The following is a 98,340-nucleotide window of genomic DNA, read 5'->3' as shown; positions in this document are numbered from 1 at the left end:
AGTCTGGTAATGATGGCAGAGAGGTCACACCCGTTCCCATACCGAACACGGAAGTTAAGCTCTCTAGCGCCGATGGTAGTTGGGACCTTGTCCCTGTGAGAGTAGGACGTTGCCAGGCAATTCGGAGGATTAGCTCAGCTGGGAGAGCACCTGCCTTACAAGCAGGGGGTCGGCGGTTCGATCCCGTCATCCTCCACCATTTAGCCGACTTAGCTCAATTGGTAGAGCAACTGACTTGTAATCAGTAGGTTGGGGGTTCAAGTCCTCTAGTCGGCACCAGAAAATCATGGCGGTTGTGGCGAAGTGGTTAACGCACCGGATTGTGGCTCCGGCACTCGTGGGTTCAATTCCCATCAGTCGCCCCATTTTTTCTTTTTAAATTATAACATGCGGGTGTGGCGGAATTGGCAGACGCACTAGACTTAGGATCTAGCGCCTTTGGCGTGGGGGTTCGACTCCCTTCACCCGCACTTTTAATAAAATAACTCAAACATGTCTTGCGGAAGTAGTTCAGTGGTAGAATACAACCTTGCCAAGGTTGGGGTCGCGGGTTCGAATCCCGTCTTCCGCTCCAATTTTCAGTATGACATGCCGGGGTGGCGGAACAGGCAGACGCACAGGACTTAAAATCCTGCGGTGGGTGACCACCGTGCGGGTTCGACCCCCGCCCTCGGCACCATATGCGCCCGTAGCTCAATTGGATAGAGCGTTTGACTACGGATCAAGAGGTTAGGGGTTCGACTCCTCTCGGGCGCGTTTTTTATTAACGGGAAGTGGCTCAGCTTGGTAGAGCACCTGGTTTGGGACCAGGGGGTCGCAGGTTCAAATCCTGTCTTCCCGATATTTTCAAAATATGGGGCCTTAGCTCAGCTGGGAGAGCGCCTGCCTTGCACGCAGGAGGTCAGCGGTTCGATCCCGCTAGGCTCCACTTATTTGAATATAACTTATGGCGGTGTAGCTCAGCTGGCTAGAGCGTACGGTTCATACCCGTGAGGTCGGGGGTTCGATCCCCTCCGCCGCTACCATAAAGGACCTTTAGCTCAGCTGGTTAGAGCAGACGGCTCATAACCGTCCGGTCGTAGGTTCGAGTCCTACAAGGTCCACCACTCAAAGTTCATATCTCGGAGGTATACCCAAGTTCGGCTGAAGGGATCGGTCTTGAAAACCGACAGGCGGCGAGAGTCGCGCGGGGGTTCGAATCCCTCTACCTCCTCCATTTTTTCTAAATTAAATATTATATCATCGCGGGGTGGAGCAGTACGGTAGCTCGTCGGGCTCATAACCCGAAGGTCGCAGGTTCAAATCCTGTCCCCGCAACCAAATGGTCCCGTGGTGTAGTGGTTAACATGCCTGCCTGTCACGCAGGAGATCGCCGGTTCGACCCCGGTCGGGACCGCCATTTTTTTACATAAAGGCTCGGTAGCTCAGTCGGTAGAGCAGAGGACTGAAAATCCTCGTGTCGGCGGTTCGATTCCGTCCCGAGCCACCATTTTGAAATCGCAAGCCGGCTTAGCTCAATTGGTAGAGCAACTGACTTGTAATCAGTAGGTTGGGGGTTCAAGTCCTCTAGCCGGCACCACTTTCAAAATGAGCCATTAGCTCAGTTGGTAGAGCATCTGACTTTTAATCAGAGGGTCGAAGGTTCGAATCCTTCATGGCTCACCATTTTTAATTTAATGCGGGTGTAGTTTAGTGGTAAAACAAGAGCCTTCCAAGCTCTGGTCGAGAGTTCGATTCTCTTCACCCGCTTTTTATGGGCCTATAGCTCAGCTGGTTAGAGCGCACGCCTGATAAGCGTGAGGTCGATGGTTCGAGTCCATTTAGGCCCACCATAATTATTCCGCAGTAGCTCAGTGGTAGAGCTATCGGCTGTTAACCGATCGGTCGTAGGTTCGAGTCCTACCTGCGGAGCCATATTATAGAGAAGTACCCAAGTGGCTCAAGGGGCTCCCCTGCTAAGGGAGTAGATCGCGAACGCGGTGCGAGGGTTCGAATCCCTTCTTCTCTGCCAGATTTTGGCCCGTTGGTCAAGTGGTTAAGACACCGCCCTTTCACGGCGGTAACACGGGTTCGAATCCCGTACGGGTCATACTAAAAGAGATAGCATAATCTGCTATCTCTTTTTTGTTGTATAAAAGCGGACTTTTGATAGTCTGCTTTTTTTTATAGATTTTTGTATACTTTTTTCTATTTGAAGCGTCTAACTAATAGAAAGGAGAGAGCGATGGAGTATGAAAAGGTCATTATAGAAACATCAAAAAGTATTTATAGATATTTGCTTAAAATTGGAGTAACACCAGCAGAAGCAGAGGATATCGTTCAAGATACGATACAAAAAAGTTATATTAATTTAAATAGGATTACCTCTTCTTATGTATAAGAAGAGGTAATCCTATTTTTTGAATATGTTTTAACTCTCTGCTGAATGCCCATCCGGTTTCATAACAGCATGACTATATGCGGAGTGGAGAGTTTTGTATCCTAAAAGTGCAATAATTAAGGCAAGGCCTCCTGCAATAATAGCCACACTAAATCCTGCGCGAGCTCCAAAGGTATCAATAATTAAACCAGCTACCGCTGATCCTAGAGAGACTCCAATACCAAGTCCTGTAATTGCCCAGGTCATTCCTTCGGTTATTTTTGATTCAGGTACGATTTTTTCCACCAGTCCCATAGTAATAATCATAGTAGGGGCAACAGATAAGCCTGCAAAGAAAACAATAACTACTAGCCAAGCAATAGTGTTTACGAAAACTAGTGGCAGCATTGTTACCATTGATAGTGTGACTGCTATTAAAAATTGATTATATGGTGGAGTACTGAGTTTAAGAGTGCCGAAAATAAGACCTGCCAGGCATGAACCGATTGCATAGACGGAAAGCACAAAGCTAGCAGCTACTGTGTTTCCTTGATGCTCAGCAAAAGCCACACTAACTACATCTATTGTGCCAAATATAGTACCTATAGCGATGAGTGTGAATACAAGCACTCGTAATGTACCAATTTTAAATACTGTTCCTTTGTTTGTAATGTCGTGGGGATGTACATGTGGTTCTGTGCTTTTTTGCATGGTGAATAGGCATACCCCGATTGTAAGAAAAACACATGATAAAAGTGGTCCTGCTTCTGGGAAGAACATAACACTTAAACTGACGGATAATACAGGACCAATGATGAAGCAAAGTTCATCGACGACCGATTCGAAGGAAAATGCTGTATGCAATTTATGAGATCCACGGTATAGTTTAGTCCAACGTGCACGTACCATGGCCGACATGTTTGGCATACAACCCGCACATAAGGCGGATAGAAATAGCGTCCAATAAGGAGCCTCATATTTCGTACATAGAAGTAAGAGAATCGTAAAGAAAACACTGATACCTGTAGTCGGAAGAAGTATACGAGATTGCCCTAATTGATCAGCCATACGAGAAATATGAGGAGCTAGTAAAGCTGATGATAATGTGAAGGTGGCTGCAACGGCTCCGGCAAGCCAATAGTCACCACGTAACTGAGATAACATTGTAACAATACCAATCCCCATCATTGATATGGGCATCCGAGCTATAAAGCCTGCTAATGAGAATCCTTTTGTACCAGAAGCACTGAAAATCTCACGGTAGGAATTAAACATAATAATCACCAAAGTATTTGACGTTTACATATACATTCTTCATTCTTGTAACTCCTCCTCTGTGTCGTTAATACCTTCTATAAAAAGGGACAGTGAGTCAATTTAGGGTATAAGTAAGAAGTTATATTATCTTGTAAGCTAGAAAAAATTGACATACGCACCGTATGCCAATATCATATTAACATACGGTGCGTATGTCAATTGAAATGTTTTATCTCTGGATGGAGAGCTAACGTTAAAAGGAGTTATTCTTTTATATAGAGAACGATACTATAATGGGATTCATTTTGAATAAAGGGAATGAATAGAAGTAGGAGGAAAAGATGGTTAAAAAAACAAGAGCAGAAATGATCATTGAAACACGCGCTAAATTGCTGAGTGCAGCAAGAGAGGCTTTCGGTACAGTTGGATATGTAAACACATCTATGGATGATTTTACTGCATCTGTCGGTTTAACGCGTGGTGCAATTTATCATCATTTTGGCGATAAAAAAGGATTGTTAGAAGCAGTTGTAAAAGAAATTGATATGGAAATGGATAATAAATTACGGAAAGTATCAGATGAGGCGGAAGGAAATTGGGAAGGATTTGCTGGGCGCTGTCGAGCTTATTTAACGATGGCACTTGATCCAGAAATTCAGCGAATTGTACTTCGGGATGCACCGGCAGTATTAGGAACTAGTTATTATCAATCATCACAGTCACAATGTTTAGCGACGATGGCGGAGATACTTCAGCAACTAATGAAGGATTGTATTATTGAAAAGACGGAATGTGAAGCTTTAGCAAGATTCATAAATGGCGGACTAGTGGACCTTGCTTGTTGGATCGCGAATTCTGAAGATGCCGAGGAACAGTTGTCTAAAGCTTTACATAGCCTATCACTTATATTGAATGGTTTATTATTAGAAAAGAATGCATGATTTTAACGGATATTTTTTAATTAATATGCGCTAATGTGAAAAGGAGCATATATTAATCTATTTGCTCCTTTTCACATTAGCAGGCTGTTTATTTATATGGGGAGAAAGCAGTATGTTAAAAAAGTAAGAACATCATTCATTGCAGGATATCATACCGTATTCCATTCAAAGATTGAAGAGGTGTTATAGCCACACAGTAGTTATCTTATTTTGATTAGATACAGATTGGGATTTAAATTATAGAAAGTAAGTTTAATTCAAAAGAATAATCAAATCACATTATTTGTATTCACAATCTAAAGAAAACGCCTCCATTGAGATGGATTTCACCCGCATTCTAACAACTTTACACTCTATGTGAAAAAGTTCACAAATAGGTCATAATTTGTGAATGAATTCACAATGATCCGTGCTACAATATGTATGTAAAGAAGTTAAACAACATTAAATTAGTATTTTAATTAATTACTTAAACAATAATAAAAAATAGATGTAAACAATTGAAAGGGGAAATTAACATGAAAAAAGGTATCAATCGCGTAGTATTAGTAGGAACAGGAGCTGTAGGTTGTAGTTATGCTTACTCAATGATCAACCAAGGTGTAGCTGAAGAATTCGTACTAGTAGATGTTAATGAAGCAAAAGCAGAAGGAGAAGCAATGGACTTAAGCCATGCGGTACCATTCTCTCCAGCACCAACAAAAGTTTGGAGCGGTAGCTATGCAGATTGTAAAGATGCAGATTTAGTAGTTATCACTGCTGGATTACCACAAAAGCCAGGCGAAACTCGTTTAGACTTAGTTGAGAAAAATACAAAGATCTTTAAACAAATCGTTCGTGGTATTATGGATAGCGGATTCGATGGAATCTTCTTAATCGCAACTAACCCAGTTGATATTTTAACTTACGTAACTTGGAAAGAATCTGGTTTACCGAAAGAGCGCGTAATCGGTTCTGGTACTACTTTAGACTCTGCTCGTTTCCGTTACATGCTAGGTGACTACTTAGATGTAGATCCACGTAACGTTCATGCTTACATCGTTGGTGAGCACGGTGACACTGAACTTCCAGTATGGAGCCACGCTACTGTAGGTGTACAAAAACTAGAAACAATCTTAGCGAACAACGAACAGTATAACCAAGAAGATTTAGATAAAATCTTTGAAAATGTACGCGATGCAGCTTACCACATTATTGAACGTAAAGGCGCAACTTACTACGGAATCGGTATGTCACTACTTCGTGTAACTAAAGCGATCTTAAGCAACGAGAACAGCGTATTAACTGTATCTGCATACCTTGAAGGTCAATATGGTGAGAAAGATGCTTACGTAGGCGTTCCAGCTGTTATTAACCGCGAAGGTGTACGTGAAATCGTGGAACTTGAATTAAACGAAGAAGAAAAAGTGAAGTTCGCTCATTCTGTAAAAGTATTAAAAGAAACAATGGCACCAGTACTATAATAACTGCTAATAATTCAGAGGCGGGAAACTGCTTCCTACCTCTGAGTTAATATAAATTAATATAAATTCCTTTCCGGTTTCCCTTGTATATCCCCAATATACCCCTTTTGCTGGATAAGGGTCATTTATAGAAAAAAGCACTCTATTTTCGAATAGAGTGCTTTTATGTGTTATTTTTTCGGTGTTAATCCTAATTTTTTTAAAATATCTGCGAGTGTACCGCTCTTTGATTTTTCTACAGGTGTTTGTGATTTTGCTGCATCCGGTCCTTTTTTCAAGAAGTTCTTTTCAACGAAGCGAATGTCTTTTTCGTCGACGATGCCGTCATTATTAAGGTCGCCGTCTTTCACAGATAGTCCTTTTTTACCATAGTTGCTAGCGATAATTTCAGCATCTTTAATATCAATGACTTTATCTCCATTTACATCACCTGCAAGGTTTTCATCAGGTCGTGCGTAATAATACTGGCCAAGCAGCTTACCATCTTTTTCAGTACCTAATTTCGTTGTTAGGCGGCTTGTTAAATGCCCTGGAACTTCTACGTATAAGTTATAGTCACGTTTATTAACAGGAAGTCCATTTAATTTGAAGTATCCGTATTTATCCAGTGAGCCTTCAAATTTATGACGGTAAGAATCAGTTGCATATACTTTTACGCCAAGTTTCGTATAATCAAACTTTTCATCTAAATATCCACGTTCATTTACGAATGCACCAGGTTTAATATTTCCTTCTACTAGTGAGTTTAAAGACATAACTGAGAATGTTTGATCTTGCAGTATACGCATTCTGTTTGGCTCTGATTCACCGTGTTTCCAGTAAACGAACACTGGTAAATCTAACTGAGCATTTGCTTCATAAAATTCATCATTTTCTACTTTGAAAGTTACATCAATGAATGGGAAATCACCGTCTAATCCAGCGAAGTTTTTATCATCAATAGCTCCGCCTACTGTAACAGAACCTTCTTCTAATTTCGGCTCATTTACTTTTGCAGTTACACCTTTTTCAGAAAGGAGTTTTTCAAAAGCAGGATTCAATTTCGCATTTGCAAATTTGAAGTTCTTCTCTAGGAATTTCACGTTAAATTCTCCAGCAACAAATTGTTTTACGTGCTTCGCGTTTAGTGTTACTGTGAACTCGTCATTTTTATATAATTCTTTTTTATCATAACTAGCTTTCGCATATTGAGCACCTTGCGGGATGAACCAATAGTTATTTACACCGCTTGGATAGTCGGGGCCTGCAGTTGCATAATCGAAAATATATACGCCTGTGTTCATTGGGCCTTCCGTTCTGAAGGAGTCAGGTGTAATACCAACTTTAAAGTCGCCATTTTCAGTAATCGGTAAAAACTTATGCAAGTATGGGGAATAGTCATAGTACATAACCCCGTTCGCTTCTTGCGTAATGTTTAACCCTTTTCCTTTTAAGTAGTCAACGTTGGAATCATACACATTTCCCTTAATCCATAGTGCTTTTTTACCGTCTTCTACTGTATAGTTTTCTTCATTTAATTCATAAATACCAGGCTGTAATCCAGTTAATTTCACTTCTGGCGGTGTATTATCAATTACGACATAATCACCTTTCACACGTGCCTTCCCGGCTTTATCATAGCCAACAAATTCAATTGTGTAATCTCCTTCTGGTAAGTCGATTTTCTCATCACCAATTGGTTTTGCAGGATCATTTGTAAAAGGATACACTCTGCCGTTAAAGAATGAATCTAAGTAGTAATACACATCCGTTTGTAGTCCACTCGTGTTTAATGTTCCGATGAAGCCGAGCGCTTTATTTGTTTTTGAGTCTTTCACGATAAGATCTAACGTTTCAAGTTCGCTGTTTAATTGGAACGCCCCGTGAACATATGATTCACGGTATGGATTGAATTTAGATGTATCAGTTGAGATTGTTTTTCTTGATAATAGTGCATTTTCAATACCAGGCTCTGATACACGAATAGAGAACGGAATTTGATACGTTTCTTCTTTATTTTTCGTGTTTGTAATATGAATATACCCTTCATATCGGCCTTGCTTTGCACCAGCTGGAATATTAATTTTTGCTTCAATTTCATCTGATTTACCAGCATCAATTGTTATTGTTTCAGAAGTAGAAACTTTTACACCGCTTGCGATAGCATCGTTAATAGTGGAAGAGGCTGGTGTGTAAGAAATTTCTGTTTTAAATTCTTTTTTCTCCTGTTTATTACGATTCTCAATTTTAATTTTTCGTTTTTGTTCAATTGATTCCCCATCTTTTTGATAGTACTTCCCGAATGCAATTGATCCAGTTTCTTCTGGTACTTCAATCACTTCATCATTAACTATTGTTTTTGTTGTATCTAACACTTTAAAACTCGTTTCAGTATGAACGGAGTTGTAAGCATCTACTCGTCCAGCTCCAACTTCATATACGGAATACTTCTCTTTTAAATCATCAGCAGTATTCATGAGGGAAGCTTTCACATCAAATGGAGTGTATTCTGGATGTTCTTGTAAAATAAGTGCAGCCACACCAGCGATGTGAGGAGAAGCCATTGAAGTTCCTTGCATGCGCTCATAGGAAACATCATAATTTTCCCCTTCTTGTGGATCGTTAATATATTCAGGTACTGTTGAAAGTACAGCAACACCAGGTGCTGTAATATCTGGTTTAATATCATCATTTGATATAACAGGGCCGCGTGAGCTAAAGTCTGCAAGATGATCGCCTTCTGTTTGAATGTAATTAATCTCATCGAAAGTTAAGGATGTGCTACCTTGTTCGATTTGAGCTTTTAGTTTTTCGCCGTCTTCTTTCGTTAAGCGGAATGCTGGAATGTATTTTGTGCTTTCACCAACATAGAAAGGAATTTCTCCATCCACGTTGTTATAAATAATAACGGCTTTTGCACCCGCTTGTTTTGCGTTCGCAATTTTTTCATCAAAGGAGAGTGTACCACGTGCAACGAGAGCGATTTTTCCTTTTACATCTTTTTTACTAAACTCGTCAGGCGTACCGATTCCTACAGATTCAATAGGTAAAGTTTGTCTTTTGAAATCTTCTATTTTATCAGTGAAATTTTTTCCGAATAAAATGAGATTAGAAAATTGTAACTGTCCTGCATGCCCTGATAGTTTCGGTAAGGAAATAGAGCTATCGCTTGCCCCAACTGTAATAGCAAATGGAGAAGCACCTGGTGATCCGAGTGTTGCTGGATTTGGCCCAGAGTTCCCGGCAGCAACGACTGTAACGACACCGGAAAGCATCGCGTTATTGACAGCGATAGATGTTGGATCAAGTGGATTGTTGCTATCATCACCTAACGATAAGTTAATAACGTTCATCCCGTCAGAAATAGATTTATCAATTGCAGCGATAATACCTGAACTATCCCCGCTACCGTACGGACCAAGTACACGATAGTTATAAAGTTCAATGTCAGGTGCAACACCTTTTACTGCGGAATCTGATTTATTTTTCTTTTGAGCAGAAACAATACCTGCTACGTGAGTACCGTGTGCTGTGTAGAAGGAAGAACCACGATTATCAAATTCAGGAGCGCCAGATTGTTGCCACTCTGTATAAGTTGTTTCCATCGGATCTGCATCGTTATTAATAAAGTCCCAACCTTTTACAGAGTTTGGGTCTACCTTACTAGAATCTTCACCCGGTTTTGCGCGATAGCCTTTATACACGTCTTTTAAGTCAGGGTGATTGTAATCAATACCCGTATCTAATACACCAACTTTAATGCCTTTTCCGGTAATGCCCTCGCTATGTAACTTGTCTACTCCAATTTGCGGAATGCTATCTGTTAGTTTTTGAGGTGCTTTTTGCTCCGCTTGTTTTGGTAAATTTAATTTCACTTCGTAATCTTTCCAAATACGTTTTACAACGCCAATTCGTAACAATTCTTCCACTGTATTTGCAGGTAACGTTAGCGCAACCCCATTTATGGCATGCTTATAAGAACGTTTAATTTGTACAGACTGGAAACTCCCTGATTTTACTGATGAGCTGAATTGATAAAGGCGTTTTAATCCTTTTTGGAATTCCTCATGTTCTTGATCAATACGTGCTTTTATATTTTCAGGAGCAGCTTGTAACCCTTTTTCTTTTTGTTTTAATTCATTAATCTTTACTGGAGCAGTTTGAAATTCTACAATGATATTTACTGGTTCAGAACTACTCGTATTAATATCTGGTGAAATAGTAAAACCAGGATTGGCATCTAACGTTTGTAATGCCTGGCGCTGTTCTTTAGAAAGTTTTGATAGTAAAGACTGGGCGTTTGAAGAGTCAATTTGGTTAATAGGGTTTTCAGCAAGTACATTGAACGGAAGGGCAGTTGAAAATAGAACGCCAGCCGTTACAATTCCGGTAACAAAACGATTTTTCTTTTTCATGTATAGGCCTCCGATAATTTATATTTTAAAAATTATTTCTCCACGCCTGGTGTTTGCTCTGCATGGAATGTCCAGTTTAGCTGTAAGGAATCACCCTGGAATTTATTTTGATCTTGGTCGTTGTCTTCAAAGGAGAAGAGAACGTGTAAATACTCTGTTTCACCAGACTTAATACCGTCTATTAAGTTATGACGTTCTAGAGAAGTAGCTACATCTTCAGGTTTCATAGTTTTTAATTCGGATAGTTTTGTTTCCCACAAAATTTCATGATCATCGTTTGGATTAGATGGTTTTCCATCATTCACTAAAAATTTGACGATGATGTGATCACCTAAATCTTCACCATCATTATTTTGCTTTGCATCTGTAACCTCATAGGATGTTTCAAGTGCTACTTTTGCAATATCCAATGTTCCTTTGTTTTCAAGCTTGAAATTTCTTTCAATAAAATCACCTGGTTTTAAATCTTTCACGTTAACAATTACACTTGGGTTAATAGAAAGGTCCAGTGTACCAGCTTGAAATGAGTTACTAGATGTTTCAGAATCACTGAAATAGGCGAATACACCGCCGAATGTAAGGGATAAGCCAAGTGAAGCTGTGACAACTCCCATTCCAACCTTTTGTTTTAATGACATAAGAAAGCCCCCTAATTTAATTTTTATCAAACTTTCGCCTGGAGCATCGATAGAGTAAACATAGTGTTTCAGTATGAATTATATTTGCGAAGGCTCAACGTTCTTTATTGAGAACAAGTATATGCTTATGAATTTTCCATTTCAATAAAATTGTGACAAAAAATGTTGAGAAACATTTTTTTATGACAGATTATTTTGTTACGATTTTAAGTGATAAATAGCGAGTAAAATAGGATAAATCTTATGAAATAAAGGTTGAGAAATAAATAATAGGATGAAAGACTAGTAGGAAATGAAGCGTTTGCAATGAATATTCGTCAAAATTCGATATTTTACACAGTAAATTTGAATATTTTAAGCGAAATTAAAGAAAAAAACGAATATTTTTAAAAAAATAACAAGGATATTTCAGTTTTTCGCAGAAATGATAAAGAGTAAAAAATTTCTGTCATCTTAGTGAGGTGAACATATTGGATGTAATAAATTGTGAAGAATTGAAACGAGATGAGTTTCATACAGAAAAGTACTATGACAGTTATAACATCTTTGGGGCACATATTGTGACGGAAGATGGGATGCGAGGTGTACGATTCACAGTATGGGCTCCTCATGCGAAAGCAATGAGTGTTGTTGGGGATTTTAATGAATGGGATTATGAGCAACATAAGATGCTACAAGTGACAGAAGAGGGGATTTGGTCCTTGTTTGTACCGCATATTGAAGAGAATGATATATATAAGTATGCGATTGAAACGATGGACGGTGACGTTATTTTAAAAGCGGATCCTTATGCAGTATATGCAGAAGTAAGACCAAATACGGCATCTGTAGTTTTTGATATAGAGGGATATGAATGGAATGATAAAAACTGGATTCGTAAGAGAAAGAAAAAATCGATTTATAAAGAAGCGATGACAGTTTATGAATTACATTTCGGTTCTTGGAAAAAGAAAGAGGATGGCGCTCTGTATTCTTACAGAGAAATGGCCGAGGAGCTCATTCCGTATGTGGTGGAACATCAATTTACACATATTGAAATTATGCCGCTTGTTGAGCATCCATATGATCGTTCTTGGGGATATCAGGGAACAGGATATTATGCAGCGACAAGTAGATTCGGCACGCCACATGATTTGATGTATTTTGTCGATGAATGTCATAAATATGGAATCGGTGTCATTTTAGATTGGGTACCGGGGCATTTTTGTAAAGATGCTCACGGTTTATATTTGTTTGATGGGACACCGACTTATGAATATAAAGATAGAGATGTACAAGAAAACCTTGTATGGGGAACTGTTAATTTTGATTTAGGGAAGAGAGAAGTACGTAATTTCTTAATTTCAAATGCGTTATTTTGGATGAAGTATTTCCATATTGATGGTTTCAGGGTAGATGCAGTTGCGAATATGCTGTACTGGAATAAAGAAGGAAAAGAGCAAAGCAATGAACATGCTGTTTCTTTCTTACGAGAGTTAAATGAAGCCGTGTTTGCAGAAGATGAAGAGTTTCTTATGACAGCGGAAGATTCAACAGCTTGGCCACTTGTAACAGCTCCAACATACGAGGGTGGACTTGGATTCAATTATAAATGGAATATGGGTTGGATGAATGATGTGCTGAAATATATGGAATGTGCGCCAGAGTACCGGAAATACATTCATGAGAAAATGACATTCTCTTTAATATATGCTCACTCTGAAAACTTCATATTGCCGCTTTCTCATGATGAAGTCGTTCATGGGAAAAAGTCGTTATTAAATAAAATGCCAGGAGATTACTGGGATAAGTTTGCTCAGCTTCGTTTATTATATGGATATTTCTTTACTCATCCAGGTAAGAAATTACTCTTTATGGGTGGAGAATTCGGGCAATTTGATGAGTGGAAAGACCTTGAAGATTTAGATTGGAATTTACATGATTTTGAAATGCATCGTAATATGCATGATTACTTTAAAGAGCTCATAGCATTGTATAAGCGCTCAAAACCACTTTGGCAGTTAGATCACTCGCCTGAAGGATTTCAGTGGATTGATGCTAATAATAATGAGCAAAGTATTTTCTCGTTTATCCGCCAAGGGGATAAGCAGGAAGATGCGTTAGTTGTCGTATGTAATTTTACGAAAGCTACATATGAAAACTATAAAGTAGGTGTACCAGATTTCGAGTACTATAACGAAATTTTAAACAGTGACTCGGCGCAATATGGCGGATCGGGGCAAGTTAATAAGAAACGTCTCAAGACGATTCTAGAGCCATATCATAATCAAGCGGCACATGTAGAAATTACAATTCCACCATTTGGCGTATCCATATTACGACCAGTGAAGACGAGAAAGGGGAGCAAAAAACAAGATGGCTCAAAAACAAAAGTGCGTAGCAATGTTACTAGCAGGGGGAAAAGGTAGTCGTTTAAGTGCATTAACAAAAAATTTAGCCAAGCCAGCTGTTCCATTTGGTGGTAAATATCGCATTATTGATTTTACGTTAAGTAACTGTGCAAACTCCGGTATTGAAACGGTGGGGATTTTAACACAATATCAACCGTTAGAACTTCATAATTATATTGGAATCGGAAATGCTTGGGATCTTGATCGTGTAAACGGTGGAGTCACTGTGTTACCTCCTTATGCGGAGTCTTCAGGTGTGAAGTGGTATACAGGTACGGCAAGTGCTATTTATCAAAACTTAAACTATTTAAGTCAGTATGAACCAGAATATGTCCTTATTTTATCAGGCGATCATATTTATAAAATGGATTACAGCAAAATGCTAGATTACCATATTGAGAAAGAAGCGGACGTTTCGATTTCTGTTATTGAAGTGCCGTGGGATGAAGCAAGTCGGTTTGGCATCATGAATACAAATGAAGAGATGGAAGTTGTTGAATTTGAGGAGAAACCGCAATTTCCAAGAAGTAATCTTGCATCAATGGGAATTTATATTTTTAACTGGGCTATTTTAAAAGAATATTTAGAAATGGATGCAAGAAACCCTGAATCTAGTAATGACTTCGGAAAAGATGTACTTCCGCTCCTGTTAGATGAAGGGAAGAAGTTGATGGCGTATCCATTTGAAGGATATTGGAAAGATGTTGGAACGGTGAAAAGCTTATGGGAAGCGAATATGGATTTACTTCGCGATGAAACATCGTTGAACTTGAACGATCGTAATTGGCGCATTTATTCTGTAAATCCAAACGAGCCGCCTCAATATATTGCAGAAAAGGCAAAAGTAGAAGAGTCACTTATTAATGAAGGGTGCGTCATTGAAGGGGACGTGAAGCATTCTGTTTTATTCCAAGGAGTGACGGTGGAAGAAGGTAGTATGGTAATCGATTCTGTCGTTATGCCAGGAGCAAAGATTGGTAAAAACGTTGTGATTGAAAGAGCGATTGTTGGATCGGAAATGGTTATTGAAGATGGGACAATAATTCGTCCAGAAAAAAATGTTGATGATGTAGTACTAATTGCTGAAGGAAAATAGAAAAGGGGGATGAAATGAATGGGAGAAAAAATGTTAGGAATTATTAATGCAACGGGAAGTTTTCCTTCCTTAAAGAAAGTAACAGGGCATCGTTCATTAGCGGCGTTACCGTTTGGAGGCCGTTATCGCCTCATTGATTTCATGCTTTCAAATATGGTGAATTCTAATATTCATAGCGTGGCGGTTTTTACAAGTCATAAAAATCGTTCTTTAATGGATCATGTCGGTTCAGGAAAACAGTGGGATTTAGATAGAAAGCGTGATGGACTGTTTTTATTCCCACCGAACTGCCAATGTGATCATGACGAATTTGGATCTTTTGCACATTTTAGAAGACATATTGATTATTTTCTAAGAAGCAGAGAAGAATATGTTGTTATTACGAATAGCCATCTTGTAACAGCGTTAAACTTTCAAGCGGTGTTAGAGCGACATATACATACGTCTGCAGATATTACTGAAGTTTGTCATGAAGGGGTTTCGCTTCAAACATATGTGTTAAAGAAACAATTATTGCTAGACTTATTTGAGACATATAAAGATGTGGAGCAATACAGTTTATTTGATGTAGTGAGAGAAAAGAGCGGGAAATCACTGCATATTACTACGTACGAACATACAGGATATGTAGCTATTATTGATTCTATTGAAAGTTACTATAAACATAGCCTAGAAATTTTGCAGCCTTCTATTTGGAAGCAATTATTTAAGAAAGAAGCACCAATCTTTACGAAAGTAAAAGATGAGCCACCAACTCGTTATATGAAGGGTGCAGTAGTGAAAAATACGATGATTGCAAACGGCAGTATTATTGAGGGTGAAGTAGAAAATAGTGTTGTCTCCCGTTCTGTTAAAATTGGAAAAGGTTCAATTGTTCGTAATAGTATTATTATGCAAAAGAGCCAAATTGGAGATAATTGCATAATAGACGGTGTTATTATCGATAAAGATGTGAAACTTGGCGACGGCGTAGTGTTAAAAGGAAATGCCGATGAGCCATATGTTGTAGAAAAAGGTAGTGTACAAAATAGTACAATCAACAGTTATTCGTAAATAGCAGGTGCATAATTAGTGGGGGATTTAGAAAACCCCCACTAATTAAGGTTTTACTCTATATGAAAACTTGAAGGGAGGAAGCTGTAAGAAGAGCGATTTATGATGTATACGCTTTTCGTGCAGTGGAACAACAGGTGAATATTTTATTTGCAGTATCAGAATGTGTACCGTTTATTAAATCCGGAGGTCTAGCTGATGTAGCAGGAGCGCTTCCAAAAGAATTAAAAAAATTAGGAGTGAATGTTCGCATTATACTTCCAAACTACAGTCTTATCCCGAAAGAGTTAAGAGAAGGATGTACGCTTCATAAAGTAATTAACGTTCCCCTTGGATGGAGAAATCAATATTGCGGGATTTTAAAAGGTGAGCAGGACGGGATTACGTATTACTTAATAGATAATGAATATTATTTTAAGAGAGATTCTCTATATGGCCATTATGATGATGGGGAGCGTTTTTCTTATTTTTCAAAAGCAGTTTTAGAGTGTATTCCGCATCTTGATTTCGAAGTAGATGTTCTTCATAGCCATGATTGGCATACAGCTATGGTTAATTTCTTACTTCGTGAAAAGTATCAAGATAACCCGTTATATGAGCATATTAAAACGGTATATACGATTCATAACTTGCAGTTCCAAGGTGTATTTCCTCCTGAAGTGATGTACGACTTACTGGAGCTTGGTCATGAATATTTTCATAGTGAACAGCTTGAGTTTTATGGAAACGTGAACTTTATGAAAGGCGGTATTATCGCATCTGACCAAATTACAGCGGTTAGCCCGACATATAAAGAAGAGATTCAATATGAGTTTTTCGGTGAGAAGTTAGATGGATTGCTACGAAAATATAATGATAAGCTTAGTGGCATTGTAAATGGAATTGATACGAGCGTATATAATCCAGAAACAGATCCATATATTACGGCTCAGTATAGTGCAGAATCGCTAGATGAAAAGAATGAAAATAAACGCGCATTGCAGCGTTATTTTGGCTTACCAGAAAAAGAAGATACACCAGTTATTTCGATGGTAACACGATTAACGAAACAAAAGGGGCTTGATCTAGTACGTACTGTATTTCGTGAAATAATGGAAGAAGATGTACAATGTATTATTTTAGGATCAGGCGATTCTGAATACGAGCAGTTCTTTGAATGGATGGCATACGAGTATCCAGAAAAGGTAAAAGTATATATTGGGTTTAATGAAGCGTTAGCGCACCAAGTGTACGCGGGAAGCGATTTGTTTTTAATGCCATCGCTGTTTGAACCGTGTGGACTTGGACAACTTATTGCGCTAGCATATGGCACGATTCCAATTGTAAGAGAAACAGGCGGATTAAATGATACTGTACATTCTTACGATGAGGACACTGGAATTGGGAATGGCTTTAGCTTTACGAATTTTAATGCGCATGACATGTTACATACGATTCTTCGTGCAATTGAGTTTTATCAAGATAAACCGGTATGGGATAAGCTTGTAAAGCAAGCGATGACTGAAGATTATAGCTGGGGGAAATCTGCTCTTGCATACAAGAAATTGTATAAAAGTCTCATGGAATAACATTGAGGTGGTGAAAAAATGTTTACTCATGTTGAAAGCTTCAAATCCGCTTTTCTAGAAAAATTAGAAACGATGTATGGGAAAAGTTTCAAAGATTCTACAACTCGTGATCAGTATAATACGCTCGGTCATATGGTACGTGAGTATATGAATAGTCAATGGATTGCAACGAATGAAAGTTATCGTTCTGGAGATCAAAAACAAATGTATTATTTATCCATTGAATTTTTACTTGGGCGTTTACTAGGCAGTAATATATTAAATTTAGGCATTCGAGATGTATGTGAAAAAGGACTTTTTGAACTTGGAATTTCTTTGCACGAGTTAGAAGAAATTGAAGCAGATGCTGGCCTTGGTAACGGTGGACTTGGACGTTTAGCAGCCTGTTTCCTCGATTCACTCGCTTCTTTAAACTTACCAGGACATGGCTGTGGTATTCGTTATAAGCATGGTCTGTTTGATCAAAAAATTGTTGATGGCTATCAAGTAGAATTTCCAGAACAGTGGCTTCTTCATGAAAACGTTTGGGAAGTAAGAAGGTATGACCAAGCGGTAGAAGTAAGTTATTTTGGAAACGTTGAACCACTAGAAATTGATGGACGTTTAGAGTTCAGGCATACAAATGCAGAAGTTATTATGGCAGTACCATATGACGTTCCAGTTGTAGGGTATGAAACGAGTACTGTAAATACGCTTCGGCTTTGGAATGCGGAGCCAGTTCCTTTCCCGCAAAATTGTAAAGATATTTTGAAATATAAGCGTGAAACAGAGGCCGTATCGGAGTTTTTATATCCAGATGATACGCATGATGAGGGGAAAATACTTCGTTTAAAACAACAGTATTTCCTCGTATCAGCAAGTTTGCAAAATATCGTTCGTATGCATAGGGAGAGACACGGTAGTCTTCGTCAGTTACATGAAAAAATCGCGATTCATATAAACGATACACATCCGGTTCTAGCAATTCCAGAACTTATGCGTATTTTATTAGACGAAGAAAAATTGACATGGGAAGAAGCTTGGCACATAACAACGCAGACGATTTCCTATACGAATCATACGACGTTATCAGAAGCGCTTGAGAAATGGCCAATTCGCATTTTTAAACCGTTATTACCGAGAATTTATATGATTATTGAAGAAATTAATGAACGTTTCTGTCATGAGCTTTGGGACCGTTATTCGTATGATTGGAAGCGTATTGAGGACATGGCCATTATTGCGCATGACCTTGTGAAAATGGCTCATTTAGCGATTGTTGGTAGCCATAGCGTTAACGGTGTGGCGAAAATTCATACAGAAATTTTAAAGCAGCGTGAAATGCGATTGTTCTATGAATTTTATCCAGATAAGTTTAATAATAAAACGAATGGAATTGCTCATAGGCGCTGGCTAATGAAGGCGAATCCACAGCTGACGAATCTTATTTCGGAAGCGATTGGAGAAGAATGGAAGAAAGAGCCGATTAAGCTGCAAGCACTGCAAAACTTCATACATGATACTAGTTTTCAAGAAAAGCTTGCAGGGGTAAAACAAGAGCGTAAGATTATTTTAGCGGAGAGCATTCATAATAAAATGGGGATCACTATTAATCCAAATTCTATTTTTGATGTGCAAGTGAAAAGGCTACATGCTTATAAACGACAGTTATTAAATGTTCTTCATATTTTGTACTTGTATAATCGTTTAAAAGAGGATACTAGTTTTTCATTTTACCCGCGTACTTTTATTTTTGGAGCGAAAGCATCACCTGGCTATTATTATGCGAAGAAAATTATTAAATTAATAAATGAGCTTGCAAGAAAAGTGAATACCGATCCGTACGTAAGTCAATTTATGAAAGTTATCTTTCTAGAAAACTACCGAGTTTCTTTAGCGGAAGATATATTCCCGGCGGCAGATGTAAGTGAACAAATTTCAACTGCAAGTAAAGAAGCATCGGGAACAGGTAACATGAAATTCATGATGAATGGTGCAATTACACTCGGAACGTTAGATGGAGCTAATATTGAAATAAAAGACCGGGTCGGTGATGATGCCTGCTTCATTTTCGGCTTAACAGCGGATGAGGTTCTTCATTACTACCAAAACGGTGGATATCGTGCAAGTGACTATTATCACCACAATATGCACATTAAAAAAGTAGTAGATCAGTTAACGAATGGTTTCTTTGCACAGTCGGGAGCTGAATTTGAAGCGATTTATGATTCTCTCGTTATTCAAAATGATGAATACTTCGTTCTTCGAGATTTTAGCCCATATGCTGAAAGACAAGAAGCTGTCGGAAGGGCCTACGAAAATAGGGAGAAATGGCTGGAAATGTCGATTTTGAACATTGCACAATCGGGGCATTTTGCGAGTGATCGAACAATTTTGCAGTACAGTAATGAAATTTGGGGTATTGGTAATACTGTTAAACTATTTTAGATGAAAGCCCCTGTTGAAGGGGCTTTTATTTATTTTTAAAACAGGGATACGCTTGCTTAGAAAAATAAAACGAGCTTAATGAGATTAAGCTCGTTTTACTTATGTTGCTTAAGAAAGAAATGGGATAGCGGTATATATTATAGCTGTTCCGTCATATTCCCCTGTCGCAAAGTATGAAAATGTAAAGAAACCTGTAAACGAAAAAATTATTATAAGAAAAAGTGCAAAGAAAAATTTTAGCATGTAAGGTCCCCTCATCCGAAAGTAATTTCATAGATTATTATAGTATACAAATATTTATTTTCCAATTGTTTACTGGTTAAAAATGAGAGGTCAGACATGTTTTGTATGTTGTAATGGAATGATTATTCGTAATGGATTTTGTATTTTTCGTAAATGTCATGTTGTGATGGACGTGTGCATATTCCCAGTCTTTATCATTAAAATGGACATTTCTTGGAGGGAGAAGAGGAACGACATCGAATAAATTGACAAAACGAAAGCTACTAGCTACTTGCAGTTTATAATAATTTCGAAAGGCGATATCTCCAACTTTTGGAGAGGCAAAGGTATAAAGACCGTACTGTGCGAAGGCAGTATTTATACGTGCATCTAGTATGTGTAGTGTAGCGAGTGCACCGCCTAAGCTATGGCCTGTTGCAAGAAGTTTCTTATGGGCTGGTAATGACACGAGCATATCCATAATGGAATCCCGGCAAGATTCATAAATTGAAAGAAAGCCATTATGGACATTTCCACTATTTAAAGCATATGGGTATGGCTTTTGGTTAACGAGTGAATCGATAATCCAATCTGTATCTGTTTGTGTGCCCCTAAAAGCTACAATAATCGTATCCTCAGATTCTAATATGAATCCGAACCATTCTGTCTTTTGAATGGCCTTTCCTTGAAACCCTTGTACATATTGGAACCCATCGGGTATTTCGAAAATGCCATTTTGTTTATATTGTTCATACGTTAGATCGCAGCAAGATGCTAACAATATGGCAGTATCTTTATCAAAGGATAAAGGAGTACGCATCAAGAAAGCCCTCCTTAAGAAAAGGTATAGTTCAATATATGCAGTGAGGGACTTGATTCATTCTTTTTGAAAAAAGGCTTGAACCTACAGTTACGTGAGGGAGTATGATTTTTGTAAACATATTGTTAGGAGGAGTGTAGGATGAGCAAAAAGGAAGGCTATTCAATTGGTGAGTTTTCAAAGAGAACAGGCACATCAATACGGACACTACAGTATTACGATGAACTTGGCCTGCTTAAACCTGAAAAAAGTATAAGTTCAGGACACCGTGTATATAAAGATAGAGATATATTAGCGCTCCAAAAAATAGTGAGTCTTAAAGTATTAGGATATAGTTTAGAAGAAATTCGTGTCATGCTCAATGTGAAAAGTTTGAATATAAGCTTAAAAGAAACATTACAAAATCAAAGAGTAGCCTTTGAAGAAAAGAAAAAACAACTTGAAGTTTCGATAAAGGCGATTGAACGAACAATGGTATACCTTGAGGAAGATGAAGAGGTAGATAGTAATATATTAATGAGCTTAATTAATAGTATCCAAAAAGAAAACGAACAGCGTTTATGGCTTGAAGAATATGTACCAAAAGAAGTGGCTGATGGATTATATAATAAGCCGGAAGAAGAGGACATAGCACTTGATAAAGAGTTTATGCGTTTAGCAAAAGAAGTGAAAAGGTTATTTGGAAGACAAATTGAGGATTCAGAAGTGCAAAAATTGGTTGATGAACATATGAAAGCGACTCTTAAGTATGTCGGTGAAGAGACAATGTATTCTCTAGGTAAATTAGAGAATGTAGAAGAACAATATAATAATATGATGCCATCTCCTTATACGGAAGAAGAAGAGGCGTGGCTTAATGAAGCGATGAAATACTTTATGATCCAAAATGGTTTGTATAGTCCACCTAAATAAAAAGTGCCCTATAAGGGCACTTCTTACTCTTTTCCATCTAATAAACGACCAAGTCCGCCTAAAACGCTACCTTCACCGCTGTTTTGAGCTGCTGGGCTTGTAAGACGTGCTGCTAAGCGGCTAAGTGTTAAGGACTGAATCCAAACCGTTCCAGGACCTTCTAGCGTTGCGAAGAATAAACCTTCGCCGCCAAATAGAGCTGTTTTTACTTTTCCAACGAATTGAACATCGTAGTTAACATCTTTCGTCATTGCAACGAGACAACCTGTATCAATGCGAAGTTTCTCGCCAGGTTTCAATTCACGCTTATATACAGTTCCGCCTGCATGCATGAAAGCTAGACCATCACCTTCAAGTTTCTGCATGATGAAACCTTCACCACCGAAGAAGCCAGTTCCTATTTTTTTAGTAAACTCAATTCCGATAGAAACACCTTTTGCGGCACAAAGAAATGCATCTTTTTGGCAGACTACTTTTCCTTGATATTCTGTTAAATCAACAGGAATAATTTTTCCAGGATAAGGAGCGGCGAATGATACGTGTCGTTTGCCATGACCTGTATTTGTAAATACAGTCATAAACATACTTTCACCTGTAACGAGACGTTTACCTGCGCCCATTAATTTACCGAATAGACCATTAGATGGTCCAGAACCATCACCGAAAATCGTTTCCATTTCGATATGATCTTCCATCATCATCATTGCGCCAGCCTCTGCGACAACGCTTTCTTCTGGATCCAATTCAATTTCAACAAACTGCATATCATCGCCATATAATTTATACTCGATTTCATGTGCTTGCATTTTTTCACCTCATCATATGTAGTAATTATATTGTACAAAAATTAAAGAAATTAGAATACTGTAGTTTTATTAATTTTTGAATAAAAATAGAATGAAAATTTAAGGTTATACTAGAATTATAAAAAACGATGGGACGAAAGTGTTCTCATTTGACGTTTTTGATATAGCATGATATAGTGAAAACACTATTGAGCTACATAATGTGGTACGGAAATAAAGCACGTTGTATTAAAGGCTGTAAGCTTGTTATACATTCATGTCCTTTATATCCACCTTTTCATGTGGATTCATAGTTTCATTTTTATTTAGGAGGTACATGACATGCAAACAGGTAAAGTTAAATGGTTTAACGGCGAAAAAGGTTTTGGCTTCATCGAAGTTGAAGGCGGAGAAGACGTATTCGTACATTTCTCAGCTATTCAAGGCGACGGCTTCAAAACTTTAGAAGAAGGTCAAGAAGTTTCTTTCGAAATCGTTGATGGAAACCGCGGACCACAAGCAGCTAACGTTACAAAAAACTAATTAGCTAGCGAAAAAAAGCATTCCGAATTTCGGAATGCTTTTTTTATGCTTTAGAACCAGACTCATCTGAAGATAATTCACCTTTAAAGGTGCGTTCTTCAGAGTCATCAAGCAACTGTTCATATTCTTCATGTTCTTCTGTTGCGAAAACTTGTGGGTTTTTTCCATACATATCTGTTCCAATAAAGTTTTCGAAATCCTCTACATACCCAACATTTTCTTCACTATTTACGTACATGCCATTATAGTTTTTTGAATCCTGTCTTTCTAAATCGGATGGTGTTTCTGATGTTCCGTAATTTGCGACGTCTTGCCAAGCATCTTCAGCATCGTACTCTACAGAATGATCTTCGTCGTGCTTATGAAACGAAGAATTTAGCACCTCTTCTTCAACTGGGCGCGCCTTCATATCTAATTTATTTGTAGTGTGCTGAATACACGTTGTAGCAGTTGGCATTGCTTCTAATCTTTCAAATGGAATTTCCTCACCAGACACTTCGCAAATTCCGTACGTACCAGCTTCAATTTTTTGCAGAGCATGTTTCGTATCTTCTAACTGTTTATGCCAAAATTCGATGAGTCCGAAATCTTTCTCACGTTCGTACAATTCTGTAGCCATATCACCTGGATGGTTGTCATAGCTAGACAATTCTCCTACTGAATCACGTTCAGATGCACGGTTTTCATCTTCGTGAGTTTGTATCGTTTGTTCAACTTCTTGCTGTTGTTTTTCTAGAATAGATTTAAATTGATTTATTTGTTGTGGAGTTAACATAGTCGTCCACCTTCCTACAATTCAGTTTCTTTACATAGTATGAGCGTTGAGAGTAGGAATTATGAGATGAATTTCAGCCGGGAAGTCGGTATATGAAAAAAGGAGCCGCATAAGCAGCTCCTTTTTTCATATACCGCTATTTGCTGGGCAGTAAAACTCCCACCTTAGAATTTGGCTGGAGCAAAGAAGTTAGGTGGGAGTCGGGCTACCCGTAAACGCCTGATTGGTGAGGGCTAATAATCAGTGGGTGATGAACAAAACCCCCACTGATTAAAGTTTCACTTTATAGGAAGTATCCAAGCAATAATCCGATTCCCATTAGGAGACCGAAAATTGTATTTGTTTTTGCTGTTGAAATCATCGCAGGTACCATTTCCATTGGAATGCTTTTGCCGATAAAGCCTTTCGTCGCTTTAAATGCTTTCGGTACACTTAAGAATACGATAAGCATCCATGGTGATACGATGTTAACGATGATTAAAGCGATTGTCCAAATGTAGGCAACGATAAACATAGAAGCAAGTACACCAACGGCTCTTTCGCGTCCGACGAGAATTGCTAACGTTTTACGACCATTTTCTTTATCACCATCTAAATCACGAATATTGTTAGATAGTAAAATTGCACCAATTAAAATGGAGCTTGGAATAGATAATAAAATCACTTCTGATGTTACTGCCCCTGTTTGGATAAAGAATGAAATACCAATAATAATGACACCCATAAATAATCCTGCTGTTAGCTCTCCAAATGGTGTGTACGCAATTGGAATGGGGCCACCAGTGTAAAGGTAAGCAACGGCCATACAAACAAGACCGATTGCAGCAAGCCACCAGCTAGAGTTCATACAAATATAAACACCTAATAGCGTTGCGATGCCTAAAAATCCGAATGCTAAGTTAAGCACGGTTTTTGGTTTAATGCCATCGCGGACGATAGCACCTCCGATTCCAACTGAACCTTCATGATCGAGTCCTCTTTTATAATCAAAGTATTCATTAAACATGTTCGTTGCTGCTTGAATGAGAAGGCAAGCAAGAAGCATCATAAAGAAAAGAGGAAGATGTATTTGATTTATACCTCCGACCTGCATTGCAAAAGCTGTTCCGATGAAAACAGGAACGAAAGCTGCTGTTAATGTATGGGGACGTAATAAACTCCACCAAATTCGCCAGCCTGTTTGTTTACTTGGCTTTGGCGCCGTAGGAGAGGAATTCGTTTCGACGTTCATTTCCATGTTGAATCCTCCTTGGTCACATATTGTACACAATTAAGTGTAGAAAAAGCATCATTTAGTGTCAACGTTTATTTTCTAGGAAGAGAAGGTGAATTTCTCAGAAATGCTAAACGTTGACAGGCCTTTCCTTTGAGGTGTATCTTAAAATCAAGCGTAATTATGACTATTTTTCGCCCATAGGGGGGAGACAATTGTGATTCAAACGAAACGAAAAGGCTTACAAGAAGTTCTTGTTACAGCTATTAAGCGTACGACTAATGAAAAAACATTAGTTAGTTTTGTAAAACAAATAGATTGGGTGGATCCACTTCTGTTTTATGCAGCAGGAAAAAGGATCGCATTCGAAAATAGATGTTATTTTGCAGACCCAGCTCAGCATGTAATATTTGCTGGAATTGGCTCTGTTTTCACTATAGCAAATTCTTCTCACAAACGCTTTCAAACTGCTCGTGACGAGTGGGATAAAGTAAAAGAGAAAGCATTCGTACAAAGAGAAGGATACGAATTTGGAACAGGTCCTCTTTTATTTGGTGGATTTTCATTTGACCAAGAAAAAGAAAAAACGAATCTTTGGAAAGAATTTGATGATACCACATTTTCACTACCAGCATTTTTATTAACTGTAAAAAATGAAAAGGCGTGGTTAACGATTAATCAGTTCGTTTCAGCTGAAGATTGTGCAGAAACTCTTTATAACGAAATTATTTCTGTAGAAGAGAGAATTTTACAAGAGAGTAAATGTGCACTAGTAGGATCAAAATTAACAGTTACTTCTAAAGTAGAAGTTGATCCGAGTGGCTGGATGAATGCGATTGGAAAAGTGCAGGATGAAATGAAGCAAGGGAACGTGCAGAAGGTTGTATTAGCAAGGGAGCTAAAATTAACGATGGATCAGCATATTGATTCCGTTCTTGTTTTAGAAGCGCTTCGCATTGGGCAACCGGATTGTTACGTATTTTCTTTTGATTATAAAGGAGCATGCTTCTTAGGGGCGACACCTGAGCGATTGATTCGAAAAGAAGGCGAGAAGTTCACATCGATGTGCCTTGCTGGTTCAATTGGTCATGGCAATTCTATAGAAGAAAGTAAACAAAATGGTGAGACGCTTCTTCATGATGAAAAGAATTTGGCTGAACACGGTTATGTAGTTAACATGATTCGAGGTGTGCTAAGTGAGCATTGCGAATCTGTTAATATTCCGGAGAGCCCAGGCTTATTAACGACCAAAAATTTAATCCATTTATATACGCCAGTAGAAGCAAAAGGTGATGCAAGTCTTTTAACGATGGTAGAAGAATTACATCCAACACCAGCTCTTGGTGGTACACCTCGTCATGAGGCGTTGAAATTAATTCGTGATGTAGAGCTTTTAGATAGAGGATTATATGGTGCACCAATTGGCTTTATAGATGATGAAGGAAATGGTGAATTTGCGGTTGCACTTCGCTGCGGATTATTAAATGGCGAGAAGGCATCCTTGTTTGCCGGCTGTGGTATCGTAATTGATTCAGTAGCGCAGCTTGAATATGAAGAAACAAGTTTGAAGTTTAGACCGATGCTTGGTGCTTTGGAGGAATTAATGAAATGAACAATCATATAGAAGCATTATCATATTATTTAGGCGCGTTCGTGGACGAACTGACGCGTCTAAATGTATGTGATGTTGTCATTAGTCCTGGCTCACGGTCAACGCCGATTGCCTTACTAATGGAACAACATGAAGGAATGAAAACATATTTACATGTAGACGAAAGATCAGCAGGATTTTTTGCGCTCGGTATTGCGAAAGCAAAAAAACGTCCTGTTGCGCTATTATGTACGTCAGGGACGGCAGCAGCGAACTATTATCCAGCTGTATGTGAAGCGTTTCATTCACGAGTGCCGCTTATCGTATTAACAGCGGATAGGCCGCATGAATTAAGAGATGTGGGTGCACCACAGGCGATGAATCAATTTAATTTATACGGTACTTTTGTGAAGCAATTTACAGAGATGGCACTTCCTGAAGCGAGTGAAGCAATGTATCATTACGCCCGTATGACGACGCAGCGTACGATAGCAAGCGCACTTCTAGCGCCGCAAGGACCTGTTCATCTTAATTTTCCAGTTCGCGAGCCGCTTATACCGGATTTCTCATTAGAAAATTTATGGGATAAAGGGCGTGGTGAATATACAGGAGTAGTTCAGCAAGGGAACGTGACGATGCCGAGTGAATATGTAGATTCTCTTGTAGGGCGCCTTTCACATATGGAAAAGGGGCTTATTATTTGTGGAGACGGCAGTCATCCAGAAATAACAGAAGTTGTTATGAAAGTAGCTGAGAAAACAGGGTATCCAATTTTAGCAGATCCACTTTCTAACCTTCGTAGTGGTAATCATGATAAAACGATGGTTATAGATTGTTACGATACATTTTTACGAAATGAATTGTTAAAAGAAACGTGGAAGCCGAATGTTTTAATTCGTTTCGGCGGAATGCCTGTTTCTAAAGCATTAACGCAGTTCATCAAAAAACAAACGAAAGCTGTTCATATCGTTGTCGATGAATCTGGACAATGGAGAGATCCAGCTCTAGTTGCGACAGAAGTTGTACAAGCTAGTGACAGTGAATTTTGCGGAGCATTACTAGAGAAAATGCCAGTTATGAAAAAGAATGATTGGTTCGGAATGTGGAAACATATAAACGAGAAAACGAGAGAAACACTTTGTGAGATGGAAACATATGAAACGGCATTTGAAGGAAAAGTAATTACGGATATTGTACGTGTATTACCAGAAGGGGCAACGTTATTTGCGAGTAATAGTATGCCAATTCGCGATACCGATTCATTTTTCTTCACATCGGATAAAAACATTCAAGTAATGGCGAACCGCGGTGTAAATGGTATTGATGGAATCATTTCAACAGCTTTAGGAGCGAGTATTATTTGTGATCCGCTCGTATTAGTAATCGGTGATTTATCATTTTATCACGATTTAAACGGGTTATTAGCCGCAAAGTTACATGAGTTAAATATAACGATTGTTGTTGTAAATAATGATGGTGGAGGTATTTTCTCATTCTTACCACAATACGAGAAAAAGGAACATTTCGAATCATTATTTGGAACACCAATTGGGCTTGATTATGAACATGTTGTCAAAATGTATGGTGGTTCATTTAGCCGTGTAAATGGTTGGGAAAACTTCCGAGAAGAAGTACAAACTGGAACGAAAACGAATGGATTACACGTTGTGGAAATTTGTACGAATCGCGAAGAAAACTTGAAATTACATCGTGAACTATGGGCAAAAACAATGGACGTTATTACTACATCTTTGCAAGGTGAATCAAAATGAAAGTAACATTGCAAGGTGTATCGTATGAATATGAAGTAGCCGGAAGCGGGGAACCACTTCTACTTCTTCATGGTTTTACGGGAAGCATGGAAACGTGGGGTTCCTTTATTCCTTCTTGGAGCGAGCAGTTTCAAGTCATTCTAGTAGACATTGTTGGACACGGGAAAACGGAAAGTCCTGAAGATGTGACGCATTATGATATTCAAAATGTGGCACTGCAAATGAAAGAACTACTGGATCATCTTCATATTGAAAATGCGCACATACTTGGCTATTCAATGGGTGGTAGACTTGCGATTACGATGGCATGCTTATATCCAGAATATGTGCGTTCGCTTCTTTTAGAAAACTGTACAGCTGGACTTGAGAGTGCAAAGGAGCGAAAAGAACGCAAGGAAAAAGATGAACGACTTGCCGATAAAATTGAGCAAGAAGGCATCCGAAGTTTTGTATCGATGTGGGAAAATATTCCGCTATTTGAAACGCAAAAACGTTTAGTACAAAGCGTAAAAGAAGCGGTGCGAAAAGAACGACTTGCTAACAATCCTAAAGGACTCGCAAATAGTCTTCGCGGCATGGGAACAGGGGCTCAACCTTCATGGTGGAACGAATTGCAAAACCTAAAAATGCCTGTCCTTTTACTGAATGGAGAAAGCGATGAAAAGTTCTTTCGCCTATTAAAAAACATCGAAAAATGCATCCCTCATGCGAAATTTGTCAAAATTGATGGGGCTGGCCATGCAATTCATGTGGAACAACCGGAAAAGTTTGATACAATAGTAAAGGGATTTCTAAAAACTATGCAGTGATACTTTTTTCAGCAAGAAGGAAGTTGCACTTATAGCGGAGATCAGAAATATAAAAGGAGGTAATAGTAATGACTATTGAATGGGTAAAAGAAGGCAATTACGAAGATATTATTTATTCAACATACAATGGCATCGCAAAGATTTCGATTAACCGCCCTGAAGTACATAATGCATTCCGTCCTAAAACGGTAATGGAGTTAATCAATGCTTTTGCACACGCTCGTGATGATGCAAATGTTGGCGTTATCATTTTAACAGGTGAAGGTGGACGTGCATTCTGTTCTGGCGGCGACCAAAAAGTTCGCGGTCATGGTGGCTATGTAGGTGACGACCAAATCCCACGTTTAAACGTATTAGACTTACAACGTCTAATTCGCGCAATCCCTAAACCGGTTATCGCAATGGTAGCAGGTTATGCAATCGGTGGTGGACACGTACTTCATATCGTATGTGACTTAACAATCGCTGCAGACAACGCTGTATTCGGACAAACAGGTCCTAAAGTAGGAAGCTTTGACGGTGGATACGGAGCTGGTTATTTAGCTCGTATGGTAGGCCATAAGAAAGCTCGTGAAATTTGGTACCTATGCCGTCAATATAGTGCACAAGAAGCGGTTGATATGGGCTTAGTAAACACAGTAGTACCATTAGAAGAACTTGAAGCAGAGACAGTACAATGGGCACAAGAAATTTTAGCAAACAGCCCAATGGCACTTCGTTTCCTAAAAGCTGCATTCAACGCAGACACAGACGGTTTAGCTGGTATTCAACAACTAGCTGGAGACGCAACGTTATTGTACTACACAACTGACGAAGCAAAAGAAGGCCGCGACGCGTTCAAAGAAAAACGCACTCCGGACTTCGGTCAATTCCCTCGTTTCCCGTGATCAAACCAAAAGCGGAAGCGGCTCGCACACAATGTGAGACGCTCCCAAAAGATCACACCGGAAACAAAACAACTAAGAGACTTGATGTCATATCAGGTCTCTTTCTTTCATGAAAGGAGAATGAGTGATGGAGACGATGCCGAATTGGTTAATGCAACGTGCATTTTTAACACCTGATCGCACTGCAATTGAAATTGAAGGGGAGAAGGTTACTTTCGTGCAGCTGCATGAAAAAGTAGTATCTGTTTGTGAGCACCTCACGCATGTAGGAGTGAAGCGGGCGCAAAAGGTGGCTGTTCTGATGAAAAATGGTATGGAGATGATTACAGTTATTCACGCTCTATCTTACATAGGGGCAGTAGCTGTACTTTTAAATACGCGTCTTTCAAGAGAAGAGCTACTTTGGCAAATGGGTGATGCGGAAGTTGTTTGTTTAGTGACGGATCAAGAGTTTGAGACGAAAAATGTTCCGGTATATTCATTTGCTGAAGTGATGCAAGGACCGAAGGCGGAAGCATTTATACAAGAAGAATTCTCTTTAAAAGAAGCGATGACAATTATTTATACGTCAGGGACGACAGGGAAACCGAAAGGCGTTGTTTTAACGTACGGTAACCACTGGGCAAGTGCTGTCGGTTCTTCGCTTAATTTAGGGCTTCGTGATGATGATTGTTGGTTAGCTTGTATGCCAATGTTCCACGTTGGCGGGTTATCTCTTTTAATGAAAAATATTATGTACGGTATGCGCATTTTACTCGTTCCAAAATATGATGCTAATTTTATTCATAAAGCACTTCAAACGAGAGGAGTTACGATTATTTCTGTCGTTTCTAAAATGCTAACAGATTTATTAGAACGACTTGGAGAAGAGATATATCCATCTTCTTTACGATGCATGTTACTTGGGGGAGGACCAGCACCGAAGCCATTATTAGAAACGTGTGTAGAAAAAGGAATTCCTGTGTATCAAACGTACGGTATGACAGAAACATCATCGCAAATTTGTACGTTAACAGCAGATTACATGTTAACGAAAGTAGGATCAGCCGGAAAACCACTATTTCAGTGTCAGCTTCGTATTGAAAAAGACGGCGTAGTTGTGCCGCCCCGTGCTGAAGGAGAAATTGTAGTAAAAGGACCGAACGTAACAGGTGGCTACTTTAACCGTGAAGATGCGACGCATGAGGCGATCAGAAATGGATGGCTTCATACTGGTGACCTCGGTTATTTAGATGAAGAAGGATTTTTATACGTATTAGATCGCCGCAGTGATTTAATTATTTCTGGCGGAGAAAATATATATCCAGCTCAAATTGAAGAAGTATTGCTCTCTCATCCGGCGGTAGCAGAAGCGGGTGTTGTCGGTATGGCTGACGAAAGTTGGGGACAAGTACCAGCTGCTTTTGTTGTAAAAAGTGGAGACGTAACAGAAGAAGAAATTCTTCGTTTTTGCGAAGAGAAATTAGCGAAATATAAAGTGCCGAAGAAAGCATGTTTCTTAGAGGAATTACCACGAAATGCTTCGAAGAAATTGTTAAGACGAGAGTTAAGACAATTAGTGGAGGAGATGTAGGTGGAAATAAAAAAAGCGACACTTTATATAACGGAAATGCCGCTCATTATCCCGTTTGCGGCAAGTTACGGGACTTATGAAAAGCGTGAAAGTATCGTCATTGAATTAGAAGATACAGATGGATACATTGGTTTTGGTGAAGTCGTTGCATTTTCTGAACCGTGGTATACGGAAGAAACGGTGAAGACAGCGCTGCATGTACTTCAGGATTTTTTATTACCAGATTTATTGAAAGCTGAAATCTCTCATCCGAATGAAGTACCGTCTTTGTTCCAACATATAAAGAGAAACCGAATGGCAAAGGCCGGAATTGAAGGTGCTGTTTGGGATTTATATGCGAAGCGTCAAAAGCAGTCGTTAGCGATATTGCTTGGCGGAAATAGGTCTGAAATTGAAGTCGGCGTTGTGATTGGGATCAATACGATTCCGGTTATGCTAAAACAAATCGAGAAGTACGCGGAAGAAGGATACGAGCGCTTTAAAGTGAAAATAAAGCCAGAACATGATTACGAATTACTGAAAGGAATTCGCAAAGAGTTTCCGAACATCCCGTTAATGGCTGATGCAAATTCAGCTTATACATTAGCGGATACAGAGAAGTTGAAACGACTAGATGAATTTAGGCTTATGATGATTGAACAACCGTTAGCGGATTACGATTTTCTGGATCATGCACAACTGCAAAAGAAAATTGAAACACCGATTTGTTTAGATGAAAGCATCCATAGTTTAGAAGACGCACGTGTTGCGATTACGCTTGGCAGTTGCCGCGTCGTTAATATTAAACCAGGGCGAGTGGGCGGATTAACAGAGTCCGTTCAAATCCATAATTATTGTATGGAGCATAATATCCCTGTTTGGTGCGGCGGTATGGTAGAGATGGGGATTTCACGAGCTCAAAATGTTGCACTTGCCTCTTTGCCAAACTTTACGATTCCTGGAGATATATCTGCTTCTAGTAGACATTGGGAGAAGGATATCATTTCACCAGAAGTGATGCTTGAAGGCGGAAAAGTAAGGGTACCGCAAAGTATTGAACGTGAGTATGAAGTAGATCGAGGCAGGTTGGAAGAAATAACAAAGCAGCGGATTATTTTTGAGCGATGAATGGGAGTTTTTATTAATACTGACTACCTGCAAATAGCGGGATGATTTTGTCGTTAATTGTCGGTAAGTCGATATATTTAAAAAATCGCCGATATAATTTCATTTATCAAGGTTACTCTTACGGGTAGCCTTTTCTTATTGTACAAATTGGATAGACTAGTTTACAATCGAGCGTATGAAAACAGAATAAAGTAGGGGGACTAAAATGAAGCGCATTTCAATTTTAATAGCTGATGATGAAGCGGAAATTGCTGATTTAATTGAGATACATTTAGAAAAAGAGGGTTACCACGTCGTTAAAGCAGCTGATGGAGAAGAAGCCATGCATATTATTCAAACGCAGCCAATTGACTTAGTGGTTTTAGATATTATGATGCCGAAAATGGATGGATATGAAGTGACGAGGCAGATTCGCGGCAAGCACCACATGCCAATCATTTTCTTAAGTGCGAAAACATCTGATTTTGATAAAGTGACAGGTCTTGTATTAGGCGCAGATGATTATATGACAAAGCCTTTCACACCGATTGAATTAGTTGCACGTGTAAATGCACAACTGCGTAGATTTCTTACGTTAAATCAGCCGAAAGTAGCGGAGAATAAATCTGCTTTAGAAATTGGCGGAGTTGTTATTGATCCTGAGCGCCGAACGGTAAATGTGTACGATGAGAAAATTGAATTAACCCCAAAAGAGTTTGATATTTTATATTTATTAGCGAGTCATCCGAAGAAAGTGTACAGTGTGGAAAATATTTTTCAGCAAGTATGGGCTGAAGGGTATTACGAAAGTGGAAATACAGTTATGGTACATATTCGTACACTGCGGAAAAAACTTGGGGAAGATAAAAGAAAGAATAAGTTAATAAAAACGGTATGGGGAGTAGGGTATACTTTCAATGGCTAAAAAAATGAGAAGCTTTCGCTCAAAGATGGTTATGCTATTTGCGCTAAGTATGATATTTGCTGCTGGCATAACGTATTTACTTTATGAAGGATTACGGATTTATTATAAGCTAGTAGTTCGTTATGAGGATCCTTTAGCCCAATTTCGTTCAATGGTAAGACAAATTGGGGATATTAATTTCTTTTTAATTATCTTTATCCCTCTATCCATTATGTTTTTCTTCTTCCTTACTAGACCATACTTAAAATATTTTGATGAGATTTCGAACGGGATTCATCATTTGGCGAACGGTGATTTTACAAATCAAGTTCGCGTTTCATCAAATGACGAGTTTGGATATATTGCTCGTGAAATAAATGTAGCGAGTGAGAAATTAAAAGAAGCAGTTGAACGAGGAGACTTTGCGGAAAGTAGTAAAGATCAGCTCATTGTCAACTTAGCTCATGATTTAAGAACGCCGCTAACATCTGTTTTAGGGTATTTAGATTTAATTCTTAAAGATGAGAATTTGACGAAGGAACAAATTAAACATTTTTCTACAATTGCTTTTACGAAATCCGAAAGGCTTGAAAGCTTACTTGATGAATTATTTGAAATAACGAGAATGAATTATGGCATGTTGCAAATTGAAAAAAGATCAATTGATATAAGTGAATTACTTATACAGTTAGATGAAGAATTATATCCGTTATTAGAAAAAAAAGGTTTAGAAGCGAGATTGAATATGGATTCGCATTTACCTATTAACGGTGACGGGAAATTGTTAGCTCGAGTATTTGAAAATCTTTTAACGAATGCGATTCGCTATGGATACGATGGAAAGTTTGTTGATGTGAACGGATATATTGAGAGTGAAGAGATAGTAGTACAAATTATTAATTACGGCGATAGCATTCCAGAAGAAGATTTACCATATTTATTTGATATGTTTTATACAGGTGATAAGGCGAGGTCAGAACAACAGGGCGGAACAGGCCTTGGGCTATTTATCGCAAAAAATATTATCGAACAGCATGATGGGACAATCTCTGCTGAAAGTAACGTAATTAGAACGATATTTGAAGTGAGATTACCAAAAGAAGAGAGCAAAGCAATTTAATAAAAATTTAAACTTTACCCCACTTTTTATTTTAATAGTTTTTTCTATTCTATACGTAAGTTACGTTAAGGAGGAACTAGAAATGAAAAAGTGGGTATTTATTTCTCTTTTTATAATATGTACAGCATGTGTAGGCTTTTATATATCACCATTATTTCAAAAGGAGATCGATGTTAAAATTGCAGAAAAAGATAATAAAGTAAAAGCCGCGAACACTGAAAAGATAGAGGTCACAAAGGAACAAATTTATAAAGGGGATCTACTATTAGTTAATAAAGATTACCCGGTTAAAAAAGATAGTGTTAGGTCCGATATTGTCAATGTAAATCACAATAGTGAATTAGTAAGAGGCTATGTAATATTTGATAGAAATCTTCGCTTATCAGAGGGTGTTGTAAAAAAGTTTTTGAACGTTGTCGATGCAGCTGGGAAAGATGGAGTACAGCATTTCTTAATGAGTAGCGGTTACCGAGATTTTCAAGAACAAAGTAAATTATATAAAGAAATGGGATCTGATTATGCACTTCCAGCAGGATATAGTGAACATAATTTAGGGTTATCACTCGACGTTGGGTCTACTCAAAAGAAAATGGAGAAAGCTCCTGAAGGAAAATGGATTGAAGAGAACGTATGGAAGCACGGATTTGTGTTACGCTACCCGAAAAATAAAAGTAACATTACAGGTATTCAATATGAACCGTGGCACATACGTTATGTCGGCTTACCACATAGCGCAATTATGCAAAAAAAGAAGATTACGTTAGAGGAATATTTGGACTTCTTAAAAGAGGAAAAAGAAGTTTCAACTGAGGTTGAAGGTAAGAAATATAAGGTTTCTTACTATAAAGTTTCAGATCGTATGAACGTGAATGTTCCGGTGAATAAGCAGTATGAAATTTCGGGGAACAATATGGACGGGGTTATTGTGACGGTTCAGGAATAGAGAAAAAAGCTATCTGAAGTAGATAGCTTTTTTTATGGTTGGCTCCCGTCATATGCCTATCAAGCTAGCATGGATACGAAAAATTATCGTTTCCATGCTAGCAAGTAATACAAAAGTAGGCGTACTAAAAAAAGTTTATTAAAGTGCGATTTTTTTATTAGGTACTTGTCCATGCTTTATCGTTGTTTTATACACAATATCTGCTTATAAAAAAGGGGTCATTTTCTTATATCGATGAGAGTTAAGACCATTCTTTTTAAGCAGTTGATAAAGGCGATTGCTTGAAATAGGAACGAAAAGGAATCATAAATTATATAAATGGCTCTATATTTGCACCGAGTGAATTAGTTATGAGATTTATTTTAAATGTCATTAAATAATTGTTTTATACAAATTAATAGTAACAAATATTGATGGTTATTAATAGACTAGTTTAATTTTTCTGAATGTTTTATCGTTTGAATTGCGAGATAATAAAAAATGTATTTTTATTGTTTTCTGCTGTTATATATTTAGGAGGGAGAATGGTAGATGAAAAAGAAACTTATCACGGGGATGATTTCTGCTGCATTATTGCTGAGCTTTACTTTACCATCAATTGCTGATGCAAGTATTGAAACGGAAGATGATGGTATTGTAACGGAGTATATTCCTGAAATCAATCTAGGCATTGATTTATCAAAGGTTGATACTTCTGACTTCGATTTTGAAAATTTCGAAAAAGAGTATGGTTTTTTAGTAAATGACCCCGTTTTTTTACAACTAGAGGAGGAAGTAAGTAAACTAAGGGTTGAATCTGTTGTTGAAAAAAATCCTTTTACTGGCGAATTGGTTGTTAAGCAGGAAATATTGCCTGCTATTGTTCTTGGTGCATTAAGAGTATTAGTTTCAAAAGTAGGTAGAACTGCTGCGGATAAAGCCTGGGCGGTTGCGCGTCCATATGTACAAAAGGCACTCAATTCTCCAAAGCAATATATTTTAGAAGCAGCTAAGGGTGGAATGATAATACAAGTACGTTCTAAAGCTACTGGTAAACGAGTTTTTGCCATAGATTATCATTATATTGATGGAAAAGGTCCTATCTTACATTATCATAGTCCTCCTAATGTGGATGCACATAAATATTTTAGATAATGTCTAAGGAGCTTATATCTATGAAAAAATATAACTTTGACGATTCAATTCATATGCATTTATTTCATTATAAGGATATAGAAGAGGTTTTTACATATGAGGCTATAGCTTATAAAGTATGTAATGAAAATTTATGGGTAGTGTATTTTGATATTTCTTACTATGATGATTTATCAAATCATCAATTTTCTAAGTATCCATTCTATGATAAGTATGGATATGAAATTCTCCATGTTCGTACAAAAGATCTAGATGAGTGTGAAGGAAATAAATTATTTACTGATTGGTTAATTAATAATTCAATTGTTTAGTTCTAGTCCGCTATTTGCGGGCAGTAAGATTTCCACCTCAAAACTTGGTGAAGGCTAATCCACACTGATTAAAGTTTCATTTTATAAATTTATCTATCACCAAAAAGCCTATCAATTTAAGTGCTTTTTGGTTTTTTTATTTATGGCAGAGAAATGTCTTGAAAAATCAGAGACTCAATTTACTAAAAATATCTTAACATATAAAATTTACGAAATGCTAATGGTATCCATTATCGGAATTAAACATTATAACGTTATATTTACTTCTTCCTTTTTTTGTGTTACGCTAAACGTGTGAAAGAGATATAAAATGAAATTTTAATGTAAGCGTATTCTTATGGCTTCTTATAGAAAAGGGTGGAAATACAATGACAGAACGATTCGTGCTACGTAATGTGAAACGTGTGAACGGGGAAGAGATTGACATTGTAGTTGAAAATAATAAAATCGCACAGGTGACGAAAGCTGGTTTTGGCGAGGGCGAAAAGGTTCTTGATTACGCAGGTACTTACGTATCGAGTGGCTGGATTGATTTACACGTTCATGCTTTTCCAGAGTTTGATCCGTATGGCGATGAGGTAGATGAAATTGGCGTTAAGCAAGGGGTAACGACAATTGTTGATGCGGGAAGCTGCGGAGCTGATCGTATCGCAGATTTAGTACAAAGTAGAAAGCAGGCAAAAACGAATTTATTTGCCTTTTTAAATATTTCTCGCATCGGTTTGAAACGAATTGATGAATTATCCAATATGGAATGGATAGATAAAGAGAAAGTAATAGATGCAGTAGAAAAGTATAAAGATGTAATCGTTGGATTAAAAGCGAGAATGAGTAAAAGTGTTGTTTGTGATAGCGGAATTGAACCGCTGCACGTAGCGCGTTCTTTATCTCGTGAAACATCATTACCGATTATGGTACATATCGGTTCAGCTCCTCCGCGTATTGAGGAAGTTGTACCTCTTTTAGAAAAAGATGATGTCATTACACATTACTTAAACGGGAAAGAAAATAATTTATTTGATGAAGAAGGAAAACCGATGTCAGTGTTATTAGATGCAGTGAAACGCGGTGTGCATTTAGATGTTGGTCACGGTAATGCTAGTTTTTCTTTTAAAGTAGCAGAGGCAGCGAAGCGTCACGGCATTGTCCTTAATACAATTAGTACAGATATTTACCGGAAGAATCGTATACACGGTCCAGTGTATAGTATGGCTAACGTTCTTTCGAAATTCCTTTACTTAGGGTATCCGCTAGAAGAAGTAATTGATGCGGTTACGAAAAATGCGGCAGAGTGGCTGAAAAAACCAGAGCTTGGTCGTATTCAAGTAGGAGATATTGCAAACTTAACTTTATTTACGGTGAAAGATGAACCGATTACGTTAATTGATTCAGAAGGGGATCAGCGCATTGCTGAAAGAAGAATTGATACGAAAGGGGTTGTAATCAATGGGTCATTCATTGAATGCTAAGTACGGATTAAAAAGAGTGATTAATGCGAGCGGTAGAATGAGTATTTTAGGTGTATCCGCTCCTACAGATACAGTTATGGATGCGATGAAACATGGTGGACAAAATTATGTGGAAATTGCTGATTTAGTAGATAAAGCGGGAGACCATATTGCGAGAATTCTAGATTCAGAGGCAGCAGTTGTTGTAAACTCAGCATCGAGTGGAATTGCGCTTTCTATCGCTGGTATCGTTACAGAAGGAAATCGCCGTAAAAGTGAAAGACTTCATCAAGAAGTAATCGCGAAAAACGAAGTGATTATGTTAAAAGGTCATAACGTTCAATACGGTGCTCCTGTTGAAACAATGATTTATTTAGGCGGCGGTAAGCTCGCTGAAGTCGGTTACGCAAATGAAGGGAAAGCAGAGCATATTGAAGATGCGATTGGTGAAAATACAGCAGCGATTCTGTATGTGAAATCCCATCATGCCGTGCAAAAAAATATGATTTCTGTTGAAGAAGCGTGGGAAGTAGCACAGCGAAATAATGTACCACTTATCGTTGATGCGGCAGCTGAAGAAGATATTCAAAAATACGTGAAGTATTCAGACCTAGCCATTTATAGCGGTTCAAAGGCAATTGAAGGACCTACTTCCGGTATTGTCGGCGGTAAACGGAAATATATCGAATGGTTGAAAGTGCAATTACATTGCAGCGGTAGAAGTATGAAAGTTGGGAAAGAAACAACTTTCGGTTTACTTCAAGCGCTTGATGAGTACGGAGCAAAAGAAGATAAGAGTGAGCAAGAAAAAGAGTTGTTACAAGTGCTTATGCCGCTGAAAGAGTTAAACGGTGTAAATGTAACAATCGTTCAAGATGAAGCTGGAAGAGCAATTTTTAGAGCGCGTATTCATATTAACGAGAACGAATTAAATAAAACTGCAAAAGATGTTGTGACCGCGTTACGCGAAGGGGAAATCGCCATTTACACACGTGATTACGGAGTAAGACAAGGGTTCTTTGATATTGATCCACGTCCACTTCAAGGCGATGACATACATGTGATTGAAGAAAAAATGAGAGAAATTGTAGGGGGAAACTAAGATGACAAACATTCAAAAACGTTTTTATAAAGGCCGCGTAGCATTAAATGTATTAGCGAACAATATCCGAAATGCGAAAGACATTTTTGAAGCAGCAGAAGGTTATGTAGTCGTTGGAGTGTTATCAAAAGATTATCCAACAGTAGAAGAAGCAGTAACTGCGATGAAAGCATACGGAAAAGAAATTGATGACGCTGTATCAATCGGACTTGGAGCAGGAGATAATCGCCAAGCAGCGGTTGTAGCTGAAATTGCGAAGCATTATCCTGGTAGTCATATTAACCAAGTGTTCCCTTCAGTTGGAGCGACGCGTGCAAATCTTGGCGGAAAAGATAGCTGGATTAATAGTTTAGTATCACCAACGGGAAAAGTAGGGTACGTAAATATTTCTACTGGCCCAATTAGTGCAGCTGGGGAAGAGAAAGCAATCGTTCCAATTAAAACAGCTATCGCACTTGTACGTGATATGGGCGGGAATTCATTGAAATACTTCCCAATGAAAGGTTTAGCGCATGAAGAAGAATATCGAGCTGTTGCGAAAGCATGTGCGGAAGAAGGATTTGCATTAGAGCCAACAGGCGGAATTGATAAAGAAAACTTTGAAACAATTGTACGTATTGCATTAGAAGCAAACGTAGAGCAAGTTATCCCGCACGTGTACTCTTCTATTATTGATAAAGAAACTGGTAATACGAAAACAGAAGATGTTCGTGAATTACTAGCGGTCGTGAAGAAGTTAGTTGATCAATATGTGTAAGAAAATTGCAGCATTTGGTGAAGTAATGATGCGCCTGCAAGTGCCAGGGTATGAATTGCTATCGCAAGCAAACTCATTAAATTACTCATTTTCAGGTACAGGTGTGAACGTTGCAGCAGCACTTTCTCATCTAGGGTATGAAGGGCTTCTTATTTCAACTTTACCGGAAAATTCGGTTGGAGATGCGGCGGTATCGCACATTCAAAAACTAGGGATTCAAGCACCGTTTATTTCAAGAGGCGGTAAATATGTTGGTATGTACTTTTTAGAAAATGGATTTGGCGCACGTGCAAGCCGCGTTACGTATTCTAACCGATTAGAAAGTAGTTTCAATACGGCGTCTGAAGAGATGTACCAATTTGAAGAAATCGCTAAAGAAATTGATATCGTTCATTTTTGCGGAATTACACTTGCGATGAATGATACTGTTCGTCACCATATGAAATCGTTAGCGAAAGCAGTAAAGGAAAACGGAGGCACTGTTGTCTTTGATTGTAATTATCGTCCATCGCTTTGGGGAGAAGATGGGTATGAACAGGCGAAGCCTCATTATGAAGAAATGCTAGGCCTTGCCGATATTGTAATGATGAATGAAAAAGATGCGATGTTTGTTCTCGGAATGAAAACGGAAGAGACAGAGCGAGAAGCACAACTTGTTGATCTTATTCCAAAAGTCGCAGAAATATATAATATCGCTACAATTGCTGGTACACATCGTTCTATTAATAGCGATAATACACACTCACTTCGCGGATTCATATGTAAAGATGGAACGTTCACTTTTGCCAAAACACTTACGTTTTCTGTATATGATAGAATAGGTGCTGGAGATGCTTATACGAGCGGAATTATTCATGGCGAGATAGAAGAGTTTGCACCAGAGAAAGCTGTTTCATTTGCGTCAGCAGCTGGAATGCTTGCACATACAATCGTCGGTGATACGCCAATGTCATCAGAGAAAGATATACTTCGGGCAATGACGGCATCAGTAGGTGATGTAGAAAGGTAGTGGGTGTAACGGTGAACGTAACGAGAAAAAGAGGTCCATTATATTTACAAATTAAAAATATTATTCGTGATCGAATATTACATGGTGTTTATGCCATTCATACAAATATTCCTTCTGAACCACAATTAGAAGAAGAGTTCAAAGTGAGTAAAATTACAGTACGAAATGCAATTAAAGAGCTCGTTCAAGAAGGGTATTTAGAGAAGAAAAGCGGTAAAGGAACGAAAGTCATTCGAAATACTTCTGCGACAAAGCTTTCAAAGGGAAAGAAATTTACAGAAGTGTTAGTGGAAGAAGGCTATAAAGTACAAAAGAAATTGCTAAAGGCAGAAGTGGTTCATAATGAAGAAGGAACAGTACCATTTCGTTTGTTTGGTAAAGAGAGTTTTCGTATTGAGCGTCTATATGCTTTAAATGATACTCCGTACATTCATTATACGCACTATTTCTCAGCACAAATGGCAAGTACAGACTTAGCGGACTTTGACTTACAATCGCTCTATGATCTAGTCGAGGACCGTGGTATACATTTAGAAAACTTCAGAGATGAATTCGCTGTTGGATTTGCGCCTAATTTCGTTGCAGAAGCGTTAGGAGAAAAAGAGGGAACAGCGTTATTAAAACGTATGCGCTATTCTTACGATGAAGTTGGCGAAGTAATTGAATATAGTGAAGGCTACTACAATACTGAAATGCAGCATTACGTTGTAAATTATGATGTGTAAAAAATGAAGAGGGACCAATTCCCTCTTTTTTTGTAAAAAAATTTCATATCGAAGGGGAATGGGATATGGATATATACTTATTAATCGTCACGTTAATTGCGATCGCAATTGTTATTTTAGGGGTATCGTGGTGGAAGTGGCATGCATTTATTAGTTTAACAGTTGCTAGTCTATTTTTAGCTATTATGTCTGGACTGAACTTGACCAAAATTGTTACTGCCTATGAAACTGGTGTTGGTAGTGTACTAGGGCATTTAGTTGGTATTTTGGCTCTCGGAACAATTTTAGGGAAAATGATGTCTGATTCAGGGGCTGGCATGCAAGTAGCAGATTTCTTCATTCGATTCTTCGGGGTGAAAAAATTACCTTGGGCTATGTTATTCGCCGGATTTGTTATAGGGATTCCAGTGTTTTTTGAAGTGGGAATCGTCATTTTATTACCACTTGTTATTTCAATTCGAAAAACAACGAAGCAAAATATATTGTTAATTGCGTTGCCTGTTATTGCTGGATTATCGATTGTACATGGGCTAGTACCGCCGCATCCAGGTGCGATGACAGCAATCGGGATTTATAACGCGAATTTAGGAAAGGTACTATTGTATTCATTAATTATCGCGTTACCAACAGCAATTATCGCAGGACCGGTATTTGCAAAGTGGGTACATAAGAGGGTTATACCTGAAAATGAACCGGAGCTTGTTCGAGTTACGACAGTATCTACTGATTTGCCAAGTCGTAAAGCTTCATTCTTTATTATTTTATTACCAGTAGTTTTAATGATTTTATCAGTAGTCGCACCATATATTTCATTACCGGAAAAAATAACTGAATTTTTAGTGTTTGTAGGAAGTCCGGTAATCGCTTTACTTATTTCATGTTTCGCAGCGTTTTATTTGCTTGGTATAAAACAAGGAATTAATAAAAAGATGATTAAAAAATTAACAGATGAAAGTTTACTACCTGTCGGTTCCATTATTTTAATAATTGGTGCAGGCGGTGGATTTAAACAAATATTAATTGAAAGCGGCGTTGGAACAGCCATCGCTCAAATGGCAGAACATATTTCATTATCACCAATCGTCTTAGCGTTCATGGTAGCGGGATTAATCCGAATTGCAACAGGTTCAGCTACTGTAGCATTAACGACAGCAGCTGGAATTGTTTCACCGGTTATTCAGCACATGTCTGGTGTAAATTTAGAATTACTCGTTATTGCAACCGGTGCAGGTTCATTAATGTTTTCTCACGTAAATGATGCAGGATTCTGGCTTGTAAAAGAGTATTTAGGTTTGACAGTAAAAGAAACGTTTAAAACGTGGACGGTGCTGGAGACATTGTTATCATTTATTGCATTCGGCTTTGCGCTTTTACTTAATATGTTTGTTTAGAAGAAGGGGGTGCCTATTTAAAGGTATCCTCTTTTTGTGTTGGGGCTCTTTTCATGAAACAAGCCCGTTTTTAGGAGTGCCAAGCTTCCGATTTGCCCTGAAAACATAATATAAATGGAATCCCCTCATTTAGAGCAAGACGATCTTGTTATGAATGATACTAAAGGAGGAATAGAGTAATGAGCGAAAAGTGTGAACACAGACATGATGATTGCGACCGCAGACGTGGGTGCGGAGGCGGTTTTGCGCTTCTAATCGTATTGTTTATTTTATTAATTATCATCGGTGCTAGCTGCTTCGGCGGAGGCGGCGGTTCTTGTGGTTACGGCGGTTATGGTGGCTATGGCGGCGGCTATGGTGGATATTGCTGCTAATTATTTAAAAACTATTGAAAATAGCCTTGTGCAATATGCACAAGGCTATTTTATTCATAGTTTAACATGCTGTGACAGTTTGTTAATGTAAAGAGATCGGATTAAGAGGAAGAAAATAATCTCGATAATCCCGAAGAAAGTAAGTACGATGAAGGCCTCTTTTAGTAATGAGAAAGAAAACATGCTTTGTAAAAACTTAATTGCAAATACTGTATGAATACCCGCGATGATATAAGGAACGAAAAATAAAATTCCTAATTGAATCGTTGCAGAACGAAACATTTCGGATTCCGTCAATCCAAGCTTTGTAATCGTAATATATTTTTGTTTTTCACTTGTTAAGTCATTATACATACGGAAATATAAAACGCTAGCTGCACCGATAAAGAAAATAAAGCCGAGAAATGCCCAAATAAAGAAATTCGCAATTGCATGTTCTTTACCGTGAACTAGTTCATCAGTAGCCGTATATATGTAGAAAGGAACTTGCACTTTCTCTTCTTTATGTTTTTCGTAGAACTCACGTGCATCATCACCAATAGCACGTAACATATTTTTTGTTGGAACCATTGCATTTTCCCAGTTTTCTACGAAGTAGTTATAGATTACGGTCGTTTCAATATGAGGAATCATATTGTCAAAAACATAATCTTGTACAACAATTAAATGGGGGAATGCAAAGGATGGTTCTATCCCTTTATTAATAAATCCTTTAATATGAAATTCTTTTTTATTAGATCCGAGTGCAATTATATCTTGTTTTGCAAATGGGTTTGAGACAAGATTTAAAAGCTCTGGCGAATGGCGGGAAATAATATAAACTTGTGTAGAATCAAGAGTGATTTCCGGCCGCTTCAATTGTTTAGCAATTGTATTATAATCACTCATTTTCATAAGTAAAATATCTTTTTTCGATGCTGTGTCTTTTAATACTGTAAACTTATATTTCTTGTATTCAAAATTGGCACTCGTAAGCTCAGTTTCAATTGTAGTAATATGCTTTTGTTCAAGGTAATTGTCACCTTCTGATGTATACGTAAAGGGGACAGGATATTGCGCTAGTACGGATGCTTTCGTATTGTTATTAGCAGCAAACAACCCAATAATAATTGTAAATGCAAGTGCAGATAACATGGAAACGATAAAAAGTACATTAATATTACTACGAGTACGAGCAACCAAATCTGAAATCCATAACATATTTATTTGTTTCATATAAAACTTTCTTCGTTTTTTTAAAATGAAGATGAAGAGAAGAAATGTTTGTGAAAAGAAAAAATATGTCCCGATGACTACGAGTGGCAAAATAGATAATATTATAAAGAATACAGATCCATTTTGTACATTTTTTTCCGTTACATAGCCTTGCGGATAACCAGCAATATAATAACATAGTCCTAAACAAGTTAAGGCAAACAATGAGATTATTATAGATGGTCTTTTTTCTTCCGTTTCTTTTTTAGAAACTTTAATTAGTCGAATAGTTTTACGAGTACGAATGAACATCGGTGTAAATGTAGAAACGATGAAAAATAAAATAATAAAAGTTACTGTTGTAACGATAATTGCCTTTGTGGGCCAATATAAGTAGAGGCCTTTCGCACCTGTTAGTTTAGAAGTAACTAGTAAGAAAAAGTTAGAAAACACTAGCCCGCCTTGTATACCAACAAAAATAGCTAGTATTCCAATTATCATATTTTCAGTAAATAAAAGTCGCTTTAATTGTTTTTTTGATATACCAAGAACGGTTAATACCCCGAATTGTTGCTTCCTTACATTTAAAAATGTTCCAAGTGAATAAAGCAGGAAGAAGAACGAGAACAAGACAATGACAAACTGGGCTGAACCAGCTAAGTTCATCAGGGTATCTCGTTCTTGATAGCTCTGAATATTTTGTAGGCGCGGATGATATGAATAGACAGCAAATGAAAAGAAAACCATTATAGAAAAAGCACTACTTACAAAATAAGCAAAATATGCTTTAGAATTACGTGAGACATTTTTAAATGCAAATTGCCAAAACGTCATCCACGCCGTCCTCCTAATAATGCTAAAACATCTAATATTTCTTGATAAAATTTCTCGCGATATAGTCCGCGGTGTAATTCATTGTAAAGCCCACCATCTTTAATGAAAATAACGCGGTTACAATAACTTGCTGCAAACGGATCATGCGTAACCATTAAAATTGTGGCATCCTCTTCTTTATTTAATTTCGTAAATAGCTCCATTACATCAATTGCTGCTTTAGAATCTAAGTTTCCTGTCGGTTCATCCGCAAGTAGAAGTGACGGATGATGAATAACAGCACGTGCTACTGCAGTACGCTGCGCTTGTCCTCCAGAAACTTCAAAAATACGCTTGTCCAAAATATGATCAATTCCAAGCTTTTTTGAAATGTTATCGAGTTTTTCGTCCATTTCTTTTAAAGGGACATTATCTAACGTTAAAGGCAGCACGATATTTTCACCGATTGTTAGTGTATCTAATAGGTTAAAGTTTTGGAAAACAAACCCTAACTCTTGACGACGGAAAATAGCTAGTTTCTCTCTACGGAACGTGTGCGGTTTTTTTCCATTAATCACGACATCACCAGAAGTAGGGGAGTCAATTGTAGAGATAACGTTTAAAAATGTAGATTTACCGCTACCAGATGGTCCCATGATAGCAACAAATTCTCCTTTATCTACATGTAAATTTATATTTTTTAAAGCAGTATGAGGGACTTTTCCTTCATACACTTTTGAGACGTTTTTTATGTGTAATACTTCTTCCATAATAATCACCTTTCTATTTTTAAAACTTAATATGTTGTGATAATTTTTGCATATAAAAGGAACGAATTAAAAGGAAAAAGATAATTTCAACCGTTCCAAAGATTACAAGTACAACTGTAATCTCAGCGAATAATGATAGATGTAATATCTCTTGTAACATCTTTGTCGCAAACATCGTATGGATCGATGCCATAATGTAAGGAACAAAGAAAAGAATCGCAAGTTGAATTGTAGCGGATTGTTTCATTTCGACTTCTGTTAAACCGATTTTTGTAATCGTTATATACTTTTCTTGCTCATTTGTTAAATCTGTATACATACGGAAGTAAAGAACACTGCCAGCTCCGATAAAGAAAATAACACCTAGGAAAGTACCAATTAAGAAAAACGAAGCAACATTTAATTTTGTTTTGTATAGAGAATCGCTCGCTTCACTTGCATGAAACGGTGGATGTTCTGCCTGAATAGCTGCATTGTCATTATCAATTTTTGTTATAAATGCTGAACCGATATTATGTGCCTTTTCCCAATCTGGAACTTTGAAGCTATATACACTCATCTGTTTTGAAGCGGTTGATAAGGCTTCTACATTTTCATCAGATAGTACGAGTAATTGGTATATTAAGCTGTTTGGGAAGGGGTTATAACTTTTATATTCTTTCACTTGTAGTTGTAAATTGTTTTGAGTAAGTGGAAGAGTATTTTTCTTTTCTTTAGTATGAATTGTTCCAATAACTTGATCGTCTAAGTCTTTCATAAGAATATAAGATTCATTCTTATTCACCGTGAGAGTTTCCCAGCTTAATGCTTTAGCAAGTACATTATAGTCACTTTGTCTAATGGCATAATAGAGCTGTGTGTTATCTTCAGCTGAAGATACTTCATATATGTCTGTTTTAAATTTTGTATAAGTAAAGTGCTCTTCATTAAATTTTTGCTCTAACCAGTTTAAATGCTCATCAGCTAACGTATTTTCAGTATGTGATAAATAAGTAAACGGGAAAGGGTTTTGCCTTATTTCATCAAACTTTGTGAATTTCCCAAACCCATATAAGAATGTAATCATTGTAAAAGCGAGTGTCGATAACATCGTCACGATAAAGAGCATGTTAATATTTGTCCGAATCCGAGTTGCTAAATCAGAAATCCAAAGCATATTAATACGTTTCATATAAAATTTTCTTCTCGTCTTTAATATGCGAATGAGTAAGAAGCTAATTTGTGAGAAGAAAAAATAGGTCCCGGCTGCAGCAAGTGATGGGATGACAAATATACAGGAGGCAGCGTACAAAAGCCCAGCGATATCTCCTAGTGACATAAAATATAGTGGGTTTGCTGCTAAAACATATCCAGATATTAAACATATCGCACCAAAGAGAGAGATGAGTACAGATGCTTTTCTTTCTCTTTCTTTTGTTCCTTCTTTTAAAAGACGTACAGCTTTTCTCGTACGGATTAGCATTGGTGTAAAAGATGATACGAGAATGAAGAGTCCAAGAAAGATAATTATAGTTAAAACGATAGCAGCTGTAGGCCACCAATATAAATATAAACCAGGCACATGCGTAATTTTGGCGGTAACTAATAAAAAGAACTGTGAAAAGACAAGGCCAAATTGAATGCCGAAAAATATGGATAGGCCACCAATTAGCATGTTTTCTAGAAATACGAGCCTCTTTAATTGCTTTGGAGATATGCCAAGTACTGTTAAAATCCCGAACTGTTTTTTTCGTACTTTTAAGAAAGTACCGATTGAATATAGTAAAAAGAAAAATGAAAAGAATACAATGACAACTTCTGAGATTGTCATTAATATGTTCAGAGCAGCATTCACGCCTGTCATATGCAATTTAGGATGAAATAAATAAACTGCAAACGAGAAGAAAATTGCAATGGAAAACGCACTGCTTACAAAATAGGCGAAATAAGCTCTGGCGTTCCGCGTCACGTTTTTAAATGCAAACTGCCAAAATGTCATGCGCCTAAACCTCCTAATAGAGTTAATGTGAAAGGAGTATGGGGGATTTTCCGCATACTCTTTTCATAAAGCTCACCTTTTGCTTATTTAAAACTTAATATGTTGCGATAATTTTTGCATATAAAGTGAACGAATTAATAGGAAAAAGATAATCTCAACCGTTCCAAAAATCACAAGTACAACCGTAATTTCAGCGAACAATGATAAGTTAATAATATCTTGCAACATCTTTGTCGCAAACATCGTATGAATAGAAGCCATAATGTAAGGAACGAAAAATAAGATTCCAAGTTGAATGGTCGCTGAACGCTTCATTTCTGATTCTGTTAAGCCAATCTTCGTAATCGTTACATATTTTTCTTGCTCGTTTGTTAAATCTGTATACATACGGAAGTACAGTACACTACCAGCTCCAATAAAGAAAATGATCCCAAGGAATGTACCAATGAGGAAGTAGGAAGCACTTCCGGATTTGATTCTGTATAAAGAGTTACCTGATTCAAAAATACGAACGAGAGATCCTTCGTGCTTGATACTCGCGCGGTCTTTATCTGCTCGTTTTACAAACTCATCAGCAATAGCATATGTATTCTCCCAGTTTTCTACGTTGTAATTATAGACTGTCACATGTTTAGTGTTAGTTGGTAAATTGTTAACGGCAGAATCAGATAATACTAATGTTTCATAAGCAAAAGTAGACGGGAGGGTATTATCTATTTTAATCCCTTTTATTTGTAGCTTATAATTTGTATTAGCGAGTGTAATATGTGTTCTATTGTAATTTGGATCGAATGCACTAAACAATGGGACATATGCCGCTCCAGATAATACATATGTTTCATTCTCATTTATAAATAGTTTTTGTAATTGTAATGACGTAGCGAGCTTATTATAGTCACTTTGCTTTATGGCATATGTGTCATAATAAATTTCTGTATTATTTTTCGCTTCTACAGGCGTAGCGTATAAATCTACTTTAATTTTGTCGTAAGAGAATTGCCCATCTTCTAATTGTTTTTCTAGCCAATTTAAGTGCTGGGAAGTAAATGGATTCTCATCAAATGAGAAATATGAAAATGCGAATGGTGAATTTCGTTCAACATCAAGTTTCATAAATTTCCCGAACCCATATAAAAATGTAATCATCGTAAAAGCAATTGTAGATAGCATTGCCACAACGAAAAGCATATTAATATTTGATCGAATGCGGCTAGCTAAATCAGAAATCCAGAGCATATTAATACGCTTCATATAAAAATTCCGTCTCTTTTTCAACAGGTGAATGAGCAAGAAACTAATTTGCGAAAAGAAGAAATATGTTCCGATTGAAACGAGTGCCGGAATGACGAAAATACTTGAAAGCATATAAACCATTCCTATTTGTGGGCTTATTGATACGAAATATATTGGTTTGCTCGCTAAAGCGTAGCCACCTATTAAACAGATAGCACCAAATAGAGAGATAAATATGGATGGTTTTCTTTCCTTTTGTTTCCCAGCATTAGTTTTTAAAAGGTTTACCGTCTTTTTCGTACGAATTAGCATAGGTGTAAATGAAGATACAGCGATAAAGAGACCAAGAAATACAATCGTTGTTAAAATGAAAGCATTCGTAGGGATATATAAATATATCCCTGGTAGATGTGTAATTTTCGCTGTTACTAATAAGAAAAACTGCGAAAAGACAAGTCCAAACTGCATACCGAAAAAGATAGATAACATACCAATTAACATATTTTCAGTGAAAACGAGTCGATGTAATTGCTTTTTTGATATACCTAAAATAGATAAAATACCAAATTGCTTTTTACGAACTTTTAAAAACGATCCGATTGAATAGAGTAGAAAAAAGAACGAGAACAAAACAATAACAACTTCTGAAAAAATCATTAATCCTGAAACTTCAGAGATCATATTGGAATTTTGTAATTTCGGATGAAATAAATAAACAGCAAACGAAAAGAAAACAGCAATGGAAAAGGAACTGCTTAAAAAATAGGCAAAATAAGCTCTTGAGTTGCGCGTTACATTTTTAAATGCGAATTGCCAAAATGTCATAATATGTACCTCCCGTTAGAAGGCCAATATGTAGTCTTATTGCAAAAAATGTATGAGAGTGAGATCTCATACATTTTGCTAGCATATGTTACGATCATGCTTCGGTCACCTTCTCTGTATTTTCTGCTTGATTATTTGCAGCGTTGTGGAAGATGATTTTAATCGTCGTTCCTTTACCAACTTCAGAGTCTAGTTTCACAGAGTGACCTAAATAATCACAAATTTTATTTACAATATAAAGCCCCATACCAGTAGATTCTCCGAATGCACGACCGTTTTTTCCAGTGTAAAAAGGTTCAAATACTCTTCGAATATCTTCTTGCGGAATACCAACGCCTTCGTCACGAACTTCCAAAATAATATCTTTACCATTGCGATAAGCGGATAAGAAAACTTTCTTTCCGCGCTCACCAGAGTAGCGAACTGCATTTGTCATTAACTGATAAATGATGAACTTTAGCCACTTCGCATCAGAAGCAACCTTTAAATCTGAATGAACTTCTAAAACGGGGAAGACTCCGTTTCGAATGAATAGTTCTTTTAATCCGTTAATATTTTTTGTTACAGCATCTTTTAATGAAATCGTCTCAACATGGAAATCCTCATGGAAGTTATTTAGCCTTGCCATATATAAAGCCATATCGAGTCCTTGATTTAATCGTTCTAATTCTTTTTTGAATTTCGGGATTAAATGTTCATCTTCCATTTCAAGCACCATAAGCTGCATAACAGAAACAGGCGTTTTCATTTGATGTACCCAATGATTAATAAATAACTGGTGTTCTTGCTGCTTTACTTCGAATGTTTGTAGGTCTTTTTGGAATAGACGATATTGCGTACGAACGAGCTCGTTTACACCGTGTGGCATAGGAGCAGTCGCTCTTTCAATAAACGCATCTTCCAGTTTCTCTGGTGGTTCACTTAATCTGTGATACATTCTACGGTTACGAACGTAACGATAAGCGAGGAAACAGATGAATAAGTATAAACTTAAAACGATGAAGTAAAACTTATTATTTTGAAATCCGTCTACTGCATCATAAAGAACGAAAATGATTCCGAAGTTTAATACATATAGTAGGAAAAATGCAAAATGATCACGTAAAAATAGCTTCATGCTTATTCACTCCAAGTTGCGTTAAAACGATACCCAAGTCCACGTACTGTTTCAATAGCATTTTCAATACCAAGCTCATTGAACTTTTTACGAAGACGCGTGATGTTTACGTTTAATGTATTTTCCTCAACGAAGCTTTCGTCGTCCCAAAGAGCGGCTAGTAAATCTTCACGACTCGCTGTACGCGGGAATTTAGATAATAACATTTCTGCTAAAATCGCCTCTTTCTTCGTTAAAAGAACTTGCTCAGCTCCAAAATGAATTTCTGGACGCTCAGGGAATAGTTTTAGTCCTTCAACTTCAACGATACGCTCAGAAATATTTGGTGCATAATCACCATAAATACGGCGTAATTGACCCTTGATTTTCGCCATTACAACGTCATAGTGGAAAGGTTTTGTAATATAATCGTCCGCACCGCTTTCAATCGCCATAATTTGTTCCATCTCGCCAGCACGTGCCGAAATGAAAATAATTGGACAAGTAGATTCATGACGGATTTGACGGCACCAGTAGAAACCATCGAATTTTGGTAAGTTTACATCAAGTAAAACAAGATGTGGTTTCACTGCGTTAAACGATTCCATAATATCATCGAAGTTCTCCGCAACAACAGCATCATAGCCATATTTTTGAATGTGAGATTGTAGTAATGATGAAATATTTGGATCGTCTTCAACGATTAAAATTTTATACATATGTATATTCCTCCTAAAAAAAACAATTGTAGCTATAGTGTACCATGTGTTTCAAGTCTTTTCATTATGTTGAAATATAAGCTAGTAAACAGTATAGGTTAAAAGTGGAAAAAGTAAAAAGGGCTAGGGATACAATTGACAATTAACTGAAAATATTTTAACATTTAGATAAATATCTAAATGTCTAATTATCGAAAGGAAGAAAGACATTGAATCAAGCATTCAAAGCATTAGCAGACCCAACAAGGCGAAAAATTTTAGATTTATTAAAAGAAGGCGATTTAACAGCTGGGGAAATTGCTGAACAGTTCAATATGACAAAGCCAAGTATTTCTCATCATCTAAATGCGCTTAAAAATGCTGAACTTATCCAAGATGAAAAAAGAGGACAATTCGTTATGTACTCTTTAAACACAACTGTATTTCAAGATTTATTGACTTGGGTGTTTACGTTTACGAATAAGGGGGAAGAGGGGAAATGAAGAAGCATATATTTCCGTTATTATTAATTGCTTTAACGATTATTGCATGGTGCATCGCGTGGCCTTATTTACCGGGAGAAGTTCCAAGTCATTGGAATATTAATGGTGAGGTAGATGGACATATGTCAAAAATGGGAATGCTGATTTTTGATGTAGCAATTATGGTTTTCATATATGCACTAGTTACTGTATTGCCTAAGATAGATCCGAAGTACGACAACTACAAAAGATTTCCTAAAGCACTTGGAATGATAAATGGAGCAATTTTATTTTTCTTATTTACTATTAATATGATGACACTAGCAAATGCTTTAGGGTATAACATTCCAATTGGAATCGTTGTGAACATAATGGTCGGTATCCTTTTCATCGTACTCGGCAATTATATGCAGCAATGTAAACCAAATTTCTTCATAGGTATTAAGACGCCATGGACGTTAAGTAGTGAAAATGTATGGAGAAAAACGCATAGGATAGGATCAAAGATCATGATGATTGGCGGTATTGTAATCATATTTTCCTCGTTTCTACCGGGAATGTGGAAGATGATTTGTTTGTTAAGTGTTGTTGTTGTACTGGTTGTTGGTACGATGGTGTATTCCTATGTTGCTTATAAGAAAGAGATAGGAGCTTAATAGAAATTTTATGGGGGAGAGAGGATGAAAAGACACGTATTACCATGGAGTTTAATTATTGCAATTGCAATGGGATGGTACATTGTATGGCCATATTTACCGGAACAAATTCCGCGTCATTATAATGCTGCGGGAATAGTAGATGGATATTTTTCTAAAGTAGAGGCAAGTTCATTTTCAATAGGTAGTATGGTGTTGCTGTATTTGATATGGCTAGCTATGGGGTATATTGATGTAACAAAAGATAAGTATAAACAGCATGCTAAAGTCCTTTCTGCAATTAACTATGCCATTCTTTTTATAGGATTCGGCTGTAACATATTTGCGTTATTAGCAGCGTCTAATTATATTGCTTCAGGCTCAATCGCCTTTAATTTCGGACTTGGAACGTTGTTTCTTGTACTAGGTAATCACATGCAACAAACGAAGCCAAATGGTTTAGTAGGCATTCGAATGGACTGGACATTAGAAAATCCTGTAGTTTGGAGAAAAACACACAGATTTGCTTCGAAGGTATTTGTAATAGGTGCACTTTGTATATATGCGGGAGCGTTACTTCCAGATCCATTCAATATCTTTGTGGGGATTGGAATAATATTAGTATGCATCTTCATATCAACGATAAAGTCATATGTTATTTATAAAAAAGAAATGCAATTGTAAGCAATAAGGGATTGAACTGTACTAGTCAAACTTTATATTTATAGTTTCTATGTGTTAAGAAATTTTAATACTCAGTGGGGATAACGAAAAAGCTCGCTGAGTAAATTTTTCACCTTTAGGTCTGAAAATTCAGTTTAAAAGATAGTTTGGGGGAAATCACATGTTAGAAATTATAAATTTTAGCAAGACATACAAAGGTGGCAAAAAAGCAGTAGATCAGTTAAATATTACTGTTCAAGCAGGAGATATCTTTGGATTTATTGGGCATAACGGTGCGGGGAAAAGTACAACAATTAAGTCGTTAGTTGGAGTTATAGATTTTGAAGAGGGTGAAATTTTTGTTGATGGATATTCAGTAAAAAAGGATCCGATTGCATGTAAGAGAGTAATGGCGTATATTCCCGATAATCCAGATTTATATGAGCAATTAACAGGAATTCAATATTTAAACTTTGTTGCGGATGTGTTTAAAGTGTCTGCAAAAGATCGGGAAAAGGAGATACAAAAGTATGGAGATGCTTTTGAGATTACACCGTACCTAGGTGATTTAATATCTTCTTATTCACATGGTATGAAACAAAAAGTGGCGATTATATCAGCGGTTTTGCATAAACCGAAATTATTAGTTTTAGATGAACCCTTCGTCGGTCTTGATCCAAAGGCTGCTGTAGTGTTGAAAGGTATTATGAAGGAGCTTTGTGAAAAGGGAAGTGCGATTTTCTTTTCTACGCATGTTTTAGATGTGGCGGAGAAGTTATGTAATAAAATAGCGATGATTAATAGAGGGAAATTAGCACTTTCAGGGGAAGTGAATTCTTTAATAAAGGAAGGATCATTGGAAGAGCTCTTTATGAAGGAGCTTGCTAATGAATATTAGTAGTCTAGGTCTTTTAAAAATCCGCTTGATAACGCAGCTTGGTTTAAATACTTTTAAATACGAAAAAGATAAAAAGAAGAAGCAGAATAAGATTTTACTGTCAGCATCTATTGCCTTAGTTGGTGTCATGTTAATGCTATATTGTGGGGCCTCGGCATATGGGTTGGTGAAGCTAGGAATAAGTGAAATTATCCCAGTTTATGCACTAGTTATTAGCAGTGTATTGACGTTGTTTTTCACTATATTTAAGGCAAATGGGGAGATTTTTGCTTTTAAGGATTACGATCTTTTAATGTCATTACCGATTCGTGTAAGTACAGTTATTACAAGTAGGTTTTTGTATTTATATTTGCTGAATACGATCTTTTCAATCATAATCATGCTACCAATGGGAGTTGTTTATGGCATACATGAGAGGCCATCAGTTTCTTTTTACTTTATGTGGTCCATCAGTATGTTTATAGCATCTTTAATTCCAACAACAATAGCAGCGATTTTTGGAGCTGCGATTACGGCAATCGCTTCTAAATTTAAAAATACGAATAAAATAACTACGACTTTAAGTTTTATAGTAATTATTACATTCGGTTTCTTTATGCTAAAAAGCGGAAATGCTCAATATAGTCTTAATGATATGAACGGAATAGGTACAATTATTTCAGAGCAACTAACTAAAGTGTATCCATTAGCTAACATGTTTCAAAAAGCAATTGTTCATGCTGATATTGTAGCTTTCATCCTGTTTGTTGGGATATCGGTTATTTGGTATTATCTTTTTGTAAAAATCCTTTCGTTAAAATATAAGCAAATAAATACAGAGATTACCACTTATCATATGCTTTCAAATTATGAAATTCATAGCATGAGAAAAGAAAGTGTATTGGCCGCATTGTATAAAAAAGAACTGAAGCGTTTCTTTTCTTCTACAGTGTATGTGTTAAATAGCGGAATGGGAGTTGTGATGGCGCTAGCTTTCGCACTAGCTATAGTTGTAGTAGGGCCAAGTCAATTAATAGCGTATCCTGGAATTGAGCCTCTGTTGCAAAAGATTGCTCCATTTGCTATTTCAGCAGCGATTTCGATGACGTGTACAACATGTGTATCATTGTCATTAGAAGGAAAAAATGTATGGATTATTAAGTCGTTGCCTATAGCGCCAAAGATGATTTATGACAGTAAAATTCTTATGAATCTTTCATTAAGTATACCTGCATCACTTATTAGTGCTGTATTACTGATAATAGGGTTAAAACTAGATGTTTGGAGTTCTCTTTTCATCGTAATAACACCGATAACATATTCATTATTTTCGGCAGTATGGGGGATTTTTATTAATAATCGATTTGGTTATTATGATTGGGTATCAGAAACTCAAGTAGTAAAACAAAGTATAGGATCGTTTGTCGGTATGTTCGGTGGCTTAATTATGGCTGTTATACCTGCCTTGTTAATCGGTACTGCTACGATCTCGAACTACAGAGTGTTTACTTTTGGAGTTGTTATAGTACTTACGATTGTTACTATTTTCTTGTATAAGAACGAGTCGAGAAGAAGTATAAAATAAAGTTAATGTCATATTCGTATTTTGTTTGTAAAGAAGAAGTTAAAATAAAAAAGCTACTGCTCCTTTCAAAGGAGCAGTAGCTTTTTTATTTTAGGGAAATTTGGATCTAGACATTATTTCTTCAAAACCGGTATCCAAATTTCACTTTTGAAGTTTGGAGAAGTTACATCTTTCTGTTCATTCCACAATATTTCCGGTCCTTCTGCTAGTTCATAGTTCGAAGAAGGGAACCATTCGGAATAAATACGTCCCCACACATTTTGTAATGCATCAGGAAATGGACCGACAGCTTCAAATATAGCCCATGTTGAAGCAGCGACTTCAAGTTGCGCAAATTGCTCTGGGCAATCTTTCGTTGTGGCTACTCCAATATAGTGATCGAGTTCGCCTTTTTCTTCCATTCTTCCTTCAGAAAAGTTAGTAGAGGCACTAATGATTCCATTTGGGTTCACATTTGAAAGCATCTTTAATGTTTGAATGGACTGTGGGGTTAAACTTTTCCACATAGAAGCAATTTCTTTGTTTACACCGTTAAAAACGATTGGTACTCGTTTTTGTATACCAATGATTTGAAATGGCCCTTTTTCTTCAATTCGATAGTTCATTTCATTTCCTCCTTGAATGGATAGTTGGAAGGTCATTGGTGAATAAGCCTTCAAAGAACGAATTGTACTTCGAGCTTCTGAAGGCGTTATTCCGTGCAAATTTTGAAATGCACGTGTAAATGAATCTGGTGAGTTGTATCCATATTTTATAGCGACATCAATGACTTTTGCATTGCTATCTTTTAGTTCAAAGGCAGCAAGGGTAAGACGTCTACAGCGAATATATTCTGATAGTGATATGCCAGCTAAAAAAGAAAACATTCTTTTGAAATGATATTCGGAGCAGAAAGCTATTTTTGCGACTTCTTTAAAATCAATTTCGTGTGTAAGGTTGTCTTCAATATACTGCATTGCCGCATTCATATTTTTAAGTGAATCCACTATATGACCTCCTTTGTATATAGAATATCAAGAACGAAATAGCTCCATCCGACATTTCATGCACAACTTTGTGGGGGCATTTTTAACCTTACAAAATTGTAATGTTCCTGTAAGGAGAATGAATGGATGGCATGATATCCCAATGTTATAGTAACAAAGTACTTTAGTACATTAGGTTAAATTCTGATGTCTTTACTTATGTGCCTTACATAACTGTCATGTTTGTGTAAGAAACATCGATAGTGGCAAGAGTAGAGAGTGTATATAGTTGAAAATAGAGAATAGAAGAAATGAGGGATGTCGAGATGAAAACAGTGTTAGAAGCAAAAAATATTGAAAAAGTATATGACACAGGTGGGAATAAATTTGCAGCGTTAAAGGGTATTAACTTACAAGTAAAAGAAGGTGAGTTCGTTGGAATTATGGGACCTTCTGGTTCGGGTAAGACGACTTTACTAAACGTTCTTTCTACAATTGATAATGCGACGAACGGTGAAATTTTAATTGATGGAAAAGATATTGTGAAGATGAATGATGATAAGCTAGCGTTATTCCGTCGCGATCATTTAGGATTCATTTTCCAAGATTATAACTTATTAGATACGTTAACGGTAAAAGAGAATATTGCGCTACCTCTTGCGTTATCAAAGGTAAAAGCGAGTGAGATTGATCGCCGCGTTCTGGAAATCTCAAAGAAATTCGGTATTGATCATATTTTAAGTCAGTTCCCATATCAAGTATCTGGTGGACAGAAGCAGCGCTGCGCAGCATCGCGCGCGATCGTTACAAGTCCTAGTATGATATTTGGGGACGAACCGACTGGAGCACTTGATTCTAAATCAGCGACAGATTTATTAGAAAGTATGAAGTCGTTAAATGAATATGATAATTCTACAATTTTGATGGTAACGCATGATGCATTTGCGGCGAGTTATTGTAAACGCGTTATTTTCATTAAAGATGGTGAGTTATATAAAGAATTACACCGTGGTGAATCAACACGTAAACAGTTCTTCCAAAAAGTCGTTGACGTAATGTCTTCTATTTCTGGAGGTATGGCTGATGACCTTATCTAGCATTGCCCTCCGCAACATACAGCGGAACTTTAAAGACTACTTTGTATATTTTGCATCTATGATATTTAGCATCGTCATCTATTTTACATTTAAGGCGTTGCAGTATAATTCACAAATGGAAAAAGCTGCGGAAGGTTCTAAAAAAATTAGCGGTGCATTTCAAGTTTCAAGTGTCATGCTAATTATATTCGTAGCGGTGTTCATTATATATTCGAACGGTTTCTTTACACGAAAACGTAAAAAAGAAGTTGGGCTATATTCGTTACTCGGTATTCGTAAAAAACAAATCGGTAAAATGCTCTTTTATGAAAATATGTTAATGGGATTAATGTCTTTAATTATAGGGATTGCGATTGGTAGCGTCCTTTCAAAATTATTCCTTGAGTTATTAGTAAGTATGATGGGATTAAACTTAAATGTTCATTTTGAAGTGCCGATGGCTGCAATTGTTGATACAGCAATTATTTTCTTTGTGATTATATTGTATACATCACTTCAAGGATATCGTTTAATTTATCGATTCAAGCTAATTGAACTTTTCCGCGCTGAACGTGAAGGGGAAGCAATGCCAAAAGGGTCTGTAATTATGGCATTCATTTCAGTTTTCTTAATCGGTTCGGGGTATTTCTTAGCGTTAATGTTTATGAAGGCAGTTGTGTATGCAGACTTTATGGTAGTCGCACTTTACATTTTACTGGCGACAGTATTAGGTACGTACTTACTATTTATGTTCTTTACAGTATTTGTATTGAAACGTGCAAGAAATAATAAATCATCGTTTTATAACGGTATGAATATGGTAACGACGTCACAGTTACTATATCGTATTAAAGGGAATGCAAAGTCACTTGCGACAATTTCTATTTTAAGTGCAGTAACATTAACAGCGGTTGGTACGTCAGTTACGATGTATTACAACACATTTACGCAATCAAAAGCAGCTATGCCATACAGCTATTCTTATGAGAAAAAGGATGCAGAACTGGATAAGAAAGTAAATGCGATTTTTGCGGAAGAGAAAGGGAATCACCCTGTTAAAGATCACTTTGAAGTTGAGACAGTTCCTGTCAAAGGGAAGTTTGAAGGGGATAAAGTTGATTTCATTCTTAATATGAACTACACGATTTCAGAAAAATATCAGTTTATATCTCAGTCCGAATTTAACAAACTTGCTAAAAAAATTGATGCGGAAACAGTGAATGTAACTACTGGTGAAGCATTTATATATGATAGTTCTTATATTGAAGGGCATGAGTTTAGTCCTCAATATAAAGGGAACAAAGCAGTATTCCAAATTGGCAATGAAACGAAGAAATTAACGATTCAAGGTGCAAATGATACTGCAATTACGAACTTAGGTGAACTAGTTGTTGTCGTTTCAGATGAAATGTATGAACAAGCGAGGCAAGCATTTGGAACACGTGTTGTAAAAAATATTGATGTAAAAGATGAAAAAAATAGTAAAGTGTTAACAGAAAAATTAACAAAAGTGATGCCAGTTGGTGAATCAGAAATGGTACCACCATTTAGAGATTTCTATACTGGTTTCCAGATGGGGCTTGAAGGAACGGGACTAATGATGTTCATCGGAATGTTCTTAGGACTTGTATTCTTACTAGCAACAGGCTCTATCATTTACTTTAAACAATTAACAGAAGCAAATGCAGATCGTGAGCGTTACGTCGTACTTCGTAAAGTTGGTGTAACGAAACAAGAGATGAAAAAAGCTATCGCAAAACAAGTAAGCTTTATCTTTGCAATTCCGTTAGTAATCGGAATTCTGCATAGCTTATTTGCACTAAAAGGCTTAGCAAACTTATTACCATTTGAAATTATGATTCCGCTTCTAATTAGTATCGGAGTATACAGCGTTATTTATATCAGTTATTACTTCTTAACAGTTCGCTCTTATTATAAGATTGTGAGCGCGAAGTAATAGACGGTAGCTGTAAGGAAATAAGAACAAGAAAAATAGTCATTCACCTAATTTTTTAGTCAGGTGAATGGCTATTTTTGTTTTGATAAGCGCTAGTGGGAGATAAAACAAATAACATTTGAGGAGGGAGTAGGCATACAGAATTTGTGTACTGTAAGTCTGTCATTCTTGTTATATTAATAAAATGATGTAAATGGAGTGTTACATATTACTTGATGGGATGAGAAGAACGAAGATTGAAAGTATGGCAGAAGCAAGTGGAATGAACTTTTGTAGCATAGTTAACTTTCCACCTTTATGAAGCTTAGAAGACTTAAAGAAGCTAATTAAGAAAATAAAGGACGTAAATAATAATCCTAAGTATCCCCATCCATCTTCAATATACCAAGGCAAAAAGCTCATTCGTGATGTGAAAATAGATAAATTGAATACTAAGGTGCTAATGATTACCGTATTTAAAATCGTGATATTTGTCTGTTTTTTCATTTGAATTATACTCCGGAATTTATTTTATCCCGCATTAACGGACAGTGGACAGTAAAACCCCACTGATTAAAGTTTCACTTTATTGAGATGTTTTTGCCATTTCCATAAATCGCTGTTCAATTTCATCTAGTTCGAATGAATGGCATATCCTACGGTCTTCTTTATCTAAAATTCGATAATATTGAGATAAAATATTTTGTTGTATTTGATAACTGTTTAATTCTTTTATTTGTCGCCACCACACTTTTCCTCCTAACGTCTTCGGGAAGTTCGTATTGTAATGTGTAAAAGCGATTGTTTTTATAATTTCATTCACATCATCCCAAAATGTCATCTGGACTGTATCGCTCTGTTCGAAGAGTGTTACGGCACAAACTGCGTCTGCCCATGTTAGTGTGCGTCTTCCTTTTTCGATTTCCACTAATGTTTTCTTCGATAAACCAATAATTTCTGACATTTTATCTTGTGATAAATCACTTTCAACACGGATGAGTTTTAATTTTGAATTAACGAGTTCAATAAACTCTTGTTTATCCATAATGCAGCTCCTTTTTTCTTATAGTGTAAAAAGTAACTTTTTCGTTTTTTGAGCTTACTAATTAATATTTCACTTTTAGTTTAAGAAAATGTTAAGAAACCGTACGAGTTTTGATTAAGAAATACGCTCTATACTGAGAAACGTCTTATAGAAAAATATAATGAAGGGCGGGATATAGATGAAAAGATTTATTTTTGGATCATTACTTGTTATTCTGGCAGGAGCGGCATATTTATTAAATGGGAGCACTGGGATGGATAGAATGAATCCATTTCTTGATATAGAGCACCATTATGCAATAATTGATAACGATGGAAAAGAGTTAGGTGGAAATAAAGGTCGTGAATATAAAGTGAAAGCTTATGATGAAAAGGGTAAGGAAAAAGAAGTTACAATTGACGAAGTAGATGAATTACCAAAAGGCTCATACTGGCATGTGCTTACGAGAGGTAAGTTTTTACATGATAAAGTGCAAGTAACAACAGATAAAATTCCTGATGGAGCGAAGGCGAAATTAGGATTGTAAGTATAAAACCGATTCTTAATGTGGGAATCGGTTTTGTTATTTTATGGTAAAATGTAGTTAGAGGGGGCGAGAGTTGTGCTACTCATTGTTAGTCTTATTTTAATCGGGATTATGTGTAGTATGAGAATAGTATCCTTACATATGATAGAGCGGGAAAAGATAGAAGAGCGATATGTATATTGTCCAAAATGTGATGCGAAAATTAGAAGAGGAAATTCTGCTCCTTTTTGTTCGAAATGTAATTTAATATTTTAACTATATTAAATCCAAAATCACTTTGTATGGTTTTGGATTTTTTATGTTGAAAAATCACAGTGCGATTTCAGAAAAATGAAAGAGAAAATGATGTTCTCTTTCGTTTTTTTAGTTAAAATAGGGTGTACATAACAAGGATATTTTAAATGGAGTGCTATATTTGGGAATTCTTATCATAGTAGGATGCCTATTAATAGGTATCCTTTTTATTGGTCTAAGTATGTATAGGTTTGTAAAAGAAATAAAAGAAAAAGATTCAAAAAAAGGTAAATGGACAGTAGTGGCACAAAATATTCTAGAGCTATTTTGTGATCCGCTGCACCATTCTACTTTTTAATTGGTGCGCTCTTTTTTGTAGTGGGGCTTTTGTTTCTCTCTATGGGAATGGGCTGGGTTGAAATGGATTAGTTGGCGCTAGAGCATTAATTATATACAAGTATGTAAGAGGTATATTAGTAAAAATATTTTATAGTCGTAGTATTAAGAAGGAGAGAGTAAATGCCAATTATAAGAGATATCCAATTAAGTTTTCTAAAAAGAAAAGAGCATATAAGTAGTTTAGAGACATTAAAATTAACATCCTCAAGCAACTATGAGGAAGAGATATCTTTTTTAAAAGAAACGAGCTGTATTACTTCTTTATACGAGCGACATATGTCAAAGTTAAGAACAGACTATGAAAAAGTTATTTTGATTTACTGTGTGGATGATATTTCATTATTAAATCAGTGGGAGAAGCAATATCGAATTTTTCCTGGATATATGAATGTGTTTGTAGAGTATGGGAGTGTAAATGATTTTCCATATTTATCAGATAAAGAGAAAAAAGAATTAGCCCTTCAAATCGTTCATACTGAAATGAAGAGTTTAGCTGTGGAATGTGATTGGGATATAGAGGTGTTAGAAAAAGCATACAATAAGGTACTGGATTTGGATTATAAAAATGAACTTGTATATATAAAGAAGAGTAGTCCGAATAAAAAATATGTATGTAGTATAATTTGGCAGTATGAAGTGGCTTATGCTGATATGTACTTAGAAATAAGGGAGTATAGAACGAGACGATTAATCAAAAAGGAAAAGCTTATTAGAGAAGAAGATATGTATAAAATGTTTAATCATGTTAGTGACGTGGCTTGGAAGTTAAACCATAAAGTGATGTTGATGAACGACAAAGGGAAAACCATGTGGATGTTAACCTTTTTAGAGAAAAACGAGCCAGATAATTTAGTTTGGAAGATTGAAAGAATTGAGGAAAGTTAATAAAAAAGAGCTTGAAACCATTCAAGCTCTTTTTTATTACTATTTATGTCCTAAAATATGCTCAATCTCATGCACACTTAATTTACTTGCCTTAGCAATCGTTTCAAGTGGTATACCAAGATCATACATATTTTTAATCATTTGAATTTTTACCTGCTGAACCCCTTCTTTTCGACCCTTTTCAATGCCTTGTTCAATGCCTTTTTTAATCCCTTGTTCCATTCCTCTTTTTATTCCTTCTGTCTCTGCGTGGGCGAATTTTGCTGCTTCATCCATTAAAACTTTCTCCCTTGCGTCATAGGCTTGTCGGAAAGAAGAATCTTGACTCATACGTTCCCATTTATTTATCGCTTTTTGTAAAATAGGATCTTGGTTCATAGCAATATCCTCCAATGTTTTAGTTAAGTGCTCATCCTCATTTGCTGAAAGTAATAAAAGCCAACGAACAAATGGATCTTTCCACGGATTTACTTTTTCTTCATGCCATTGTTCTGTTAACTTTGGGATTTCTACAATGTGAATTTCTATGTCGTCACTTAGGAGTTTCTGTTGTTGTGTATTCCATAATATACTCGTTGAATGGAAGGCGTTTTGTTCTGAAAACATTATGAAGTTTAATAAATTTATGGTGATGGTTTTATGCAGTGAGCTATATGGCAGGCTCTTTTGTAATTGGGATGTGTATAATTTTCCCCAATAATATAAACTACGTTTTATCATATCGTGATTATTATTGAGCTGTATTTCTACATTTACTTTTGTTCCTGTGTTTAATATCGCTGAAATGTCTAAAATAGATAACTTATCCTCTTCATATTCCCGATGCAAATGTGGATCTTCTAGTTGTAGAGAAGCAATGGGCGACTCTAAAGACTCTTGTAACATAGCGTTTAAAAATGCAATTAGGATATCTTCACTACCATTCGTACCAAACAATTGTTTAAATGCAAAATCAATGCGTAAATTAACTAACTGTTGGTTGAACACAGCGTTTCCTCTCCCTTGTATCAGGTTGTTTCTTTCTTTCTTTCATTGTACCTAAAAAGAACTAGGCCATGCAAACAGGCCCTTCTGCTATTTTGTTAGTAGTATTATTAGAAAATGAAAGGCAAGTATGTCTATGTTATACTCTAGTGAAATTGAATTTTTTCAATCAGTAGCTGCTACAATAGAGAAGAAAGATCCAAGTGTTATTGTGAATAAGGATTCTAATACACATTGGAAAAATTGGATGGATTTTGAGTGTGAATGAAATTTAAAGGATAGGAGAACTCATAATAGATGAAAAGAAGAAGAAAGTCCGGAGAAAAGATACAAATGAACCAATTTACATTCCCTTTATGTTACGGAAGTGAAGCACCATCTTATTACTATGAGGTAGCGGCTCATGAAAGAGAGGGACGCTTCCATTTAACATCAGATCTTTGTGTAATGGACGATGAACATTATTTTATTAGAGGCTGTTTAGAGATTCCTATAATTGATTACCACGAAAATTTCATCTGGACTGTGTGGGTATCACTTAGTAAAGAAAGTTATGATAAAGTACTAGAAGAGTGGGATGAGAGAGGACGAGAGAATAGTGATCCTCATTTTGGCTGGTTATCTGTAGAAATACCAGTTTATCCAGAAACACTAAATTTAAAGACAAATGTACATATAAGAGAAGTTGGAATGGCACCGTATGTTGAAGTAGAGCCAACCAATCACCCTTTAGCGATAGAACAAAGAAATGGAATTACTTTAGAGAGAGTTAAAGAAATACAAGAAATTATACAACGACATAATTAGATTAGAAGAAAAAAACGAGTGATATCACTCGTTTTTTTCATTACACAACATTAGGATTATAAATCATCGTAAAGTGCGCTTGTAACAACTCAATATGACACGGTGTATGTAGAGAGCTTTCACCATCTGTATCTACTTCTTTTTCTTCTTCTGTTTCAATATGAATGGATTTAGCTTTGACGTGGAAGATGTCATTTTTATTTGAGTCTTCAAATAGTTTCTTTCCGATATAATCTTTAAACGCTTGAATGCCTGTTGATTTGACTACGAAAATATCAAGTGTTCCGTCATCACATTTTACGTTCGGAATAAAGGATGGGATACCCCCGAGATATTCACCGTTTCCAACCATAACAAGGACAGCTTCATCTTCATACACTTGTCCGTCGTAAGTAATTTTTACTGGGAATGGTTCAGCATTTTTTACAGTTCGAATGGTGCTTAAATAGTAACCAATTTTACCAAGCTTTGCTTTCTCTTCTGCATCAATATTGTTTGATACTTCAGATACGAGTCCAATGCCCCAGAAGTTTAAGAAGTGTTGTCCGTTTGCTTTTGCGACATCAATTGGTTTTACATGTTCTTTTGTAATGAGTTTCGCTGCTTCTGCAATATTTTGCGGAACACCAAGTGTGCGAGAGAAGTCGTTGCAAGTTCCGCCTGGAATGATTGCAAGTGTAGGTCTAGTTTCAAGAGGGGCTAAGCCGTTTGTGCATTCAAATACAGTTCCATCACCACCAAAGACGATAATTAAATCTACTTTACTAGCAAACTCTTGGCAATATTTTGTTGCATCACCTTGTTTTTTCGTATGAAGGATATGTAGGTCAGGAAAAGCTGTGGCAAGTGGTGGTACGATTTTTGTTAAGTTCGTATGTAAATCGCCTTGTCCTGCTTTCGGATTTACGATGAGGAGTACTTTTTCAAATTTTGTTTTTGTCATTCTTCATCTCTCCCTTTGTTTTTATAAATTACGGTAGAAATAAAACTTCCACCAATAATGCATGGAAGCTTATTTGATCCCGCTATTTACGGGCCAATAATCATTGGGAATGGACAAAAACCCCACTGATTAAGGTTTCACTTTATTATATTATTCCGTTACAACTGAAGCGATAAATGGTAAGTTACGATATTTTTCTGCGCAGTCGATACCGTAGCCAACGATAAATTCGTCTGGAATTTGGAAGCCAACATACTCAGCTTTTAAGTCCACTTTACGGCGTTCAGGTTTATCAAGTAACGTACAGAACTTCAATGCTTTTGGTTTATGCATGAAGAAGTGATCTTTTAAGAAGTGAAGTGTTAAACCAGAATCGATAATGTCTTCTACGACAATTACGTTTTTTCCAGTAATGTTTACATCGATATCTTTTAATAGTTTTACTTTTCCAGTTGTTTCTGTTTGATTTCCGTAGCTAGATGCAGAGATAAAGTCGATAGTTACTTCGTTTTTAATATGACGAATTAAATCAGCAGCGAATACGAAAGATCCTTTTAATACAGCGATTACAACGATTTCTTCTCCTTCAAAATCACGTTCGATTTGAAGCGCTAGTTCTTTTACTTTTTCTTGTAATTGTTCTTCAGAAATTAAAGTGTCTTTTATTTCAATTTTCATTTGAATCCTCCTACAGTGTAAAACTTGTGAACATTTCGACTGTAAAGGATAGAAAGAAAAAAGTCAAAGAAGATATAAGGTTTTTACAGAAATGCCCACAAAATAGTCAGATGATATGATATACTGATAATGTTAAGAAAACGCTTCCAAAAAAGGGTGATTATGATGAAAAAGAAACAGTATACAAGTGTAACATTTATAAAAGCATTGTTTTTAACAATTGTTCTTGGTATGTTGGCTTACATAATTGATGTACCTGCAATTCGCATTTCACTAATTGGAATGACTTTAGTATTAGGCGCAATTTCCCACGGTATGATGTCGCAGCTGCAAGAGGCTGGACTTGATGATATGAAAGATTCTATAGATAAGAAATGAGAAACCTTCACGTATATAGAGTGAAGGTTTTTCGTTTCTTACAAAAATGTAAGGTGATTTGTAAGACAAATCGATAGTTGCATAGTAGTGTTTTGGATAAACTATAAGTGTAAGGTAAAAGGTAAGCATATTTTAGGTAAATTAAGTTTTAGGCACTCTATATGTGAAAAAGGAGTAGGAGGGCATGGAGAAACATTGGACGACCTTTTCTTTTTTAGCAACTAGTAACACCATAATGCTAGCTGGAGAAATGGATTTTTTGCATACGTTTGATCGAGAAGACGATCATTCTTCTTCTAAATTTACAATGAAATGGAGTAAGTGGAGCGATAGTTGTAAATTGGAAGAAGAGGCCCCTAACGAAAGGCAAAAAATTATTTTAACAAATCCTATTAAAGCATGGGTCGTTCAATGTCGTAAGTGTAACGTCAAAAATCACTTCAAGAAAACTGAGCCGAGACAATTAGTTATCACTCCGGCCCTTTCTACTTCTCAATCACGCGAAAGTAACAAATAAATATCGAGACACACACCCGAAAAAACATCGTATATATTACGGTGTTTTTTTATTTTTCTAAAATGAAATCTTTAACAGAATTCCATTTCATCTGCATCTTATATTTACATCTCTTGTTTATTCTAATGATACATCCGGTGCGACGTGATGTGTTACTAGAATAAAGTATAAAAGGAGAGAAATAAAATGAAAAAAAAACTATTACCAATTTGTGCAATGGCACTTTTAACAGTAGGATATTCTTCAGTAGCGAGTGCGGATACTGGAACATTAACAAAAGAAGAATCAGCGCAAATGCAGCAAGATAAAGCTAAAAAAGAAGAAGCAATTAAGGAACAGCAAAAGAGCGAAGTAGAGAAAAAAGAAGCGGCACAAGTACAAGAAAAAAGTGATATGGCAAAAAAAGAGGAAGCAATAAAAGCAGGGCAAAAGAATGATACAGCGAAAAAAGAAGTAACACCACAAGTGCAAGAAAAGGAAGCTCTTGCAAAAAAAGAAGAAGCAATTAAGGCAGGGCAAAAGAATGATGCAGCGAAACAGGAAGTAGCAAAGCCAGCTGTACAAGGTGAAAAATTACCAAACACAGCATCAAATAATGTAGCAATGATGGCACTAAGCGCATGTCTTTTAGGGATAGGGACATTATTTGGTTTGAAGCGTCGTAATAAAGTTAAGGCGTAAATAAAATATTTTTCTATAAAGAATGGGATAATTTCATATATTAAAAATGGTAGGTTATTCCTACCATTTTTTGCATGGAGGGATGGAACATGAAGTTACTCAATTATATCGGTATCATATTGATGGCCATAGGGCTATTCATGGGATCGTATTACGCTGTGGAATGGTATAAAGGAAAAAGCTCTGCTCAAGAATTAACGAAAGAAGAAATAAAGAGCCTTAAAAATATACAAGATAATCAACTTTCACATGAAACACCTGTAACTTCTCAAGTACCTTCTTCTCAAACCGAGCATAAAGAAGGAGAAAAGGTAGCAATGTTAAATATACCGAAAATAAAGAAGAAGTTTTCTATATATTGGGGAGCAAATGATGCAACATTGAAAAAAGGAGTCGGTATGTTTGTTAGTGATTTAACGACAACACCATCTGGAGGAGGACATACTGTACTGAGTGGGCATCGAGATACTGTATTTACAGAATTAGGGGAGCTTAAAGAAAAAGATAATCTCATTGTAGAATATGACAATACAATGTACACATATGAAATTCAAAAGATGTGGATTACACACGCGGATGATCGCACTGTTATTGTAAAAAAAGAAGAACCGACATTAACACTGACGACTTGTTATCCATTTGATTATATAGGGGATGCACCGGATCGATATATTATCGAGGCAAAGTTAATTACGAGCAATTCAAAATAAAATTATCAAGTACAAAATGCTAGCTACTTAAAATGAGAGGGGGAGACATAGATTATGTCAAAAAACATTTTAATTGTTGAAGATGAAGATATTTTACGCGAAATATTAAAGGATTACTTTTTGAGTGAACAATATAAAGTGCTTGAAGCGAGAGACGGAAAAGAAGCTTTAGTCTTATTTGAAGAAGAAGAGGTCGATTTAGTTATACTTGATATTATGTTGCCGGAACTTGATGGATGGTCTGTTTGCCGAAGGATTCGTAAGACGTCGGGGGTTCCAATTATTATGCTGACGGCACGTGTAGATGAAGATGATACGTTACTTGGGTTTGAGCTTGGGGCAGATGATTATGTTACGAAACCATATAGTCCGCCTATTTTATTAGCGAGAGCGAAACGATTATTAGAAAGTAGACAAGCATCAAAGAAACCTTTGGAAAATGAAGATGATACATTATCAATTCATGGCATTCACGTCCATTTTCCGTCACGTACTGTTACTGTTGATGAGGCAGACATTACTTTAACACATACAGAATTTGAAATATTAGCTTATTTCATGAAAAATCAAGGGATTGTTTTAACGAGAGAACAGTTAATTTCAAGAATTTGGGGGTACGAATTTGCTGGCGATGATCGAACGGTTAATAGTCATATTCGTAATTTGCGAAATAAATTAGGAGAGAAAGCAAAGTACATTACAACTGTAGTGCGAACCGGTTATAAATTCGAGGGGAACATATGAGAAAAGGGATTGTACTTAAATTATTTACCCTTACAACAGCTCTATGTATGTTGATTTTAGCGACGATATTTATTGGTCAAACGATATTTTTTAAACAATATTATGCGAACCGAAAAGTAGAAGATATTAAAGTGAATTTAAATTCCTTTGAGAAGAATTATTTGAATTATGTAGGAAATGCAGAAGGAATTCAGAAGCTGGAGCAAGATTTTTTAAGAGAAAATAATACGTGGATTACGATATTAGATCAGAATGGGAATTTAAAACATGTGGATGATTTTTATTTTGAAGTAACGATAGACCGTAAGCAACAGAAGAGCTTTGGACAACAAATATTCAAGATTCCCTTAGGTAATCTCGTCAATATAGAGGAGATTGATAATAAATTATCAGAGAAGTTTTTAGGACAAGAAATTTATTTTTCTGGAGTGAGAAAAGAAGAAAGTTTTATTCCATTCTCTTTCTCGTTAGGTAAGCAAAATTTAAGTGGATCTAATAAACCGTTAGAAAAAGCATTTAATGAGAAAATGATTAAATTAGATCAGGAGAAAAAGAAAGCAGCTGAGGAACAAGTTGTTAAGGAAAAGAAGCCGGCCGTTCAGGAGCAAGCTGCTCAGGAATTAGATGCTTTCATAATAGGACGTGTTACGAAAGTACAGTTCCCCGATGTAAAAGGTCCTGTGAATCCAATTTATAAAAATAGTTTATTCTTAGATAGCATAAAAGAATTTCAAACTGATTTATTATTAAAAGAGAATAATCATATACAGTATTCAACACAAATAATGGACTATGAAAAAAATGATATAAAATATAAATTATTAATTAAACCAAAAAAAGAAAAAGACGGATCGGTAACATATATATATGCGATGGCTTCTTTACAGCCTGTAGATGAGGCTGTACAAATGGTGCAAGATTATTACATCTATATTGTTGCATTTGTAGTCATTCTAATTTTTCTAGCTTCGTTTTATTACTCAAAACAAATTGCAAAACCGCTACTAAAAATAAATGATACAACGAAGAAAATAGCTCATTTGGATTTCACAGAAAAAATTCCGATTACTTCAAAAGATGAAATTGGTGATTTATCGCAAAATATTAATACATTATCTAATAAACTACATTCACATATTGGACAGTTAGAACAAGATATTGAAAAAGAAAGAAAGTTAGAAAACACAAGGAAAGAATTTATTGCGGGTGTATCGCATGAACTAAAAACGCCGCTGAGTATTATGAAAAGCTGTATTTCCATTTTAAAAGATGGGGTAGCTGAACATAAGAAAGACTACTATTTTCAGGCGATGGAAAAAGAAGTAGACAAGATGGATATACTAATTTTGGATATGCTTGAATTAGCTAAATTTGAGTCTGGCACATATAACATGAAGATGGATTCTTTCTATATCGATGGAGTGATTGAAGAAATATGTGAACAGCTTTCAGCGGAGATAGAGAAAAAAGAACTGAGTGTGCACAAACATATATGTCCAGCAGAAGTGATTGGGAATCAAAATAGAATTGAACAAGTAATTGTGAATTTTATTACGAATGCAATACGTTATACACCAGAAAAAGAAGATATTATTATTTCCACAATAGACGGGAAGGATCATATAAAAGTATGTATTGAAAATAAAGGTGCTCACATTGAAGAAGAACAATTAGATAAAATTTGGGATCGTTTTTATCGTGTGGATGCGGCACGGAAACGTTCACAAGGTGGAACAGGGCTTGGCCTTGCAATTTCAAAGAATATTTTAGAATTGCACGATGCTGAATATGGGGTGAAGAATACCGAAGATGGTGTGTTATTTTACTTCTATTTACCGAAAAAAGCGTAGACAATACTATCTACGCTTTTTTAATTTATTTTCATATTATCTTTACCTAATCTTTATTTTGGAGCAGTATAATTTGGATAGAAAATGAGGTTATGTAAGGAGTCGATGAACCGTGCATAGCAATTGGCTAAGTATAATGGTATTTATTTTCTTTTGTGCATTTATTGTATTTTTAATTGATATTACGATATGAAAAAAAGAGCGCTAATTAAGCGCCCTTTTTTTGTGTATTCATTTGATAAGCACCGATACTTTTGAATAAGCGTGGTGAAGTTGTAAATAAAAGAATTAGTAATACAGTACATATTATGAAAGAACCGATCATGGTACTGCCGTTTACAATTAATGAATATAGCACAGCTGATTGTCCTTTCGGTGCATATTGTCCCCAGAAAATAATACCAGCGATAAAATGACAGAAATAGCGTGCAAAGCTACCGACAAATGTTGCAATGATAATGTAAACAAGTGCTTTTTTTCCTTTGTTTTGTTTTGGTTTATCTTTGCGATTACCAAAACTTGAATGCTCTGCATTACTGATGTCTGAGGCAAGTGCTTTTTGAATTGGACGATAGAATAAACCAGCAAAGCCGATAAAGGCAAAGGCAATGAAGTACTCAATGAATGCTTGAACTGGTGTTAGAATGTAAGCATCGCCTACGACAATTTGTAAAAGTCCCCAAATTAAGCCTCCTAAGAAAGCCCTTTTGAAGCCCCAGCGGTATGCGATAATAAAAATAGGAATCATAGCAAATGAGATGGAACCGCCTGTTGGAAGTTTAATTGATAATGGTAGAATGTCGATAATCAAGGCGAAGGCTGCAAGAATAGCAGATTCGATCATCGCTTGTAAATTGGTGTTACGCATGTTGTCTCCCCCTATATCCAAGTTGCACAAAAAAGAACATTATCATAGGAGGATACGAAATACGTAAATAAAAAAAGAGGTGTGTATTTCGGACGTTTGCACAATTCCTGCGTTAGCATTAACTAACAGGTTCAAAGGGTCGGAACGAATTGTTCCCTCTCAGCGGTAAGGCTCCCCCTGTGATAACGAGATTCTTTATTTGCTATTGTTCATTGTAAGCGAAATGGATGAGAATGGCAAATGAATACCGTATGACAATTATTGAAATAGAATTGTAGCGAAATGTTAATAAATATGAAGCAAAAGGGTATAGTCCAATTGAAATAGAGTATGATATAATTTTTTTGAAAATAATTATCATTCTCTTCTGAGGGGGAAGGTTATGAGCTTAGTAGATATTAAAATTGGCGAGAAAGTGTTAGTAAAAAGTATTCAGTCTTTAGATCAGTTATTAAAGCGTAGACTAGCTGCTTTCGGTCTTGCGGAAGGAAGCGAACTTCGCTTGAAACAGAAAGCGATGTTTAAAGGTCCTTGTACATTGGAGTGTCGTGGACAGTTAATTAGTATTCGTCATTGTGACGCGAAAATGATAAAGGTGGAATTAGCGTGAATAAGGTTGCTTTGCTAGGGAATCCGAATACAGGGAAAACATCATTATTTAATGCACTTACTGGTTCTTATGAATATGTAGGAAACTGGAGCGGTGTAACAGTAGAAAAGAAGGTTGGTAAATTAAAAGATAAGCAAGGAACATTAATTGATTTACCAGGCGTTTATGATTTGAATCCAGTTTCACGTGATGAAGGTGTCGTTACGAATTTTCTACTAACAGATGAATTTCATCATATGTTAAATATAGTGGATTCTTCTCAATTTGAGCGAAATATGCATTTAACATTGCAATTACTTGAATTTGGTAAGCCCGTTTCAATTGGTTTAAATATGATTGATGTGGCAAAGCAAAGAGGAATTGTGATTAATGTAAAACGGCTATCAGAAATATTAGGTGTAACAGTCATTCCTGTCATCGCAAGAACCGGAAAAGGCTGTGAAGAATTACTTACTACTCTTCATGAAGAGAAACAAAAAGAGAAAAAGCCATTCATTATTTCATATGGTGTACAAATGGATGAAGGAATTGGAGAGGTAATCGCTCTTTTAGAGACAGCGAATTATGAGCATCCGAGATGGTTAGCCCTTCAATTTTTAAGCAATAACGAAGTAGTAGAAAAAGAAATGAAAGCATTACCAATTTATAAGGAACTTATAGCCATTCGATCTCGTTTAGATGGAAAACTTGATTGTACGTTGGAAGAGCACATTTACAAGACTCGTGAAGCGTATATTGAAAAGTTAAAAACAAATGTTATGCAACATGAGAAAGAAGGAAAAATTCCTTTTTCAGAAAAAATTGATAGGTTAATTACACATAAAATTTTAGGACTTCCAATCTTTTTAGCAGTTATGTTTTTTATTTTTCAGGTTACGTTTACGTGGATTGGTACACCTTTATCTGATATGCTTGATGGATTTTTTGGCGGACAACTTACTGATTGGGTTACAGCTGGGCTCACAAGTGTTGGTGCTTCTGACTTTATTCAAGCACTCGTTACAGAAGGTATTATTGCTGGGGTTGGTGCGGTATTAGTATTCGTTCCACAAATCTTTGCACTATTTTTCTTCATTTCATTATTAGAAGACTCAGGATATATGGCACGAATTGCAGTTGTTATGGATAGAATTATGGAGTTTTTCGGTTTAAACGGAAAAGCATTTATTCCGATGATTATCGGCTTTGGATGTAACGTTCCAGGTATTATGGCAGCGAGAACGATTGAACAAGAAAAAGAAAGGTTACTTACAGTTCTTGTAACACCGTTTATGTCTTGTTCGGCACGTTTACCTGTATATGCACTATTTGCGGGAGTTTTCTTCCCTCATAGTCAGGCGACTGTTGTGTTCTCTTTATATATCGCAGGGATTGTTCTTGCATTACTCGTTACAAAAATTATGTCTCTTACTATTTTAAAAGCAGAAAAATCTATTTTTGTAATTGAACTACCACCTTACCGTGTGCCACAAGCGAAAACGTTATGGCTGAGCACGTGGGAGAAAGGGAAAGGATTTGTTCGTAAAGCGGGTACATTCATCTTCGGTGGTTCTGTTGTCATTTGGTTATTAAACTATGCAGGTCCATCAGGATTTGGTGTTGATATGGGAGACAGTTTCTTAGCGATGATTGGTGGATTTATTGCACCACTTTTTGCACCGCTCGGTTTTGGAACGTGGCAAGCTGGGGCATCCCTTTTAACAGGATTTTTAGCGAAAGAAGTTGTCGTTTCTACAATGGCAATTATTTATGCGGTTAAAGAAGATGTGCTAGGAAATGTAATGGGAGCACATTATACTGCGCTATCAGCCTATGCATTTATGTTCTTTGTTTTATTATATGTTCCGTGCTTAGCGACAGTAGCTGTTATTAAACGTGAAACAGGATCGATGAAATGGACAGTTTTCTCTGTCGTTTATCCGCTCGTTGTTGCTTATGTATTAACGCTCATTATATACCAAGTTGGGTCCTTACTCGGATTCTAGAAGGAGATGTATCGCGGTGATGGTCAATATTATAATTGGAGCTATCATTTTTGGTTATGCAGCATATACGTTAGTTAATTTTGTAAAGAGAAGTAAAAAGGGAAAATGCGCAGCATGCTCTTTAAGTAAGTCATGTCAATCGCAAACTTGTAGTCCAGATATGGAGCAAATTGCTCAGAAATAGAAAAAAGCTTTGCGAATTTCGCAAAGCTTTTTTGTTTACTTTTTAATTTTTACAAGTTGTGATGCTTCTACTCCATTTGCTCCAGGTAATTCTTTGCTAGGGTCTTTATCAAATTTTAGAATACCTACAGATTTTTCTTCACCTTTTACATTTCCATATGCTGCGTCATCAACGATGGCAAACATATCTCCATAAGAACGGCCGTCACCGATAATTGTGTTACCTTCATATTTTAATTTCGCTCCATCAAGTGTAGCATTTTCAACTTTCTCTTTTGCAAATAATACACCTTGTTCTGCTGTTACAGCTGGTAACTTATCAATTGCTTTTGTGTCATCATTTTTATCGACTTTTTTAAGTAGTTCTTTCTTAACGAGTTCTTCACCAGTTTTCTTATCCATTACAAGTACTTTTTTACCTTCAAGTGTTGCAACTTTCATTTTATAGACATCTTTTTCTTTTACATCTTTTTTGTTTTTATCTGCGATTTGCTGAACTTGATCTTCTGTTCCGTATAATACTAAGCCGTTCGCCTTTTCTCCTAATAAAGAACAACCTGATAATGCTCCGAATGAAATTGCTGCTGCTAACCCGATTCCTACTAATTTTTTCATGATGATTTCTCCTTTTTATATGTTTTATAGTAAATACAGTTTTTGTATTAGTCCTTACAGTATGAGAAGCTTTTTTGCTATTCCGTTGCTTCTGGTATTAGTGTATAAGAAATATTGAAACGTAACTATCGAGTTAGCTTACAGTAACATTACAATTATGTAATTTAGTGAAATCGCGCAAAAATAAGTTAATTTTGGAGGCAGAAATAATAAGGATATAGTAGGAATACAATATTATATCTGGAATGTCATATTATATTAGTTGTATTTTGGAAATAACATGTAAGGACATCTTAGTTTTGTTATAATAAACACATAGGTTGTAAAAATGAATATTCTTACTGAAAAGGGAGATTTTTAATTTTCCAAGTAGTGAATTTGAAATATGAGGTATATCATAGGAGGAATTTGGATGTCTGTATTTAAACGATTAAGAGATTTAACAATGTCGAATGTGTATTCATTAATTGAAAAAGCTGAAGATCCAGTTAAGATGACGGATCAATATTTACGCGATATGCAAGCGGATGTACAAGAAGCTGAGAAAAGTGTAGCAGCTCAAATCGCACTTGAGAAGAAATTCAAAATATTATTTGAAGAGCAAGAAGCACTTGTGAAAAAACGTGAAGAGCAAGCTCATATGGCTGTTCAAGCTAGCAACTTAGATCTTGCGCGCCGTGCTTTAGAAGAAAAACAAAATGCAGAGCAAAAGATGAATGAGTATAAAGCGAGCTATGAGCAAAACAAAGCAGCTGCTGATAACCTTCGTCTTAAGCTAGAAGAAATGCGTAAGCAATTAACAGAGCTGAAAAATAAACGTGAAACACTTGTTGCACGTGTAAATGCAGCGAAGGCACAAAAGAATATTAATCAGGCGATGTCTGGATTTGATTCAAATTCAGCAAAAGCTGGTTTAAGCCGTATGGAAGAGAAAGCACTTCAATTAGAGGCTGAAGCAGAAGCAAGCGGTGAAATTTACAAGAAAGAAAAGTCGTTAGATGATGAATTCGCAAGCTTAAACAAAAATTCTGTTGTTGACGATGAATTAGCTCGTATTATGAAGCAGTACGAGAAATAATATAGAATAGACAAAGAAACCGACATGTCTGAAGAGAATTCATGTCGGTTTTCTCTTACTTTTTTAGAGGAGGTTTTGTAATGACGTGGATGAATGTTTTAGCTATGCTTGTATGGACTGGAGCGAGTGCGGTACTTTTATTTGCAATTATGTGGGTTGATTCGATTTTTACAAAATACAATGATTTAAAAGAAATGAAAAATGGAAATACAGCAGTGACAACGCGTTTCGTTATGAAATTATTTGCGCAAGGGTACATTTTGTCACAATCGATTACGAAAGCGAATGACTTATGGCAAGCGCTTCTTGCCTCAGCAGTTTCATTCGTTATTTTATTAATTGTAGAAATGTTCATTGAGTTTGTGTTAAAGAAAATGTCTGGTTTAGATTTAGAAGAAGGAACGAAAGAAGGCAGCGTAGCACATGCGTTGTTAGCTGGTTCATTACATATCGTTGGTGCACTTATTTTAGGTGCTTGTTTATAAAGAGAAAAGGAGGGGTAGATTGTGAGTTTATTTAAACGTATTAAAAATATAATGAAAAGCCCGGAGCCGCCGAAGCCAGAAAAGAGTCTTTTAACGTTGGCTCCTGGCGATATGATTGAAGTCTCGTTAGTCATGTACGAATTAACTGGGAAAACGAGCATGCATTCTCGCAAAGAGATTGTTTTAACTTTGCAGGATGGGAAAGATATTCGTTATTTGAAAATCGAAGACCGTGAAAATACGTATTACAAATTGTATACACCGATTGATGGTCGTTTAGATTCAATCGATGAAATTCCGACGACGATTGAAATGGATGATATAGAGTATCATATGGAAGAACAATATAATGGACGTGTTGTTGTTATGGGGAAAACACCATTCGCTGCTTCAGAAGAACAGTACGTATGGGAATTCCAATCTGATAACCGCAAATTATTACGTGTTGAATGGCAAAATGGTCGCACAATGATGTATGAGGGAGAAGTAATTATTCCTGCTGATGTACAAATCATAAGAGCAACATAAGGGGGGCGTAATCATGTCAAACCGATTGTTTACCATGATTAAATCGTTCGTGATCCCTATACTTGCTATCGTTACATTACTTGTTATTGCCGGTTATGCTTTATCGGGCTGTCAAAGTGGTCAGGCGAAGTCAATTCAGGACCGTTACCCACTAGAGTCTGTCGCAAAGGATGGTAAACAAGAATCTTACGTGTATAGGGCCGCCAATCGGTCAGTTCCTGAAGTTGCAAAGGAACTTATAGCCGAAAGGAAACCGAAGCAAGCATCTAAAGAAGACGAAAATCAAATGTTCCTCGTTTATTCTGATAAAATGTATAATTTACAAAAGGATAAAGAGAAACCATCTGATACGTTAATTGAAATAAGCAATGAAGAATTTGTCCGTCAAAATTACCAACCATCCTTCTTACAAGGATATATTATGGGGAGTATATTAAACGATATATTCGGTTCACGAAAATCATCATACGGTGATTATCGCGGATATAATGACAGACAAAATCATAAACCGGTTATCCCGGAAAGACCACCTACGAAAGAAGAAAAGAAAACCCCGCCTCCAATTACGAAGGAAGGGAAAGGATCTATTATTAAGCGAGGCGATAATGTAGATCCGAAATCATCTGTAGGTGATAAAGGAAGTATTACGGAAAAAGGAAGTAAAACGACGCCACCGCCTTCTACCGAAAGCAAAGGGAAAATTACGAAAAATCCGGGTGGCTCGAGTGGATCTGATGTGCAGCCGAAATCATCCATTAAAACCCCACCAAAGAATACGTCGCCCCCGAAAACAAGGGTTGGCGGTTCAGGGAAAATTATGAAGAGAAGATAGTATAGAGACCGGAAAGTGGAATTTGCTTTTCGGTCTTTTTATTATGGGAATTAATTCCTTGTAGCTGGTACAATTAATGAATAAGGAGGGAATATTATGACTATGTATAAAAGATTTAGTTTAATCATGTTCCTCGTATTATTCCTCAGTTTGTTTATTAGTACAACGATGAAATTTCACTTTGTAGTTGGTATTCTATGGATACTATGTACATGTACTCTCTTTCTATATATTCCGCTTCGCTTTCAACATGAAGTGAACGCTTTTCAAAAATACGTAGAGTGGATTAAGAGGGGGGAAGTAAAAATATATCAGCGATTATTGGAATATATCGACTTACCGACAAAAACTGACAACGACCGCAACTTAATAATAAAAAGAGGCTGCACCAAAATTTTGGCACACCCTCTTTTTTCATAATGATTAATGAATATCACGTTTCTTAAAGTTACCGCCTTTTACTTCAGCTACGTCATAAACTGTAATAAAGGCATTAGGATCGATTTCATTAATCAGGTCCTTCATTTTACTTTCTTCTAAACGGTTAATTACACAAGATATTTCTTTGAATTTCTCTCTTGAATAACCACCATAAACTTCATTGTATGTTGCGCTTCGGCCTAAACGATCGCGAATTGTTTCTACCATTAATTCAGGCTCTTTCGTGATGATTTTAAATGTTTTCGAACCACTTAAACCAACTTCAACAATATGAATCACTTTCGAAGCGATAAAGTAAGCAATTGCCGAAAGGATAGCCCCTTGAAGACCAAATACTGTTGAAACAAAAATAAAGACAAACATATTTAAGAATAAAATAAGGTCACTTGTTCCAAAAGGTAACTTACGAGAAAGTAATACAGCTAGCATATCGATTCCATCTAATGCGCCGCCGTTACGTAATGCTAGTCCCATACCGAAACCGATAATAATACCACCAACAACTGTAACGAGTAATGTATCACCTTCAATAATAATTGGTATTCCGTGCATGACAACGGTACCTATTGCTAATGAAGCAATCCCGATAATAGAATAAATTGCAAAACTTTTACCAATTTGTTTATATCCTAACCAAACGAAAGGAATGTTAATAACTGCGATTAGAGCTCCTAATGGCAATCCAAATAATCTTGAACTAACGATACTTAAACCAGTCACACCACCGTCTGATACGTTATTTGGAATTAATACCGATTCTAATCCGTACGCTGTGATAAATGCCCCAATAATAATCATCAAAGCTTTTGAAGCGATTTTCAGCTTATTGGGCTTACTCTTGACAATTTTCTTCATGTAATTTCCTCGTTTCAAACTAGTTTCTTATTTGTTACGTAATTCACACCTAAATTCCATTTTAACATTTAATTTGAAAAAATTCTCCTTTAATGGATGTATGCAGGGGATATTATCACCATATTATTAATTTAAATACGCCTGTAGCTGATAAGTGAGTGGTCATAATTTGATATAAACAAGTGGGAATGAACAGTATGGATATGTACACTTGGACGTTGATTTTAAGGAGGGATTCTGTGAGATACTGTACGCGAAATGTGGAAATGAAACGAACGATGGTAATAAGTTTTGTGGACAGTGTGGAGAGAGTCTTAGTTATGCAACAGTTAAGGGAAATCCAGTAAATCGTCATTCAAATAGTGATATAGAGGTGTTTTCATTAGTTGGTTTTATAACAGGATTAATATCTTGGTTTATTAAATTGTGGGGACTTGTTGGCTTTATAGCTATCGTTTTTTCTATATTAGGTTTAAATAAAAAGGTGACAGGGACTAGTAAAGTGTTTGCTATCATAGGAGTTGTTTTTGGAATTATTAATGTTCTGTATGCGTTTATGTTAATTATTTAACTAAAAAATGCCCCTCTTTCATGAAAAAGGGGCATTTTTTTAGTTATTAAGAAACAATAAAACTAAGCACGGATACGAATAAAGCAAATCCTAAAACCGTTCCGCAAACTTTCATATGACGTTTACGTCCCATCACAATAATTGCGACATATTCACGAATCATTGCATTAGGCCAGTAATAAAATGCAGTTTTGGATCCAATTCCTTGGCTATTAAGACCAGCTTGTCTTGCATATATACCAGCGCGGAAAAGGTGAAAATTGTTCGTTGTAAAAATACTTCTATATTTACCTTCAGGCTTTAAAGAATCCATAATTTCTTTAGAGAACAACATATTTTGATATGTGTTTACAGAGCGATTTTCTTGTACTGTATGTTCAAGCAAAATTCCTTTTTCAACAGCGTAATTTTGCATCGCTTCCGCCTCAGGAAGGCCTTCATCTGGACCTTGTCCACCAGAGAAAATGATTGTTGGTGGTGTATTCACAGCGGCTTGTTTCCAATAGAAGTCGATCGCTTTATTAATACGACTTGCAAGTAATGGTGGCACTTTGTCATTAATTAAGCCACTACCAAGAACGATGATGAAATCTTGATTACGCCTTGGTCTGTTGAATTGGTATAAAAAATAAGCAGTTAAGAAGTTAGATAAGTGTATAAAGAAATATACACTTATAAGAGAAATACCAGCGAAAATAGGCTGGAAATGTGATGAGAACAAACTTGCTGGATTTATAATAGGGAGTAACATAAAGAATAAAATACCTAAAGCAGCAATGAGTGTTAAACAGTTAGTGAAACGTCTTCCTTCTCGTTTCATTAAAATTCTAGCATTCAGAAATAACCCAAACATTAAAGCGATAATACCAAAAGGAATCATAATGATAAGTGCTAAAATAGGTAGCAATATGATTGAATGCAGGGTAGTATTGCCTGAATCATAGGATGTAATAGTACAAAAAATAAGGAAAGAGCAGAAAAAGGCATTGAATAAAAAACCGTTTATTATTTTCCGTGGATCTTTTAAGTAAGAAATAAGAAAAATAATAAACAATATAAGAGGAATAATTCCGAAATACATAAATATAGTACACCTCAATTTGTATAATGTTTTATTGCATCCTTAATATTACATGATTTTGAAGATGTTGATAAAAAAATAACGATTTCGAATTTTCTCAACAAACGATATAGTTAAATATGGTAAAATGTATTCAAAGCTATATATTAAAAGTAAAATGGTTGAAGAGGCACTCTGTGGAGTGTCTTTTTCTTTTTGGTATGTAATTATGCATATTATGTTTATTTTCAAGGGAAGAGGATTAAAATATAAGTTGTGGATACACGCTATAAAGCAGAATTTTATATTAATATTTACCTCTACTCTTTTTGTACCTAACAATCTTGTAACAATTCATGATTCTGTTTTCTAGTGTGTGTTTACAAAAAGCGGGATGGGGTATATATAAACAGGGGAAAGGACGTCTTCTTGAAAGGCGTCTTTTTGTTTCTTAGTATAGATAATTTCCACTATTAACGTAGTGCAAACTATCTATACTAAACATTAGCAATCTTCCGTATAAAGATTATCAATTTACTATATATTCCAGTGGTGTTAAGCTACATATGAAAGGCTTTCTTTTTCAAAATATTACCCCTAATAAAATTTTGAAGAAGTCAACTGTCTCCAAACTTGCCATTAATGCTTAGAGAAAAAGCACTCAATTTGAGTGCTTTTTCTTATTGAAACATGCTATTTTTTTAGGCGATGTTCATAAAATAAAAGTAACGAAATGAAAGTAGGTGAAAAAATGCCGGCAGTCGTTGAAGGTGTTATTATTGAAAACTGTAACGGAACAATTAATTTAGGTGATAAATATAATGTGCATCCGATTGAAAAAACGAAAGCTTATAATGGATCGGGATCTTCAAATACCGGATTAAATGTGAGGACATTCAGTGGTATTAGTACGGCAGATGTAACGGATAACGATGTGTATGACCAAGTAATTCAATCTACGTTATAATTTTTATATGTAAAATTGCATAAAATGATGTGCTTGCCCTGTGATACAATTTAGTTGTGAGCTGTTAGTGATTCTTCTTTATCATAGTTGTTAGATTAGAAATGTAACATCTTATCGAAAATCATACGTAAAATAAAAAAGACACTTCGCTCGAAGTGTCTTTTTTATTTTAGTGATATCCTTTAGCAGAGTCTTTATGAATTTTATTTTTAAATATGCTGTAGCTCCAAAGCTGATATCCAATAACGATTGGTACCATGACGATTGCAACGAAGAACATAATTTTTAAGTTTAATTGACTACCAGCTGCGTTGTATAACGTTGTACTATAAGCGTCGTTAATACGAGATGGTAACATTCTTGGGAACATACCTGCAAAACCAGTTGTCATAAACATTGCGATTGTTAAGCAAACGAATGTGAATGCAAGGCCGATTTTATGTTTGTACACCATAATAAGTGTGAGTACACTCATTAACATTGCAAGTACTGGAAGAATGAATAGTACAGGATATTCCGTGAAGTTTTGGAATAAATTTGTACGATTTGCAGTTGCGACATAGAAGATAGCTAAAATGATAGCAGCTGCCATTGAAAATGGTCTTGCAATTTTATAAGCACGATCAGATACTTCGCCAGTTGTTTTAATCATAATCCAAAGGGAACCAGATACGACGAATATAGCAGTGAAGAGAAGACCACCTAAAATACCATAATGGTTTAGTAAGCTAAGTAAAGTTCCTTCATAACCATCTTTTCCGATTTGCAGCCCGTAATACAGGTTAGCGAATGTAACACCGAATAAGAAGGCGATTAGGAAACTACCAATTGTAAACGCCCATTTACAAGTTTTTTGCCAAATTGGTGAATCGTCTTTATGCATAAATTCAAGTCCAGCGGCACGAGCAAATAGTGCAAGTAATACTAAAAATAGTGGTGTATATAGGTAGCTAAACATATTTGCATATGTGACTGGAAAGGCAGCAAATGTTGCGCCACCAGCTGTAATTAACCATACTTCATTACCACCCCAGAACGGGCCGATAGCTTCTTGTAATTGATTTCGTTCTTGTCGGTCTTTCGCAACGAATGGGAAAATCATTCCGTTACCGAGTGCGTAGCCATCAAGAATGAAGTAAACTGTCCAAATTACGCCCCATAAACCGAACCAGATAATTGCAAGCATATCATGAGACATGAGCTGTACCTCCTTCAGTAGCAGGTTCTTCTAATGCAGCGGGTCCTTTTTTCGCGAACTTCAGCATTAAGTATACGTCTGCAATTAAGAGTAAAGTGTAGAACAATATTAAACTAATTAATGAGAACCAAATTTGTGGAACTGATATAGGTGACACAGATTCTGCTGTACGCATTAGTTTATAAACTGTCCATGGTTGACGACCTACTTCAGCGACAATCCAGCCGGCGTTAATTGCGATATATGGAAGTAAGACAGACCACATTGTAATTTTTAAATAACGTTTTGAGTTTTCTAGTTTTCCTTTTCGGTTTAAATAGAAACCGTACCAAGTTAATGCCATAAAGAACATGCCAAGTGCAACCATTAAGCGGAAGCTATAGTACACGAGGTTAACATTTGGACGATCTTCTTTCGGAATATCTTTTAAACCAACAATTTCTCCATCAAATGAGTTTGTATAGAAGAAACTTCCGAGCTTTGGAATAGTAAGGAATTCAAAGTTCTTTTCATTTTTCACATCAGGAATTTGAATGATTGAGAAGCCTTGTCCTTTTCCAGTGTCCCAAACAGCTTCCATTGCAGCTCCTTTTGCTGGTTGATACTTAGCCGCTGATACACCAGATTGATGGCCCATAAATGGTGTAATTGTTGCTGCGAATAACCCTAACATTAAGCCAAACTTAAATGATTTTTTGAAGAATTCCACTTCATTTTTACGTAGTAAGTGATATGCACTAATTGCCATAACGAAGAAAGCACCGACAATATAACAACCAATTACAGTATGGAAGAACATATTCCATGCATATGGATTTGTAACAAGAGCCCAGAAATCATTTAATTCAGCGCGGCCATTACGTACTACATAGCCAACAGGATTTTGCATAAAGCCGTTTGCTGTAATAATCCAAAGGGCAGAAATATTTGTTCCAAGTGCAACCATCCACATACAGAAAGCACGGAACTTTGGTGAGATTTTGTCTTTACCGAATAACCATATTCCCATGAAAGTAGATTCTAAGAAGAAGGCAACGAGTGCTTCGATTGCGAGAGGTGATCCGAAAATATCCCCCATATATTTGGAGTACTCAGACCAGTTTGTTCCAAATTGGAATTCCATCGTAATTCCGGTTATAATCCCCATTACGAAGTTAATTGTAAAGAGTTTTCCCCAGAAATTTGCCATTTTACGGTATGTTGGATTCAATGTGCGGGCGTATTGAGTTTCCATACATGCTACTAAAATAACAAGTCCGATTGTCAAAGGTACAAATAAAAAGTGATAAAAAATAGTAATTGCAAATTGAAAACGACTTAGTAACAGAACGTCGGACATAATAAATATTCACTCCTTTTTTACATTATCTACAATCAGTTTATAGTGAAAAAACGTTTAAAGTATGTGAGACTTGTTACAAAGGTGTGTGTATATTTTGAAAGAATTATGTCGATTATCTGAAAATATCCTATTTTTACTATAAAGCAATATCCTTTTTGAGTTTTTCAAATTTTGGTACACTATATATGTAGTGTAAATGAGAGAAAAGAGGGTTCTTTACTATGAAGTCATTAGAAGAGATTTTACAATACAATGAAAAATTTGTTGAAGAGAAAAAATACGAAGAGTATGAAACAGGGAAATTTCCAAACAAAAAGATGGTAATTATCTCTTGTATGGATACTCGTCTTGTTGAATTATTACCGAAAGCAATGAATATGCGTAACGGTGATGTGAAAATTATTAAAGTAGCAGGCGCTGTTATTTCACATCCGTTTGGAAGTATTATGCGTAGTATTTTAGTCGCTGTATATGAGCTTGGAGCTGACGAAGTATGTGTTGTCGGTCATCATGATTGTGGTATGGCAAAAATTCAAGCAAGCAGTACAATTGAGAAAATGAAAGAGCGCGGCGTAACAGAAGAGAAATTAGATACACTTCGTTATTCTGGAATCGATTTAGAAAGATTCCTACAAGGGTTCTCTAGTGTAGAAGAAAGTGTAGAACATAGTGTGTCAATACTTCGCAACCATCCGTTACTTCCGGAAGAAGTACCTGTTCACGGTCTTGTTATAGATCCTGACACAGGAAAATTAGATTTAGTTGTAAATGGTTACGAAAATTAAGAATTTACTTTGTCATCCTTTTTATCTGGGACAGGATCAAATCCTCCTGGATGGAAAGGGTGACATTTTAATATACGCTTACATGTAAGCCAAAATCCTTTGAAGGCACCGTGTTTTTGAAACGCTTCTAATCCATAATGAGAGCAAGTCGGATGAAAGCGGCACGTTGGCGGTGTCATCGGAGAAATGAACTTTTGATAAAAGCGTATAATACCGATAAAAATCTGTTTCATAATGGTCTCCTTTTCAGCATAGTCTTAAAGTATTATAGCACGACCGTACATAATTCTTTACTAATGTTGATTTCCGTTATATCATATTGGATATAACGGAATTAAATTAAAAGCGGGAGAGATGTTATATGCCATCAGTAGAAAGCTTTGAATTAGATCATACAATTGTAAAAGCGCCTTATGTAAGACATTGCGGAGTTCATAATGTAGGTAGTGACGGTATTGTAAATAAATTTGATATTCGTTTTTGCCAACCGAATAAACAAGCAATGAAACCAGATGTTATTCATACGTTAGAACATTTATTAGCATTTAATTTACGTAAATATATTGATCGTTATCCGCATTTTGATATTATCGATATTTCACCGATGGGCTGCCAAACAGGGTATTATCTTGTAGTAAGCGGGACACCGACAGTTCGTGAAATCATTGATTTATTAGAACTAACATTAAAAGATGCGGTTCAAATTACAGAAATTCCAGCTGCAAATGAAACACAATGTGGCCAAGCGAAGCTTCACAACTTAGAAGGAGCACAACGCTTAATGAACTTCTGGCTAAGCCAAGATAAAGATGAACTTGAGAAAGTGTTTGGATAAAGTGATACTTTAATCAGTGGGTGAGAGTCTTATTGCCTACAAATAAAAAAACTGCCTGTGAAAGGGCAGTTTTTTTATTTGTAGAAATGTATGTTATGAAGAGTATTGACTTTAACGTATACGTCAAAGTTTATAGTAGGGATAAATAAAGTAAGTAAAGGGAGGAAATGATGGATAAGTATAGCATTGGCGAAATTTCAAAAGAAACGAATGTAACGACGAGAACACTTAGATATTATGAGGAAATTGGATTGTTAAGACCGTCTTATGTTGCTGATTCAGGATATCGTTACTATTCAAAAGATGATGTAATTACATTGCAGCAAATCACAACTTTTAAAAAGCTTGGTTTTAAGCTTTCAGAAATAAAAGAAGTATTAAAAGAAGAAAAGGGGATTTCAGAAGAAGGAAGATGGAAAAATGCGATTCAAAATGAAATTCAAACAATACAAGGGGAAGTAAAAAGATTACAGGATTTAGAAAAGCTACTATATACAACATTTCATTCCATTGAATTAACAGGAGAGCTTAGAACAGAAGATTTAATGTTATTTATAAAATCAGTACAGGGAATTGATCAGAGGGAGAAATTTTGGAAAAGATATTTTAATGAGGAAGAGCAGCAGATTATTCAGGGCTTACCAACATTTGAAGAAAACGATAAAAGAACGAAAGAGTGGCTGCAAGTATTAAGAGAAATTCGCGAGCGTATAAATGAACCAGTAGATTCACCAGAAGTTCAACAATTGGCGGAGAAAGTAGTGGCTTTTTCCATGCATATATTTCAAGAAGATGAACAATTAATAAATAAGTATTGGGAATTAATTAGACCTGAAGAGGGGGAGATTGCAAAAGTATATGGACTTGATTCGGAAACAATGAAGTATATAGATGAAATGGTAGATTATTATTTGAAAAAGGAGGAAGATAAATGACAGCTATGCAAAAAGAGAAGCTATATGGAAAGGAGCACGCGCGATTAGAGCGGCAATACTTTTATAAACATGTGGGCATTTTCATTCTTGCGCAGCTTTTATTTATTTTTCTAATAGGGCTTGTACCAGCTCAAGAGTTACCAAGTGGATCTTATATTCTTCATATGAAAGAATGGATTTTGAATAAACAAATAGGCTTTTATAAAAATGCAACTGTTAATACTATTATCAGTGTTTGGACATCGGTGCTCATTATTCATTTTATTTGGGCGATGTCGTATATCTTTTTTCCGAAAAAGAAACGTAGTTCGCTAAAGCAAGAAACACGACAAGAGGTAAAAGAAGAAGTGAAAAAGAAAAAGGAGATTAGTACAAATAGGGCGTGGCTGTATTTAGTATTTGGAGGCTTAATTGAAATATATTGGGCAACAGGATTAAAAACAAATTCGATGAGCATTTTGACACTTATTGCAATTTTAGTTAGTTTTCATCTATTAATTGAAGCAACTAAAAGAATCCCAATTGGAACGGCATACGCAGTATTTACTGGAATTGGGACAGTGGGAACGATAGTAGTAGATATTTTATATTTTAAAGAGCCATTTTCGTTTATTAAAATTTTCCTTGTTTGTTTATTAGCACTATTTATTATCGGATTGAAATTTAGTGGCGACAAGGAAGAGGTGAAATAAAATGGCGTGGATGTATTTAATTATAGCTGGGCTTTTTGAAATTGTCGGTGTAATTGGGATAAAGAAAGTAACAAAAGATAATAATTGGACGAATAATATTATTTTAATAGGTGGATTTATTATTAGTTTTCAATTTTTAACGATGGCGCTCCAAGAAATTCAGTTATCAATTGCATATGCAGTTTGGACTGGAATTGGGACGCTCGGTGCAGCGGTTGTCGGTATTTTATTTTTTAAAGAGCCGAAAAATGCTTTTCGGATTATTTGTATCGTTGGAATTATGGGGACGATTATTGGATTGAAAGTAGTGAGTTAAAGAAGAGCAAAATCTGCTCTTCTTTTTTATGAAAGTAGACTAGACACCCCAACATATAAAATAAAGGCAGAACCGAGAAAATAAACAAATGCTTTTGCTTTTTGCTGCTTTTTTATTTCATCAATTCCAAAAAGGATAAACATAATACTTAAAAGGATAAATACGAATGGTAAAAGCATAGGGAGGTTTGCAAAGAGGCTAAATAGAGCGAGAATAAGAGCAGCTACTGCTATTATAATTCGAATGTTTTTTAACATGGAATCCTCCTTTAAAAGAACAGTATAAACGGAATAACAAAAACAATCGTAAAAAGACTTAAACCGATGCTAATAGCTCCAATTTGCTTTTGCTGCTTTTGAATGGTCTCAATTCCTACTAAAATGCCATATGAACTAAAGAGAAATAAAATGATAGGTGAAAAGATTTGGAAATTCATTGTAAAAGTGCTGTACAAGCATAAGATTAAAGTAATAAAAACGATAATTAGTTGTAAGTGTCTTATGTGCATTTTAGCCCTCCTTAAGTAGAAAGAATTAGTTACCTAGAGATAATAATTATAATAGCAATGATTAAAGTGAATACGCCAGAAAAGAAGGAGAGTGTACTATTTACTTTCTTTTGTTTCTGTTTTTCTTCTGCACTCATGATGAAAGTCATAATAGATAAAGCAATAAGCATATAGGGCATAATAACAAGCGAGTTTGTAAACATTCCGGATAGAGCTAGAGCGATGACGATAAGAGCGGATATAATGCGAAATGGTTTTAGCATTGTATCACCCTCCATTTAAAAGATAGCAGATTATTTAACGAAATATTTCTGAGAAGCCAAGTAATAAAGCAGCAGCGCCAGCTATGAAAGCAAGTGTGCCACTAGATTGTCGCTGTTTCTTTATTTCTTCTAGACCCATAGTGAAAGCCATCAAGCCTAAGGAAATGAACATGTAAGGCATAATGTCTCTGTTGCCGCTGATAAAACTATAGATTGCTATAGATAAAGTGATAAGTGAAAAAGTAATTCGAAATCCTTTTAACATAAAGAACCCTCCTTCTATTCTATGTAGGTAATGATGAGAACAAGCCAAATGAAAGCACCAGCAACAATACAAATAAATCCTGTTCCTGAATCCTTTTTCTTTATTTGCTCAATTGCAATGAGGAACATTAAAGCTCTTAATAGAAATTGTGAAAGTTATTTTGACCTGTCAGTAAACTAATAGCGGATATGATGATGACACTGAGTGCGATTAAAATACGTAGTATATTATGAATGCTCTTTACCGTTTTTTGTATAAGGGTTATCTTCTGGTTTATCAATCGAATGTTTGTAAGAATAGCCTTTATTAATCGTCATAACGGAGAGTACTAATATGGTCAGTACGATTATAATGCCGATAATTAATATTTTGAGCATGAAATCCCTCCTTTTCTTTATTTTACATAATTTTGTAATTGATGAAAACAATAGAAATTAAAAGGATGAAAGAAGGGTGTTACATGGAGAATAAAAAAACATATTATATATCAGTTGGAAATGGTCAAATTTCGCAAGTGAAGACGGCGGATACGTATAATTTTGAAATTTATGCAAATGACGAAGAGATTACGGAGTTAAGAGAGTATTTTGATCAAGCGTATGAAGAGGACTTAGGTTCGTATGTACGCTCCCACGTTCCATTCGTTGAGTATCATCACGATTCGAATAATGATCGATATGATGAACAACTACAAAAAGCATATAAAATGATTTATGATCTAGGGAATCATGAAACGAAAGAATTAGTCGCACAAATGGGAATAATCAATGGATTGTAATTGGATAATATTATGCAGAAAAGCGAGAATATGCTACAATTTGTGGTAGGAAAAACTTGTAATCATCAATAGGGGAGTAATGGCATGTACAAATTTAAAGATTATTACCACAACACTGTACAATTATCGTTTGAACGTTACCCATTTTCTCCTGAGCCAAAGCATGTTTGGGTTGTATGCCGGTACGGGGATCAATGGTTATTAACGCATCATTTACGCCGTGGTCTTGAATTTCCAGGTGGTAAAGTAGAACTCGGGGAAACACCGGAAGAAGCGGCAGTTCGAGAAGTTCATGAGGAAACCGGCGGCATAGTTTCTGATTTAACTTACTTAGGGCAATACAAAGTATCCGGAAAAGACAAAATAATCATTAAAAACATTTATTTTGCAACAATTAGTGCGGTAGAGCAACATACGCATTACGAAGAAACGAAAGGGTCTGTTTTATTAAAAGACATTCCTGATAATATTAAAACTGATAGAAAATTTAGCTTTATTATGCGCGATGATGTATTAGCGCGTACGATGAAACATATAGAAGAAATCGGCTGTTTTACGAAGTAAAGTGGCCGGTTTCTTTTTTTGTGTTCAAGAATAAATGTAAACATATCTTTACATTATTTTGGGTATATTATACAATTTTGTAAAGGTATATTCACATTTTAGGAGGTGAAAAGGTGGATAACAGAAAAGAAACAACTGTCTCTGTTTCAATGGTTAAATTAAATGTTTATTCGTTTTTTATAATATTCGCTCTGGCGATTGGAATTGGTTATTTACATGCGCTTTTTTCAGGCGAGTTTCAAATTGAAATTACATTGCCGATTATGTTTCTTTTGATTATTGGAATGATTATTCTCGTTTGTATTCATGAGGCAATACATTTAATTGGATTTCGTTATATCGGAGATGTTCCGTGGAGTGAACTAAAATGGGGCGTCAATTGGAAATTAGGTGCTGCATATGCTCATTCTAAACAGGTGATTACAGTAAAGCAAATGAAGACAGTGTTAATGCTTCCGTTTTTACCAACTGGAATTTTACCAATTGTATTGGGATTAGCTATGAATCTGGAGCCACTCTCATTTTTAGGGATTCTACTAACAGCAGGTTGTATCGGTGACATTGCTTTATATAAAAAAGTTTCAAAGTTTCCAGATGATGCGCTAGTTAAAGACCACCCGAGTAAACCGCAGTTTACAGTATATGAATAATAAAGGAAGAGGAGGCGTTTTTGAACAACGGCCTCCTCTTTTTGTTGGTAAATCGATATATTCGAAAAATCGCTAATATAATTTATTTACTATTGTATTGTTTTTACCTCCACCTCTAAAAATGAAAGAACCTCCAATAAATCATCCACGACACGTGAATGTTCAAAGTCACCCCAAAATGAATCTCTCTTCCAAACGCCAAGAATGCCTATTTGTTCAGCTCCTATTACGTCATTTTCTGGATGGTCTCCAACGTAAAGGCATTCTTCTGCTTTTACGTTTAGCTTTTGCAAAGCTCGTTCGAAAATCTCAGGATGTGGTTTTTTAATTCCTTCTGCTTCTGAAATGAAAATTGTGTTTGTATACGTATGTATGTTTAGTGCTCGAAGGTTGCTCATCTGAAATTTAGTAAAGCCGTTTGTAATAATACCAATTTTAATGTTTCGCTGAGTTAGTTGTTGAAGTAATTCATGCATGTTTTGGAAAGGAATACAATGATGTTGGAAGTTTGTAATGTAGTCGTGCAGCAGTTGCTCTTGCGTTAAAGTGGTAATGTTGTATTCGCAAAGGAGAGTGGAATATACCTTATCTTTCCACGTGTAACCATTATTGTCGAGTTCGAGAAAACGAGAGCAATACTCGAATTTTTCTATGTTTATCAAATGAAAGGCGAAGCGATTATATTGATCGCGAATAAATTGCTCTAGAGATTGGCGACGATCTAATAGTGTTCCATCTAAGTCAAATAAGATTGCTCGAATCATGGGAAACCTCCATACAGCTTTTATAATTAATTATCGCATATTCGTTAAAAAATGATTATGATATTTTTGTAGAATGGAATAATGGAGGTGCGTATGAAGAAACTGTATGGCAAGTTAATGTGTTTTATGATTTCAACGGGCTTAGTAGCTGGATGTGATATGTCGGAGCAAACTTCGAAAAGAGAGAAAAAAGATGTGTGCGAAACGACAGAAGAATGCACACAAATAGGTGATAAAACACTTCAAAAAGTATATAAAAAGATAGATGGACTTTCAGAACTTGAAGTACTAGAGGATTATGATTTAGAAGGACATTCAAGTAACGATATGAAAGAAGCAGAAATGAAAAAAAAGGATGATGAAAATTATTTCTTTTTAGCTTCTTATTATATCGATGGTGATGAAATTGTAGATCCTTATTTCGATAAACTAGATCGCAAACGATTGAATAAGGCTTTTGCGGAGGATAAGAACGCGAAAGGAGAAGTATTAAAGCAACGTCAAGATAGGGATTATCATGAATCGTTATGGGAGATGTATAGCACGCTTATTCCTGCTAAGTATCGCACTGACATAAAAGAGTTTGATATGGTAACAGATGGATACGATGGAATTGTGGCTCATGTTATGCCGAGTATGGAGTATCCGAAAGAGTGGACCATTAGTTTAGATACGCTTGATTCTGCAGTAAATATCGATCAAGTGATGAAAACATTAATACATGAGACGGCTCACGTATTGACGCTGGGACATAAACAAATACCAGTAAATGAAAAGTACTTAAAGGCTTTTGAAGAAGATAAAGATATTTCATCATACCAAAATAAATGTAAATCTCTTTTCTTACAAGAAGGATGTGCGAAGGAGAGCTCTTATATAAATCAATTTTATAATTCTTTCTGGAAACCAATTGACCAGGAGTGGACAGAAAAGAAAGTGGAAGAAAGCGAAGAAGCTCAAATTGAATTTTTTAAGGAAAAGCATGGTGAGTTTGTTTCACTGTATGGGACGACAAATGTGGCAGAGGATATTGCGGATACATTTACAGCGTTTATTTTACAAGATTCAAAAAAGGTGAAAGAAGGAACAGAATTAAAATATAAAAAAATTCTCTTCTTCTATCAATTCCCCGAGCTTGTAAAAATGAGAGCGGAAGTGTTAGCGGGATTATATGATGTTTCGAAAACGATAGAACAACCAAGTGGACACTAATGCGAATTATGTGTTCGATATATTTTAGCCAAGGGAAAACGTGAAGAATTATAGTTCTTTGCGTTTCTTCATGTTGATAAAATTGAAAATTCTGTCTTTTTTTAAAAAAGAAGAAGGAACTGAATCATTAAAATAGAATTAGTATAAAAACGTCACAAATTAGACACAATTATAATGCGCATAGTATAGGGGCTATAAGTTTACTCTCGAGGAGGTAATGAAACGTATGAAAACGATTCTTGCTGTTGCTGGTCTCATTTGGGTAATGTCTCACGGTTTTCCGATTTTTGAAGGAGAGCAAATTCGTAGTGCATTAAATAAAGAGTTTAATGATTATCATATTATTGATCGAAAAGATAATGTCGTTACGGTGCGTGTGAAAGATTGTTTCCATACAGTTACGGTTGCTAATGGGAATATTGCAGATGATTCAAAAATGTGTGATAAAAGGTAAGAGAAAGAAGCTGACTCTAGCATATCGCTCTAAGTCAGCTTTTTTTTCGTTTTCCAATAAGGAGTTTTTCAAATGCCTCGACAAATACATACATAAGAGTTGCGAGGACGCAAGTGAGCATTACACTGAGCAAGACGAGTGTGAAGTTAAAGACTTGGAATCCATAGCTAATTAAATAGCCAAGTCCTTGTTTAGAAACGAGGAGTTCCCCGAAAATAACACCGACCCATGATAAGCCAACATTTACTTTTAACGTTGAAATAATTGCAGGGAAAGATGAAGGGAGAATAACGTGCTTATAGCATTGCCATTTATTTGCGCCAAATGTGTCCATGACCTTAATATAGTTGGAATCGACTTCTTGAAATGCGCTGTAAATAACGAGAATGGTAATGATGATGGAGATGATTACCCCCATTGCGATAGAGGATGAAATATTTGGACCGAAAATAACAATGATGATTGGACCGAGTGCAACTTTTGGCATTGCATTTAGGACGACGAGATAAGGATCAAGTACGCGGGCCAAAAGTGGCATCCACCAAAGGAGAGTAGCAATAATAGCTCCGAGTACAGTTCCGAGAATGAAGCCTACTCCTGTTTCAAGTAATGTCGTCCATATGTGGACCCAAAGTGAACCGTCAATCCATTTCGTTAAAAAGAGATCCCAAATACTTGAAGGAGAGCTAAAGAGTAAAGGATCAATCCATTCTTTTTTACTAGCTATTTCCCATATTGCAAAGAAAAGAACAAGAAGTACAAGTTGTAAAGAGCGAGCTAACCATGCATGTTGTCTTTCTTTTTTTCGAAACTGTTCATGTAGTTGTTTTATATTATCCAAGTCGTTCCAGCTCCTTCCATATTTCTTGGAAGAGGGATGGAAAGTCATGGTGGTGGCGTGCTTCTAACGGCGATAAGGAACGGATACTTTCTGGAACGATGAATGTTTTTGCGATTTTTCCAGGGTTCGCCTGCAGTAAATAAATACGATCACTCATCGCAATTGCTTCTTCAATATCATGTGTCACAAGTAGGGATGTTTTCTTATAGTTACGTAGTAATGTGAAGACGAGATCTTCTAGTTTTAATTTTGTTTGATAATCAAGAGCGGAAAATGGTTCATCTAACAATAATATTTTTGGGTCGGTCGCTAATGTTCGAACGAGTGCAGCACGTTGGCGCATACCACCGGATAGTTCACGAGGGTATTGCTGTTCTATATCATATAGGCCGACTTGTTTTAAAAGCTTTAATGTATGTTCTTTCGTATTTTCATCATAAACCTTCCGAATATGAAGTCCGAGCATAATATTTTCTTCAATTGTTTTCCACGGAAACAAGTAATCTTGCTGGAGCATATAGCCCATAGAGGGGGTCTTAGTTGTAATCGGTTCACCATCTAAAAATACGATACCTTCAATTGGATCAAGTAGCCCTGCGATGATGGAGAGGAGCGTTGTTTTTCCGCAACCACTTGGACCAAGGATTGAAATAAATTCGCCTTCTTCTACTTGCAAACTCATATCTTCAAGAATAAGTTTGGCATTTTCTTTTGCAAAAAAGCAGTGAGAAACGTTACGTATTTGTAAAAAGCTCATACACTTCGCCTCTATTTCTTAATAACGCTTTCGGCAATTTTTGTATTGACGAGCGCTTCATGTGGAACTTCTTTTTGTAATTCACCAGATTCTTTCATAATCGTTTGGAGTTGTTTCCATTCTACATCATCTAATAATGGATTTGTCGCATATGAATGTTGTTTTTTGTAGCGTTCAATTACTTTTACTGAAATGTCTTTTGAAGTGTCTTTAAATAGTGGTGAAACGGCATCGGCAATCTCTTCTGGACTATGTGTATCAACCCATTGCTGCGCTTTATATAGTGCGCGCGTGAATTTTTCTGCAGCAGCTTTATCTTTCTTTAAGAAACTTTCTTTTGCCATAAACGTTGTATAAGGGACAGTACCAGATTCAGCTCCGAAAGACGCGACGATATAACCTTTTCCTTCTTTTTCAAGTATACTTGCAGTCGGTTCAAAGAGCTGTACAAATTCTCCTGTACCAGATGCAAAGGCATTTGCAATATTAGCAAACTCGATATTTTGAATTAAGTTCGTATCTTTGCGAGGGTCAATGCCATTTTTCTTTAAAACGTATTCACCAACCATTTGCGGCATGCCGCCTTTACGCTGTCCTAAAAACGTAACGCCTTTTACGTCGTTCCAATTAAAAGAGTCTAATTTTTTACGGGAAACTAAAAATGTGCCATCTGTTTGTGTAAGCTGCGCAAAATTAATGACAGGATCTTTTGCTCCTTGTTGATGAACATAAATAGACGTTTCTGAACCAACGAGAGCAATATCAATTCCGCCAGATAAAAGGGTGGTCATCGTTTTATCTCCGCCAGCTGTTGTTTGTAAGTCAATATTTAAGCCTTCATCTTTAAAAAATCCTTTTTCAATTCCAACATATAATGGTGCGTAGAAAAGAGAGTGTGTAACTTCGCCAACGCGAATTTTTTGAGCTTGTTCTTTCGTACTTTCCTTTGTACTACTACAAGCAGCGAATGTGAAAACAGCTAGTAACATGATGCAAAAAACGGTTATTAATTTTTTCACTATATGACACCTCCTAGAAGTCAATCTACAAGCATAATATGTAGGTAAGTGCCCATATGTGAGTATATAGCAGGAATTTTTCGGGTAATAAAGAAGTACAAATATAAGGGGTGATAAAATGGATTACGAATACGATGATAGCGTACATTTACATCTTGATTATTTCGGAACTGAATGTGATATGGAATCGATTGCTTATAAGAGGAAGCATGAAGACGTGTGGGATGTGTATTTTAATTTTGGAGTATACGGTCTTCAGAAAGAGGAGATAGAGACAGGTCGGTTTATGGACGAATATGCTGGTTATTACGTTTTTTCTGTACATGCTCGTGATTTGAGCTGGGAGTTTGGAAGTGCTCAGTTTGAGGAATGGGTTTTGAAGAACCATATAGTAGAAAGAACGCTTCAAAAATAGGGAGGAATTTTGTGTTTGAATTTCTCATCTTATTGCTTATTTGTGTAATTGGAATTTACATCATGCAAGTGCTCACTTACCGATTCGCAAAGAAAAATATTCATAAATATAAGGAAATGAAATGGATTCATATGTGGCTAGACATGACTATGAAAAAGGGTCCGAGATTAGATTTGTTTGATTTTGTACTTATAGTAATCGTAAGTATCATATGGAAAATATGGATGCTTCCTCTTGTATAGTAAACATGCTAATCATCGTATCCTAATAAATAACGAAAAGAACCTGTCATATGACAGGTTCTTTTCTATTTGTAGCATGTAGTGTTACATGGAAAATCCAATGTATACGACAAATTACGACAAAGGGGTTTATACATATTTGTTATTCTATTAAAGGTCATTATTTGTAATGTATATATAGGAGGATTTTTTAATGTTAAAGAAATTATTATTATTTTTGCTTATGAGCTTATGTGTAGTGGTTTTAACAGCTTGTAAAGATGAAGAGGAAAAGCTGAAAGCATCGGAAGAACAGAAAATAGATGAGAAGAAAGTTGAAGAAGATAAGAAGGTAGAAGAGCAGCAAAAAGCAGAGGAAGAAAAACGTAAGCAAGAAGAGCAGCAAAAAGTAGAGGAAGAAAAACGTAAGCAAGAAGAGCAGCAAAAAG

At 36.2% G+C, this 98,340-nt stretch carries 102 protein-coding genes, 22 tRNA genes, 1 rRNA gene, 4 pseudogenes and 1 riboswitch; of the genes and pseudogenes, 93 read left to right on the top strand and 36 right to left on the bottom strand.

The genetic code is table 11. The features are described from left to right. The first annotated feature begins 2 nt into the window (after positions 1–2). The 24 genes from rrf to MR066_RS22645 all read left to right on the top strand — a co-directional run bounded on the left by rrf (position 3) and on the right by MR066_RS22645 (position 2,380). Positions 3–118: ribosomal RNA gene (rrf, locus tag MR066_RS22760) — 5S ribosomal RNA — on the top strand. Between the two features lie 5 nt (positions 119–123). Then, a tRNA-Val gene (locus MR066_RS22755) sits at positions 124–199 on the top strand. A gap of 4 nt (positions 200–203) precedes the next feature. Beyond that, positions 204–279 (top strand) — tRNA-Thr (locus tag MR066_RS22750). Between the two features lie 10 nt (positions 280–289). Further along, a tRNA-His gene (locus MR066_RS22745) sits at positions 290–365 on the top strand. Positions 366–389: 24 nt separating this feature from the next. Continuing rightward, positions 390–470, top strand: a tRNA-Leu gene (locus MR066_RS22740). A 29-nt stretch (positions 471–499) separates the two neighbouring features. Beyond that, a tRNA-Gly gene (locus MR066_RS22735) sits at positions 500–574 on the top strand. 16 nt (positions 575–590) lie between these two features. Next, a tRNA-Leu gene (locus tag MR066_RS22730) sits at positions 591–679 on the top strand. Positions 680–682: 3 nt separating this feature from the next. Beyond that, positions 683–756 (top strand) — tRNA-Arg (locus MR066_RS22725). Between the two features lie 11 nt (positions 757–767). Then, positions 768–841, top strand: a tRNA-Pro gene (locus tag MR066_RS22720). Positions 842–855: 14 nt separating this feature from the next. Next, a tRNA-Ala gene (locus MR066_RS22715) sits at positions 856–928 on the top strand. Between the two features lie 20 nt (positions 929–948). Then, positions 949–1,025 (top strand) — tRNA-Met (locus tag MR066_RS22710). A gap of 4 nt (positions 1,026–1,029) precedes the next feature. Next, positions 1,030–1,106 (top strand) — tRNA-Ile (locus MR066_RS22705). A 17-nt stretch (positions 1,107–1,123) separates the two neighbouring features. After that, positions 1,124–1,216, top strand: a tRNA-Ser gene (locus tag MR066_RS22700). A gap of 27 nt (positions 1,217–1,243) precedes the next feature. After that, positions 1,244–1,320, top strand: a tRNA-Met gene (locus MR066_RS22695). A gap of 3 nt (positions 1,321–1,323) precedes the next feature. Beyond that, positions 1,324–1,399 (top strand) — tRNA-Asp (locus tag MR066_RS22690). Positions 1,400–1,413: 14 nt separating this feature from the next. Further along, positions 1,414–1,489, top strand: a tRNA-Phe gene (locus tag MR066_RS22685). 14 nt (positions 1,490–1,503) lie between these two features. Continuing rightward, positions 1,504–1,579, top strand: a tRNA-Thr gene (locus tag MR066_RS22680). Positions 1,580–1,589: 10 nt separating this feature from the next. Then, positions 1,590–1,665: transfer RNA gene (locus tag MR066_RS22675), tRNA-Lys, on the top strand. Positions 1,666–1,678: 13 nt separating this feature from the next. Then, a tRNA-Gly gene (locus MR066_RS22670) sits at positions 1,679–1,749 on the top strand. A gap of 6 nt (positions 1,750–1,755) precedes the next feature. Further along, positions 1,756–1,832, top strand: a tRNA-Ile gene (locus tag MR066_RS22665). Positions 1,833–1,839: 7 nt separating this feature from the next. Then, positions 1,840–1,914: transfer RNA gene (locus MR066_RS22660), tRNA-Asn, on the top strand. A gap of 6 nt (positions 1,915–1,920) precedes the next feature. Continuing rightward, positions 1,921–2,011, top strand: a tRNA-Ser gene (locus tag MR066_RS22655). A gap of 6 nt (positions 2,012–2,017) precedes the next feature. Further along, positions 2,018–2,089: transfer RNA gene (locus tag MR066_RS22650), tRNA-Glu, on the top strand. A gap of 135 nt (positions 2,090–2,224) precedes the next feature. Continuing rightward, positions 2,225–2,380 carry a hypothetical protein gene (locus MR066_RS22645; RefSeq protein ID WP_219301101.1) on the top strand — a complete coding sequence of 52 codons (156 nt, stop codon included), beginning with the start codon at positions 2,225–2,227 and terminating at the stop codon, positions 2,378–2,380. A gap of 30 nt (positions 2,381–2,410) precedes the next feature. Here the strand turns inward: MR066_RS22645 and MR066_RS22640 are convergent, their stop codons facing one another. Continuing rightward, positions 2,411–3,634: an MFS transporter gene (locus tag MR066_RS22640; protein ID WP_219301102.1), complete on the bottom strand. Its 1,224-nt coding sequence runs from the start codon at positions 3,632–3,634 to the stop codon at positions 2,411–2,413. A gap of 323 nt (positions 3,635–3,957) precedes the next feature. Between MR066_RS22640 and MR066_RS22635 the strand changes: the two genes are divergently transcribed. Next, positions 3,958–4,557 carry a TetR/AcrR family transcriptional regulator gene (locus MR066_RS22635; protein WP_242248619.1) on the top strand — a complete coding sequence of 200 codons (600 nt, stop codon included), beginning with the start codon at positions 3,958–3,960 and terminating at the stop codon, positions 4,555–4,557. A 518-nt stretch (positions 4,558–5,075) separates the two neighbouring features. Next, positions 5,076–6,020 (top strand): L-lactate dehydrogenase, encoded by a 945-nt coding sequence (locus tag MR066_RS22630; protein ID WP_002089250.1) that lies wholly within the window; start codon positions 5,076–5,078, stop codon positions 6,018–6,020. A 170-nt stretch (positions 6,021–6,190) separates the two neighbouring features. Here the strand turns inward: MR066_RS22630 and MR066_RS22625 are convergent, their stop codons facing one another. Together MR066_RS22625 and MR066_RS22620 are read right to left on the bottom strand one after the other, a co-directional pair. Beyond that, a complete protein-coding gene (locus MR066_RS22625) occupies positions 6,191–10,414 on the bottom strand; it encodes a S8 family serine peptidase (RefSeq protein ID WP_242248617.1) in 4,224 nt (1,407 codons plus the stop codon). A 32-nt stretch (positions 10,415–10,446) separates the two neighbouring features. Next, complete coding sequence (locus MR066_RS22620) at positions 10,447–11,052, bottom strand: CalY family protein (RefSeq protein ID WP_242248614.1); 606 nt, start codon at positions 11,050–11,052, stop codon at positions 10,447–10,449. A gap of 470 nt (positions 11,053–11,522) precedes the next feature. Here MR066_RS22620 and glgB point away from each other — a divergent pair, with 470 nt between their 5' ends. From glgB to glgP, 5 genes are all read left to right on the top strand, one after another. Further along, positions 11,523–13,460 carry a 1,4-alpha-glucan branching protein GlgB gene (glgB, locus tag MR066_RS22615; protein ID WP_242248611.1) on the top strand — a complete coding sequence of 646 codons (1,938 nt, stop codon included), beginning with the start codon at positions 11,523–11,525 and terminating at the stop codon, positions 13,458–13,460. Then, on the top strand, positions 13,408–14,538 hold the full coding sequence (gene glgC / locus MR066_RS22610) for a glucose-1-phosphate adenylyltransferase (protein WP_002129671.1): 1,131 nt from the start codon (positions 13,408–13,410) through the stop codon (positions 14,536–14,538). Before glgB ends, glgC begins: the two co-directional genes overlap by 53 nt. A gap of 18 nt (positions 14,539–14,556) precedes the next feature. Then, positions 14,557–15,591 (top strand): glucose-1-phosphate adenylyltransferase subunit GlgD, encoded by a 1,035-nt coding sequence (glgD, locus tag MR066_RS22605; RefSeq protein ID WP_002129670.1) that lies wholly within the window; start codon positions 14,557–14,559, stop codon positions 15,589–15,591. A 137-nt stretch (positions 15,592–15,728) separates the two neighbouring features. Then, positions 15,729–17,159 carry a glycogen synthase GlgA gene (gene glgA, locus MR066_RS22600; protein WP_242248609.1) on the top strand — a complete coding sequence of 477 codons (1,431 nt, stop codon included), beginning with the start codon at positions 15,729–15,731 and terminating at the stop codon, positions 17,157–17,159. 18 nt (positions 17,160–17,177) lie between these two features. Further along, a complete protein-coding gene (glgP, locus tag MR066_RS22595) occupies positions 17,178–19,586 on the top strand; it encodes a glycogen phosphorylase (RefSeq protein ID WP_242248608.1) in 2,409 nt (802 codons plus the stop codon). 319 nt (positions 19,587–19,905) lie between these two features. On the opposite strand, the gene MR066_RS22590 is transcribed toward glgP, so the two are convergent. Beyond that, a complete protein-coding gene (locus tag MR066_RS22590; RefSeq protein ID WP_002089241.1) occupies positions 19,906–20,628 on the bottom strand; it encodes a lipase family protein in 723 nt (240 codons plus the stop codon). Positions 20,629–20,769: 141 nt separating this feature from the next. On the opposite strand from MR066_RS22590, the gene MR066_RS22585 reads away from it, so the two are divergent. Next, positions 20,770–21,540 carry a MerR family transcriptional regulator gene (locus MR066_RS22585; protein ID WP_242248606.1) on the top strand — a complete coding sequence of 257 codons (771 nt, stop codon included), beginning with the start codon at positions 20,770–20,772 and terminating at the stop codon, positions 21,538–21,540. A gap of 23 nt (positions 21,541–21,563) precedes the next feature. Here MR066_RS22585 and MR066_RS22580 read toward each other — a convergent pair whose 3' ends face one another. Beyond that, entirely contained in the window at positions 21,564–22,346 is a 783-nt protein-coding gene (locus tag MR066_RS22580) for a TIGR00266 family protein (RefSeq protein WP_002015806.1), read from the bottom strand. Between the two features lie 321 nt (positions 22,347–22,667). Between MR066_RS22580 and cspD the strand changes: the two genes are divergently transcribed. Continuing rightward, positions 22,668–22,868: a cold-shock protein CspD gene (gene cspD / locus MR066_RS22575; protein ID WP_001193051.1), complete on the top strand. Its 201-nt coding sequence runs from the start codon at positions 22,668–22,670 to the stop codon at positions 22,866–22,868. A 43-nt stretch (positions 22,869–22,911) separates the two neighbouring features. Here cspD and MR066_RS22570 read toward each other — a convergent pair whose 3' ends face one another. Both MR066_RS22570 and MR066_RS22565 read right to left on the bottom strand, forming a co-directional pair. Then, positions 22,912–23,643, bottom strand: coding sequence for a yteA family sporulation protein (locus MR066_RS22570; RefSeq protein ID WP_002034523.1), 732 nt, complete (start codon positions 23,641–23,643; stop codon positions 22,912–22,914). A gap of 283 nt (positions 23,644–23,926) precedes the next feature. Further along, positions 23,927–24,880: a 1,4-dihydroxy-2-naphthoate polyprenyltransferase gene (locus MR066_RS22565; RefSeq protein ID WP_002015811.1), complete on the bottom strand. Its 954-nt coding sequence runs from the start codon at positions 24,878–24,880 to the stop codon at positions 23,927–23,929. Between the two features lie 193 nt (positions 24,881–25,073). Between MR066_RS22565 and MR066_RS22560 the strand changes: the two genes are divergently transcribed. From MR066_RS22560 to MR066_RS22475, 18 genes are all read left to right on the top strand, one after another. Beyond that, positions 25,074–26,468, top strand: a complete 1,395-nt coding sequence (locus MR066_RS22560) for an isochorismate synthase (RefSeq protein ID WP_242248604.1) — start codon at positions 25,074–25,076, stop codon at positions 26,466–26,468. Further along, entirely contained in the window at positions 26,465–28,219 is a 1,755-nt protein-coding gene (menD, locus tag MR066_RS22555) for a 2-succinyl-5-enolpyruvyl-6-hydroxy-3-cyclohexene-1-carboxylic-acid synthase (RefSeq protein WP_242248602.1), read from the top strand. The genes MR066_RS22560 and menD overlap by 4 nt, the downstream gene beginning before the upstream one ends. Then, a complete protein-coding gene (gene menH, locus MR066_RS22550; RefSeq protein ID WP_215586996.1) occupies positions 28,216–29,028 on the top strand; it encodes a 2-succinyl-6-hydroxy-2,4-cyclohexadiene-1-carboxylate synthase in 813 nt (270 codons plus the stop codon). Before menD ends, menH begins: the two co-directional genes overlap by 4 nt. Positions 29,029–29,096: 68 nt before the next feature. After that, positions 29,097–29,915 carry a 1,4-dihydroxy-2-naphthoyl-CoA synthase gene (gene menB / locus MR066_RS22545; protein ID WP_016102878.1) on the top strand — a complete coding sequence of 273 codons (819 nt, stop codon included), beginning with the start codon at positions 29,097–29,099 and terminating at the stop codon, positions 29,913–29,915. Positions 29,916–30,042: 127 nt separating this feature from the next. Continuing rightward, positions 30,043–31,488: an o-succinylbenzoate--CoA ligase gene (locus MR066_RS22540; protein ID WP_242248600.1), complete on the top strand. Its 1,446-nt coding sequence runs from the start codon at positions 30,043–30,045 to the stop codon at positions 31,486–31,488. After that, positions 31,489–32,595, top strand: a complete 1,107-nt coding sequence (menC, locus tag MR066_RS22535) for an o-succinylbenzoate synthase (protein WP_242248598.1) — start codon at positions 31,489–31,491, stop codon at positions 32,593–32,595. 205 nt (positions 32,596–32,800) lie between these two features. After that, complete coding sequence (locus MR066_RS22530) at positions 32,801–33,499, top strand: response regulator transcription factor (protein ID WP_016092528.1); 699 nt, start codon at positions 32,801–32,803, stop codon at positions 33,497–33,499. Beyond that, the gene (locus tag MR066_RS22525; RefSeq protein ID WP_242248596.1) at positions 33,492–34,598 is read left to right on the top strand and encodes a sensor histidine kinase; all 1,107 of its coding nucleotides are present in this window, start codon (positions 33,492–33,494) and stop codon (positions 34,596–34,598) included. Before MR066_RS22530 ends, MR066_RS22525 begins: the two co-directional genes overlap by 8 nt. Positions 34,599–34,680: 82 nt before the next feature. Then, entirely contained in the window at positions 34,681–35,541 is an 861-nt protein-coding gene (locus tag MR066_RS22520) for a M15 family metallopeptidase (RefSeq protein WP_242248594.1), read from the top strand. Positions 35,542–36,072: 531 nt separating this feature from the next. After that, a complete protein-coding gene (locus MR066_RS22515) occupies positions 36,073–36,675 on the top strand; it encodes a hypothetical protein (protein WP_242248593.1) in 603 nt (200 codons plus the stop codon). A 20-nt stretch (positions 36,676–36,695) separates the two neighbouring features. Continuing rightward, complete coding sequence (locus MR066_RS22510) at positions 36,696–36,986, top strand: DUF3986 family protein (RefSeq protein ID WP_242248591.1); 291 nt, start codon at positions 36,696–36,698, stop codon at positions 36,984–36,986. Between the two features lie 368 nt (positions 36,987–37,354). Beyond that, positions 37,355–38,455 carry an amidohydrolase/deacetylase family metallohydrolase gene (locus MR066_RS22505; RefSeq protein WP_242248589.1) on the top strand — a complete coding sequence of 367 codons (1,101 nt, stop codon included), beginning with the start codon at positions 37,355–37,357 and terminating at the stop codon, positions 38,453–38,455. Then, the gene (locus tag MR066_RS22500) at positions 38,433–39,536 is read left to right on the top strand and encodes a DgaE family pyridoxal phosphate-dependent ammonia lyase (RefSeq protein ID WP_242248588.1); all 1,104 of its coding nucleotides are present in this window, start codon (positions 38,433–38,435) and stop codon (positions 39,534–39,536) included. Before MR066_RS22505 ends, MR066_RS22500 begins: the two co-directional genes overlap by 23 nt. A 1-nt stretch (position 39,537) precedes the next feature. Continuing rightward, positions 39,538–40,293 (top strand): 2-dehydro-3-deoxy-phosphogluconate aldolase, encoded by a 756-nt coding sequence (gene dagF / locus MR066_RS22495; RefSeq protein ID WP_242248586.1) that lies wholly within the window; start codon positions 39,538–39,540, stop codon positions 40,291–40,293. After that, positions 40,286–41,302: a sugar kinase gene (locus tag MR066_RS22490; protein ID WP_242248584.1), complete on the top strand. Its 1,017-nt coding sequence runs from the start codon at positions 40,286–40,288 to the stop codon at positions 41,300–41,302. Before dagF ends, MR066_RS22490 begins: the two co-directional genes overlap by 8 nt. Next, positions 41,302–42,027 carry a GntR family transcriptional regulator gene (locus tag MR066_RS22485; protein ID WP_002015828.1) on the top strand — a complete coding sequence of 242 codons (726 nt, stop codon included), beginning with the start codon at positions 41,302–41,304 and terminating at the stop codon, positions 42,025–42,027. The genes MR066_RS22490 and MR066_RS22485 overlap by 1 nt, the downstream gene beginning before the upstream one ends. A gap of 65 nt (positions 42,028–42,092) precedes the next feature. Next, positions 42,093–43,418, top strand: coding sequence for a gluconate permease GntP (gene gntP / locus MR066_RS22480; RefSeq protein ID WP_242248582.1), 1,326 nt, complete (start codon positions 42,093–42,095; stop codon positions 43,416–43,418). A gap of 179 nt (positions 43,419–43,597) precedes the next feature. Then, a complete protein-coding gene (locus MR066_RS22475; protein WP_002112522.1) occupies positions 43,598–43,792 on the top strand; it encodes a YjcZ family sporulation protein in 195 nt (64 codons plus the stop codon). Positions 43,793–43,846: 54 nt separating this feature from the next. Here MR066_RS22475 and MR066_RS22470 read toward each other — a convergent pair whose 3' ends face one another. From MR066_RS22470 to MR066_RS22445, 6 genes are all read right to left on the bottom strand, one after another. Next, on the bottom strand, positions 43,847–45,820 hold the full coding sequence (locus MR066_RS22470) for an FtsX-like permease family protein (protein WP_242248579.1): 1,974 nt from the start codon (positions 45,818–45,820) through the stop codon (positions 43,847–43,849). Then, a complete protein-coding gene (locus tag MR066_RS22465; protein WP_000393251.1) occupies positions 45,817–46,569 on the bottom strand; it encodes an ABC transporter ATP-binding protein in 753 nt (250 codons plus the stop codon). Before MR066_RS22465 ends, MR066_RS22470 begins: the two co-directional genes overlap by 4 nt. A 19-nt stretch (positions 46,570–46,588) precedes the next feature. Then, entirely contained in the window at positions 46,589–48,547 is a 1,959-nt protein-coding gene (locus MR066_RS22460; RefSeq protein ID WP_242248576.1) for an FtsX-like permease family protein, read from the bottom strand. 87 nt (positions 48,548–48,634) lie between these two features. After that, positions 48,635–50,605 (bottom strand): FtsX-like permease family protein, encoded by a 1,971-nt coding sequence (locus MR066_RS22455; RefSeq protein WP_219301126.1) that lies wholly within the window; start codon positions 50,603–50,605, stop codon positions 48,635–48,637. Positions 50,606–50,699: 94 nt separating this feature from the next. Then, a complete protein-coding gene (locus tag MR066_RS22450; RefSeq protein WP_242248573.1) occupies positions 50,700–51,722 on the bottom strand; it encodes a sensor histidine kinase in 1,023 nt (340 codons plus the stop codon). Between the two features lie 2 nt (positions 51,723–51,724). Continuing rightward, positions 51,725–52,420, bottom strand: a complete 696-nt coding sequence (locus MR066_RS22445; protein WP_000276730.1) for a response regulator transcription factor — start codon at positions 52,418–52,420, stop codon at positions 51,725–51,727. Between the two features lie 209 nt (positions 52,421–52,629). Here MR066_RS22445 and MR066_RS22440 point away from each other — a divergent pair, with 209 nt between their 5' ends. From MR066_RS22440 to MR066_RS22420, 5 genes are all read left to right on the top strand, one after another. Further along, a complete protein-coding gene (locus tag MR066_RS22440) occupies positions 52,630–52,902 on the top strand; it encodes an autorepressor SdpR family transcription factor (protein ID WP_002089211.1) in 273 nt (90 codons plus the stop codon). Then, positions 52,899–53,537, top strand: a complete 639-nt coding sequence (locus tag MR066_RS22435) for an SdpI family protein (protein WP_078421880.1) — start codon at positions 52,899–52,901, stop codon at positions 53,535–53,537. The genes MR066_RS22440 and MR066_RS22435 overlap by 4 nt, the downstream gene beginning before the upstream one ends. A gap of 24 nt (positions 53,538–53,561) precedes the next feature. Further along, on the top strand, positions 53,562–54,200 hold the full coding sequence (locus tag MR066_RS22430) for an SdpI family protein (protein ID WP_002167490.1): 639 nt from the start codon (positions 53,562–53,564) through the stop codon (positions 54,198–54,200). Between the two features lie 160 nt (positions 54,201–54,360). Further along, complete coding sequence (locus MR066_RS22425) at positions 54,361–55,077, top strand: ABC transporter ATP-binding protein (protein WP_002089208.1); 717 nt, start codon at positions 54,361–54,363, stop codon at positions 55,075–55,077. Then, the gene (locus tag MR066_RS22420; protein ID WP_242248571.1) at positions 55,067–56,641 is read left to right on the top strand and encodes a permease; all 1,575 of its coding nucleotides are present in this window, start codon (positions 55,067–55,069) and stop codon (positions 56,639–56,641) included. The genes MR066_RS22425 and MR066_RS22420 overlap by 11 nt, the downstream gene beginning before the upstream one ends. A 113-nt stretch (positions 56,642–56,754) precedes the next feature. Here the strand turns inward: MR066_RS22420 and MR066_RS22415 are convergent, their stop codons facing one another. After that, entirely contained in the window at positions 56,755–57,627 is an 873-nt protein-coding gene (locus MR066_RS22415) for an AraC family transcriptional regulator (RefSeq protein ID WP_201064110.1), read from the bottom strand. A gap of 305 nt (positions 57,628–57,932) precedes the next feature. On the opposite strand from MR066_RS22415, the gene MR066_RS22410 reads away from it, so the two are divergent. Both MR066_RS22410 and MR066_RS22405 read left to right on the top strand, forming a co-directional pair. Next, entirely contained in the window at positions 57,933–58,703 is a 771-nt protein-coding gene (locus MR066_RS22410) for an ABC transporter ATP-binding protein (protein ID WP_000859659.1), read from the top strand. Further along, the gene (locus MR066_RS22405; RefSeq protein ID WP_242248568.1) at positions 58,690–60,639 is read left to right on the top strand and encodes an ABC transporter permease; all 1,950 of its coding nucleotides are present in this window, start codon (positions 58,690–58,692) and stop codon (positions 60,637–60,639) included. The genes MR066_RS22410 and MR066_RS22405 overlap by 14 nt, the downstream gene beginning before the upstream one ends. A 201-nt stretch (positions 60,640–60,840) precedes the next feature. Here the strand turns inward: MR066_RS22405 and MR066_RS22400 are convergent, their stop codons facing one another. Both MR066_RS22400 and MR066_RS22395 read right to left on the bottom strand, forming a co-directional pair. Next, a complete protein-coding gene (locus MR066_RS22400) occupies positions 60,841–61,125 on the bottom strand; it encodes a hypothetical protein (protein WP_242248566.1) in 285 nt (94 codons plus the stop codon). Positions 61,126–61,204: 79 nt separating this feature from the next. Then, on the bottom strand, positions 61,205–61,663 hold the full coding sequence (locus tag MR066_RS22395) for a helix-turn-helix transcriptional regulator (RefSeq protein ID WP_242248564.1): 459 nt from the start codon (positions 61,661–61,663) through the stop codon (positions 61,205–61,207). A 178-nt stretch (positions 61,664–61,841) separates the two neighbouring features. Here MR066_RS22395 and MR066_RS22390 point away from each other — a divergent pair, with 178 nt between their 5' ends. The 4 genes and pseudogenes from MR066_RS22390 (at position 61,842) to MR066_RS22375 (ending at position 63,707) form a co-directional block, all read left to right on the top strand. Next, on the top strand, positions 61,842–62,189 hold the full coding sequence (locus MR066_RS22390) for a YxeA family protein (RefSeq protein WP_242248561.1): 348 nt from the start codon (positions 61,842–61,844) through the stop codon (positions 62,187–62,189). Positions 62,190–62,264: 75 nt separating this feature from the next. Beyond that, the gene (locus MR066_RS27325) at positions 62,265–62,444 is read left to right on the top strand and encodes a hypothetical protein (protein ID WP_076541023.1); all 180 of its coding nucleotides are present in this window, start codon (positions 62,265–62,267) and stop codon (positions 62,442–62,444) included. Between the two features lie 160 nt (positions 62,445–62,604). Then, positions 62,605–62,852: pseudogene (locus MR066_RS22380) on the top strand (hypothetical protein). Positions 62,853–62,942: 90 nt separating this feature from the next. After that, positions 62,943–63,707 carry a hypothetical protein gene (locus MR066_RS22375; RefSeq protein WP_242248558.1) on the top strand — a complete coding sequence of 255 codons (765 nt, stop codon included), beginning with the start codon at positions 62,943–62,945 and terminating at the stop codon, positions 63,705–63,707. Positions 63,708–63,746: 39 nt separating this feature from the next. On the opposite strand, the gene MR066_RS22370 is transcribed toward MR066_RS22375, so the two are convergent. After that, positions 63,747–64,694, bottom strand: coding sequence for an Rpn family recombination-promoting nuclease/putative transposase (locus MR066_RS22370; protein WP_242248555.1), 948 nt, complete (start codon positions 64,692–64,694; stop codon positions 63,747–63,749). 127 nt (positions 64,695–64,821) lie between these two features. Between MR066_RS22370 and MR066_RS22365 the strand changes: the two genes are divergently transcribed. Beyond that, positions 64,822–64,959 (top strand): DUF7003 family protein, encoded by a 138-nt coding sequence (locus MR066_RS22365; RefSeq protein WP_002167499.1) that lies wholly within the window; start codon positions 64,822–64,824, stop codon positions 64,957–64,959. A gap of 29 nt (positions 64,960–64,988) precedes the next feature. Further along, complete coding sequence (locus tag MR066_RS22360; RefSeq protein WP_242248552.1) at positions 64,989–65,498, top strand: DUF2199 domain-containing protein; 510 nt, start codon at positions 64,989–64,991, stop codon at positions 65,496–65,498. A gap of 40 nt (positions 65,499–65,538) precedes the next feature. Here the strand turns inward: MR066_RS22360 and MR066_RS22355 are convergent, their stop codons facing one another. Both MR066_RS22355 and hpt read right to left on the bottom strand, forming a co-directional pair. Beyond that, entirely contained in the window at positions 65,539–66,441 is a 903-nt protein-coding gene (locus MR066_RS22355) for a diacylglycerol/lipid kinase family protein (RefSeq protein WP_242248550.1), read from the bottom strand. Between the two features lie 150 nt (positions 66,442–66,591). Further along, complete coding sequence (hpt, locus tag MR066_RS22350; RefSeq protein ID WP_000687586.1) at positions 66,592–67,119, bottom strand: hypoxanthine phosphoribosyltransferase; 528 nt, start codon at positions 67,117–67,119, stop codon at positions 66,592–66,594. A 162-nt stretch (positions 67,120–67,281) separates the two neighbouring features. On the opposite strand from hpt, the gene MR066_RS22345 reads away from it, so the two are divergent. The 6 genes from MR066_RS22345 to MR066_RS22320 all read left to right on the top strand — a co-directional run bounded on the left by MR066_RS22345 (position 67,282) and on the right by MR066_RS22320 (position 71,999). Continuing rightward, positions 67,282–67,497, top strand: a complete 216-nt coding sequence (locus MR066_RS22345) for a hypothetical protein (RefSeq protein WP_002143519.1) — start codon at positions 67,282–67,284, stop codon at positions 67,495–67,497. Positions 67,498–67,681: 184 nt separating this feature from the next. Further along, the gene (locus tag MR066_RS22340; RefSeq protein ID WP_002089185.1) at positions 67,682–68,014 is read left to right on the top strand and encodes a hypothetical protein; all 333 of its coding nucleotides are present in this window, start codon (positions 67,682–67,684) and stop codon (positions 68,012–68,014) included. 186 nt (positions 68,015–68,200) lie between these two features. Next, positions 68,201–68,695, top strand: a complete 495-nt coding sequence (locus tag MR066_RS22335) for an LPXTG cell wall anchor domain-containing protein (protein ID WP_242248548.1) — start codon at positions 68,201–68,203, stop codon at positions 68,693–68,695. An 89-nt stretch (positions 68,696–68,784) separates the two neighbouring features. After that, positions 68,785–69,405 carry a class D sortase gene (locus MR066_RS22330; RefSeq protein ID WP_078184696.1) on the top strand — a complete coding sequence of 207 codons (621 nt, stop codon included), beginning with the start codon at positions 68,785–68,787 and terminating at the stop codon, positions 69,403–69,405. 54 nt (positions 69,406–69,459) lie between these two features. After that, on the top strand, positions 69,460–70,149 hold the full coding sequence (locus MR066_RS22325; RefSeq protein ID WP_016130401.1) for a response regulator transcription factor: 690 nt from the start codon (positions 69,460–69,462) through the stop codon (positions 70,147–70,149). Next, positions 70,146–71,999, top strand: a complete 1,854-nt coding sequence (locus MR066_RS22320; protein ID WP_242248547.1) for a sensor histidine kinase — start codon at positions 70,146–70,148, stop codon at positions 71,997–71,999. The genes MR066_RS22325 and MR066_RS22320 overlap by 4 nt, the downstream gene beginning before the upstream one ends. A 208-nt stretch (positions 72,000–72,207) precedes the next feature. Here the strand turns inward: MR066_RS22320 and thiT are convergent, their stop codons facing one another. After that, positions 72,208–72,867, bottom strand: coding sequence for an energy-coupled thiamine transporter ThiT (gene thiT, locus MR066_RS22315; RefSeq protein WP_242248546.1), 660 nt, complete (start codon positions 72,865–72,867; stop codon positions 72,208–72,210). Positions 72,868–72,953: 86 nt separating this feature from the next. Beyond that, positions 72,954–73,055, bottom strand: a riboswitch (TPP riboswitch). 194 nt (positions 73,056–73,249) lie between these two features. On the opposite strand from thiT, the gene MR066_RS22310 reads away from it, so the two are divergent. The 3 genes from MR066_RS22310 to MR066_RS22300 are packed head-to-tail and all read left to right on the top strand — an operon-like array spanning position 73,250 to position 75,646. Beyond that, complete coding sequence (locus MR066_RS22310) at positions 73,250–73,477, top strand: FeoA family protein (protein WP_000060512.1); 228 nt, start codon at positions 73,250–73,252, stop codon at positions 73,475–73,477. Further along, a complete protein-coding gene (gene feoB, locus MR066_RS22305) occupies positions 73,474–75,462 on the top strand; it encodes a ferrous iron transport protein B (RefSeq protein ID WP_242248545.1) in 1,989 nt (662 codons plus the stop codon). The genes MR066_RS22310 and feoB overlap by 4 nt, the downstream gene beginning before the upstream one ends. Positions 75,463–75,478: 16 nt before the next feature. Then, positions 75,479–75,646 carry a FeoB-associated Cys-rich membrane protein gene (locus MR066_RS22300; protein WP_033708410.1) on the top strand — a complete coding sequence of 56 codons (168 nt, stop codon included), beginning with the start codon at positions 75,479–75,481 and terminating at the stop codon, positions 75,644–75,646. A 35-nt stretch (positions 75,647–75,681) separates the two neighbouring features. Here MR066_RS22300 and MR066_RS22295 read toward each other — a convergent pair whose 3' ends face one another. Beyond that, complete coding sequence (locus MR066_RS22295) at positions 75,682–76,260, bottom strand: lipoprotein BA_5634 family protein (protein WP_044443882.1); 579 nt, start codon at positions 76,258–76,260, stop codon at positions 75,682–75,684. Between the two features lie 412 nt (positions 76,261–76,672). Between MR066_RS22295 and MR066_RS22290 the strand changes: the two genes are divergently transcribed. From MR066_RS22290 to MR066_RS22270, 5 genes and pseudogenes are all read left to right on the top strand, one after another. After that, positions 76,673–77,338, top strand: a complete 666-nt coding sequence (locus tag MR066_RS22290; protein ID WP_002015754.1) for a PspA/IM30 family protein — start codon at positions 76,673–76,675, stop codon at positions 77,336–77,338. An 80-nt stretch (positions 77,339–77,418) separates the two neighbouring features. Further along, a complete protein-coding gene (locus MR066_RS22285; protein ID WP_002089172.1) occupies positions 77,419–77,823 on the top strand; it encodes a DUF350 domain-containing protein in 405 nt (134 codons plus the stop codon). A 21-nt stretch (positions 77,824–77,844) separates the two neighbouring features. Further along, complete coding sequence (locus tag MR066_RS22280) at positions 77,845–78,351, top strand: DUF4178 domain-containing protein (protein WP_016092500.1); 507 nt, start codon at positions 77,845–77,847, stop codon at positions 78,349–78,351. Between the two features lie 13 nt (positions 78,352–78,364). Continuing rightward, positions 78,365–79,183: a DUF4247 domain-containing protein gene (locus MR066_RS22275; protein ID WP_242248544.1), complete on the top strand. Its 819-nt coding sequence runs from the start codon at positions 78,365–78,367 to the stop codon at positions 79,181–79,183. Positions 79,184–79,279: 96 nt separating this feature from the next. Then, a pseudogene (locus MR066_RS22270) lies at positions 79,280–79,480 on the top strand (hypothetical protein); the annotation flags it as partial. Between the two features lie 126 nt (positions 79,481–79,606). On the opposite strand, the gene MR066_RS22265 reads toward MR066_RS22270, so the two are convergent. Further along, positions 79,607–80,479 (bottom strand): YitT family protein, encoded by an 873-nt coding sequence (locus MR066_RS22265; protein ID WP_012261882.1) that lies wholly within the window; start codon positions 80,477–80,479, stop codon positions 79,607–79,609. A gap of 211 nt (positions 80,480–80,690) precedes the next feature. Between MR066_RS22265 and MR066_RS22260 the strand changes: the two genes are divergently transcribed. Then, positions 80,691–81,050, top strand: coding sequence for a zinc ribbon domain-containing protein (locus tag MR066_RS22260; protein ID WP_242248543.1), 360 nt, complete (start codon positions 80,691–80,693; stop codon positions 81,048–81,050). Positions 81,051–81,096: 46 nt separating this feature from the next. Here MR066_RS22260 and MR066_RS22255 read toward each other — a convergent pair whose 3' ends face one another. Continuing rightward, positions 81,097–82,131 carry a YdcF family protein gene (locus tag MR066_RS22255; RefSeq protein WP_242248541.1) on the bottom strand — a complete coding sequence of 345 codons (1,035 nt, stop codon included), beginning with the start codon at positions 82,129–82,131 and terminating at the stop codon, positions 81,097–81,099. Positions 82,132–82,843: 712 nt separating this feature from the next. Here MR066_RS22255 and MR066_RS22250 point away from each other — a divergent pair. After that, on the top strand, positions 82,844–83,077 hold the full coding sequence (locus MR066_RS22250) for a spore germination protein (RefSeq protein WP_088040298.1): 234 nt from the start codon (positions 82,844–82,846) through the stop codon (positions 83,075–83,077). A gap of 169 nt (positions 83,078–83,246) precedes the next feature. On the opposite strand, the gene cydB is transcribed toward MR066_RS22250, so the two are convergent. Continuing rightward, positions 83,247–84,275 carry a cytochrome d ubiquinol oxidase subunit II gene (gene cydB / locus MR066_RS22245; RefSeq protein ID WP_242248539.1) on the bottom strand — a complete coding sequence of 343 codons (1,029 nt, stop codon included), beginning with the start codon at positions 84,273–84,275 and terminating at the stop codon, positions 83,247–83,249. After that, a complete protein-coding gene (gene cydA / locus MR066_RS22240) occupies positions 84,265–85,614 on the bottom strand; it encodes a cytochrome ubiquinol oxidase subunit I (RefSeq protein WP_002164910.1) in 1,350 nt (449 codons plus the stop codon). The genes cydB and cydA overlap by 11 nt, the downstream gene beginning before the upstream one ends. Before the next feature lie 224 nt (positions 85,615–85,838). Here cydA and MR066_RS22235 point away from each other — a divergent pair, with 224 nt between their 5' ends. After that, a complete protein-coding gene (locus MR066_RS22235; protein ID WP_002089163.1) occupies positions 85,839–86,402 on the top strand; it encodes a beta-class carbonic anhydrase in 564 nt (187 codons plus the stop codon). Here the strand turns inward: MR066_RS22235 and yidD are convergent. After that, positions 86,399–86,635 (bottom strand): membrane protein insertion efficiency factor YidD, encoded by a 237-nt coding sequence (gene yidD / locus MR066_RS22230; protein WP_002112460.1) that lies wholly within the window; start codon positions 86,633–86,635, stop codon positions 86,399–86,401. The two genes, MR066_RS22235 and yidD, sit on opposite strands and share 4 nt — an antisense overlap. 128 nt (positions 86,636–86,763) lie before the next feature. Between yidD and luxS the strand changes: the two genes are divergently transcribed. From luxS to MR066_RS22210, 4 genes are all read left to right on the top strand, one after another. Then, positions 86,764–87,237 (top strand): S-ribosylhomocysteine lyase LuxS, encoded by a 474-nt coding sequence (gene luxS / locus MR066_RS22225; protein ID WP_242248538.1) that lies wholly within the window; start codon positions 86,764–86,766, stop codon positions 87,235–87,237. A 170-nt stretch (positions 87,238–87,407) separates the two neighbouring features. After that, positions 87,408–88,172, top strand: coding sequence for a MerR family transcriptional regulator (locus MR066_RS22220; protein WP_215588551.1), 765 nt, complete (start codon positions 87,408–87,410; stop codon positions 88,170–88,172). Continuing rightward, entirely contained in the window at positions 88,169–88,864 is a 696-nt protein-coding gene (locus MR066_RS27245) for a DMT family transporter (RefSeq protein WP_080448092.1), read from the top strand. Before MR066_RS22220 ends, MR066_RS27245 begins: the two co-directional genes overlap by 4 nt. Before the next feature lies 1 nt (position 88,865). Continuing rightward, positions 88,866–89,180, top strand: a complete 315-nt coding sequence (locus MR066_RS22210) for a DMT family transporter (RefSeq protein WP_137076407.1) — start codon at positions 88,866–88,868, stop codon at positions 89,178–89,180. 26 nt (positions 89,181–89,206) lie between these two features. On the opposite strand, the gene MR066_RS22205 is transcribed toward MR066_RS22210, so the two are convergent. From MR066_RS22205 to ytzI, 6 genes and pseudogenes are all read right to left on the bottom strand, one after another. Next, the gene (locus MR066_RS22205) at positions 89,207–89,437 is read right to left on the bottom strand and encodes a YczI family protein (RefSeq protein WP_242248536.1); all 231 of its coding nucleotides are present in this window, start codon (positions 89,435–89,437) and stop codon (positions 89,207–89,209) included. A gap of 11 nt (positions 89,438–89,448) precedes the next feature. After that, positions 89,449–89,688: a hypothetical protein gene (locus tag MR066_RS22200; protein ID WP_242248534.1), complete on the bottom strand. Its 240-nt coding sequence runs from the start codon at positions 89,686–89,688 to the stop codon at positions 89,449–89,451. 29 nt (positions 89,689–89,717) lie between these two features. Continuing rightward, positions 89,718–89,951, bottom strand: a complete 234-nt coding sequence (locus MR066_RS22195) for a hypothetical protein (protein ID WP_242248532.1) — start codon at positions 89,949–89,951, stop codon at positions 89,718–89,720. Between the two features lie 34 nt (positions 89,952–89,985). Beyond that, positions 89,986–90,216: a YczI family protein gene (locus MR066_RS22190; RefSeq protein ID WP_242248531.1), complete on the bottom strand. Its 231-nt coding sequence runs from the start codon at positions 90,214–90,216 to the stop codon at positions 89,986–89,988. Positions 90,217–90,230: 14 nt separating this feature from the next. Further along, positions 90,231–90,451 (bottom strand): annotated as a pseudogene (locus tag MR066_RS22185) (DUF3953 domain-containing protein). Continuing rightward, positions 90,444–90,593: a YtzI protein gene (gene ytzI / locus MR066_RS22180; RefSeq protein ID WP_242248529.1), complete on the bottom strand. Its 150-nt coding sequence runs from the start codon at positions 90,591–90,593 to the stop codon at positions 90,444–90,446. The pseudogene MR066_RS22185 and the gene ytzI overlap by 8 nt, the downstream one beginning before the upstream one ends. Positions 90,594–90,676: 83 nt before the next feature. Here ytzI and MR066_RS22175 point away from each other — a divergent pair, with 83 nt between their 5' ends. From MR066_RS22175 to MR066_RS22165, 3 genes are all read left to right on the top strand, one after another. Further along, on the top strand, positions 90,677–90,994 hold the full coding sequence (locus tag MR066_RS22175; RefSeq protein ID WP_002089150.1) for a hypothetical protein: 318 nt from the start codon (positions 90,677–90,679) through the stop codon (positions 90,992–90,994). An 84-nt stretch (positions 90,995–91,078) separates the two neighbouring features. Then, entirely contained in the window at positions 91,079–91,558 is a 480-nt protein-coding gene (gene mutTA, locus MR066_RS22170; protein ID WP_002015736.1) for an antimutator 8-oxo-(dGTP/GTP)ase, read from the top strand. 113 nt (positions 91,559–91,671) lie between these two features. After that, on the top strand, positions 91,672–92,208 hold the full coding sequence (locus MR066_RS22165; protein WP_201053234.1) for a DUF3267 domain-containing protein: 537 nt from the start codon (positions 91,672–91,674) through the stop codon (positions 92,206–92,208). Between the two features lie 89 nt (positions 92,209–92,297). Here MR066_RS22165 and MR066_RS22160 read toward each other — a convergent pair whose 3' ends face one another. After that, positions 92,298–92,972: an HAD family hydrolase gene (locus MR066_RS22160; RefSeq protein ID WP_242248527.1), complete on the bottom strand. Its 675-nt coding sequence runs from the start codon at positions 92,970–92,972 to the stop codon at positions 92,298–92,300. 93 nt (positions 92,973–93,065) lie between these two features. Here MR066_RS22160 and MR066_RS22155 point away from each other — a divergent pair, with 93 nt between their 5' ends. Together MR066_RS22155 and MR066_RS22150 are read left to right on the top strand one after the other, a co-directional pair. Then, on the top strand, positions 93,066–94,184 hold the full coding sequence (locus MR066_RS22155) for a recombinase family protein (protein WP_242248525.1): 1,119 nt from the start codon (positions 93,066–93,068) through the stop codon (positions 94,182–94,184). Positions 94,185–94,410: 226 nt separating this feature from the next. Continuing rightward, positions 94,411–94,638, top strand: coding sequence for a hypothetical protein (locus MR066_RS22150; protein ID WP_002129567.1), 228 nt, complete (start codon positions 94,411–94,413; stop codon positions 94,636–94,638). A 34-nt stretch (positions 94,639–94,672) separates the two neighbouring features. Here MR066_RS22150 and MR066_RS22145 read toward each other — a convergent pair whose 3' ends face one another. Genes MR066_RS22145 through MR066_RS22135 form a run of 3 tightly spaced genes read right to left on the bottom strand, consistent with a single transcriptional unit; the run spans position 94,673 to position 97,255 of the window. Beyond that, positions 94,673–95,479 (bottom strand): ABC transporter permease, encoded by an 807-nt coding sequence (locus tag MR066_RS22145; RefSeq protein WP_033709532.1) that lies wholly within the window; start codon positions 95,477–95,479, stop codon positions 94,673–94,675. Continuing rightward, complete coding sequence (locus tag MR066_RS22140) at positions 95,472–96,236, bottom strand: ABC transporter ATP-binding protein (protein ID WP_002034467.1); 765 nt, start codon at positions 96,234–96,236, stop codon at positions 95,472–95,474. The genes MR066_RS22145 and MR066_RS22140 overlap by 8 nt, the downstream gene beginning before the upstream one ends. A gap of 11 nt (positions 96,237–96,247) precedes the next feature. Further along, on the bottom strand, positions 96,248–97,255 hold the full coding sequence (locus tag MR066_RS22135) for an ABC transporter substrate-binding protein (RefSeq protein WP_242248524.1): 1,008 nt from the start codon (positions 97,253–97,255) through the stop codon (positions 96,248–96,250). Between the two features lie 118 nt (positions 97,256–97,373). Here MR066_RS22135 and MR066_RS22130 point away from each other — a divergent pair, with 118 nt between their 5' ends. From MR066_RS22130 to MR066_RS22120, 3 genes and pseudogenes are all read left to right on the top strand, one after another. Then, positions 97,374–97,670 (top strand): DUF3986 family protein, encoded by a 297-nt coding sequence (locus MR066_RS22130; protein WP_002034469.1) that lies wholly within the window; start codon positions 97,374–97,376, stop codon positions 97,668–97,670. An 11-nt stretch (positions 97,671–97,681) separates the two neighbouring features. After that, the gene (locus MR066_RS22125) at positions 97,682–97,912 is read left to right on the top strand and encodes a hypothetical protein (protein ID WP_002034470.1); all 231 of its coding nucleotides are present in this window, start codon (positions 97,682–97,684) and stop codon (positions 97,910–97,912) included. 193 nt (positions 97,913–98,105) lie between these two features. Continuing rightward, positions 98,106–98,340, top strand: a pseudogene (locus tag MR066_RS22120) (YwbE family protein); the annotation flags it as partial.

The sequence above is a fragment of the Bacillus cereus group sp. BfR-BA-01523 genome (assembly GCF_022662615.1).
GTDB lineage: Bacteria > Bacillota > Bacilli > Bacillales > Bacillaceae_G > Bacillus_A > Bacillus_A mycoides.
This window is presented reverse-complemented; position numbering and strand designations above follow the sequence as displayed.

Excerpts from the sequence above, each read along its gene's own strand:
- menD (WP_242248602.1), top strand. The coding sequence starts at position 26,465 with ATGAACAATCATATAGAAGCATTATCATATTATTTAGGCGCGTTCGTG.
- MR066_RS22635 (WP_242248619.1), top strand. The coding sequence starts at position 3,958 with ATGGTTAAAAAAACAAGAGCAGAAATGATCATTGAAACACGCGCTAAA.
- MR066_RS22410 (WP_000859659.1), top strand. The coding sequence starts at position 57,933 with ATGAAAACAGTGTTAGAAGCAAAAAATATTGAAAAAGTATATGACACA.
- MR066_RS22275 (WP_242248544.1), top strand. The coding sequence starts at position 78,365 with ATGTCAAACCGATTGTTTACCATGATTAAATCGTTCGTGATCCCTATA.
- MR066_RS22525 (WP_242248596.1), top strand. The coding sequence starts at position 33,492 with ATGGCTAAAAAAATGAGAAGCTTTCGCTCAAAGATGGTTATGCTATTT.
- thiT (WP_242248546.1), bottom strand. The coding sequence starts at position 72,867 with ATGCGTAACACCAATTTACAAGCGATGATCGAATCTGCTATTCTTGCA.
- MR066_RS22190 (WP_242248531.1), bottom strand. The coding sequence starts at position 90,216 with ATGTTAAAAGGATTTCGAATTACTTTTTCACTTATCACTTTATCTATA.
- MR066_RS22540 (WP_242248600.1), top strand. The coding sequence starts at position 30,043 with ATGGAGACGATGCCGAATTGGTTAATGCAACGTGCATTTTTAACACCT.
- MR066_RS22325 (WP_016130401.1), top strand. The coding sequence starts at position 69,460 with ATGTCAAAAAACATTTTAATTGTTGAAGATGAAGATATTTTACGCGAA.
- MR066_RS22445 (WP_000276730.1), bottom strand. The coding sequence starts at position 52,420 with ATGTATAAAATTTTAATCGTTGAAGACGATCCAAATATTTCATCATTA.
- MR066_RS22375 (WP_242248558.1), top strand. The coding sequence starts at position 62,943 with ATGCCAATTATAAGAGATATCCAATTAAGTTTTCTAAAAAGAAAAGAG.
- MR066_RS22360 (WP_242248552.1), top strand. The coding sequence starts at position 64,989 with ATGAAAAGAAGAAGAAAGTCCGGAGAAAAGATACAAATGAACCAATTT.
- MR066_RS22510 (WP_242248591.1), top strand. The coding sequence starts at position 36,696 with ATGAAAAAATATAACTTTGACGATTCAATTCATATGCATTTATTTCAT.
- MR066_RS22470 (WP_242248579.1), bottom strand. The coding sequence starts at position 45,820 with ATGACGTTTTGGCAATTTGCATTTAAAAATGTCTCACGTAATTCTAAA.
- MR066_RS22150 (WP_002129567.1), top strand. The coding sequence starts at position 94,411 with ATGAAAACGATTCTTGCTGTTGCTGGTCTCATTTGGGTAATGTCTCAC.
- MR066_RS22345 (WP_002143519.1), top strand. The coding sequence starts at position 67,282 with ATGATGAAAAAGAAACAGTATACAAGTGTAACATTTATAAAAGCATTG.
- MR066_RS22160 (WP_242248527.1), bottom strand. The coding sequence starts at position 92,972 with ATGATTCGAGCAATCTTATTTGACTTAGATGGAACACTATTAGATCGT.
- dagF (WP_242248586.1), top strand. The coding sequence starts at position 39,538 with ATGACAAACATTCAAAAACGTTTTTATAAAGGCCGCGTAGCATTAAAT.
- MR066_RS22220 (WP_215588551.1), top strand. The coding sequence starts at position 87,408 with ATGGATAAGTATAGCATTGGCGAAATTTCAAAAGAAACGAATGTAACG.
- MR066_RS22580 (WP_002015806.1), bottom strand. The coding sequence starts at position 22,346 with ATGCAAGCACATGAAATCGAGTATAAATTATATGGCGATGATATGCAG.
- MR066_RS22435 (WP_078421880.1), top strand. The coding sequence starts at position 52,899 with ATGAAGAAGCATATATTTCCGTTATTATTAATTGCTTTAACGATTATT.
- luxS (WP_242248538.1), top strand. The coding sequence starts at position 86,764 with ATGCCATCAGTAGAAAGCTTTGAATTAGATCATACAATTGTAAAAGCG.
- MR066_RS22355 (WP_242248550.1), bottom strand. The coding sequence starts at position 66,441 with ATGACAAAAACAAAATTTGAAAAAGTACTCCTCATCGTAAATCCGAAA.
- MR066_RS22465 (WP_000393251.1), bottom strand. The coding sequence starts at position 46,569 with ATGGAAGAAGTATTACACATAAAAAACGTCTCAAAAGTGTATGAAGGA.
- MR066_RS22320 (WP_242248547.1), top strand. The coding sequence starts at position 70,146 with ATGAGAAAAGGGATTGTACTTAAATTATTTACCCTTACAACAGCTCTA.
- MR066_RS22405 (WP_242248568.1), top strand. The coding sequence starts at position 58,690 with ATGACCTTATCTAGCATTGCCCTCCGCAACATACAGCGGAACTTTAAA.
- MR066_RS22400 (WP_242248566.1), bottom strand. The coding sequence starts at position 61,125 with ATGAAAAAACAGACAAATATCACGATTTTAAATACGGTAATCATTAGC.
- MR066_RS22255 (WP_242248541.1), bottom strand. The coding sequence starts at position 82,131 with ATGTATTTCGGAATTATTCCTCTTATATTGTTTATTATTTTTCTTATT.
- MR066_RS22365 (WP_002167499.1), top strand. The coding sequence starts at position 64,822 with ATGTCTATGTTATACTCTAGTGAAATTGAATTTTTTCAATCAGTAGCT.
- MR066_RS22645 (WP_219301101.1), top strand. The coding sequence starts at position 2,225 with ATGGAGTATGAAAAGGTCATTATAGAAACATCAAAAAGTATTTATAGA.
- MR066_RS22430 (WP_002167490.1), top strand. The coding sequence starts at position 53,562 with ATGAAAAGACACGTATTACCATGGAGTTTAATTATTGCAATTGCAATG.
- MR066_RS22625 (WP_242248617.1), bottom strand. The coding sequence starts at position 10,414 with ATGAAAAAGAAAAATCGTTTTGTTACCGGAATTGTAACGGCTGGCGTT.
- MR066_RS22395 (WP_242248564.1), bottom strand. The coding sequence starts at position 61,663 with ATGGATAAACAAGAGTTTATTGAACTCGTTAATTCAAAATTAAAACTC.
- ytzI (WP_242248529.1), bottom strand. The coding sequence starts at position 90,593 with ATGCTCAAAATATTAATTATCGGCATTATAATCGTACTGACCATATTA.
- MR066_RS22515 (WP_242248593.1), top strand. The coding sequence starts at position 36,073 with ATGAAAAAGAAACTTATCACGGGGATGATTTCTGCTGCATTATTGCTG.
- MR066_RS22195 (WP_242248532.1), bottom strand. The coding sequence starts at position 89,951 with ATGCTAAAACCATTTCGCATTATATCCGCTCTTATCGTCATCGCTCTA.
- MR066_RS22330 (WP_078184696.1), top strand. The coding sequence starts at position 68,785 with ATGAAGTTACTCAATTATATCGGTATCATATTGATGGCCATAGGGCTA.
- glgP (WP_242248608.1), top strand. The coding sequence starts at position 17,178 with ATGTTTACTCATGTTGAAAGCTTCAAATCCGCTTTTCTAGAAAAATTA.
- MR066_RS22450 (WP_242248573.1), bottom strand. The coding sequence starts at position 51,722 with ATGAAGCTATTTTTACGTGATCATTTTGCATTTTTCCTACTATATGTA.
- MR066_RS27245 (WP_080448092.1), top strand. The coding sequence starts at position 88,169 with ATGACAGCTATGCAAAAAGAGAAGCTATATGGAAAGGAGCACGCGCGA.
- MR066_RS22530 (WP_016092528.1), top strand. The coding sequence starts at position 32,801 with ATGAAGCGCATTTCAATTTTAATAGCTGATGATGAAGCGGAAATTGCT.
- cydB (WP_242248539.1), bottom strand. The coding sequence starts at position 84,275 with ATGTCTCATGATATGCTTGCAATTATCTGGTTCGGTTTATGGGGCGTA.
- MR066_RS22285 (WP_002089172.1), top strand. The coding sequence starts at position 77,419 with ATGACGTGGATGAATGTTTTAGCTATGCTTGTATGGACTGGAGCGAGT.
- MR066_RS22210 (WP_137076407.1), top strand. The coding sequence starts at position 88,866 with ATGGCGTGGATGTATTTAATTATAGCTGGGCTTTTTGAAATTGTCGGT.
- mutTA (WP_002015736.1), top strand. The coding sequence starts at position 91,079 with ATGTACAAATTTAAAGATTATTACCACAACACTGTACAATTATCGTTT.
- MR066_RS22295 (WP_044443882.1), bottom strand. The coding sequence starts at position 76,260 with ATGAAAAAATTAGTAGGAATCGGGTTAGCAGCAGCAATTTCATTCGGA.
- MR066_RS22500 (WP_242248588.1), top strand. The coding sequence starts at position 38,433 with ATGGGTCATTCATTGAATGCTAAGTACGGATTAAAAAGAGTGATTAAT.
- MR066_RS22475 (WP_002112522.1), top strand. The coding sequence starts at position 43,598 with ATGAGCGAAAAGTGTGAACACAGACATGATGATTGCGACCGCAGACGT.
- MR066_RS22505 (WP_242248589.1), top strand. The coding sequence starts at position 37,355 with ATGACAGAACGATTCGTGCTACGTAATGTGAAACGTGTGAACGGGGAA.
- MR066_RS22310 (WP_000060512.1), top strand. The coding sequence starts at position 73,250 with ATGAGCTTAGTAGATATTAAAATTGGCGAGAAAGTGTTAGTAAAAAGT.
- menH (WP_215586996.1), top strand. The coding sequence starts at position 28,216 with ATGAAAGTAACATTGCAAGGTGTATCGTATGAATATGAAGTAGCCGGA.
- MR066_RS22155 (WP_242248525.1), top strand. The coding sequence starts at position 93,066 with ATGAAGAAACTGTATGGCAAGTTAATGTGTTTTATGATTTCAACGGGC.
- MR066_RS22585 (WP_242248606.1), top strand. The coding sequence starts at position 20,770 with ATGAGCAAAAAGGAAGGCTATTCAATTGGTGAGTTTTCAAAGAGAACA.
- MR066_RS22265 (WP_012261882.1), bottom strand. The coding sequence starts at position 80,479 with ATGAAGAAAATTGTCAAGAGTAAGCCCAATAAGCTGAAAATCGCTTCA.
- MR066_RS22200 (WP_242248534.1), bottom strand. The coding sequence starts at position 89,688 with ATGCACATAAGACACTTACAACTAATTATCGTTTTTATTACTTTAATC.
- hpt (WP_000687586.1), bottom strand. The coding sequence starts at position 67,119 with ATGAAAATTGAAATAAAAGACACTTTAATTTCTGAAGAACAATTACAA.
- MR066_RS22630 (WP_002089250.1), top strand. The coding sequence starts at position 5,076 with ATGAAAAAAGGTATCAATCGCGTAGTATTAGTAGGAACAGGAGCTGTA.
- MR066_RS22250 (WP_088040298.1), top strand. The coding sequence starts at position 82,844 with ATGAAAGTAGGTGAAAAAATGCCGGCAGTCGTTGAAGGTGTTATTATT.
- MR066_RS22340 (WP_002089185.1), top strand. The coding sequence starts at position 67,682 with ATGGAGAAACATTGGACGACCTTTTCTTTTTTAGCAACTAGTAACACC.
- MR066_RS22420 (WP_242248571.1), top strand. The coding sequence starts at position 55,067 with ATGAATATTAGTAGTCTAGGTCTTTTAAAAATCCGCTTGATAACGCAG.
- MR066_RS22235 (WP_002089163.1), top strand. The coding sequence starts at position 85,839 with ATGAAGTCATTAGAAGAGATTTTACAATACAATGAAAAATTTGTTGAA.
- MR066_RS22590 (WP_002089241.1), bottom strand. The coding sequence starts at position 20,628 with ATGCGTACTCCTTTATCCTTTGATAAAGATACTGCCATATTGTTAGCA.
- MR066_RS22335 (WP_242248548.1), top strand. The coding sequence starts at position 68,201 with ATGAAAAAAAAACTATTACCAATTTGTGCAATGGCACTTTTAACAGTA.
- MR066_RS22455 (WP_219301126.1), bottom strand. The coding sequence starts at position 50,605 with ATGACATTTTGGCAATTCGCATTTAAAAATGTAACGCGCAACTCAAGA.
- gntP (WP_242248582.1), top strand. The coding sequence starts at position 42,093 with ATGGATATATACTTATTAATCGTCACGTTAATTGCGATCGCAATTGTT.
- MR066_RS22425 (WP_002089208.1), top strand. The coding sequence starts at position 54,361 with ATGTTAGAAATTATAAATTTTAGCAAGACATACAAAGGTGGCAAAAAA.
- MR066_RS22460 (WP_242248576.1), bottom strand. The coding sequence starts at position 48,547 with ATGACATTTTGGCAGTTTGCATTTAAAAACGTGACGCGGAACGCCAGA.
- glgC (WP_002129671.1), top strand. The coding sequence starts at position 13,408 with ATGGCTCAAAAACAAAAGTGCGTAGCAATGTTACTAGCAGGGGGAAAA.
- MR066_RS22290 (WP_002015754.1), top strand. The coding sequence starts at position 76,673 with ATGTCTGTATTTAAACGATTAAGAGATTTAACAATGTCGAATGTGTAT.
- MR066_RS22565 (WP_002015811.1), bottom strand. The coding sequence starts at position 24,880 with ATGGAAATGAACGTCGAAACGAATTCCTCTCCTACGGCGCCAAAGCCA.
- MR066_RS22390 (WP_242248561.1), top strand. The coding sequence starts at position 61,842 with ATGAAAAGATTTATTTTTGGATCATTACTTGTTATTCTGGCAGGAGCG.
- MR066_RS22140 (WP_002034467.1), bottom strand. The coding sequence starts at position 96,236 with ATGAGCTTTTTACAAATACGTAACGTTTCTCACTGCTTTTTTGCAAAA.
- menB (WP_016102878.1), top strand. The coding sequence starts at position 29,097 with ATGACTATTGAATGGGTAAAAGAAGGCAATTACGAAGATATTATTTAT.
- MR066_RS22175 (WP_002089150.1), top strand. The coding sequence starts at position 90,677 with ATGGAGAATAAAAAAACATATTATATATCAGTTGGAAATGGTCAAATT.
- glgD (WP_002129670.1), top strand. The coding sequence starts at position 14,557 with ATGGGAGAAAAAATGTTAGGAATTATTAATGCAACGGGAAGTTTTCCT.
- cydA (WP_002164910.1), bottom strand. The coding sequence starts at position 85,614 with ATGTCCGACGTTCTGTTACTAAGTCGTTTTCAATTTGCAATTACTATT.
- MR066_RS22130 (WP_002034469.1), top strand. The coding sequence starts at position 97,374 with ATGGATTACGAATACGATGATAGCGTACATTTACATCTTGATTATTTC.
- MR066_RS22205 (WP_242248536.1), bottom strand. The coding sequence starts at position 89,437 with ATGTTAAAAAACATTCGAATTATAATAGCAGTAGCTGCTCTTATTCTC.
- cspD (WP_001193051.1), top strand. The coding sequence starts at position 22,668 with ATGCAAACAGGTAAAGTTAAATGGTTTAACGGCGAAAAAGGTTTTGGC.
- MR066_RS22640 (WP_219301102.1), bottom strand. The coding sequence starts at position 3,634 with ATGTTTAATTCCTACCGTGAGATTTTCAGTGCTTCTGGTACAAAAGGA.
- MR066_RS22490 (WP_242248584.1), top strand. The coding sequence starts at position 40,286 with ATGTGTAAGAAAATTGCAGCATTTGGTGAAGTAATGATGCGCCTGCAA.
- MR066_RS22520 (WP_242248594.1), top strand. The coding sequence starts at position 34,681 with ATGAAAAAGTGGGTATTTATTTCTCTTTTTATAATATGTACAGCATGT.
- yidD (WP_002112460.1), bottom strand. The coding sequence starts at position 86,635 with ATGAAACAGATTTTTATCGGTATTATACGCTTTTATCAAAAGTTCATT.
- MR066_RS22620 (WP_242248614.1), bottom strand. The coding sequence starts at position 11,052 with ATGTCATTAAAACAAAAGGTTGGAATGGGAGTTGTCACAGCTTCACTT.
- MR066_RS22570 (WP_002034523.1), bottom strand. The coding sequence starts at position 23,643 with ATGTTAACTCCACAACAAATAAATCAATTTAAATCTATTCTAGAAAAA.